This is a genomic window from Spirosoma aureum (genome assembly GCF_011604685.1).
Classification (GTDB): Bacteria; Bacteroidota; Bacteroidia; order Cytophagales; family Spirosomataceae; genus Spirosoma; species Spirosoma aureum.
This window is the reverse complement of record NZ_CP050063.1, coordinates 5,140,878-5,256,220: the sequence shown is the minus strand read 5'-3', so window position 1 is coordinate 5,256,220 and position 115,343 is coordinate 5,140,878. Positions and strand designations below refer to the sequence as shown.

Genomic DNA, 115,343 nt, shown 5'->3' with positions numbered 1-115,343 from the left:
TAAAATTGCCGGGGTTCAGGTTAAGCCCGTTTCGGGTGAACCCGGTGCGGCACCGCAAATCAGAATTCGGGGTGTTGGTAGCATTTCGGCAGGGGGAGGGCCTTTATACGTTGTCGATGGGTTTCCGATTTCAAGTATACAAACCTTAAATCCAAACGATGTTGAAACCATAGATGTCCTGAAAGATGCCTCTGCCACCGCCATTTACGGCTCTCGCGGCTCAAATGGTGTCGTGATCATTAATACCAAGCGGGGAAAATCGGGCAAAGCCGTTATCAATTTCAACTATCAGTTTGGCCTCCAGAAAATAGCGAAAATGCCGGTTTATCAGACAGGTCTTGAAGAAGCTCAACACTACCTGGATGGAGTCCGCAATCGGAATATTGACGAGGGGAATGATGTATCGGGAAATCCAACGACCTGGAAAGCCCCCGTTCCGCAGACAATTGTCGATGTGCTGTCGGGTAAAATAACGACCAACGAAGATCCGCTGGATGCCATATTGCGTACAGCGCCCCAACATCAATATCAATTAAGCGCAACCGGTGGCAGTGATAACATACGCTATGCATTGAGTGGTGAGTACCTGAATCAGGACGGGATCATTCTGAACAGCAATTTCAAACGCTATTCGTTCCGGGCCAATATTGATGCCAGACTAACCCCGAAACTTTCATTAAAAGTAAACTTTAACCCATCCTATACCGATAAAACAAATGTTGGTGGAGCGGGTGCCGAGGACCTGACAACGTACAGCGATATTACAAACAACCCTTTATACAATGCCATCGTAATCCCAACTTATCAATCGTTATTTAACCCGGATGGGAGCTATTATCCTTTTGGTAACGGATTGGATGCCGTGGTGACCAGTAAAAATCCGCTGGCTCTGGCCAAAGAAGTGAAGGGAAGACAGAAAGGATTTGGTTTTTTGGGAAATACCTTCCTCGAATATGCCATTATGCCCAATTTAAAGGTGAATGTTATGTTGGGCATAAACCTGATGAACATAAAAGGCAGCTACTTTAAACCCCAATTACCTGCTTTTTTGAATGAATTGGCGTCGGGTACCGATAACGCATCCATGCGTTTAAACTGGATTACAGAAACGACCGTAAATTATTCGAAAAGTGTAGGCAAGCATAACTTCACCGGCCTGGTTGGGTATACAACCCAGCGGGAAACGTTCGAATCCAATACGTTGACTAGTAATCGATACCCGAATAACCTGGTTCCGACCTTAAGTGCTGTTAGTGGTCTCCTGACGGGTGGATCATCCAACATAGCCGAGTGGTCGCTGGTTTCTTACCTGGGTCGTATCAACTACAACTACAACAGTAAGTACTATGCAACGGCTTCGATTCGGACCGATGGTTCATCCCGATTCGGGTCGGATAATAAATTCGGTTTATTCCCTTCGCTAGCCCTGGCCTGGCGTGTTTCAGACGAAAATTTCATGAAGGAATTTCGTTTCCTGAATGAACTGAAATTAAGAGCCAGCTATGGTAAAACGGGAAATAATAATATCGGCAACTATGATCAGTTAGCGACGATAAACTACGAAAAGTACGTACTGGGCAATACAGGCGTGGGTGGTTTTTCGGCCGGTCGGCTGGGTAATCCGGCATTGACCTGGGAGAAACAGGAACAAATCAATGCGGGTATCGATGTTAGCTTTTTAAACAACCGACTTGCCTTAACGATCGATCACTTCCGCTCCAGAAACACTGATCTGCTCTTAAACGTCAATGTGCCGGATATTACGGGTTTCAACACGGCATTAAAAAACATCGGTGAAGTCAAAAATACCGGCTGGGAGTTTGCCGTAAACACCGTAAACGTAGAGGGAAAATTCCGGTGGCAGACGAGCCTGAACTTCTCCATGTATCGCAACCAGGTTACGAAGTTAGGTCCTTCCGGTGATCCCATTATTTCGGGCGGAAATATTACCATGATCGGCCAACCCGTAGGTATGTTTTATGGGTGGCTGACCGATGGCATATTCAAGACGAAAGCTGACCTGGATAAGGGTCCTCTCTGGAATCCCGGTGGTCGTGATGCATCGCGGGTGGGTGACGTTCGGTTTGTGGATGTAAGTGGTCCCAATGGAAAGCCCGATGGCGTTATCAATAGCTTCGACAGAACGGTGATGGGCTCTCCTTATCCGGATTTCTACTACGGCATGACCAATAATTTCTCGTATAAAAACTTTACGTTAAGTGTCAGCCTACAGGGAGTTCAGGGAAATAGCGTGCTTGCCTTATCCAGAGAACAGTCGGCCAACGACAGAGCCCGATTCCGGCAATATGCCATCATGAACAATTACTGGAAATCGGAATCCGATCCGGGTAATGGTTATTCAGTCCGGCCGAACGATGTGCCTACGGGTAATTTCCGGGGAACGTATAGCCAGCGCTGGCTTGATGATGGGTCTTATCTGCGAATCAACAATATCGCATTTGGCTATGCTTTACCTGAAAACGTAGCTAAAAAGCTTACATTCAGCGCAATACGGTTGACAGTGACGGCCAATAACCCATTTCTTTTCACGAAATACATTGGCTTCAATCCGGATGTTAGCATGAATTCGAGCCCGCTTACTCCAGGTAATGAGCGGTATGATTACCCAACGGCGAAGAGTCTCATTTTTGGCATCAATCTGGGTTTTTAATCAGTTAAAAATTACGTAGAATGAAAAAGATCCTACCCTTAATCGCTGTCTTCTCGCTGCTGTTAACGTCGTGTTCCAAACAGTTTATCGAAATACTTCCCGTCGATACAGTAACGGTTGACGTTCTGTATAAAACCGATAAAGACTACCAGGATGCGGTCATTGGCGTCTATGGTATTTTCCAGGATCAGTATGCGAACATGTATTACTTTGGCGATATACGCGGAGACGATGTTTGGGATGAACTGGTAAAAGGCACAGCCGGGGCTGTTGACAATTTTACGCTGGCTAATGACGATGCACTTCTCATTAATACCTGGCGGAATTATTATAAAGCAATCACCCGCGCCAATGCTCTGCTGGAACGGATCAGTACGGCCGATGCCAGCATTACCAACAAAAACCGGCATACTGGTGAGGCTGAATTTCTAAGGGCACTGGCTTATTTTGACCTGGTCAGAATATTTGGTGATGTACCCTTTGTGACGAAATCCATCAGCATCGACGAATCCTACAAAACGCCCCGCGAAAAAGTGGATAAAATTTATGATGAGATCATCATCAAAGATCTGCTCGATGCGGAAGCCAAACTACCTGCCAGTTATACAGGACCCGATGTTGGCCGGGCCACAAAAGGAGCTGCAAAAGCGTTGCTCGGGAAAGTATACCTGACTCGTAAAGATTTTGCGAAGGCCGAAACGAAACTCCAGGAAGTAACCACAATGGGCTATGCCTTGCTCCCCAACTGGGCCGATTTATGGGATTATAGCAAAAACGAGCACCACAGCGAATACATATTCGATATTGAGTATGAGCAGGGATTAGGCGGAGAAGGAAGCATTTACACGAACCGCTTTACGCCTAAGGTGACGTCGATGATTGCGTTTTATGGGATTGCCGGTTCTGTCGATGATCAGAATACACCCCATCAGGTGCTGTTCGATTTGTTTGAAGCCAAGGATAAACGAAAAGACATAACGGCTTCAAGAGGCTATACCGACGGAACGGGTAAGTTTATTCCGATTCTTATTTCCTCCAACAACATGTCGGCCTATACCCGCAAATACATTGCACGCATAACCACTGCCAACGACAGCCCAGCCGACTGGAAAGTTATTCGTTATGCCGATGTCTTATTGATGTATGCCGAAGCCTTGAATGAAAACGGAAAAACCTCATCGGCTTTGCCTTTGCTGAATCAGATACGCACTCGTGCCGGTGTTGATCCATACGCTACGTTAACGCAGGCGCAAATGCGGGATAAAATCGCCCTGGAGCGCCGTATGGAGCTGGCCTTTGAAGGGCACCGGTGGTTTGATTTGGTAAGAACCGGCCAGGCCTACACGGTGATGCAGAAATATGGTATGAAGCCTCACAATACATTGTGGCCCATTCCATTTGCTCAAATTCAATTGGTCAATAACCGCGCAATTTTCCCGCAGAATCCAGGGTATGATTGAGCCCGTGCCTACTTTCAGTATACATGCCAGAACCATTTTTAACCTCAAAAAGTAAAACTCATGAAGTCGAAAAAAAATATGCTTCTTGTCCTGATGAGCGGGGTATTTCTGCTATCAGCAACCGCCTGGATATCCACTTCAAAAAATAACCTTGCTGTACATGCTCCTAAACCCGCTCCTAAAGTACAGCGCTATCTGTATGTGGTTACGCCGGGTATTCGGAACTACCTCGGCTATGGTGGTCATGGTATTCAGGTCTTCGATATCGACAATAACCATAAGTTTGTAAAATTCATTAAAACGGGAGGACTTAACAAAAAGGGGAAACCATCCAATGTAAAAGGTGTCGATGTGAGCCTGTCGACCAATTGCATTTATATCAGCACCCTGGAAGCAATCCAATGTGTCGACATCACGACCGAAAAAGTGTTGTGGGAGAAAGAATATGAAGGTGGTGTAGATCGGATATCAATTTCACCCGATGGCAAGATTATCTATGCGCCTTCTTTAGAAAAAGAGTTCTGGAACGTACTGGATGCCAAAACGGGCGATATTATCAAAAAGATCGTGACCAATTCGGGAGCCCATAATACCATTTATGGACCCGATGGAAATTACGTTTATCTGGCGGGTCTAAAATCGACAATGCTGAACGTGGCCGACACTAAAACCCATACGGTGACAAAACAGGTTGGCCCGTTTGCCGCTGACATTCGCCCGTTCACGATAAACGGATCACAAACGCTCGTGTACGTGAATGTGAATGGTCTGCTTGGCTTCGAAATCGGCGATCTCGTTACCGGAAAGTTTCTGCATCGTGTCGTTGTTGAAGGATTCAATATTGGCGAGGTTAAGCGTCATAGCTGCCCAAGCCACGGCATCGGCATGACCCCCGATGAAAAAGAAATCTGGCTATGTGATGGTGCCAACAACCGGGTGCATGTATTTGACAATACGGTCATGCCGCCCGTTCAGAAAACATCGATTCTGGTCAGAGATATGCCCGGCTGGATCACCTTCAGCGTGGATGGCAAATATGCCTATCCATCAACCGGCGATGTCATCGACGTGAAGACCCGCAAAATTGTTACCACGCTGGAAGATCAGGACTACAACGATGTTCAGAGCGAAAAAATGGTAGAGATCCATTTTAATGGGGGCAAGGCAGTGGCGGCCGGTGATCAATTTGGCCTTGGTCAGGTGAAAAAAGTGGCCAAAAATTAAGCACTGACCGGTAATCTTAATTGAGCTTTCCCTGTATCATACCAGAATTCCAGTTGTGATGCAGGGAAAGCTTTTTCTGAAACACCTGCAATTTATCGACGGCATTGTTCGGTAAGCACTTTCTTGCCGGATAGGATTTGTCTTGTCTTTTGACTGTATATCTGGCCCTTAATGGAATTAGCTAAAAATACGTTTACAAACTCATTCTATGAGAAAAATACACACCACGGCTTTTTATATGCTGATGGCATTAATGCTGGTTGCTTCTGTATCGAACGCTCAGTCTGATGGAGCATGGACCGAAGAAAAGGCGGCTAAATGGTATGATAGTCAGGTCTGGTTGAATGGATTAAAAGCAACGCCCTATCAGGTTGTTAATAAACTGGAGTTTGCGAAGCAATATCACGCAAACAAAGCCGCATGGGACAAAGCCTTCGCTTTTCTGAGAGATACTGATTTTACCAGACTAAGAGCCGGTAAATACCCAATCGACGATGAGAATGTCTATGCAACAATCAGTGAAGGACCGCCGAGAGAAATCTCTCCGTTAAAATGGGAAGCCCATCATACCTACAATGACATTCATTTTGTGGTTAAAGGGAAAGAAAAAATCGGCGTAATGCCGGTAGCGAATGCAACGGTTAATCAAGAATATAGCGCCACGAAAGACATTGGTTTTTATACAATTGATAACGGAAATTTTTACATAGCGGAGCCCGGAAATTTCTTTATCGTGACTACGAAGGAAGCACATAATCCGAGTAATAAAATAGACGGTTTCGATGGCGTGAAAAAGGTCGTCGTCAAGGTGAAAAATGCACTCTAGGATATTCTCTTAAGTTAGTTCTACCGATGAAATTAGTCTTTCTGGATGTTAAAACGATGGGCGACATTCCAAATCTTGGGTTGTTGGAGAAGTATGGCGAGGTCACGTATTATCAGACTACCCGACCCGACCAAACTCAGGAGCGGATCGAAAATGCCGATATCGTACTAGTCAATAAAGTCGTTTTAGATCGTGCTATCATTGAGCAGGCAAGTGCACTGAAGTTGATTTGTGTGGTGGCTACCGGCACAAATAATGTTGATAAAGTAGCCGCCGAAAAACGAGGCATTCCGGTAAAAAATGCCTCGGATTATTCGACACAGAGTGTTACACAGGGCACCTTCGCGCTGTTGTTTCACCTGCTGGTAAATATTCCTTATTTCGATCAGTACGTAAAAGATGGATCGTACTCGAAGACCGATATATTCACTCATTTTGGCAACGGATTCTGGGAGTTGAACGGCAAACGATTCGGCATCATCGGTCTGGGCGCCATTGGCAGGCAGGTAGCCAAAGTAGCCGATGCGTTTGGAGCCGAAGTCGTGTACTATTCAACCTCTGGTCAAAATACCCAACAGCCTTACCAGCGCCTTGACCTGGATGAATTTTTAACAACTTCAGATGTGGTGTCTATTCATGCTCCACTCAATGAGTACACGGCGAATCTGATTAATTACGATCGGTTAAAACGCTTGAAAAAAACGGCCATTCTGATCAATGTTGGTCGGGGAGGAATTGTCAATGAAGCCGATTTAGCGCGGGCACTGGACGAAGAATTACTGGCAGGGGCAGGTATCGATGTTTTTACCCAGGAACCTATTTCGCCAGCCAATCCGCTGTTGCACGTAAAAAATAAAGCCAGACTGGCGTTAAGCCCACACGTTACCTGGGCGAGTATAGAAGCCCGAACCATGTTGATGGAGAAAGTTGGACGCAACATTGAGGAGTTTTTGACTAATGGTAAGTAATGGTTTGTCCTTCTGCGCTTAGAAAGGAAGGCATAACGTGAATCGATAACCCTACTATGAAGATAAGAGCAGCCGTTTTACATGAAATGGGGAAAGAACGTCCCTATACGAACAGCAACCCGCTGACAATTGAAGAGGTAGAATTAGAGTCGCCCCGGAGTGGTGAACTTCTCATAAAAATTAAAGCAGCCGGGCTTTGCCATTCCGATTTATCGGTAATTGATGGCAATCGACCACGCCAGATGCCGATGGTACTGGGACACGAAGCCGCTGGTGAGGTTGTCGAGCTGGGTCCGGATATACACGATATTGCCGTTGGCGATCACGTCGTATTCTCCTTTTTGCCGATCTGCAACCATTGCATGCCCTGTATGACCGGACGACCTGCCCTGTGCGAAAATGGGCTTGTTGCCAATAACAAGGGCGAATTATTAGGGGGCGGCTTCCGCCTTCAGGACCAGCAGCAACAGCCCATTCACCATCATATGGGTGTGTCTGGTTTTGCCGAGTACACGGTCGTATCCCGCAAATCAGTTGTAAAAATAGATCCGACACTGCCGTTTGATATTGCCGCCCTGTTTGGTTGCGCCATCATGACCGGCGTAGGTGCCGTGATTAATACGGCTAAATTAACGCTTGGCCAAACCGTGCTGATTACCGGTTTGGGTGGTGTTGGCTTTGCTGCCTTATTGGGTGCGCTTGCCGGAGGTGCCAGTAAAGTAATTGTCGCCGACGTTAATAAAGAAAAGCTTGCAAAAGCGCTTGAGCTAGGCGCACATGAAGCGATAGATTCTTCACAGCCGGATGCTGTAGAGCAGGTGAAAGACCTTACACGCGGTGGGGTAGATGTCGGTTTTGAGTTTGCAGGAGTCGTTCAGGCGCTGGAGTTTACCTATAATGCTACGGGCCGGGGTGGTAAAACCGTTACGGCTGGATTACCACACCCCAGCAAAATGATGCAGTTCTCGCCAACGAAACTGGTGGCCGATGAACGGACATTACAGGGTTCATACATTGGTAGTTGTGTGCCCGTTCGGGATATTCCCGCCTATATCGCGCTGTACCAGTCCGGCCGTCTTCCGGTCGACAAACTGATGACGCATAAGCTAGGCTTAGATGATGTAAACGAGGGGTTTGAACGCCTGGCAAAAGGTGACGCTATTCGCCAGATAATCACTTTCTAATGATGAACTCAACCAGCCCATCGCCCGGCCTTATGGAAACCAATTCGCTGATCAGAACACAGTCGTACGTAAACGGAACATGGGTCCAGGCCGCCAGCGGAGAAACTTTTGATGTAATCAATCCCGCAACTGGTTCGGTATTGGCCACCGTAACCGACATGGGCAGTGCTGATGTACGGGCGGCTATCGACGCTGCCCATGCCGCCTGGCCTGCTTATCGGGATCTGACGGCCAAAGAACGGTCGAACCTGCTAAAAAAATGGTTTGCGCTGATTCTGGAGAATAAAGACGAACTGGCGAGGCTGATGACGATGGAATGTGGAAAGGTATTAGCCGAGAGCCGGGGTGAGGTCGATTACGGGGCCTCATTCATCGAGTGGTTTGCCGAAGAAGCGAAACGTACATACGGGGACGTTATCCCGGCCAATACGAGAGACAAGCGGCTGGTTGTCATCAAACAGTCCATTGGTGTCGTCGCGGCCATTACGCCCTGGAATTTTCCACTGGCCATGATAACCCGGAAAGTAGGCCCGGCGCTGGCAGCCGGTAGTCCTGTGGTTGTAAAACCACCGTCCGAAACACCCCTTACCGCACTTGCCATTTCGTATCTGGCCGAAAAAGCCGGTTTCCCACCGGGCGTTTACAATACCGTTACGACGTCCAAAAATGCGGAAGTCGGTCTGGAACTATGCGAAAATCGGAACGTACGTAAATTATCATTTACGGGTTCTACGGCCATTGGCAAGCTCCTGATGAGCCAGTGCGCGTCGAATCTGAAGAAAATATCGCTTGAGTTGGGCGGGAATGCTCCGTTTATTGTTTTCAACGATGCCGATATCGATGCCGCAGTCGTCGGCGCAATGGCTTCCAAATTCCGGAACAATGGCCAGACCTGCGTATGCGTCAATCGGCTGTATGTGCAAGATGCGGTTTACGATGAATTTGTTGAGAAACTTTCGAAGGCGGTAGCTGCTCTCCGCGTCGGAAATGGCCTGGATACGGATGCCCAAATGGGACCGTTGATCAACGAAAAAGGCTTAAACAAAGTCAAACACCATCTGGAAGATGCACTTTCGAAAGGAGCGAAAGTCATTGTGGGCGGCAAAGAAATGGACGGGTTGTTTTTCCAGCCGACGGTATTGACCGACATAACGCCCGATATGATCATTGCCCGCGAAGAAGTCTTCGGACCGGTAGCGCCCGTTGCCCGATTTACCTCCGAGCAGGAAGTCATCCAGCTGGCGAATGATACGCCATATGGTCTGGCCGCGTATTTCTATAGCAAAGACATTGCGCGTTGCTGGCGGGTTGCCGAGGCTTTGGATTATGGCATGGTGGGCATCAATGAAGGAATGATCTCAACCGAAGTGGCTCCTTTTGGAGGCATCAAAGAATCGGGTGTAGGTCGTGAAGGCTCCAAATATGGGATGGACTACTTCATGGAGATCAAATACCTGTGCTTTGGGGGAATCAACTAAACAAACGCGTTTAAACGAGAAAATCACCATGATTGAGCCCATCTACGAAGACAATCCGCAAAAAGTAAAATTGATCCCTAAACCGTCGACCTTACGCCTGTTATTTCAGATTCCGGTTATCGTTGCCGCCCTGGGCTATTTCGTGGATATATACGACCTGCTTTTGTTTAGCATTGTCCGGGTCCAGAGTCTTAAAGACTTAGGCGTTTCGGATGCCGATATGCTAACGCAAGGGATTTATCTGATCAACATGCAAATGGGCGGACTGCTCATTGGGGGCATTCTGTGGGGAATTTTGGGCGATAAACGGGGGCGACTCTCTGTATTGTTCGGGTCAATTTTAATTTACTCGCTGGCCAATATTGCCAATGGATTTGTTACGTCGGTCGATCAATATGCAATACTGCGGCTGGTGGCTGGCATTGGTTTGGCGGGCGAGCTAGGCGCTGGTATTACATTGGTAGCGGAGGTGTTGCCCAAAGAAATTCGGGGATACGGCACATCATTGGTGGCATCTGTGGGGCTTTTGGGAGCCGTATTGGCTTATTTTATTGCCGAACAATTTGCCTGGCGGAATGCTTATTTCATCGGAGGGGGGCTTGGATTGTTATTGCTGGTGATGCGGGTCAGCGTTTTTGAGTCCGGTATTTTTACGAAAGTGAAGGAACAATCGGTTTCCCGCGGAAATTTCCTTCATTTATTTTCGTCACAAAAACAGTTTTTTAAATACCTCCGTTGCATTCTTATTGGCTTACCCGTCTGGTTCGTTGCGGGTATCCTGATGACTTTCTCGCCTGAATTTGGAAAAGCTTTAAACGTCGATGTGCCCATTGTAGCGGGTAAAGCGGTCATGTGGGAATACATTGGTTTAGCCATCGGCGATTTGTCCAGCGGCATTCTTAGTCAATACGTTGGCAGCCGGAAAAAGATTTTGTTTCTCTTTCTGGTCCTGACCGCCGTGCTGATAACGGTGTATTTATTTGTGCCGTTGCATTCGGCAGTTATGTTCTATGCCGTATGTTCCTGCCTAGGTTTTGGGGTTGGCTACTGGGCTTTATTCGTCACGATTGCGGCCGAACAATTTGGTACGAACCTGCGGGCTACGGTTGCAACAACAGTTCCCAATTTTGTTAGAGGGAGTATAAATATCATGACGCCTTTATTTCTCCTCTTCAAAGATCACCTCGGTTTGGTGTCAGGAGCAGGACTTTTAGGATTCATAACGATTACAATTGCGTTTCTTGGCCTCTGGAAAATGGAGGAGACATTTGGCAAGGATTTGAACTTCCTGGAAGAATAGTCCTACTTGTTCATTTTTAACCATCAATCACATTTTGCGAACTTTCTAATTCAGATAGAATGAGCTACAACGATTTTATAATCCGCGACAACCTGAAAGAGGCTTATCCTGACATTTATACCCCCGAAGCACTTTCGACACTTTCGGCATTGGCCCACTTTAACAAACGAATTAAAGAGGTCATGGCTACCCGCATGCAGCGCCGGGCAGCACGTCAGCAAAATAAAACAAGGATCACTTTTCTGGACCCGGAAAGCACAATCCCGGGAACAGACATAAAGGTTCAGGATGCGCGCGATGGAAAATTTGAAGGCTCTGTCATCCCTGTCGATTTGCAGCGGCAATGGATTCAGGGCACAGGACCCGCAGCTAAACCCAATACACCCGTCGAAAGTAGCATTCGTAACGTAGCCTATGCGTTGCTGTCTGGGGCCGATGGCTGGATGTTTGATGGCGAGGATGCCCTGGGGCAGATTTCGACCATGTCGCTCGATAATCAGCGGAATCTGAAACTGGCCATTCATAAAGATCCGGTGTTTCTGAAAGTAGCCGCGAAGGTGGCTGAAGAAATGAACCGCTGGTCGAAGTCGTTTTTAGGGCGTGAAATTGTCACGGACTGGGAATCGCAGCTCAACTTCACGACCAAGATCTTTCGGGCCCGCGGTCTTCACCTCGACGACCGGCATATTCGGGATGCCGATGGGGTGGCCATGGCAGCTTCCATTGTTGATCCGACGCTTTATGTCGTGAACAACTATAAAGAACTGCAAAAAAACAGATCGTCCATTGTGTTGTACCTGCCCAAAATTCAGACGGCCGAAGAAGCTGGTGTATGGAGCAGTTTACTTAATGCGCTTGAGGGTCATCTTGGTCTGGAAGCGGGCACGATTAAAGTGTATGTGCTGGTCGAACAACTCGAAGCAACCCACCAGTTGATGGAAATTCGGGCGGCCCTTGGCAAACATTTCGTGGGCTATAATACAGGCCGTTGGGACTACATCAACAGCGTTTCCGATGCAATGGCCTGGGATACAGACTTCGTCAATCCCAACATTGAAGCCATTACCATGACGTATGGCTACATGCGTAATTACGAAGATCGCGTCCGGCGGACCGTCAATACGCCCGATATCAATGGCAATTTTGCCCTTTGGCAGGGTGGGATGGAACCTAACATACCCGTGGGTTCTGAAGAAGGGGTGTCGGCCAGTATGAAAAAAGCCGTCGCCGGTGCTGAGCGTGAACAACGGGAAGGAGCGAGCGGAAAATGGGTGGCTCACTGGAAAATGGTGCATATTGTACGGCCTGTTTGGGAGAAAGTGGGTGATGCCAATCAGTTAGGACGTGAGTTTCCACGACTTACCTACACCCAGCAGGATGCCGATGGGCTAATTCTGATCGAACCGGCGCCAACCGATATTCGCGGGGCGCGTAACCTGCTGAGCGTCGCGCTGCAGTATGGAAATGCCTTCGGGCAGGGAATGCAGGCTGCTGCGTTGAAACCGGCCGATTTCTTTGGCAATGATGATATCCTGTATCTTATGGAGGATATGGCTACCGGTGAAATCCGCTTGAGCATTCTCTGGGAATGGGTTCATAAAGGAGCAATTATTACCGAGGCTGATGCGGAAACGGATACCAGCGCAGGAGCAGTTTTTTCGGAGGCTCTGTATAAAAAATTGCTTGACCAGGAGTACGATAAATTGCTGAAGGCCGATACGAAAGATGTCTATGAATCATCGAAAATTACCACGCTGCCCATTGCGCGCGAAATAGCGGATGTGTACATTCTGAGCGAGGTAAAACCACCCTGGTTTATTGATTTGTTGAATATCAACCTCAATAATACGGATCTGGATACAGCGAAGAGCCGGATCGAGTTATACATGACTACATTAGCCCAGGAGGGTACCCGCATCACCGAAAATCTTGATTTTGCTGGCTACGAAAAACGGGCTGATGTTTCGGCTTGATCAGAAAATAAAACCCTAAAACAAATCCATTATTAGTAGTGATTTTCCCACTCTTACAGGTTTCGCGATGAGCCTGTTAGAGAGGGAAGGGCTACCGTATTGTGTTCTATTTTATTGATTAACAAAGACAATGGCCCAAAAACATATAGTAATTGCTCCCGGCGATGGGATCGGACAGGAAGTAACCGCAGTTGGCAAAAAAGTAGTCGAGAAAATTGCCGCTAAATTCGGTCATGAGTTTACATACGACGAAGTGTTGATCGGCCATTTATCGATCGAGGCAATGGGTAGCCCACTGACCGATGACGCTCTGGAAACCATGCGGAATTCGGATGCCGTATTATTTGGCGCTGTTGGTCATCCCAAATACGATAATGATCCTACGGCTCAAATGCGCCCTGAACAAGGTTTATTCAGAATGCGGAAAGAGCTGGGACTCTATGCAAATTTGCGGCCCATAAAACTATTTGACGAGCTATTAGGTGCATCCAGCATTAAACCTGAAGTGCTGAAAGGCGCCGATATTTTATTTTTCAGAGAACTTACCGGGGATGTGTATTTTGGTGAAAAAGGACGAAAAAATAACGGGAACACCGCATACGATATGGCCGAATACAGCCGATACGAAGTAGAACGTATTGCCCGCAAAGCGTTTGAAGCTGCCCGTACCCGCCGAAAAAAGCTCTGTTCTGCCGATAAAGCCAACGTTATGGAAACCGGGCGTTTATGGCGAGAAGTCGTCCAGAAAATGTCGTTAGACTATCCGGACATAGAAGTCGAACATCAGTACGCCGATGCAACGGCTATGCTGCTGATTAAAGACCCCCGTCGGTTTGATGTGATTGTTACGGCCAATTTATTTGGCGATATACTGACTGATGAAGCATCGCAAATTGCGGGTTCTATGGGGATGCTGGCTTCTGCATCCATTGGTGATGGCACAGGCGTGTACGAACCTATTCATGGATCGGCACATGATATTACGGGTAAAGGTGTCGCCAATCCGATTGCATCCATACTGTCTGCCGCATTGCTGCTGGATATATCGTTTGGCATGAAAGAAGAATCGGAAATGGTGATTAAGGCCGTAGATAATCTATTAAAAGCCGGTTATCGAACTCGAGACATTGCTGATAGTCAGACTTCTTCTGATAAAATTCTAGGGACGGAAGCTATCGGTAAACTAGTGCTGACTACTCTGGACGACCTTTAATATATAGCATAAACTTGTGCAAGCCTGAGAGCAGTACAAGAATCCGTTGATTACAATAAACGGTGTCAGGAATGAATTTTATCGGCCTAAAAGCGAGTCTGGAGCTTTTAGGCCGTTTCCATTTGTCGGGTTTTAGTTAGTCACCAAAGCCCCTGAATAAAAGCAGCCAGTCTTTCCAAAATCTGCCAATACGATTAGGTAGTGATAAAATAACACGGTTTTTGCTCAAATAAGGCTAGCCAAAAAGCGCACAAATTCTATACAAAGATTCATCCCTATACCCGGGCAACGTTAGCAAAACTCGTAGTCAAAAAAGCATGATCGTGTTGAATACCGGGCTAGTTTTATATTGACGGGACTTTACCGGCTGACCGGTATTCGTTTGAATTTGTCTACTAATCTGAAAAAACATAAATCTGTGGTCAACGACTTGCCAAACAAGCAATTAATTGATAGTTTGCTGCCTTTGCAGGTGTTTATCTGTAAAAACATAATTCCGTACCTACGCTTTACCTTCTTTAAAAATGACTCATGATTTACACCTTCATCCGCCCAATCCGTTACTGGAGAGCGTCTTTCAGAATTCGCTCAATGGTATTTTACTTTGTCAGGCTATTCGGAATGAGAATGATCAAATAAGCGATTTTCGCGTACTCCGCTGTAATGAACGAGCCGCTGCTCTGAGCGGATTCACGCAGGAACAATTGTTAACTTATTCAATGCTTGCTCTCGATCCAGATGGAAATTGTGGGGTGATTTTTGATAACTATAAGCAAGTAGTTGAATCGGGCTTGCCTATGCACATCGAGCATCATTTTGCTGCTGCTGATAGCTGGGTAGCTCAATCACTGGCTCGCTTTGAGGACTGTGTGCTGGCTTCCTGGACTGATATTAATGATCGCAAAAAAGCGGAGTTAGCCCAGAAGCATGAGACGACGCTTCTACAGGCAATTTTAGACAATACACAGACGGGAATAGCGGTCATGCAGTCCGTTCGGGATGAGGCTAACAAGATTATCGACTTTCGATTTACTCATCTTAATGCTGATGCTGAGCGGATTACGCAGCGGTCAAAAGAAAGCCTGATCGGTGAATTATATAGTCTGGCCTGGCCGGGAGCCCGAATAAACGGTGTTCTGGACTGGCATATCCGCGTGGCAGAAACGAATGAACCGGCCCGAATAAATGGAGTTAATCTGCCTGTAGGTGAGTATAATGGCTGGTATAATATCCGTATCCGACCGTTTGGCGATGGTGTCATTGCCACGTTTATAGATGTTACGGCGCTCAAACGTGCTGAGTTGGCAAATCAGCGACAGGCCGACCTGTTGCGGTCGGTATTGGATGGATCATCAAATGCAATCATCGCCTTCAGTGCCGTACGGGATGAAACAACAGGCAAAATCGTAGATTTTCGTTATGTCGCCCAGAATGAAGCGAACCGCCAGAATCCCGGCCGAACGGATGAAGAAGTGATTGGCCGTACGATGCTTGGCTACTTTCCGCACGTTATAGAAACGGGCTTGTTTGATCGCTATGTTCAGGTCATTGAAACTGGAGAGCCAACCCGTTTTGAGCAGGAATATAACTACGATCAATTAAAGGGTTGGTATGAACTTTCTGTTATTAAGTGGGACGATGGAATTGTGCTGACACTGGTCAACATTACAGAGAGTAAAACGCATCAGCAGCAATTGGAGCAGACAAACCGTGACCTGCAGACTGCGAACGACAACCTGCGGCAGTTTGCTTATGTTGCCAACCATGATCTACAGGAGCCCCTGCGTAAAATCATGGCTTTTGGCGACATCCTGCATAATCAGTTTTCGCATCAGCTTACGGAGTATGGGCAAGACATTGTTTCCCGGATGCAGTCTGCGGCCGGACGGATGTCATCGCTCATTAAGGACGTACTGGCTTACTCACGAATTAGTACGCATCGGGCTCCTTTTCAAACGGTTTTACTGGAGCAGTTATTTGCAGAGGTGCGTTCGGAATATGAATTGGCATTGCATGAGGCAGGTGCAATTCTGACCGTTGGCCCTTTACCAGCTGTTCGAGGTGATTTTGCCCAGATGCACCTGCTATTCAGTAATTTAATCGCCAATGCTATCAAATTCAGAGTGCTGGAAAAGACACTTGTAATTGATGTTTCGTGTGAGTCAGTTTCTGGAGAAGCTGCACCCGCTGAGTTAAATTCAACGCAAACCTATTACAGAGTCAGAATAACCGACAACGGTATTGGCTTCGAGGATAAATATGCGGAACAGATTTTTCAGGTATTTCAGCGACTTCATAACCGGCAGCAATACGACGGAACCGGAGTTGGACTGGCCATTTGCCGGCGCGTGGTCGAAAATCACCGGGGCGCTATAACCGCATATGGACATCTGGGCAAAGGGGCAGCTTTCGAGGTGTATTTGCCTGTCTGAACCGTCAGGGAGTCACGAATCAGTGAGCGGAAAAGCACCGTTACTCTTTATAATTCGGATTCAGTCGGACTTTCACCGTATCGATCCGGGTGCCGTCCATTGAAACGATGGTAAATGAAAACGGGGCTAGTTCGATCACGTCACCGACCTGAGGCAGATCTTCGTTCGTCTCTAAAATCAGACCACCCAGGGTATCATAGCTTCCTTCGGGAATAGACCAGCCGTAGGTTTCGTTGAGGTCGTCGATTTCATGACGGGCACTCAATAACCAGGTATGGTCGTCGATCTGCTGTTCGGTCCAGTCTTCGTTGGTATCGTACTCGTCCTGAATCTCACCAAAGATTTGCTCAACCATATCCTCTACACTGACAATACCTGCCGTGCCACCAAATTCATCGACGACGAGCGCCAGGCTTTTGCGTTCCGACAAAAAGCGAAGTAGCAGATCCTGAGCAGGCATGGTTTCTGGTACGGTAATGATTGGCGTTATGATTTCTTCTACCGTAGCGGGTTTTCGGAACAGAGCCAACGCATGACAATAGCCAACAACATCATCGATAGTATCCCGGTAAACAATAATCTTCGAGTGACCACTATCCTGAAATGCCTGCCGAAGTTCCTCGACCGTATCATCGGCCGCAATGGCCGTAATCTCGGTTCTTGGAACAAGACAATCACGGACACGTACATCGCGGAATTCAATGGCATTGTTGAAAATCTGCGTATCGATTTCAAGCTCTTCTTCAGTATCCGATTTCTGATTCAGTTGCTGAAGGTAATGATTGAGGTCTGTCAGGCCGAACACGGGTCGGATTTCCGGGTTTCGTTTCCCCAGCATATAGCGGATCAGGAACCGGGCCGTTCCGACGAGCACACGCACGAGTGGAGCAATCGCTTTGTAAATGACCCAGAGCGGTACGGCCAGTGCCTCCAGAAATCGATCGGGATGAATTAACGCCAAACTCTTCGGTAAATAGTCGGCCAGTGGCAGGAAGATGATCGTTAGAATCAGGGTCTCAATGGTAATGAAAACAGACTGATGCTCTGCCCAGGATGCGGGCAAAATGGCCATTAACAGCGGATTCAGGGCTGTAACCCCCAATACGGCGTAGAGGACCAGAAAGAGCGTATTGCCGGTTAACGTGGTTCCAACAAATAGAATCGGATTCTTGAGGAAACCAGACACCAGTTTCTCGCCTAATGGACCTTGTTTACTGTGGAGCTCAAAATATAAACGGTTGACCGATACATAGGCCATTTCGACAGCCGAGAAAAAGCCAGCCAGCACCAGAGCAAGTAAAGCACCAAAGAGTAAAGCGTAGGGTTCCAAACAGTTTTGGTTTTATAGGATTCGGGTAGGGCATCCGGGGCGAAGCGACTACTACCCGAATACCCTAACCGCAAAGCTATTTTTTTTTCTTCTTCCGATTTTCTACCATCTGCTTAATGGTTGGCGAAACAGTCTTTTCGCGCTCGATCCGTTTGTTTTTGACGTATTGAAACGCCAGCAGAAAGCCAAGGCATAACATCAATAACCAATAACTTTCGGCAAAAGTTGTTCGCTGGTATTCGGCAATCCAAAGGATCAGGAATCCGGCACCCGCCGAAAGCAGCAGTATTTCAGAAAGTTTCAGTTTCATCTAAATCAGCTTATCCTGCATCTTTCTATACTCACGGTACCGGCGAACGGTAGAAATCAGGAAGCCCATCACAACAATCAGCGTGCCGATCCAGAGTATGTTGATCAATGGTTTTTCAAAAGCTTTCATCACGATGTAGTCACGCTGCGTCCGGTTCACGGCGAAGGTAAACTTACCCGTCCGTGGGTCGATTTCATTCAATTGGATACGAACACCCAGCTCATCACTCATTTCGGCCGGATGGGCTACCAGGCGATTTTTGATCACGAACGCCGGATTTAAGGTCTGCTCGCCGGTTTTACTCAATACACGAACCCGTGCCCGAACAGCTGCATCATTCGGACCGATATCCATGCCTTCGACCTGGTTGGTCCGGACAACGTCGTCAAGAATGGCTACGTAATCATTGAGAAAAAACGTGTCTTTAATGGCAACGCTATACGTTTCGGTCTTCTCCCATTTATTTTCAGCACTCGGATCGGGTACCGAATTAACGTAGGTATAAATGTCGCGATCAGCCTTGTGGCGTGTATCGGGCGAAGCCAGTAATCCCATTCGCTCGTTTACCTGGGCACGCGGGAAAAGGCTAAACACTTTACCACTGGGTTCGCGGTATTCAACTTCGTAGTAGGTGTTCTCCGGATACAGCGCAAGCGTATCTCCTTTTTTGTGGTAAATTTTACCACCCTGCTCAATGTCTCGTTGTGCAATGCCCCGGAAATCACCTTCGATCACCATGACATCTTTACGGGGAATATACCCTGGCACATCGCGGGCTTCAATACGCTGACCGCGATAGGTGAGTTGATATTGACCCATTCGCTCCGGCTGATTCAGCCACAGCAGCGTATTTTCCTTGTTTTCCTTGTTATCGTTTTTTGTAAACTCATCCTGCTTGGAGATCAGTAAACCACTCGTATTGATCGAAATAACTTTCGAGAAACCGGCCGAATACAGAATCCCAATCAGCATCAATGCCATGCCTATGTGGGCGATAGCGCCCCCCGAAAAACGATAATTTCCCCGAATAACACCCAACAGGATTGTTCCATTGGTGACGAGGGCAAACACAGCTGCTACCAGTAAGGCCATGTAAACCGGATTCTTGATTGAACCAAAGGCAATCAGCCCTGCGCTTATGAGCAGCGTTATTATGCCCGGTGTAATGAGCGCATCCCACTTTTTGTTGTCCAATTTTCGCCACCACATAAACTGACCAACGCCAGTCAGCAGGGCAATCACGACGAAAAACCAGACCTGGAATTTGTTGTAGTGAGCAATCTGGTCGGCAGGCAGGGCAAGATTGGATATTTTGCCGAAGCTTTCCAGAATCTTGTTATAAACCGGAATGGATGTCGTTGCTATAATCTGAAAGGCTGATAAACACAGCACCGTAGCGCCAATGAACAGCCAGAATTCTTTGGTATAAACAGACGCTTCCTTCTCATCGCTTGGAATGTATTTCCACTTACGGGCGGCCAGTAACACAGCCAGGGCAACGAATGCCAGCAGATAAACCAGCAATTGGCCCGACAAGCCCAGATCGGTAAAGGAGTGTACGGAAGCGTTACCCAGAATTCCGCTTCGCGTTAGGAAGGTAGAATACAGAATCAGCAGGAACGTGCTAATTGTCAGGATAATAGCCGTTTTCAAGCCAGTTGAACTTCGTTTGGCTATCAGCATCGTGTGCAGCGAAGCAACCATGACAAGCCAGGGAACGAAAACCGCATTTTCGACGGGGTCCCAGTTCCAGTACCCACCGAAATTAAGGGTTTCATACGCCCAGTAGCCGCCCATCATAATGCCGACGCCGAGGATCATGGCACCAAATAACGTCCAGGGTAGCGCGGGGCGAATCCATTCGAGGGGTTGATTCCTCCATAAACCGGCAATGCAATAGGCAAACGGAACCAGTGTCAGGGCAAAGCCCAGAAAGAGCGTTGGTGGATGAATTACCATCCAGTAGTTCTGAAGGAGTGGGTTCAAACCATTGCCATCTTTAGGCACGAAGGTTGGATCGGCCGTAAAGATCGGTGCGTCGGGCATAGCCTCAGCCAGCAGAAGGAATGGAGAGGACCCAAGCTTAAACGTGTCACCGAAAACAACCCCCAGAATCATGGATGCCAGAAACGCCTGCACCAGGGCAAAAACAGTCATCATGGGCGCTTCCCACTGCTTTGCGGCCGCCCCCCGGCTGGTGCTGATCACAATCGCTCCGAGTACGGCATCCCAGAACAACCACAGGAGAAACGATCCTTCCTGGCCTTCCCAGAAGCAGGAAATCATGTATTGCACCGGTAACGCCAGCGACGAGTGGCTCCAGGCGTAATGGTACTCGAAGTAATGATTGTAAATGATATAATACAGGCTGGCCCCGACGCCAAATACAGCGAGCCCGTGGATATAAAATGCCCACCGAGCCAGTGTCTTCCAGTCGTCCTTTTCGGGTGTTGCGACTTGTGTCGATTGGACAGGTACTTTTCGTTTCGCCTTTTTGCCACCAAATGTAGACTCTCCGGCATAAGCGAGCTGGGGCTCCTCAACCGATATTGTTTGTACACTGACGCTGGCCCGACGTCCGAGCGACGAGAGGAAATAAGCGACTGTGGCTACCAGCGCTGTTACGAATGACAGAATGACGAAAAAGTGGCCGAGTTGCCCGACTGTAGTATGTATCATTGACGAAAGAATGAAAGAGCGAAAGCATGAAAGAGTGAAACAGGCAATGGAACTATGCGCTCTTTCACTCTTTCATGCTTTCACAATTTTGCTGTTTTGGCTTCGTGTTCGGTCGTTTCCAGCTTGTTTTCCTGGTATTTCGACGGGCACTTCAGCAGAATCTTGTTGCACTGGAAATGGTCACCCTGCATGGCACCGATCACCACGATCTGCTCCGAACGCTCGAAATCCTGTGGTTTAGGACTATTGTAAACAACCTTCTGAGCCCGATTATCATTATCGACCAGTGTAAACTCAAAGTGATTCGGGTCAATTTGCGGATTATAAAGCATATCCACCACCCGGCCCTGTCCGTCTTTCTGAACCTTGCCGACAACGTGAATCATCTTTTCATCACCGTCCTGGGCCAGTTCGGCGGCTTGTTTGAAGGTAACGTAGGAACTGGCATCACCCGCTGTCGCAACGATGATACCAATGGCGAGGGCAATGACAACGATTCCGAAAATATGAGAGAGTTTCATGAAACAAAAATTAGTAAATGAGCGAAAGTCTAAATCAAAAACTAGAGTTTTATCCCTTGTTCACTCCGTTTTTTTTCCTTTACTTCCTTTTCTAACTTTCCAAGTTGCAGGTCTAATCGAATCAGGTAAATAACAATACCGGCAAATACGGCCGCAATGACCGCCACCACTACCCAAATTTTACCGTCGGCCCGAAGCTGATCGGCCATCTCAACACCGTTTGAAACCGGCTGTTGAGCCATGAGGTTCTGGCTGAGTAGGAGCAGGGCCGCCAGTGGGGCTTTTGTCAAAAAAGACAGTCGCATTTGAATAAGAAAAATATGTCTAAAAATTAACGTAAAAATAAAGCGAATCATTCCGACCTGGCAACACAGAATTAGTCGTCCAGTGCCACCTTTATCCGCCGAAGCCTGACGCGTAGTTCGGTAACCCATACGCCAATGAGGGTGAGCCCAATGACAGCCGGATACAGAACGAGCCTGAGGTTGTTATCCATGTCATACTTTCCAAAGGCTGGGTTGCCACCATTGCCTGGATGAAGTGAATCGGTCAGACGTGGAACGATAAAAATTAATGGAATAAAAACGGCAAAAGCAAAAATGTTGTAGACTGCTGAAATACGGGCACGTCGCTGTTCATCGTCAAATGACCCCCGAAGAATTAAATAGGCCAGATACATAAGCATACCAACCGCAACGCTGTTGAGTTTGGGATCATTTGGCCAGGGTTCGCCCCAGGTAAAATTGGCCCAGATCGAACCTGTCAAACAACCCAACAGACCGAACAGAATGGCCGTATTGGCAAACTCAACGGCAACCAGATCGTCATCTAAACGTCCTTTTCGTAAATAGCGGATCGAGTAAACGACCGACGCAATCAACAGAATAATCATGGCGAACCAGAGCGGTACGTGAAATGACACGTTTCGGATACTTTCGTTCAAAATTGGTTGCCGGGGCACCGGCCCAACCAGTCCCCAAATAATTACGTACGTCATAATGACGACCGCAAGAATTTTCCACCAGTTCTTCGTCATACTAGTTATGCGGATAGTCTACCCGCAGTTTTTCATTTAATAAACGGACCACCAGTCTGCATTATACTAACTCCGCCATAAGAACGGAAACAGAAGCCATGACAAGGTCAGTACAATGGCATCAATGGCCAGCACTGTGCCAATTTCATCCCAGCTTGTGCTGCGGTCAAGACCATCGAGCGCATTTTTCGAGATCTTCAGGAGCATCAGCAGCAACGGCAATATGATCGGGAAACTCAGGACAGCCATCAGTGTTGCCGGATTTTCTGCCTTACTGGCAATACCGGAAACCAGTGTAAGCGAAGCTGCAAACCCGATGGCTCCCAGCACGAGCGTTAACAGATAAAGCGGTACGTCGTTAACCGGATTGCCTAATACAAACGCATAAACGCTAAAGCCCAAGAACGCCAATACAAGCATTAAGGCGGTATTGTAAAGAATCTTCGAAATGATAATCTGTTGCGGACTGGCCAGTATATAATAGTATAATTGCCGCCCGGCTCGCTCCTGCACAAAGCTTTTGGCAATGGCATTAATGGCTGTAAACAACAGAATAATCCAAAACAATGTGTTCCAGACAATGGGCGTCAACTGGCCCCGTCGTGCGTTGAAGCTCAGGTAACAGACAAACACGGCCCCAACAATGTAAAGCAGCATCCCATTGAGCGCGTAGCGTTGCCGCCACTCCAGCAGAAACTCTTTCTGCATTAACGCACTCAACTGTCGTACTGATTCTGCCATGCTGGTTCTTTTAATTCTGCAAATTTACGGTGCAATGCTGATGCGGAAAAGAAATAGTTTTGCGTTCTGATATTCTTTCCGCGACCAAATGGATTATAAACCCAATTCTGAAACGGTTCATACAAGCCGTAGCCCGATTCGTATACTTGTAGGCCAGCTAGTTACCTGAAATAGCAGTATACGATGAATAGTAAACGAAACCTGAGCCTGTGTCTAATCTACTTTTTTACACGGCTTGAGTTACTATATACCTTTGTAGTGGGCCTGCCGACTCAGTTTTGTATGATATCCTGAACAGGAAATGGGTCGTTATTTCCTGGCTTCCTTTTCGCTCCCTCGCAGGGCCGTTTGCTTGTTGGCTTCATTAAAGCCAATCTATTGTAAGGTTGATTACTAGTAATGGATTATTCGACGATTCTAACCCTCTGTGGGTTTTCATTTCTTTCCGGTTTTGTGGATGCGATCATTGGTGGAGGTGGTTTGATTCAGACGCCGGCAATTCTTTTTTCTCTGCCTCAATATCCCGTTCCAACACTGATTGCCTCTACGAAAATACCTTCCTTGTGTGGTAGTCTGATGGGGGCCTTTCAATATAGCCGACGGGTAGTCGTTATTGGCAAATTTATTGGCCCCATGATGGCGATCGCATTTGGCGCGTCGTGGTTGGGTTCCTGGACACTAACCCGAGTGCCCAATAGCTTCATGAAACCGTTTGCGCTGGCTATTCTTATTACCGTATTTATATACACGCTGACTAAAAAAGAGTTTGGTCAGGTTGTGCATCAGCACGTTTCTGCCCGTCAGCAGCGCCTGCGTATGTGGCTAATGGGTGCAGGCATTGGCTTCTACGATGGCTTTTTTGGCCCAGGAACCGGCAGTTTTCTGGTATTGGGATTTATCGCCCTTATCGGCTTCGATTTTCTCAAAGCCAGTGCCCATGCCAAATTAGTCAATGCCGCGACAAATTTGGCCAGCACCTTGTTTTTTATGAGCGAGGGTAAAATTCTCTATGCCGTTGCATTCCCGATGGCTGTGGCCAATTTATCCGGCGCTTTTCTGGGTGCACGTTTGGCTATTCTGAAAGGGAATCAATTTATCCGCGTGTTTTTCCTACTGATCATTACGGCCACAATCATACGATTTGGCTGGGATTTGTTCGACTGACGGAAAAAATATTTCTTTGTTCCTCTCCTTGGATTCAAAAACTTTACGTTGTAATCTTGCGTTAATTAAACTGAATCTAAATAAAGGGGATTAGCCACCGACACCATGAGCAAACGTAGTGTTGCTGATTTGAAAATTGGCGAACGAGCCACCATTCAATCGTTTGATAACCAGTTAATGTCGCTCAAACTGCTCGAAATGGGCTGTTTGCCAGGCGCAGAAATATGTTTGAGCGGGAAGGCTCCACTGGGCGATCCGATTTGTTTGAATGTGTCGGGCTATTGTCTGGCCATGCGCAAATCTGAAGCCGCTACCATTTTTGTTGACTAGTTTATTGTTTGTGGGTTGGCTCTAGTACGCAACCACAGACCATAAACCACAAATTATAACCAGTTGAGTTCCCCCGTAATCGCCCTTGTTGGTAATCCGAATGCCGGAAAATCGTCACTGTTCAATCAACTGACCGGTTTACGCCAAAAGACGGGTAATTTTCCTGGCGTTACAGTCGATAAAAAATCCGGAACCTGGGCTATTGATTCCCGAACCGTTACTACCGTTGTTGATTTGCCGGGAGTTTATTCGATCTATCCAAAATCATTAGACGAACAACTCGTTACCGATATTCTGGCAAACCCCGCCCATCCTGATTATCCCGACGTGGCAATAGTGGTGGTCGATGCTTCTAATCTTCACCGAAATCTATTACTTTTTACACAGGTTGCCGACCTTGGTGTTCCGGTTATTCTGGCTTTGAATATGCTTGATGTGGCACGTAAGCAGGCTAAAGAAGTCAACGCCGTACGACTTGCCATGCGGTTGGGCGTGCCCGTTGTTCGTATCAATGCTCGAACGGGTGAGGGACTTGATCAGCTTAAGAAAGCTGTTCTTGGTCAACTGCATGAGCCAGTACGCCAGGGAAAGTTATTTTTTGATCCAGCTGAAGAAGCCACTGAACTCATCGCCGATACAAAAGCTCAGTATCGACTCGAAAACAATTATCTGGCACTACAGTACATCATTCAGCATGACGGTTTTACGTTTCTGGACCGTCAGCAGCAGATTGGCCTTGATGCCATAATTGATAAATATCAGTTTAGCGAACCAACGTTTCAGGCAGGGGAGACCATTACCCGGTACAAACGTATTGCGACCGTTGTTGCAGAAACCGTTACGGACCAACGACCGGCCAATCAATCGACCTGGACTCAGAAACTTGACCGTATTTTACTACATCCGATCTGGGGATATGCGATTTTTGGGTTCGTACTTCTGCTGATTTTTCAGGCCATTTTTGCCTGGGCACAACCCTTTATGGATGCGATTGACGCAGGTGTAGCCTGGCTTAATGGTCAATTAAAAGAAAGCCTGCCCGCTGGACCACTCACTGATCTTCTTACGGATGGAATACTGGCCGGAGTAGGTGGTATTCTGGTATTTATCCCACAAATCGCGTTTCTCTTTCTGTTGGTTGCGCTGCTTGAAGAGTCTGGATACATGTCGAGGGTGATGGTCATCATGGACCGAATTATGCGTAAGTTCGGGTTAAATGGACGGAGTGTAGTGCCGTTAATTTCGGGCGTGGCCTGTGCGGTGCCCGCCATTATGGCCACACGGAGTATAGGTACCCGCCGGGATCGACTCATAACGATTCTGGTAACTCCCCTGATGAGCTGTTCTGCCCGGCTTCCAATTTATACGATCCTGATTGCCTTGGTAGTACCGAGTCGACGCGTTCTGGGCTTGTTTAATCTACAGGGACTTGCCCTGATGGGACTCTATCTTTTAGGCTTATTCAGCGCACTGTTGGCGGCTTATGCCCTGAAGCTGGTTCTTCGCAGTAAAGAACGTAGTTTCTTTATTATGGAACTCCCGACCTTCAAACTACCGCGCTGGAACCACGTTGGCCTGACGGTTTGGGAAAGTGTCCGGTCGTTTGTCTGGGAAGCCGGACGGGTCATTCTGGCCATTTCGATTATTCTGTGGGTACTTGCCAGCTATGGTCCCGGCGACTCCATGCAACAGGCCGAAAATCAGACCCGGCGTCAAAATCCGACGCTGGCTACCGATGCGTTAGAAAACCTTGTCGCATCCGAACGGCTCGAAGCCTCCTATGCCGGACATTTTGGCCATTTTATTGAGCCTGTCATTCGACCACTGGGCTATGACTGGAAAATTGGTATTGCGCTGATCAGTTCATTTGCTGCCCGTGAGGTATTTGTTGGCACAATGGCAACAATCTACAGCATTGGCACTGGTGACGATGAAGGGGTCACTATTCGGGAACGTCTATTACAGGAGCGTAATCCTGAAACGGGTGGTCCTATGTATACGCCAGCACTGGCCTGGTCGTTATTGATTTTCTACGTTTTTGCGATGATGTGTATGAGTACGCTGGCTGCCACCCAGCGCGAAACCAAAAGCTGGAAATGGCCAATGGTTCAACTGGTCTATATGATGGCGCTGGCCTATGTAACGGCTTTTGCAACCTATCAATTCATGAAATAGTGATTTTAGATTGTTTCGTAATCAGGCGAATTCAGCTTGGTTACAACTAAAAATCCCCGTTAGCTTTTGACTGACGGGGATTTTTTATGATCGATACGTTTACCACAGTAATCCTTTTGAGATCAATGGGTAGATAAAATGATAGACGATATAGGCGAACAACGCAACTGTGAGGCCGCCTAAAACGGTGGTTTGATCGAAGGCTACTCTAGCCCTCCGCGAGGGGCGGCTTACCCGCCAGTCGCGCTGTGCTGTAGGTTTCATAAGTATTTGTCGTAAACTGTTATTCGCTATGCAAATTTGGGGCCGTGTTAGTCGACAGAACAGAGCGGAAACCCGGATTTTTAACAATGCGTATAACTACCTGATTTACTAGAAACCCTCTGAAACCGTGTTTATCAAACGGTAGTGACTACGAAACGGGATTATGTTACCTTTTTTGAGTGTTGTGGAATTTATTCTACAAAAATGATACTACATTTCTACGAAATCAGTCCCATCGTAAGGAATCGACTACGTCAGAGGCCGTCATTCCAATAGGACCTCGTTGCTCTGCGGCCCGATCACCAGCCAGTCCATGCGAAAAAACCCCTAATACAGCGGCTTCGATTGGGTCGTATCCCTGTGCAAGCAGAGCGGTCAGAATGCCGGTCAGAACATCGCCTGTTCCGCCGGTACTTAAGCCGGGATTACCCGTTGAATTGAAGTGTATATCACCGTCGGGCGTTGCTATGGCCGAATAGGCACCCTTTAAAACAACAATGACCTTGTATTTCTTGGCAAACTCACGGAGGATAGTCAGTTTTTGATAATCATTGTCCCATTTTTCTGTAAGCCGCTCAAACTCCTTAGGATGGGGTGTCAGAATGCTGTTTCTGGGTAATTTGTCAAGAAGATTACTATTTTCTGACAATAAGTTCAGCGCGTCGGCATCGACCACAATGGGCTTCTTCAACGTTCGTAGCAATTCCCGTAACATAACCAGGGTTTCGGGAGCCTTGCCTATTCCAGGGCCAATACCCACGGTTGTATATTCGGCAGGGTCCGAACTTTCGACTTCGCTCTGGCCGGTTAAAACCTGCTGATTTTTATCTGGCAGGCACATGGCTTCGGGAACGGCCGTTTGCAGAATGTTATAACCACAGCCTGGCACCTGTACCGTCAAAAGGCCTACTCCTGACCGTAAACAGGCACGAGCAGCTAATACAGCCGCACCAATCTTGCCATAACTACCTACATAGAGCAGGGCGTGTCCAAAAGAGCCTTTATTCGAAAAACGATCTCGTTTATGCAGCAGTAAACGGGCATCCCGCGCCTGGGTAAAATAATAAGGAGTAGGAGCGAGATCGATGTATCGTTTATGAAGCTGTATATCTACAATTTGCCAATCACCAACATAACGACCGTTTTTAGGGAGTACGAACGCTAATTTTGGCAGCTGAAACGTAATCGTATAGTCAGGTTCAATGATGACATCAGTCGGGGCATTGGGCTGATCGGTATATAGACCACTTGCAATGTCGACTGCAACAACCGTGGCCGGTGCCCGATTGATGGCCTCGATCGTGCTCTTGACAATGCCCTCGGTTGGACGCGATAAACCAGACCCGAGAATGGCATCAATGACAATTTCGTTATGACGTATGGCCGGAATATCATGCGATAACTCAATATAACGCACATTCTCCGTAACGAGCTTAAGTCGCCGATGGTTGTGCATAAAGTCATCAGATTCGCGGGGGGCATATCGCACCACGTAAATTTCAATGGGATACTCACGTTCCAGTAAAAGCCGGGCGATGGCTAGTCCATCGCCCCCATTATTGCCCAACCCGCAGAAGATTTTAGTCGTCATTGTAGCCGGGAAGTGGTCAGCGAACCAGTCTACAAAAGCGAGCGCAGCGCGCTCCATGAGATTAATGGGAGCAATAGGTTCATGCTGGATTGTGGATTGATCGAGGGCACGAATCTGGTCAACATTGAGGATTTTCATCGATTTGGCGTCGTTTACGCGAGGTAATTTCGCAAAAGTATTTTCTACTACTGAGAAATTTGCTATCTTTGCGGCTCATTTCGCAAATACTTATCTGGCGATTTATATACAGTCATGAGCGAGTTAATCAAATTAGTGGAGGCAGACAACGCGCAGCGTCGCGCCGATTTGCCCACGTTCCGGGCGGGCGATACGGTGAACGTACACGTCAAAATCCGCGAAGGAAATAAGGAGCGTATCCAGGTGTTTACGGGAACGGTGCTTCAGCGCCGGAATCCAAATAGCGCTGGTGAGACGTTTACTGTCCGCAAGGTATCGAATGGTATTGGTGTTGAGCGGATTTTCCCGGTCCTGTCGCCAAATATCGACAAAATTGAAGTGGTTCGTCTTGGCAAAGTACGTCGTGCACGGTTGTTCTTCCTGCGCGGTCGTCAGGGCAAGGCTGCACGTCTTAAAGAGCGTAAGCCTAAAGCAGTTGCTGCAGCTTAATCGCTTCTGAATAACCACAACGTTAGGAAAAGCTGCCTGTATAGGTGGCTTTTTTTTGTATGATCACAACAGGCTCCGGCTGTTGTGTAAGGGACTCTAGACTTAATTGGAGCAGCCGGAGCCTGTTACAACCCGTGTATGAACTTCTTTAAATACCAGGGAACCGGCAACGATTTTATTTTAATAGACGATAGAGATGGTCAATTTCCGGCTACTGATCAGGCGTATGTCGAGCGGTTATGCCATCGGCGTTTTGGTATTGGGGCCGATGGATTGATCCTGTTACAGAACGATCCGGACTATGATTTCAAAATGGTCTATTTCAATGCCGACGGAGCGGAAGGGAGTATGTGTGGCAACGGAGGGCGTTGTATTGTCCGTTTTGCTCATGATCTGGGTCTGTTCGAACGTGAAACGCGTTTCCTGGCCGTTGATGGCGAACATACGGCTGTGGTTCTTGGTGACGATATATCGTTGAAAATGACTAATGTGACGGGCATTGGCGATCGGGATGGATTGACATTCCTGAATACAGGTTCTCCTCACGTCGTTCAGTTTATCGATGATCTGGAGTCATTCGATGTTGTTGCCGAAGGCCGTGCAATTCGCTATAGTTCAACCTTTCAGCCCGGCGGGACGAACGCAAATTTTGCGCAGGTGATCGATGATCACACTGTATTTGTCAGGACCTATGAACGAGGTGTCGAGGATGAAACCTACTCATGCGGTACGGGCGTAACGGCGGTTGCACTGGTGGCTCACCAGCAGCTTACTATGCCTGATCCGGTATCTATTCAGACCATTGGTGGCAATCTGCGGGTATCGTTTAGCCCGGAGAGTGATGGTCGTTTTACGGCTATTCACCTCATTGGTCCGGCTAAGCGTGTTTATGAAGGTGTTCTAACCATTTGAATAGACAGTTGGTTAGATAGATTACTAGTGTTTTTAGACGTTGCTTACTTTTCGATGAATGATAATATATAAAACAAAGGCCTGGTTACCCGCAATCTGGCATTTTCATACAGGGCCCACCGCCATTGCGTTGCTACGTCGGTTAGTAGTTGTCGGTATCTATGCAACCTTAGTGACGGTTGGCGAGCTAAATTTTATTGATTTTCGGCTGAAAGATACGCCCAGCTCATTTTTACAGGCGATGGGCATCCTGCTCAGTTTATTGTTGATTTTTCGAACGAATACCGCTTACGACCGATTCTATGAAGGCCGTCAGGCATGGGGTGTCTTAGTTAATAACTGTCGAAATCTGGCTATTTATTTTAATGCTGTTTTGCCGGAAGGCGATATGGATAGCCGGGCTTTTTATGCCAAAGCCATTTCTAACTTCCCCTTCGCCCTCAAAAATCATTTACGCGATATGCCGGGTGTAGATGAACTGGATATGGTGGAAGAAGGCGAACGGCGTGATCTAAGAAACTTTGATCATAAACCGGCCGGAGTTTCTAATCAACTCTGGGTACGGACCGAGATCCTGTATCGGGAGGGGCGTCTTTCTGAATCACAACACATTAACCTGAACCAGCGCCTGACTACTCTGATGGATGTATGCGGGATTTGCGAACGAATTAAGAGCACGCCGATTCCATTCTCCTACAATTTGTTCATCAAGCTGTTCATCATGATTTATGTGGGGGTCCTGCCGTTCACGGTCATCACAGCTTATGGTTACCTGACAATTCCTGCCGTAGTGCTTACATCGTACGTTCTGGTCGGACTGGAGATGATCGGTGAAGAGATTGAGGAGCCCTTTGGCTTTGAACGCAATGACCTGCCTCTGAATCAATTAAGTCAGTTGATCCGGGTGAATGTACATGACATTCTGCAGATTCAATTGCCACACGTTGAGAAGCAGGCGGCTAAGCCTGGCTTCACGATCGTGACCTAGGGGCTTAGTCTACTGCTTCGATTATGCCACCGTGGAGGTGATAGATTCTTTTGTCCTGAAATTCGGGTTGACGTAAAAAATCCTTGGCCGCCACCCGGCTGCGGACACCGTTCGTACAAATCACAATCAGCGTATCGTAGGGCAATAACTCTGCTTTGCGGGCTCGAATATCAGGCAGCGGAATATTTAAACCGCCAATGTTAAATTCCTCATACTCCCACTCGTCGCGCACGTCGATAATCGCCGTGTTTGCGTTCAGTCGCAGCTTGTCGAGACCAGGAAGCGAGATGTCTGTGTAAGAATGCGTTGTCATACACAGGCATAACACTCAATTTTCGACAGCTGTTCAGGGGAACGAACTATCGTTTAGCGATTGATAATATCTCAATCTCGGCTACTTTGGGACGGCTTGCCCATCCACATTGTAATTCAACCTGCTGTCCTGTTTCAGCAAATCGGATCGTAACGGCCCGTTCGGACGAAATCACATTGATCGGAATAGTACTTAATGCCTTCTGTAAAATTGGCAGTGATGCTGTTGTCGGCTTGTACATCACATCTACCGATGACGAATCGCCTTTGTCGAGCCGCACAAATTCTTCACAGCCGTCAACTGCCAGGTTATTTGCGTAAATAAACGCTGGTTCTGTCCGTTCGGGACCTAAGTTCGTTGCTGTTTTCATCTGGCAGGTTAGTGTAGTGGCCAATAGTATGAATAAGAGTATTTTCATCAGTATAGTTTTGAGTAAAGACCATTAATGACGAGTAAACGTTGTAATAGCGGGTGCAATATGAGGAAAGAATCTGTCAATCTGTCAGCCGGACCCGTACTGGAACGAGATTTGAAGCCGCCCGTGTAAATCAATAATTGTATTAAATAAGACACTATGGAAGCCGTTCAGAATGAAAAAGGGCAGATTTCGATCCATACCGAGAATATCTTCCCGATTATCAAGAAGTTTCTCTACTCCGACCATGAGATTTTCCTTCGTGAATTGGTATCGAATGCAGTAGATGCTACTCAGAAATTACGCCAGCTCGCTTCATTTGGTGAGTTTGGAGGTGAACTCGGCGAACTGAAAGTGACCGTTTCGCTCGATGAAGAGGCCAAAACAATTACTATCAGCGACAATGGTATCGGCATGACCGCCGATGAAATCAAAAAATACATCAACCAGATTGCCTTTTCGGGAGCTTCCGATTTTCTGGAAAAATATAAAGACAAAACCGACGACAAAGGCCAGATTATCGGGCATTTTGGCTTAGGTTTCTACTCGGCTTTTATGGTAGCCGAGAAGGTTGAAATTGTTACCAAATCATACCGTGATACGGGCGATAGTTCAGCGGCCCGGTGGATTTGCGACGGTTCGACGGAGTTTGAACTGACTCCTGCCGAACGGGCTGAACGGGGTACCGATGTTATTCTGCACGTAGCACCTGACTCGGAAGAATTTCTGAATAAAGCGCGGCTACAGAGTATTCTGGATAAATATGCCCGGTTCCTGCCAGTAGCGGTTGAGTTCGATGGCAAGGTAGTGAACAACACGACCCCGATCTGGACTAAATCACCTTCAGAACTGACCGACGAAGATTATAAAACGTTCTACCGGGAATTGTATCCAATGGGTGAAGAACCTCTTTTCTGGATACACCTGAATGTTGATTATCCGTTCAATCTGACGGGTATCCTGTACTTCCCCCGGATTAAAAACGAACTTCGTTTTCAGCGTGAGAAGATTCAACTCTACAGCAGGCAGGTGTTTATTACGGATGAGGTGAAAGATGTAGTGCCCGACTTCCTGATGATGCTGCATGGGGTAATCGACTCTCCCGATATTCCGCTCAATGTGTCGCGTAGTTTCTTACAGGCAGATGCCAACGTGAAGAAAATCAATGGCTACATCACGCGTAAGGTTGCCGATAAACTGAACGATTTATTCAACGCCGACCGGAAAGCGTTTGAAGAGAAGTTCGATGATATTGGGCTGTTTATCAAATACGGTATCCTGAGTGACGACAAGTTCTGGGAAAAAGCTAAAAACTTCGTGTTGCTCAAAAACACGGAAGGAGAGTATGCCACACTGGATGAATACCGCGAGAAAATTCAGGCGAACCAGACCGATAAAAACGATACGCTGGTATTCCTGTACACAACAGATCGCAAGCATCAGGATGCGTACATTGAATCGGCACGTCGGCGAAGCTATGATGTTGTATTGATGGACAATGTCATTGATCCTCACTTTATTAATGCACTGGAGCAAAAGCTGGAAAAAGTGCATTTCCAGCGGGTTGATGCAGATACGCTCGACAAGTTGATTGATAAAGGGATCAATAACGAAAGCGTTCTGTCGGAAGATGATAAAACAAAGCTTAAAGACTCCTTCGAGCAGGTTTTGGACAATAAACTGCTGAATGTGAGCATAGAAGCGCAACCTATCGACGAGTTGCCCGTTACCATTACGCTGCCTGAGTTTATGCGACGGATGAAAGATATGTCGGCTTTATCGGGTGAGCAGTCTTTTTACGGTAACTTGCCCATGAGCTACAATGTGGTTGTGAATGCCAACCATCCACTGATTGGTAAAATCCTGGCTGAAACGGATGCGGATGCGCAGAAAGCACTGGTGAAGCAGGTGTATGATCTGGCGTTACTTTCGCAAAACATGCTGACAGGGGCAGAGCTAACGGCATTTGTTCGTCGGACAGTAGCTACATTGTAAGCATTGCCAGTTAGATAGATATAGGTGGAAATGGGCTATTCTGGATAGGAGAGCCCATTTTCTGTTACTGGCCAGCTAATACGGTTAGGGTGCCTGTTTGTTCAGGCTGATCAGGTGCTGGACGTACCACAAAAGTATATAGGCCCGGCCCAACTGGATTACCCCGATAGGTACCATCCCAGGGTTGTCGATACGGTGATGCCTGAAAGATAAGTTCGCCCCAACGATTATAAATCCGGACACTACAGGCCGGAAAGGCGCCTATACCGCTAAAAGCCCAGCTATCATTCAGTCCGTCGCCATTAGGGCTAAAGGCGGTTGGAATAAATAGCCCCGGCAGTATTTCGATCAGAATCTCATCGGAAACGGGGCAACCACCATTTGTCCAGACAGTTACTTTGTAAACAGCCGTTTTTTTTGGCCTGACTGTCAGTGATGAATTCGTTGAAAGCGGCTGAAAATCAGCAGTTTCCCAGGAATAAGTCAGATTAGTACCAACAGGGCCAGCCAACTGCACTGATCCACCAGCTCTTACTTCCTGATCGGGTCCCAGATCAATAATAGGAAGGCGTAACACGGTGATCAGACGACTCGTATCGGCCAGGCAACCGTATGAGTTAGTGACTGAATAATGGACAAGGTGTTGACCAACGCCCGCTTTTGCTGGATCGAAACGATCGACAGTTACCCCTGGTCCGCTGAAGGTGCCACCCGGTGGTGATGCCGATAAGGGCAATACGCTGGCCGTTTGCCCGCAGATCGGTGGTAGTGAATCGATTACTGGATGTGGCCGCGGATTGACATGCACATTGGCAGACGTTAAGGCACATTGGGTTGTGTCGGTTACTGTAACAACATAGTCACCAGGGGTAGCGTTCTGTATGGATTGGCTCGAATTCGGTAAAGAAATATTATTTCGGAGCCAGTTATAACGCAGGCGGGTTGTGCCGTCATTAGTAATTGTAACGACGAGTTCATTGCCTTCGCAAAGCATCTTTCCCGCCTTCGTAGCCAGTGTAACCTGTTGGAGTGGCCCATTGGTTATCAGAATCGAATCATAGGAAATACAATTCGTGGTTCTATTGTAAATCTTCAATCGGTACTGCCCGGCCTGGTTAACTGTATATGTTCCATTCGTTGCGCCTGCGATCTCCTGATGGCCAGCACTCCATTGGTATGTAAAGTCGGCTTGCTGATTGGCTGTTAGAACCAAGGGCCGGGTAGGGCAAAGAACGGTATCGGGCGCTTGAATAGTGGCTGGGGGAGAGAGTTTAAGGGTTAGACGAAAAACCTCGGAGGCCGAATCACGGGTGCAGATGATCGCAAAGCTCTTGATCACCGAATAATCGCCCGGTTCAACGGCTCTTAACACTGATTTTGTTTCACCCGGCAGATTATAGCCGTCGCGTCGCCATTGATAATTGAAGTTTGTATCCGTATCCGTTTTGAGCAATACGGCGCTGCCCTGGCAAAACTCAAGTGGTGATTGACCCGAAGGATCGAGAGCGGCCACAGCCGGCTTCGGCGGAACCTGAGCCGAGCAGTCTACAACCAGAATCTGGTGATCCCGCCGAACCTCACCGATCTTGACCCCCTGGCGATATTCTTCACATAAAACCGTAAAAGCAAACAGACCCAGCTGATCGGGTTGCACAGTGAGAACCCCTGAACTTAGGTCGATGCGAAGCGGAGGATTACCGGTAATCGCTGTTTGCTCACTGTAGCCGGGCATCCAGCGGAGCAGTCGATAAGCAGGCGAGTTTGGCGAGTTATTGAAACCGGCGGGTTTATAAACGTTGTCGTTGTAAGGTGTTGTCAGGGAGTAGCGTAATTCGTCGCCATCTGCATCGGTTGCCCGGAAAGCGAGCGAAAATGGCTTATTCAGACAGATATATTCAGCATTTGGCGTCAGGAAAACGGGCGACGAATTTCGGAATGGCGTGCCGTTTTTTAACAGGGGAGAAAATGCCAGGTAATAAACCATGCCGGATGCTTCCGGAGTTCTGATATTCACGACGTTTTTATTCCGGCAACATTTTTCCCAGACCACATAATAGCCTGCCGGGTCACTGAACTGACTAGCCTCTAATTGGATTTGTGCAGAATAGCGAACTTCGGACGTTTCGAGACCACGTGTTCGCGCACAGGCCGGATTGGCATATACCAGCAGCAGTCGCCGAACGAATTTTAGTGTATAATCACCCATCAACTGGTTATCCTGGCTGCGAAATATCGATACAATGATGGTAGGTTCGATAACAGCGTCGGCACCTTTGCTGGCTTCATCGATATACAAATTCAAACTTAACTGAAACTGGTTCGGTTTGTCAGTAGCCACAAATTCAATATTGCCCCCCGCTATATGAGAAGCTGAAGCCGTTTGAACGGCTATAAGGCAAAAAAGCAACCAGCCAGGTAGCCATAGAACGTTGTTCATATCGCATTGTCACCAAACTTCAGCGTTCATTGGGAAATCAATAAACCTGAAGTTTACCTTATGGAGACTAAAAGCCAACAACAGAAGATTTATAATATAGACTAAGATACATTTAATAAAAGTAAACTTTCGCGTAGAGTTGTGCCACAACTTAAGGTGACTAACTTGTACATAACAAGTAGCCGTAGCACCGCTCGGGCCAGTGTGCTTTGGATCAATCGTTCAGGTTAAGCCCGGCCATTGCTACTACGGGGGATTTGCGTAATGGAGCCGCCTGCCTGTTTCGCAGGAGCGCGTGTGAACCATATTTTCCGCTTGGCCAGCAATCGGCCAATGATGAAAATTAAGACAACGCCAATAATCACAACGGCAATCAGAGGCAGAAAAATAGTAAAGAGCGATAAGCCAAACGAGGCTACATTTTCGCCCGTAGCCACGACCGGGTTGGCTACACCACCCGTTGCGGCTGTCGAACCGAGCCGGAGTAAACTCGTACCGGCCTGTACAATACCCGCCGAACTACCGCCAAGCATTAGCCCAAGCCCCCAATGAAGCACTGGATTATCGATGTGCAGAAATGACGTACTAAGCAAAGTTCCAGCAATGATGGATGCGGGTGTCGCCAGCGTGTCGAGCAGGTTGTCGAGCCAGGGAATGTAATAGGCCCCGATTTCAAAAATGGTCGCCATCGACAGACCAATCAACGCAGGCCAGCCACTAAGCCATTCAAAGCCTGTTACGGTGCCAATAAGCCCTAGTTTGGTGGCCACACTGGCAATCAGTAAGGGTACAAACACCCTGAAACCACAGCAGGCGGCCAAACCGACGCCAATACAGGCGCTCATGATCCATTCAATGGACATAACTCGTGAACGTTAATTGTTTACACTATTCAGTTTACTTTGCTCCGATCCGGTAGCTTAGCAGAGGTTTTGCTATAAGCGGTTAACCGAATAATGTAAACTTGATTTAAGGCCACAGGGTTTTAACCAAAAAACTGGGCATTGAAATTCATCAGAAATGCTTCGTCCGTGGCGCGTGTCAACGCCGTGTACAGCCAACGAACAAATTCATTGTTAACCTGACCATCAGGCAAAAAACCCTGATCGATAAAGACGGCGCTCCACTGGCCGCCCTGTGCTTTATGACACGTCAACGCATAGGCAAACTTCACCTGTAGGGCATTTAAATAAGGATCGCGTCGGACAGCCTCTGCTCGCTCTTTCTTGCTTTTGATATAAAAGTAATCTTTCATTACGCTTTCATAAAGCGCTTTATGCTGCTCCGATGTGAGCGAAGGGACGGGTGAATGAAGGGTATCGAGCAGAATTTTAGCCTCAAAATCAGGCTGTTCTTCATAATCCACCAGGCGTAGGGTAACCGTAGCGAACCGGAAACCATGCATTTCCTCTTTATTGCGGATTTTAAGCACCTCGGCAAATTCACCGTTTGCCAGAAAACCAGCAGGTGAGTCCTCTTCAAGCACCGTGTAATTATTCCGGGCAATCATCAGCATATCGCCCGCGTCGAGTTCTTCTTCGCACTGGTCGATCATCCGGCGGACAAACTGATTGTACTGGACCGCTGTTTTGTTGGAGCGACAGATTATTGCTGTATTCTCCCGGCCATATTTGTCATAGGCATACCGAATGCCATCTTCGAGTTTCGTGAGTGGCATTTTAAAAATATCGCTGAATGACCGCACATTTAGTTGAATGGCAGGCACATCCGTGTTTACAGAATGGCTATTGTCGTTCAGGAGTGCATCAAATCCAACCGCTTTGGGAGTTGGCTCGGTATCGCCAAGTAAAATGCGCAGGCTGGTTGCATTGTAAAGAATTCCTGATTCTTCTTCCTGACGCATCACCTCGGTCAATTCCTGTTCATATACGGTCATATCGAATGCACTGGCGAGAAAGCCCCGGTCAAGCGCCGGGCTTAGTTCCCGGCCAATGGGAGGAAGCTGGGCGGTGTCTCCAACCAGCATCAGTTTATTGCCAGGATTTTCGAACACAAAGTCAATCAGATCAGTCAGTAATCCTTTACCGCCGAAGTCAGCCTCATCGGAGATCATGGAGGCCTCATCAACAATAAATAGGGTGTCTTCGTGGTAATTTTTTTGCCGTTGAAAAGCCAGATTGCCCGAACCAGGATCGGCTACCTGGCGATAAATTTTTCGGTGAATTGTCTGGGCAGGTTTCTTGGCATAATTGAACATGACTTTTGCTGCCCGACCCGTAGGAGCCAGCAGCACGGATTTATAGCCAAAACGAGGCAGTACTTTAATGAGTGTTCCGACAAGGGTTGTTTTACCAGTTCCGGCGTAACCGCGTAGCAGAAAACAGTCCCGATAGTGTTCAAATTCTTCCTGAGCGATGAACGCACCGATCTGTTCGAAAAATTGCTGTTGCCCAATGGTAGGTTTATAAGGGAAGCGTTTGGCCAATAAATGCGCAGCCGTTTGGGTTTCATTCATGCTTCTAATATACGAAAAAACAGGCAAAGTAAAAAGGAGAGTAACTGAGCGAAAGCGCGCTGAAAAAAGACTTTTTTTACAATTATTTATTTCTTTATCCCTACTCTCTTTCCAGGTTCTGGCTTTTTTCCTATCTTCACCCCACCACTAACTCCTTCGGCCACATGAAAATACGTCACATTCTTCAAGGGAAAGCTGTTAATGCGCTCTACTCAGTTTCGTCTGGTGAAACAGTTCTCGATGCGCTTAAACTTATGGCCGATAAAAACATCGGAGCCGTATTGGTCGTTGATGATGGGAAGCTAACGGGTATTTTTTCCGAGCGCGATTACGCCCGGAAAGTTATCCTGAAAGATCGCCATTCTGATGATACACTGGTTGCCGATGTTATGACCAAGCACGTAATTACCATAGAACCCGAGCAACTGCTGGAGGAGTGTATGGTCATTATGTCGGATCGGCATATTCGCCACCTGCCGGTGATGGATAAAGGTGAACTGATTGGTATAATTTCGATCAATGACGTTGTAACGGCGATCATCCGCGATCAGAAGACGCGCATCGATTCGCTGGAGAGTTACATAACGGGAAGCTATTGATAGATGCTGTATGATATAAGGTGACAGGTATATAATTACTTCAGTTACGCAATGCCTTATATCATACATCAAAATTTCCTACCTTTGCGTCCCCAAAATCTGTTGTAGCGTGACGCAATCCATACATTTGCCCGACCGCTCTGAGGATAATACGTCTTCGGGAACGTTGGGTAAACCCCAGACAGAAGTAGTGTCAATTTATGGCAACCGATTGCGGCTGCGGGTTTGCGGCTTATTTCGGGAGGGAAACCGTTTGTTGATGGTTCGGCACCGGGGGCTTGGGCCAGCCAATACGTTCTGGAGTCCGCCTGGTGGGGGCGTGGAGTTTGGCGAAACGGCACCTAATGCGTTGATTCGTGAATTTGCTGAAGAAACCGGTCTGGATGTTGCGATTGGTGAATTGCTTTTTGTGAATGAATTCGTGGCGCCACCACTACATGCTGTCGAATTGTTTTTTGCCGTACAGCGCATAGGCGGATCACTCCGGAAAGGTATAGATCCGGAAATGAGACCTGATGACCAGCTCATAGATGAGGTTCGGTTTATGGGTTTTGATGAAATTAAGGAGCAGTCACCCGAAAAAATACATGCTTTATTTCGATATTGCAGTTCATTGGAAGACGTATTTCAGTTGCGGGGGTATTTGCACTATTAAATATTTTAATCTATTTTGTTATCACTTGACATGATAAGGAGATGAAATGTTAATTTTTTGTGACTTTGTTATCTTTCCTTATTCTCAATTAACCGCTGCCCTGAATCCGTGCAAATCACTGTGACCCTCACTCCAACCGTAACTATCCGTTCTAATTCGTTCGATCCTGCGAGGACGGCCAAATCAGTGTTATGTCTGGAAGTTGGTCGTGACCGATTTCGGTTTATGGTTCAGGATGCACGTCGGCGGGGTTGCTATCTTGAAGATTATACATTTCCATCATTACTGACCGATCGCCCGCTTACCGAAGTGTTACCGGATGTGTTTCGTAGCCATCCTGTGCTGTCGGCTGGCCCCTGGCAGGAAATTCGAATTGGGATTAACTCGTCATCATTTACGCTTATACCCAAACCGCTCTTTCGAAAAGAATATGCCAGTAGCTATCTGGCCATGATGCGGGGCAATGCATTACCAGCCCACGAATTTGCGAAATCATATACGCACGATAGTGAAGGGTTTCTGTCAGTCTTTAACCTGGAGCATCAACTTGTTGATTTCTTTTCGGGAGCCTATCCATTACAACCGTCCGTATTTATTCACCAGACAGGCTCACTAATTCAGGCTACTGCCGATTTGGATCGACTGTTACTGTCGCCCCAAAATGTCTGGCTATATTTCGAAGATGAGTTCGTTACGGTGATCTATCGCCGGGAGCATCAACTATGCTATTGCAATCGATTCGGGTATAAAAATGTACAGGACCTGGCGTATTACTTACTGTACGTATTGGATGAACAGAATCTGAATCCCGAAGAGACTACAATTTTCCTGTACGGAGAAATTACGCCTTTTGCGGAAGCATATACCGAATTAAGCCGATTTATGCCCAATCTGGTATTTGGTCATACGCCATCAAGCCTGACATTAGCTGATGAATTTGAAGAACTGCTTGAACATCGCTATTTAAGTCTATACGGACTTTCTTTGTTGACTGAATGAAGGGAACCACTAGACGTATTTACCGGTTTCCTTTTCGATCATCTATCGTTTATGAAACGAATCGCTCTGTTCCCTGGGTCCTTTGATCCATTCACCAAAGGCCACGAAGATATTGTTTTGCGGGGGCTACGCCTTTTCGATGAAGTTGTTATCGGTATTGGCCGTAACGCGCGTAAGGAACGCTATTTTCCCCTCGAACAGATGATGCACCTGATTGAGGAAGCGTTTCGGCATTACCCTGCTGTTCGGGTTATGAGTTACGATGATCTGACGGCTAATGTTGCTCGTAAAGAAGGAGCAACATTCCTGTTGAGGGGGTTGCGGAATACAACCGATTTTGAATATGAAAACGGAATATCGCAGGTTAACCGCTACGTTTACGAAGAAGTAGAGACCGTTTTTCTCATCACATCGCCCCATTTAGCGCCAATCAGTTCGAGCATAATTCGTGATCTGCATCGCTACGGTCAGCAGGTCGATGAATTTCTGCCGTATAAGTTAGTAAATCAGCCTGCCTAGGTTTCGTTGCAGGATGACATCCACAAGTGACCGCTATGGTCGATGGCAAGTTATCGGGTATGGACTGGATAGGGCAGAAGTCTTCTGCCTTTAGTGCTAGTAAAGTTGCAAACGACTGATTGAAAGCTGTTCGTCGGTAAAGGGCTCCTACCCGTATAATGCATTAAAAATCCGTATTTGCCTGTTTTATATCCAGTTCTTTAATCCAGATATTCCGGTAAAGCACATCGTGGCCTTCGGCTTGTAATTTCAGACCTCCGGGCGTGTCAGTAATGCCTTTACCACCATCGTTGCCGCCATCAATTCCCGAGTTTGGTCCTCCCCAGACTTGATTGATCGTCTGATTGGTGTGTGCTTTTTTGCCATTTAAATACAAGGTCACCATGGCAGGTTCTGTGCGTTTGCCATCTTTGAAACGGGCAGCCCGAAATTCAATATCATACGCATTCCACTTTCCAGCACCTGTATAGAGTTTGTAGGGCGATGGAGATTCATTGATTACAGCGCCTAACCCATGGGAGGTTGTATCACCATCAAATACCTGGATCTCATAGCGGTTTTGCAGATACACGCCACTGTTGCCACCCGGTTTGCTCACGTAAAACTCCACATGCAGCCGGAAATCGCGAAAGGTTTGCTTTGTTACAATGTCGGCAGCACCGTATTTACCACCCGCAGCTGCCGGATCATTGGTATTCATGACGGTTCCGCTACCCGCCGGATCTTTTTCAATAGCCCATTTGATGGGTAATGTTGCCGCTAAACGGGGTCCCTGCCAATAAGTCCACTTTTCGTCGAGCATCTTGCGCGACCCATCAAATAAAACTTCAGCTCCTATGGGTGCTTTCGTTCCAACGCCCACCTGAGCTACAGCGCTTAAAGGAATGCTAAGTGTAACTATAGTGATCAGTAGAGATTTTATTACGCCAATTGGTTTTCGGATACTAGGTTTCATTTTAGTAAACAGTAGATTTGGAGGTTCAGGGAATACGGGCACAATCGGCAACCTATACTGTTGGGGATTTACAGGAATTGCCTATCGAACGAAGTCTTATGGGCGAGCCATCTACCCATTTATTCATCTAAAAGTCGACCGTTTACAATGTAAACTCTTTAGTGGGTGCAGACGGATTCTGATGAAAGATCTCCTCCAGTCGGGCGAAAAGCTCCGGGTGTTTTTCGTGAAGCAGGTCGGGACGTTTGAAGAAATACTCGGAAACCACGGCAAAAAACTCGGCTTCATTGGTTATGCCGTATGGATTGATATCGGAATGGTTAGCTTTAATGGCATCGATGCTCTTGTGAATCAGTTGAAGCCAGGGTTTAATATGGCTTTTTTCGAGCAGGTATTCCGGCAGGCCATCGGTGGCCCCATCGACTTTATCGAGAAGGTGAACAAACTCATGAATGCCCGTATTTCCTTTACTGGTTTCATTGGCAAATCCTTCATGGAGCGCCGGTTTCGAGAGAACCATTGCGCTTTTTAAGGCCCCGCCTTCGCCCACCATTCCCAGAATATTCCGTCCATCGCCCGAGGTTTCGTAGGCTTCATTAAACCGATCTTCATAGAGCAGAACATCGGTTAATGGATAGTACCAATCGCTGAAACCAAAAATTGGAATAATGGCACTACTGGCTACCAGTACCTTATCAATTTCATCGACGTTTGTTCCAACACCTTCGATTCGGATATGATGCAGAAAATGATTGATCCGATCTTCGAACAGCTTCTTTTTATCGTTGCTTAGTGATCGATAATATGGAACATAGTCCTGCAAAAGTTGCGGATAATTGGTTGGTAGAGGTACCAGGTCCTGTTTTTTCTGTTGCCTGTTTCGCCAGATCAACCAACCTGCTAGAAGCACAACGACACCGATTAGAATGAGCATAGTTTAAGGTCTTACAATTTTTGAATCTGAACGCCAACTTTAGATTTAACGTGAATCAACGCCTGAATACCATCGGGTAGGATGGCTATTTTCTGAGGAACAAACTCAAAGGACTGAATGCCCATGTCCATCTTTTTGCCCGGCCCTTTTTCAAAGGCCTCATTAATTTTCTTAGGTAACTGCGCGATCTGATCTCCAAGCGGAATAATCAGCATGCCTTCCAATAACTTGCGTAACCCGTCGTGCACAATCGAATTGGAGATTTTCGAGAGGGCATTGTCCGTTGTACTATCGAAGTCCAGATTCTGAATATGCAGTGTATTTGTTGTCGTATCAAACGCCGGACGGCCACGCAGATAAAGAATTCCATCGATCAGTCCACTAACTTCAGCTTTAACAAGCAGGGCATGCTGCCCACCATACACCGATACCTTTTTGATCGTCAGCATGCCAAGTGCCAATTTTTGCGGTTCCTTCGCGAAGGTACGTGCCAACATTCGATTGATATCTGCATATGGAATAAAACTAATGACGTGTAAATCAGAGGTTTGTGCTACCGTGTCCCGTTTCTGTAACTGAGGGAGCGGAACTTTAGGTCGAATGGGTTCTTTGGGTTTTAAAGCTGTCTGTGTCTCAAAAGCAATGCGCAGATGTGTAGTTATTGCTTTTGTATTTCCCGTGATAGGACTGGCCGCAACACTGACCGGCTTGGGTATTAACCACAAACCATACTGTTCGTTGATCAACAGGGGTTTTTGAATATCCTGCCAGATTGGGTTTACCGTTTTATCGAGCCGTAAATCCTTATAAACCGCCGAATCAATAGCTTTTTCGATCGATGTTCGATGCTTTTCCAGTATTTTCTGGGCAAAATTTGTCAACGAGATTTCTTTACCCAGCAGCCGAATTTCTGGTTCCGTGATCCATTGGTAATTGGTAAATTTAACCTTACTGGAAAGCCGCCAGTTTGGGGTCACACTTAGGGGGCTTTGAAAGTTGACATTTAAGGCGCAAAATGGCTTCTTGGGTGGCGTATCATCAGAGCTGAATGGTTTAGTCAGCCAAAGTTGCAGCGGAGCAGAAAGTAAAATCTGTTGATTGATATACTGAATGTGTACCGGTCCTGAACGTTCTACCCTAAACGACAATACACTCCCTTTTTTCCCCTCTTTCGAATCCTTACCCACCAGAACCGGATCAAGTTCGCGGTTGATTTTGTCCTGCAATTCACGTAGCTGAAACGTAATGGGGCCAGCCAGATACGAAATCATGGGCGGTATCGGTTGATCAAACCCTTGCGTGTTGGGAGGTTCGGTATTTATATGCTGGCATTGCGTCATTAACAGAAGCATCGCCAGCGCAAAAGGCAACTGGATTCTTCCTGATCGTATCATTAATGTGTAGTGATAAATAGCCTGATCATGCGTCGTCCATCAACGAAAAACACAAGCTTTTACTAATAACTTCACTTCTTTTCAGTTGTTTCTTTGCTGGTTGGGTAATTCAGCTGACTGGGTAATTCAGGCCAATTTTGGTACCTTGCTTCTTAAGCATGAATCAGCTACTTACTTAATGGCAGAAGAGATACCGCATGGCGACCCCACTATATTGAAGGAGTTAATTCATTATCAGATGCCTTTTGGTAAGTTCAAGGGTCGACTAATCAGGGAGTTACCTGTTTCTTATCTGGAATGGTTTTCTCAGAACGGCTTTCCGGCCGGTAAACTGGGTATGCTGCTTCAAACTATGTACGAAATCAGGTTAAATGGACTGGAGTATTTGTTGAACGGATTAAAAAATAAACCCTTATGAACGGTAACTCATAAGGGTTCAGAAATTAATTTCTATTTTATTGATATAACTAAGGCGTAGAGCAGTCGGGTTAGACAATTGCTTTTACTGTGCCTCCATCAACCCGAATGGCTGAGCCATTTGTAGCAGAAGCAAGTGGGCTGCTCAGATACACAATCATGTTGGCAACTTCATCTGTAGTGGAAAATCGTTGAAGTAGCGATGTGGGTCGGGCTGTCTGGAAAAATTCCCGTTCAACCTGATCCCGGTCTTTATTTTGGTGCCTCGCCATATCAGCCACGAAATCCTGAACACCCTCCGATGCTGTCGGGCCAGGCAATACCGAATTGACCGTCACTGCTGTGCCTTTCGTTAATTCGGCCAGGCCTCTTGCTACTGCTAACTGAGCCGTTTTGGTCATTCCGTAATGAATCATCTCTTCGGGAATTTGCAGCGCCGATTCGCTGGAGATGAACAAAATTCGCCCCCAGCCTTTGCTCAGCATAGCCGGAAAATACTGCCGCGCCAGCCGTATACCGCTCATCACGTTTACTTCAAAAAAACGGAACCAGTCTTCGTCAGGAATATCGACAAAGGCTTTTGGCTCGAAAATGCCCGCATTGTTGACCAGAATATCGACCTCCGGAACTTCCTTCAGAAGGTTATCGATAGCTGTTTTCTGCGAAAAATCAACGGCTACTCCGCGAACATTGGCGTCAGGTAACTGACCCTTTAGTTGTTGAATAATCGACTGAATACGATCTTCGGTACGACCGGTAATGATTACGTGAGCACCTTCTTCGAGGAGTTTTCGCGCGGTAGCCAGACCGATACCGGCAGTTGAGCCGGTTACTAACGCGATCTTGTTGTTGAGTTGTAGATCCATGGTGTACTGTTACCCGACCTTTTTTGTAGAGCTTGTCTTGGCTTGTCAGGTCAGGTAGTAACGGATGTTCAAAGACACAGGTTCTGTTACCCGAAAAGGATCGTAGTCCATCATTGAATCGTACTAAAATAATACCCAATCACTCGAACTGAAACGCGAAATAAGTACAGCTACCCTGACTGGTGTTCTGGATGGCGTGCGGTACATTGGATTCCAGAAAGATTAGGTCGCCTTTGGTGGCCGAAAAGAGCTTTCCATCAATACTTTCCTGGGCTGAGTTGTCGGTCATAAGCAGAATTTCAGCGGCCCGGTGCGTGTGGGGCGGGTGACTCCATAACCCTTGGTTTAGAGTCGTGACGTGCATTTCGAAGCGTTTGGTCATGGCAGTGGCCCGGTCGAACATACGCCGGATGCCGCCTTTATCGTGTTGTTTGAACGCGACTTCATCCCAATCGACCCAGAACGATCCACCCGCTTTTTTGCCGCGTTCAAGATCTTTCGGTTCTTTCGATTCATACCGCATCACGTAATACGTAACGGGCGTATCGCCTTTGTTCTCGAAACCGTGTTCGTCTCCTGGCATCATCAGGGCGACACTGCCAGCGCCTAATGTTTTGGTTTTTCCTTCAATAGTAACGGTCAGTTTACCTTCTTTAATGATGATCAGTTCTTCATCGTCGTGTTTGTGAGCCGGGTGCGGTGCCTGATGTGCCGGTAAGGTTGTCGCGTGGATCTTCATATGCTTGAAATCGGTCGTTGTGCCTTCCAGAAGGGTTCGTTGCTTACTGGTAGTCTTCTTACTGATGGGAGATGTGGCCCAGACGTAAACGCCCGAATCGACCGATTGGGTTAACACAGGTATGGTTGCCGCACTAAACAGGAAGAAAAGCGAAAAGAGAGGTTTCATATGGTTATGAAGAGGTCTATTTGCCTAAAAGCATCTATTCCAGAGCGAATACTGATAGGGTTGCAAAAACGAAAGGCGTAAAAATTTTTGACCAGAAATACAGCCGAAAATTTTTAAAAAAATCGCAAACCCTACTGACATAGGGCTGTCAGTGGTACTGTGTTATTTTGTAAGGTAAACCAACAACCATTACCAAACATGACACAGGCAACCGAAGTAAAGACCCCTCTGACCATTGCAGCGCTGATCAGCGACTACGTTGTTTACAACGAATGGGCTAACAAACGGCTGGTCGAATGGCTCCAGACCAAGCCGTCGGGTTTGATGGAACTGGAAGTGCCATCCAGTTTCCCGGGTATTAAAGGAACGTTGGTGCATATCTGGGATACACAACGGTTCTGGCTTGCTGTTTTGCAACAGGTTGAAGCGCCAGCGTCATTTCGGCAAAACGGCTTTTATGGAACATTAGATGAAGCGTTTGATGGACTAATTGATCAATCGAAAGAGTTTACAGCCTATGTGAAATCGTTGACCGATGCCGAATTGCAGGAGGAAGTGGTCCTGAAAACACCCTGGGCTGACGGCGAAGAGCCACGTATGTCGTTTATTCAGCATTGCATGAACCACAGTACCTATCATCGGGGGCAGCTTATTACAATTGGTCATACTATTGGCCTGAAAGATGCCCCCATGACGGATTATAATTTTTATCGCCTGATTGGTTGATTATTTTGGTACATAGAATGAATGGGTAATTGGATTCCATTAGACAGCTTACCTGGATAGTCTGTTGCCTTCAATTGCCCATTTATAGAACTGCCTGATTTCCCAATATCCTCAACATGACAGATTCAGCTATAAATCAGCATCGACTAGCCAGTCATCAAATTACCCAATCGGCATTCACGAAACCTGTTGACGTGGTTACCTGGTTCGGGGCAATGCAGGCACAGGATTTTCTCGCGGCAAAATGGGCGCTGGGCCTCCGTCTGCCAGGTAGCACTGAAGGAACCATTGAGCAGGCTATTGCCGATCGATCGATAATTCGTACCTGGGCAATGCGGGGTACACTGCATCTGATTGCCGCTGATGACATTCGCTGGTTACTGAATCTGCTCAGACCCCGGCTTTATGTGGCATGTTCGAGTCTACTACGGAAACTTGAACTCGATGAAAAAACGCTGGTTAAAAGTTACGAAGCGATGGCTCGGGCCATGCAGGGAGGTAAGCAACTCATTCGAAGTGAATTGAAGGACGCACTTGAGCAGGTCGGTATACAAACGCACGATCTACGCATTAACGGCCTACTGGTGCGAGCCGCATTCGACGGATTAATCTGCTGCGGAGTCAGGCGAGGGAGCGAAAACACCTACACATTGCTTGATGAATGGGTTCCCGCTACGAAATCGATGGGACGCGACGAAGCATTGGCCGAACTGACGAAACGGTATTTTATGAGCCATGGGCCAGCCACCATACAGGATTTTGTCTGGTGGTCGGGCCTGACCGTGGCCGAAGCCAAGACCGGACTATCGATGATCAACGCACAGCTTGCGCAGGAAACAACGAATGGAAAAACATATTGGAGTGCTCAACAAGAACCCAATTTTCAGGATACATCACTGGTCGTTCATTTGCTACCGTCTTTCGACGAGTATCTGGTGGGCTATAAAGATCGTAGTGCTGCACTCGGTGCGCTTGATATTAAGCAGGTCGTAAGTACCGGCAATGGCATATTCAACCCGATACTGGTTATCGGTGGGCGGGTTGTTGGTACCTGGAAACGAACCGTTAAAAAGAATAGCGTGTCAATTGATCCAACGCTCTTTTATCCGTTAACGGAAAAGCAGCAGCAAGCCTTTGCGGTTACCTGTCAACGATATGGTCACTTCAAGGGCCTCAATGCTGTATGGCCCGTTGAGGTTGGTGTGGCAATACACTAATTGGATACATCGGGTATAAAAGCAAGTCAAAATCTGGGAAACAAACGTCTGGGGTAGTTACTCCGGGCGTTTGTTTTTAGCAGAAGCCCAATATATTTGCGGCCTATGAACCATGCGCTTATTTCTACAGCTACCGAACAGGACATTGCTGCATTAAACCAACTGGTCAATAGTGCTTATCGGGGCGATAGCTCCCGCAAAGGATGGACGACGGAAGCGGACTTACTGGGTGGCATTCGAACCGATGAAGAAGGACTGAGAGCCATGCTGCAGAATAGAGCGGCAACTGTACTGAAATATGAGGAGGATAGCCAGTTGCTGGGATGTGTGTATCTGGAGCGAAAAGATACCGGCACGAAATATTCCGATTTATACCTGGGTATGTTAACCGTATCGCCGGATGCGCAGGCCAAAGGGATTGGCCGGAAATTGCTGGAAGCTGCCGAACAACTGGCTGTTGAGCAAAAGAGCCGGGCTGTAACGATGACAGTAATTACCGTCAGACACGAGCTGATTGCCTGGTATCAGCGACGCGGTTACCAGGCAACCGGTGAAATGAAGCCATTTCCTACTGATCCTCGTTTTGGTCTTCCCAGGCAACAGCTTGAGTTTATAGTCATGGAAAAACGAATGCCACTGTCAGAAAACGTAAAGGCCAGCCAATCATAAGCATCTTTAAGCCAATCTCCTCTTATGAAAATCAACTTCGTACTCTTCACACTGTTCGTATTCGCCTTTGTCAATTACTCACACGGGCAAACACCCGAACAGACGCTGACGAAAATGGGCGTCGAGTTATTTGCTCCAACCAAATCGGCTGGCAATTATGTAAAAGCGGTGCGGTCGGGCAATCTGGTATTTCTGGCCGGGCACGTATCCACCCGCGCCGACGGGACAGGAATCACGGGTAAACTTGGCAAAGACCTGACTGTCGATCAAGGGTATGAAGCGGCCAGAACAACAACCATTTCGCTGCTCTCTACACTAAAAGCCGAACTGGGAGAGCTTGCTCTTGTCAGGCGTATTGTAAAAGTTACTGGATTTGTCAACTCAACACCCGACTTCACCGATCAGCCCAAAGTCATCAATGGCTGTTCTGATTTGCTGGTAGCCCTTTTCGGCGATAAAGGGAAACATGCCCGCTCGGCTGTTGGCATGGCCGCCTTACCATCAAACTATGCCGTTGAGATTGAAATGATTGTAGAAATAGAAAGACAGTAGGCAGTCTTCAGTGAGCAGTAGGCAATAAATAGTAGGTAGCAAGCAAACTGCCCACTGATGACTGCCTACTGTTCTTCTCCCCTTATTTTGAAAATACCACCTTCGAGGGATTCATCGACACGAAGCTGGCAGGCCAGTCGGCTGTCCGGGTCGGCATCGGGCAGGGTGTCCAGCATATCTAATTCAGCATCACGGGCGGGTGGTAGTGCGTCGAATCCTTCCAGGACCTGCACATGGCAGGTCGCGCAAAGGGCCATACCGCCACAAGTTGCCAGAATATTATAGTCTGATGCTTTCAGGACCTCCATCAGGCTCAGATTTATACCTTCCGGAATTTCAAGCGTTTGCCGTTCGCCATCGCGGTCTTCTATCGTGAATTGTATCATTCTTGTTGTTGGAAAACGGGCGACTTGATGACTGACTTTGTCGGTAGCACCAGAATCGCCCATTTTACATTAAAACGTGGGTATTCCGTTGACGGTCGTGTATTTAAAACTCAGTTTCTGATTCGGATATACGTACCTGAATGCGCTTTGGCACATGAGCGCGGCTTCGTGGAATCCGCACAATATCAGTTTCAGTTTGCCGGGATACGTATTGATGTCGCCGATGGCATAGATTCGTTCAACGTTGGTTGAGTAATCGGTCGTATCGACCAGAATGGCAGATTTGTCGATGTTAAGGCCCCAATCGGCAATCGGTCCGAGTTTGGGAGTCAGACCGAATAACGGTATCAGGTTATCGGCAGCCAGATTGGTTACTGATTTGTCTTTTGCCGTTATGCTTACTTCCTGCAAATGCCCGTTACCGTGAATGCTGGTAATGTTGGATTGCAGGACGAGATTGATTCGGCCCTCTTTGGCCAGGTCAAACACTTTTTCGGCAGAATCGGGCGCACCCCGGAAGCTATCGCTCCGGTGAACGAGCGTCACTTCTTTAGCTACATCGGCCAGAAATACGGTCCAGTCGAGGGCCGAGTCGCCACCACCCGCCAGTACGACCCGGCGGTCGCGGAGTTGTTCTGGATTCTTAACCATGTAAGCAACTCCTTTTCCTTCAAACTGCTCCAGATTCAGGATTTCCGGTTTGCGCGGTTCAAAGCAACCGAGCCCACCGGCAATAACCACCACCTGGCAATGAACGGAGGTGCCGTCATTGGTCGTAATCACAAAGGATTCATCGGCCTGACGTACCAGTGTTTCGACTCGTTCACCCAGTGTAAACGTAGGATGAAACGGCTCGATCTGCTCCATCAGGTTATCAACCAATTGCTGTGCGTTGATGGCCGGATAACCGGGAATGTCGTAAATAGGCTTCTGTGGATAAATTTCGGAAAGCTGCCCGCCCACCTGTGGAAGTGCATCGATCAGGTGGCAGCGCATTTTTAATAAACCAGCTTCAAAAACAGCGAACAGACCAACCGGGCCCGCGCCGATGATGCAAATATCTGTGGTAATCATGGTTGTATTGTACAAATCAATTGTCGGCCTTCGTGGGTAATGACTACCGGAAATGCAGAAAGGCTCTACAATGAAAACGCTCCGAGTATGGTAATAATTCGGCATAAAGGTAGCGTCTGCATGTTAGGCAGTTGACAGAAGACCCTATGACAAATGGTAATGAGGGATAACCGGAAAGAATACGAAGCGATCAAAAAATTGTAATCAGGTCTTGCTCTTTACCCAGAACAATATGTACGCGTAATTGCCCCAAAAGAGGTCAATTGGTGCAAACACAGTCCTCTTTCGACCCTTTTAGTTTAATACTATCTCGTATTGCTTGACATGCTCTTACTGATTACACATAGCGCAGAATTTTTATCTCTGGATGAGCCGTTTTGTAACGGCCATACCATCTACACAACGGATATAAAGCCAGCACAAGACCAAGCCAGACCAGATAAACCGGGCCGAGTGAAATGCCTGCTCCAGCTGGCCGTCCAAAATTCAGCGTACCTGCCTGAATGTCTTTCCATCCGTATCCTTCAAGCAGGACCATGGCAATCATCAGCAGGTGAATGGAATACCAGTGAATGATGTAATAAAACATCGGCACTTTGCCGTATACCATCAGCCAGCGGGTGACCGGACTATCGGCCCCATCGGCGAGGGCCAGGATAAGTAAGGCAATGCCAATCATCAACAGATCGTACAGCAGTGATGGTGGATACTTGGTTACGTTTATAAACGACAGCACGGTAAAGAATGCGTCTTTCTGAACAGACCAGGGTGCCGGATCACCGTAACTATTAATAAAACGGAGAACGATAAATAGCCCCAACGCACCCAGCCCAAGGCGAAATAGAGAGCGTTTACGGATTGTAATGGGCTGCTCCATCAGGGAGCCGCACGCAAAACCAACCAGCATGAGGCCAAGCCAGGGAATGAGTGGATAAGCAACCAGAAGGGCAAATGCCGGACTTATCTGGAAAAATTCGACCCGAAACAGCAAGGAACCCACCAGTCGGGCCGTCGGATTGGTAAATGCCGGTACCAGCTGGAGCAAATTATGCCCAAATACAATGATCAGTCCCAGAATACCAACCCATTTAACGGGCAGTCGAGCCAGTAACGATACGATAATCAGGCCGCCACCAATGGCATAAATTACCTGCAACAGCATACTTCTAAACTGAATATCGAACCAGAATGCGAAGTTGATAATCGTCAGTTCGAGCAGAATTAAAACCAGACCGCGCGTCAGTAAAAAACGCCGGGCCGTGGGAGAGTTCTGGCTTTTCTTTAGCGATAAATAGGCCGACGTTCCTGATAAGAAAACAAAGGTAGGAGCGCATAAATGGGTGATCCATCGGGTCAGGAATATCGGGGCAGTCGTTGTAGCAAGGTCGGTGGGATTTTGCGTGACAGCGGTGATGTGCAACAGATCCCGGACGTGATCTAATGCCATGATAACCATGACCAGGCCGCGCGTTACATCAATTGTCGTTACTCGGTTCATCGGAAAAGGAAGGGTTCAGGAATTACAGTTGTTGCTTATTCGAAGGCTCGAAAACAGGTAAGGACTTTATCTTGTCAGGCGGTAAATCAGGAGGGCAGTTCGCTGAATCAGGAACGGATATTCTTTGAGATTCATCGTTTCTTCTATGCTGTGCGCCCCCTTTCCAGATGCCCCTAAACCATCCAGACAGGGCATATATTTCGCAACGAACGAAACGTCACCAGCACCGCGCGCGCCCGGATCAAAGGCTGTGACCGGCCCAAGACCCATATCTCGGCTGATTTTGTCGACCTGTTTGCGTAAATCGTCGTTGGCGGCCGTTGGCTCCATGCCTGGAATGCCATCGGTGAACGAAATACTGGCTTTAGTGAGTGGTAAACTTTTATCGACGATCTCCCGCATTTTTGCCCGTGCGTTTTCCTTCTGCGTTTCGGTCAGAAACCGTAGATCACCTTTCACGAGCGTCGAACCTGCAACGATATTGGTTTTACCCACGGTTTCAGCTTTCGCTGTTTTATCGTCATAATGAACCTCCGAACCACCAACGATCAGCCCAGGGTTGAACGTTAGGTATTGTTCTTGCCCCAGTGTCCGGCGGAACTCCGTCAGAATGCGGGCGGCTTCATAAATCGCACCGTAGCCAAGATCGCTAAACACCCGTGACGAATGGCCGGAGCGAGCTTTTACGTTCAGCGTCCAGCCACTGGCTCCCCGACGGCCGGTGGTTACGCTGCTCAACCCCTGTGCGGTTTCAAAGGCCAGGGCAAGATCGCATTGTCTGGCTCGTTCAATAAAATCCCTACGACTTTCGGCTCCCCCCGAACTTTCTTCGTCGCCCGTAAAATAGATGGTAATGGACGTATCATCGAGCAATTTCTGGGCGTGAAGTGCCTTAAGAGCAGCAATAACAAGCACATCGCCCCCTTTCATGTCGTTGACGCCCTGACCCGAAGCGGTCGAATCATTCACTCGGGTAAACGGCTCCATGGGCAGGCTTTTTTCGAATACCGTGTCCAGATGGCCGATCAAAAAAAGTTTTTTCCCTTTCTTGCCCTGCCGGGTTGCTACCAAATGTCCAGCCCGGTTGAGGGAGTCTGGTAGTGTAACCCACTCGGTTTTAAATCCCAGTTTATCAAATTCATCCGACATCAGTTTCCCAACGGTTCGAACCCCTTCGATATTCAGGGTGCCGCTGTTGATGTTAACGACTTTTTCTAAAAACGTTACCGTTTCCGGGAGTTGCTTTTGAACGGTGGCGACAACGGCTGTTTCGGGTTTCGATAGTGACTGACCGAATGCGCCAGTGCCAGACAAAAAAAGTAGTAAAGCAAGTTTTTTCATGAGGGTACTTTCTTTCAGGTTGTATGAAGAGCTAAAATACAGAAAGTTAGAATCTGAGGGGTATATTTAGTGGATATGGCCTCTTATAGGAGTAAAGAATTGTGCGAATCTGTAAATTCTGTCAGGTAAAGTTCCCCGGTACCACCTAATAGTATTATTCGTTTTAACACCTATGCTCAACTACCTAAAAGAGTCATTTGCCCGGAAAAAGGCCAGACGGATTACCAGCAAGTATGGACACGAGACAAATACCTTTCAATTAGCCGACGACGGATTGGTCGAGTTCGCCAATTGGAAAAATCCACTCGTTGAACCAAAAATAATTACGCAGGGAGAGATCAACTTCTTCCGTCGTTTTGTGCCCCGCGGTAGTTTTTGCATTGATATTGGCGCGAACATTGGCGATACGACGGTGCCAATGGCGCTGGCTGCTGGTAAAGAAGGCGTAACACTGGGTTTTGAGCCTAATCCGATGACTCATGAAATCCTGGTTGCTAATGCGCAACTGAATAGCAGGACGACCAATATTGTACCGCTCCCCTATGCGATTACGATGGAGGATGGTGAGTTTTTTTATTCATCGTCTGAAGCTTCATTTGGTAATGGAGGAGTTTCTGCCAGCGTTGAGGAGGCCAAAAAACATGGAAACTTTCAGCTTCAACAGAAGATAAAAGGGATAAACTTGCTCACGTTTTTGAATGATCGGTACAAGGACCAGCTTTCCCGGCTTTCGTTGATCAAGATTGACGTTGAAGGCCATGATCAGGAAGTGATTGAGTCTATTTCTCCCTTGATTGCGCAGTATAAGCCAGTACTTATTGCGGAATGCTTTAGCGAATCCAGGCTGGATGAGCGTACTGAACTATACAACACGGTAGCCAATCTTGGCTATACACTCTTTTACTTCGAAGATTTTGAGGAGAGCACGACCATTATTCGTTTAAGCCCGCAGGATATGAATCGATGGAAAAATTTCAATTTTTATGCTGTACCTGATACACCGGTCAACTAGACCTATAAATAGCAAAACGCCCGTCGAAATAGGTGAGCCTAAAAAATGGTAAGGTAACCGTGCCGGGTTTGGGGTAAAAATCTTCCGATCGATATTGGTAATCCATAAGAATGAAACCCGTACCACGCTGGTGGGCCCAGTTTGCCATGTGGGCTGGCGGGTTGTTCGTGGGAATCGAATGGTATTTGTAATTTTCATGGCTTAGTAGGTAGGGGTGCCGTTCGTATTCATTGAAAAAATACGTTAAGGGCACCAGTCCTTTCTCATCGGCTGGAATGTGTTCTCTTAACTTTTGATAAGCGACAGGCAGATAGTCATTACTGAAATTTTGAAGAATAATTTCAATAGTACCATAAATGCCAATTATAAAATAAGTAGCAAGTACACCAGCTAATGCCCAATTTTTAAATGGTTTTATTCGGTATAATTCATAAATTAATACCAGCATAAATGGCATAAAAAGGGGCAAATAGGTGCCCGAGCCATGTTTTGTCAGTAGCCAGAACGATGTGACGAGCAGGATTGAAAAAACGGACAGCGCTGATGGTAACTGTTTCAGATAAGCTCGCTGATGCCCGATGAGAAATGCCAGCAACAACGATAAAGAAGCCTGTTCCGGCGATTCAAAAAACAGCTTCGGGAATGTCAGCAGCACGAGTAGTTTAGAACGCCAGCCAAATGCATTTTGTGTAGCCGGATCATTGCGAAACTGATAGTACCAGGTCGAAAATCCATTCTCAGCCAGTAAAATATCGCTAAAATAAAGTAGGCCCGTAAAACTGCCTGCCAGCGCAAAATAGCTGGCATTTTTGTATTGGCGAAAATAGAGTAGAGTTCCCAGACCGGCAATCAGGTAGATTATTCCATTCAGATGGCACAACATGGCCATGCCTGCCAGCACTCCGGCAAGAAGGCTTTTTGAGACGGTTACGCTTTTAGCCTGAAGGCATAAAAAGGAGCTAAATCCCAGTGCAGCCAGCATAAGTTCCGGCCGATTCTCGAAACTCATTTTTACGAGTAGCCGATTCGAGAAAATCAGAATCAGAATTAAAAGTATATTCCTTGAGGTTGCACTTTGCTCTTTTTTGTACAGGTAAACGGTGATCTCCGCAATAATTGCGATAAAGGAAACTAAGCCAACAAATTGAACTGTCGGAAGCTGAAAGCCGAATACGTTCATTAAACCAGCTCCGAAAACCAGAAACAACTTATGGCTGACTAATAATTGGTTTTCCCATCCCAAAATTCCGTTGAAAAACTCCGATCGAATAATCCCGTCCTTCTGAAGCCAGTAGGATTGCTCCGCAAACCAGGCATCATCGCCGGTGGGTGCCCGGTGATAATAGGTAAGTGTCGTAAGAAGCACTAAAATCGATAAAATTATACCTAATTGATTTTTTGATATGGACATTCAGTCAGAAACAATTTAAGTTTGAATGGTGTGAAATGATTTTTAAGAGTTATGTGTTCGTTGTGATTTTTTGTAATTATAGCGAAGACCCATTCAATTGGCCAAACGTTGGATCTTAATTGCAACAGAATATAGTCAGGGATAATAGGCCCGAATGAATGGTTGAAGGCCTAAAATATCCTTATCTTGTCCCATAAAGAGTGCTTCTATGGGTGTAGAAGCACTATTTTCTCCCAAATGAACCAATTATTACCTGCTCTGGTATTACTCACCAATTTATAAACCTATGGCCAGCCTGCCAATTGATTTCGAACTGAGCAGTGTATAAAGATACGATTCCCGGAAAGTGAGCAACAGTTGGCAGTTGCAGTCTACAGTAGGCAATTTGCTCATCTTAATGTACGAACGCTTACTGCCTACTGAAGACTGCAAACTGAAGACTGTAAAATGTAAATTTAAAACAATGCCAAAACTTGTCCTGATGGATCATGACGGTGCAATTGATGATTTGCTGTCTCAATTGCTCGTATTGACAATGTCTGATATTGAACTGATTGGGGTAACCGTCACGCCTGCCGACTGCTACATTGAACCCGCGCTCGAATCGGCCTATAAACTGCTTCAGATAATGGGGCAGGAACATATTCCACTGGGCAGGGGCGATTATTATGGCATCAATGCGTTCCCGAGCGAATGGCGGGCACGACCAGAGATCATAAACGCCCTGCCCATGCTGATCAATCTACCCAAAGCGCCTGATCCGTATGCGTACCGTAGCGCGCCCGACCTGATCATCGACAGCTTGTCGGCTGCATCCGATAAAGTGACTGTTTTGATGACTGGCCCCTGTTCCAATCTAGTATTGGCCCTGGAGAAAGCCCCGGAACTGAAAGCCAAAATAGACGAGGTCGTTTGGATGGCGGGCGCATTCAGAGTATCCGGCAATGTGCAAACTTTTCAGCATGATGGAAGCGCTGAATGGAATGTGTTCTGGGACCCCATCAGTACAAAAAAACTGGTCGAGCTGGAACTTCCTTTAACGTTTATTCCACTGGATGTGACCAACCATGTTCCGGTGACGAAGACGTTTCTCTCAACCTTAGCCACGCAGATTGAGTATAAACTATCAAACCTGACGGGCCAGTTCTGGGCGTTGACGCTCGATACGATTCCTGGTTATTATTACACCTACTTCATGTGGGATATTCTGGCAACCAGCTATCTGGCCATGCCGGAACAGTTCAAAACAGAGGTCGTGAAAGCGAAAGTCAGTACCCGGCCTCCCAATGCCGGACAAACCTATCTGGATGAAACCGGATATACGGTAAAAATAGCGACGGACGTGAATAGCGAGTATTTCTATGAATACATACTGGGACAATTTAAGCGATAGACGGCCAATTTTCTCGTGACTTCCACTCGCTCATAACCACTTACCATTCACGCGAACGAAAAAGCCACTCGCATAATGGGTAACCTTTCTATTTACCATTGTCGCTAAATTCTATCGTGAACGTGGGCAATCGGTGTTTCCTGCTTCTCCGAAAATCCGACAAAGCGTGTGCTGACCGGTAATATCTGGAAAAATGAAACCCGGTTTTCACAAGCCCAAACCCTGATCACGATGAAGCCAATTTATCGCACAGCCATGGCAATGCTTGTTGCCTTGACGCTACTCGACTGCAAGAAAAACGAAGCTGATCCGCAGGTAGATGCTGACGGATCAACCTCAGCTACTGTCAAATTAACCCAGAATGGGCAAGTTATCACCCAGTTTCAGACGGTAAAGGCCGCTGCTGTTGGGGGAAATGAGTATAGTATAGTCATCAGTAATGCTGATGATAAACATTCGATCAGCCTCAGTATTGCGGGAAAATCGTCGGGAACATATCCCTTTATTCAGAGTACGGAAACCCTGACAAGCGGCAAATCCAGCTTAGTGTATTTGAGTGACGACTTGCCTGAAAACTACCCCGGAACGCCGGGCACGCTACTGCTGGATACTGGTCAGACGGTTTTGAAAACGGTCACTGCAAACCGTTGTAGCGGTTCATTTACCGGAACAGGTAAAAACTTGAAAGACGGTAAAGTATACACGCTGGAAGGAACCTTCGACGCGCGTGTATTCTAATTCTTGTTCAATTTAATTAACGGACTTATGAAAACTACTCGTTCGCTTTATCAGGCAGCATTTGTGCTGCTGACACTCCCTTTAGTAGCTTCCATGTGCGGTAAGAAAAATAGTGACCCCGCTCCGCAGAATACGCATCCATCAACTGTGGCCAGCGTATGGGCCTGGCAAAAACTGCTAGTTTCTCCTCCTGTTGGAAATATCGATGATATACTGGACTACTATGTTCAGATTAACCTGATCACAAACAAATGCATACCCCTGCTTTTGTATGAGTTTAAAAGCGATGGCACAATTGTGCCGATGGAGCAGAGCATTTGTCAGGCTAGTGGCCTTAGCGGTTTAACGCTGGGTCCGCAAACGGGCGATAAATGGTCAGTAAATGGCTCAAAAATAATAATTACCCATGCCGACGGTAGCAAAGATGAAGCTACGCTTGACCTGTCGGATAAAACGTCGGGTGACGGGTCTAAATCGAAGGTAATGACCTGGAAACGAACACTTGACAGCCAGACCTATACATGGATTTTTGAGCGGAAGCTTTAACCTAAATCGGTCTACTAAAGCAAGTTGGGGTTAATTCAGACGAATTGTTTATTCGTCTGAATTAACCCCAACTTGCTCATAATCAATAAGCAAATCAATTTTCACCGCTCACTATCTTTGCCGGGCTGGCCTTGGCCTCTGCCGTTGGAGGGGAGCTGGCAGCTGATTCCAGTTGATCAGGATATGCCAGGGCAGTGGAGCTTCGTTATGGTTCAGGTAGCAGAGTAAGAGTATGGGGCGAAGGTAAAGGCAACAATACAGGTACTTTGAAATTACCAGCCATCTGAGAACACCCAGGTAAATACGCCGAGAATGCCCTGCGCAGCCAGTAACGTGATGTCATGATTGGACATCGTCTGCCATTCGCCGATGGTGATCAGGTCGATAGTTTCGTTGTAGGGGCCAGTTCCGGTCGAGATGTAGAGCAATGGGACTGACTCATGCAAATCGAGGCTGACCGTTGGGCTCCAGTCGTAAAAGATCTTGAATAAGGCTTTGGTCAGCACCTGCGAAATCTGCAAATCACCGTTGAGATAAAAAAGAGTTCGGCCAGCAGAGCCAGCTGTTTATTACAATGATCCAGCCGTTTCATGTCACCATCGATGCCAATAGCGACCAGTTGGATCGGGCGACCTTCTTCGCTGGTGCTTACCAGGTAGAGAACTTTAACAAAAACAGAAAAATTTTATTCAAAATCGAAGAATTCCGGCAATTGTCGGGGAAGCAGGTACAGGAAAAACCATGGTTAAACGAGACGAACTGGCCCGATTATCCACTTTGGGTAATAGCCGATAATCTTGCTGATTCCGCCAGTTATTTAATCAATACAGCCTGTTATAAATCGGGACTAATACACGACTAATGGATACTATACTTTTATCGTACCAGTCAGGCAAGTCACGTTATATCCTTGCTCTTCTTTATTCGATATCAGTAGTCTGAGTCTGTAAGCCAAATCATTCATTTGCAGTACTCCGACGAACCAGAAACCTTTTAGCCGTATGACTATTTTTGATACCATAGTAGCACAGAAACGGCAGGAAGTGGCTCGGCGTCGAGCCATAACTCCCTCACGGCAGCTACAAAACTGGCCATTATTTAAGCGCCAGCCCTTATCGATGAGCCAGTCGCTTACCGTCACTACCTCGTGGGGAATTATTGCTGAGTGTAAACAAAAAACAACAGCCAGCGGCTTTGTTAGCGACCAGATGTCGATACGGGAAACGGCAGTTGGATACGTACGTGCAGGAGCCGCCTGTCTATCGGTACTGACTGATGGGCCATTTTTTGGCGGCTATACCGACGATTTGATTCAGGCTCGGCTTGGCAATCCATCCACACCAATCCTTCGGAAAGATTTTATCGTAGATCCGTATCAGATTCTGGAAGCAAAGGCAATCGGAACTGACTGTATCCTGTTAATGGCGGCCTGCCTGCAACCCGATGACGTGTTCGAATACAGCCAGCTTGCCCATGCGCTGGGTATGGAGGTAATGCTGGAAGTCGGCAGTGCAGCTGAAGTAGAAAGCTATCTACACAAGCATATTGACCTGGTTGGAGTAAGCCAATGTGCCGGTAACGGTTGTGTTACGTCGGCCGAAATCGCCACACAACTCGCCACGTATATTCCCGACCAGTTCGTAAAAGTGGTTCAACGTGGCAAACAGAGCGCAGGTTCGATACTGGCCTTGAAACAGGCTGGCTATCAGGGTTTTCTGCTGGGAGAGAGTCTTTTATGCTCGGTACTGAAGAAAGGTGTCGGAAAACCGGCAATACCAGGCATGTCGTCGGCAGGGCGATTTACACCCAATCAGCAGGCCCGATTTCAACCCTCCTTATTTCCCGTTTACTTTTGAGATCGCAATTGGTCTATAGGAGCTGAACATAAATGCATCTTTTCTTTAGTATCATGGGCTTTCCCCTTTAGGATCAGCATCAACTCGATCAGCAGAATCAACAGATAAGGTTCGTATTTTTGCCTCAATGGTTATCGACGTGGCGTCAGCCCTGACGACAAAATGCATATGCCTCGGTTTTCTATCCTGCTTTGTCTATCCCTGATTGGTCAGATATTTACAGCTTGTCAAACGCCACAGCCCCCAAAGCGAATTACTCCCGCCTTTTATCACTGGAAAGCCGTTTACGAGCCAAAACAGACCGAAAAAGAAATTCTTCGGCAGACAGGTGTTGATCGACTCTACATTCGCTTTTTCGACGTTGACTGGGACGACCAAAAGCATCGGCCGACGCCAAAATCGGTCGTTCGTTTTGCCGAACGACCCCAGGATTTAACCGTAATTCCGGTGGTGTTTATTACAAATCGAACCATGCTGGCTTTGCCGGTGTCCGAAGTGCCGATGCTGGCAAAGCAAATGGCGCAGAAAATTCAACAAATCGCCAACGAGCATCGACTACAAATCCATGAAGTTCAACTCGACTGCGATTGGTCGCCCCGTAGCCGGAACCGGTATTTTACATTGATTCAATTGGTAAAAAAACAGATGAAAATGCCAATGTCGGCTACAATTCGATTGCATCAGATCAAGTATGCCGAACGAACCGGTGTGCCGCCCGTTGATAGGGGCATGCTGATGTTTTACAACATGGCCGACTGGAAGAATTCATCGACGCATAATTCTATTCTTGATCTGGATGTTACCAATCGCTACATCGGTTTCATTGAAAAATACCCATTACCACTCGATGCGGTTCTGCCACTTTTCAGCTGGACAATTGTTTATCGGAATAATCGTTTCTTAACCATTCTCAACAACGTTGATAGCAGGCAGCTCGCTACCTATTCTTTTCTGCAACACGAGGCCGATCAGAGCCGTTATCTGGCACTTCGTGATACAGTAGCGTTTGGGTTCAGCGTACGAAAGGGAGACTTATTTCGGGCAGAAGCCTGTAGTGAGCAGGATCTCACGAAAGCTAAGTACCAACTACTATCACGGATTCATAACCAGTCACTTACATTTTCTCTTTACCACCTCGACAGTACCGTTCTTGCCGCTTATACTCATGCCTACCTCCAAACCCTCTTTGAGCCGATTCCGCAGAATTAGTTTGTCAATTGGTATTCTGCTGGCTTTTGCCTGCGGTCCCGGTCTGTTCGATGAAAACGAATTTTTAAGCTATTTTCTGCCCGAGAGCAGCAATGCGCAACCCCAGGACAGACGGTACTTTTTTACCCCTCAGTTGTATAACTATGATTCGGAGACAGAGGCCGATACCATTCGACAGGTTGATGAAAACCTGAATGCATGGGCTGCATACGCGGGTGGTAATGTACCGGCAACGGCTGTAGCTAAGGCGCTCTACGAAGGGGATGAAAGCGCCGGGAACCGGTTTGTTGCGCAGTTAAGCCGTACACATACCCCAGCGCTCGATTATCTGAAGCTGGCTCTGCAAGCTGATAAGGCTAGTGGTGGTGGCGATATCTGGAATCCTGATCCGGCAGATACCACACAGCTGACCCAATTGCTTAACGAAGCACGAACGAAATACAACACGGTCGATGATCCGTTTCTTAAGGAGCGTTATGCCTATCAGGCCGTGAAAATGGCTGACCAGATCGGCGATCACGATCAATGCCTTGACCTGTATGCTCAACTTATTACGCCGATCACAAAGAAGACATTCATCAGCGATTGGGCCTTATGCCGGCATGCCGGTGCTGCCTTCTCGCTGGGTGATACGGCGCGAGCTATCTACGAATTTGCGCAGGTGTTTGACCGTTGCCCATCTCGTCGGCCTCAAGCCGAAGCCAGCCTTCGCATCTATGGAATCCGGTTTCGGGCAGAAGCCTTAAAATTCGCCAAAAACGACCAGGAAAAAGCAGCTGTGTATGCGCTTTGTGCCATTCAGCCCAAGCAGGATGCGCTCCCACTCCTTAAGGAACTGGTCGCGTTAGCGCCCGAAAATCCGTTGGTTGAATTGACAATGGCGCGGGAGATCAACCGGAATGAGTATTTTTTCCTGGGAGAGCAAAATCCGATTTATGGCTATGATGAAACGACAAAGAAAGACTCGATAGCCTTTGAGGATCGTCGAAAAATGTCGATTTCCTATGCAGATCAGTTGCGGGCCTTTGCCCTGGATGCGGCCAAAAATGAGAAACTGAACGATCCGGCCTATTGGTATACGGCGGCTGCTTATCTGGCTTATCTGGATAAAGACTATGATGAAGCAACAACTACGCTCGACAAAGCCGAACAGGCCAGGACGAGCAACGCTGATCTGAAAAAACAAATTGCCCTCCAGCGGATGCTGCTGATGGCTGCGCAAACCGAAACCATAAATTCGCAGATTGAAAATCAACTTATTGGTTATCTTGAGCAGTTCGGCAATGCGAAGAATTTTAGACTAAACAATGCGTTCGTGGAAGTTTGTCAGCAGTTTGCCCGGCGATACCAGCAGGAAGCCGCTGGCAGTAAGTCGGATGGCTGGTTGTCGGGTTGCAGCCGGTCCAGGAAAGAGACTGGAAAAGAAATGACTGTTGCCAAGGCGTTTCTGATGACGATGCTAACTTCATCGCAATTGAACAGGAGCGAAGCCTATGTCAACGTCAATTCTGATCAGTTAGTAATCGAAGACAGTACATCCGCGGCCACCATGCAGCAGGTTCTCGCTTTTTCACAGCAGCCTAACCCAACCGATTTCGACAAGCGTTTACTGAAATTGACCGGATTTGATGCGGATTATCTGAATACGCTGCTGGGTCGTCGGTTACTGGCCGAACATCGGTATGCCGAAGCAGCCACGGCCTTCGGTAAGGTAAGCCCTAAGGCATGGAGTGACGAACCGTTTGCCTCCAATTTCAATCAGAATCCATTAGATGTACCGGTCAACAGGCAGGAAGCGGCTGGTGCGAATTCCTACAGCCCGGTACAGTTTACCCAACGAATGGCTGAACTACAACAAGAGACTCCTAAACGGACGGGCGATGAAGCCGCCAAACTTTATTATGAATTGGGCTGTGGCGCTTACAATTTGAGCTGGTTTGGTAACTCATGGATACTCGTAAAACGCTCGTGGAGTTCGGCCGAACTGGTTTCCTCTTTATACGGGCAGATGAAATCGACTGAGCGGGCGCAGATGGAGCAGCAATTGATCCGGAACGTCTATTACTCCACTCAACCGGCCAAAGCTTTTTTTGAGCAGGCAATGAAAGCGGCCCAGCAACCTGAATTAGCGGCTAAAGCATGTTTTATGGCCGCCCGTTGTGAGCAGAATGAACTGACGGTTCGGCTGGCAATTGAGGAAGTGAAGCGGGGGTATGCCGACTTTGATGAGAAGGAGTGGAGCGCTCTAACCCGAAAGCTCCAGCGAGAGCAATATGGGCGTTATTTCTCAAGATTGTCTATGGATTATAAACAGACAAAGTTTCAGGCCGAAGTACTGCGCGAGTGCGCCACCTATGCCGATTATGTGGCTCATCGTTAATGCTGCCAACTACATCTGACGAACTGGAAGTGAGAGAGACATATGCCCAAATTGGCGCTCCATGAACGATAAAATCGATAGGAAAACTCAATAAATTAAAGAAAATAGGTTCAACAAATTATGACAGACTATTTTGATAGCTTTGTACGAAAAGTGTTGATTTAAGTCTGTTATCATTCTGTATGCGTGGCTATTTTGGTTTCAAATGGTTTTTTGTGATCATTCTTGGGTTCGGGTTCGGAGCCTGTAACTCATCCCGCAAGGACGATCAATCCCAGGAAAGTGCATCGGACAAGTCGGTTGCCAGTCAGCCAGCGACGTCGTTTAAGCCTGGTGAAAAAAGAGACGGAATGGTCTGGGTACCGGGCGGGGCGTTCGAAATGGGTGCCGACGAGTTTACCGATTCCCGGCCCGTGCATTCGGTTTCAGTAAAAGGCTTCTGGATGGACGAACATGAAGTAACCAACGCCCAGTTCTCTGCGTTTGTGAAAGCGACCGGGTACAAAACCATAGCCGAACGTCCGCTTAATCCGAACGATTATCCGGGCGTTCCTGCTGAGCAGCTTGTGCCGGGTTCGGCCGTATTTACACCACCAACCGCCGAAGTGTCGCTCAACAACCCATTACAATGGTGGAAATACGTTCCGGGCGCTAACTGGGAGCATCCCAATGGCCCGGAAAGCACCATAAAAGGGCATGAGAACGAGCCTGTTGTCCAGGTTAGTTACGACGATGCGATGGCGTATGCCAAGTGGGCTAACAAACGATTACCGACTGAGGCTGAGTGGGAGTTTGCTGCCAGGGGCGGGATGAATAACCAGACGTATTATTGGGGCAACGAGCTAAAACCCAGTGGTAAATGGGTTGCCAATATCCATCAGGGACACTTCCCGGAAAAGAATACACTGGAAGACGGCTACGCCGGAGCTGCTCCCGTTAAATCGTTTCCAGCCAATCCATTCGGTTTATTTGACATGGAAGGAAATGTATGGGAGTGGTGTCAGGATTTTTATCGACCCGATTATTACTCCAGTTCGCCCAAAGTCGATCCGAAAGGGCCGGAAGATAGTTATGATCCAGAAGAGCCAGGCGCTGTTAAACGAGTACAGCGAGGGGGATCATTTCTGTGCAGTGATCAATATTGCATTCGGTATAAAGCGGGTAGCCGGGGCAAAGGTGAAGTGAGCAGTGGTAGTAATAACCTGGGTTTCCGCTGCGTACGTTAGTAAGCTTAAAGTAAAAGTACAGCGAACACAACGATTATATCATCACGTTGAGTTCGCTGTACCTCTTGACTACTACCTTATTGCCGTGGCTTTTGTAGTTTCCGTTTGAAATAATCGGCCGTAGCATTTCCCATTTTGAGCGCGTTGGTGTGCTTCATCCAGTGATGGGTATCATCAGGAATCACGAGTGTTTCCATCGATACTCCTTTCGCTTCCAGACGTCTGACCAGATCGGTACTCTGATTGAACCGTACATTGCGATCGTCGTCGCCGTGAATGATCAGAACAGGCGAGGTCCAGTTACTGATCGACGAAATTGGCGATGATTCAAAAACAACTTTAGCTGCTTTGTCGGCATCGGGTATTTTTTCGATGCGGTCGGAAGGGCCAATGCCAAACCGTTGCTGACTCCAGTCGTGTACACCATGAATATCAACGCCAGCCGCGAAGAGTTTAGAGTCGCGGGCTAGCGCCAGCGCCGTCAGATAGCCACCATAAGAGCCGCCGTAAATGCCAATTTTAGCCGCATCGACCTGCGGTTGTTCGGTTAGCCAGATGGCTGCTGCCCGAACATCCTGATATTCGGACGCTCCGGTTGCACCCCCGTTGGCAGGTTGATGGAAATCGTACCCGTAGCCAATGCCAAGCCGATAATTCACGGATAACACCACAAAACCCTGACTGGCCAAATATTGGTTGAGTGCATAGGAATTGGCATAATAGTCGGAGTAGTTCCAGCCTAACAGCATCTGACGAGGTGGGCCTCCATGCACATAGATGAGTGCCGGTTTTTTGGCAGCTCCGCCAGCAGGTTCAAACAGTTGGCCATGAACGGTCATCCCATCCGGCGATTTAAAGGTTACCTGCTTTGGGGTGACAAGCTGAGTTTGCGGAAAACTGGCAGGAATGAAATTCTGACCAAGCACTTTAGGCGTTCCTTTGGTAAAGGCCATCACAGTAGGTAGCGGAGGGCGTTGAGTCGTAGCACTAAACATGGCTACTGTCGATCCATCACCCGTAATAACAGGCATCCACTCCAGACCAGCACCGGGTGTCAGCACTTCCATTTCAGCTTTATCTACCGGAACACGAACTACATGCCGTCGGTCGATGTCGAGTTTGTCGGGGCCAGTGTTGCCGCTGAAAATTAGCCATTTCCGATCATGGCTTAGTGTAATGTGTTCAGCCATAAATGGCGCAGAGGTGAGCAACAAGGGATTACCGCCAGCCGACGCAATGGAATACAGGTGCGGCCAGCCATCTTGATAGGATAGATACACGATACGATCATTAGCCGCCCAATGTAAGTTGAAGCCGCCATGCGTGCTCGGAACCGAACCCGCCAGCGTTTTGGGCGCTTGCCAGATCTGGGTGGCTGTTCCAGAGACAGCATCGGCTGTCCAGATTGACCAGGCCTGGTGTTTACGGGTCAGCACAGAATCAGGAGCACCGCCAGCACCGGGTGTTCGGGCAAATACGATTTTTCGGCCATCGGGCGACCAGCGGGGTGAACGATCCCGCGAAAAAGACGGAGCGATCCAGGTGATAGGCGTTGTTTCGTTGGTGAAAACGCCCACAAAGGCATGATCTTTCCGGTCACAAACGAAAGCCAGTTTTGACCCGTCGGGCGACCATTCGATCGAACCGTTAGTGCCACGGGCGTTGAATAATGCTTTAGCCGCCGTTGCTCCGTTGGTGGGAGCGATCCAGACCTGTCCACCTTTGATGAAGGCTATGCGATCACTTTTCGGCGATAGGAGGGGTTCATCGCCCTCGGCAATGGCTTTGGATTCACCGCCTGCAAAAGGTACGCTCCATATCTGAACTTTTGGCGGTATAGGTGACGAGGTTGTATTTACCGCGACATCATCATCCCAGTTGGAACCATGATCGCCACCGCGTACATAAACGACCCATTGGCCATCGTCCGAAATTGACAAACTGGTGATTTCCTGGCCGTCGTCTTCCGTATAATTCGTGAGTTTTCGGGGCGTAAAGTCTGGTCCCTGCGCCACATACACATTGCGTTTTCCCTGTTCGTTTAGCGCCCATGCGATGCGTGAGCCCTCGGCCGAACTGGTCAAATCGCTTGGGAATGGGTAGCTCTTAATGGCTTCCAGCGAGAAGGTCTGCGCCCGTAGCTGGTTCGATTGAAACAAAAGAATGCCTAAGGTCAGGCAGAGGAAGGTAAACTTTTTCATGGTTGCCGTAGGAGGAATTGCCCGCTAAAACTGAGTAGCTTGGTTGCAGACTTTAAGTAAGCAATTTCTTTCGTAAACTGCCTTGTTGCAAAAATAAAATTCTACATATCAATCGTATAATACTATTGTTTATAGACTCAACTAGTATTTGTCGTATTCACAGACGCAATGTTCGACTACCTGCTACAAACAAGTATACCTGCCCGAAAGTATAACGAAGGAGAAGGCTCATCACCAGCAATGGATATAAAACGACAAGTTGTTGCCGAACGGCAAATGGACTTCATTCTGCTTAGTATATTTGCGTTTTCGTGCTCAACCCGTGTTTCGGGTGAATTAACAATCAAGCTTTTTTCTCGCAATGACTGCCCTTGACATCGTAAAGGAGTATTATACTAGTTTTAACCAGAAGAACTGGAACGGAATGCTGGCGTTGCTGCACCCTGAAGTGCGGCATGAACCAAATCAGGGAGAGGTTCGAATTGGGGTGGAGAAATTTACGGAATTTATGAAAACGATGGATACGTCTTACGAAGAATCGCTGACGGATCTGGTCTTCCTTACTGAGCCCTCCGATTCACGTGTTGCTGTAGAATTTGTTGTCAATGGTGTGTATAAGAAAGGTGAAGAAGGGTTACCAGAGGCTCATAATCAATCCTATGTATTGCCAGCCGCAGCATTTCTGGACATTAAGGATGGGAAAATAACACGAGTGACGACCTATTATAACCTGCCACTCTGGATTAAACTGGTGTCAGCCTAGTCGAATGAGTTTATTGTTATTCAGGACCAAAAAAGGCGATGAAATTGCGTCGATCTTCGATGATTTAGCCAGCTTGCGCATCACCGTTTTCCGCGACTATCCGTATCTGTATGAAGGAACGGTGGCCTATGAAAAAGAATACCTGAAAACCTATGCTCTGTCAGAACGGGCGTTTCTATTTGCGGTATACGATGGAACCGAACTAGTTGGCGCAACGACCGCAATTCCATTAGTCGACGAAACCGTTGAGATCCGACGACCGTTTGAACAGACGTCCGAGGACATCAGCCGTATTTTTTATTTTGGCGAAAGTATTCTGCTGCCTGCCTATCGCGGGCTGGGACTGGGCCATCGTTTCTTCGATGAACGTGAAGCTCACGCCCGTAGTTTCGGAACGTTCAAAATCACCTGTTTCTGTGCGGTCGAGCGGGAGGAGAATCACCCGGCTCATCCGATCAATTACCGCCCGAATGATAACTTCTGGCTAAAAAGAGGATACCGTAAACAGGACTCGTTACGCAGCACAATGGACTGGCCAGACATTGGCGAGTCAGTTTCGACGCCTAAAGTAATGGTTTATTGGCAAAAGGAATTAGCTTATTAGATCAATCAGCGTGTTTTAATGGGATAGTAAGTCGGCTAAAATCACCCGACTTTTCTGTTTATTGATCAGTATTTTCAGGGCTTTACAACGCTGAAAATAGGCATGAATTACTAGAATTGTTCGGTTTTACTTTCTATAGCGTTCCATGAACAGGGAGATTGGCCATAAAATAGTGGCTGCAATTACTTTGTTCCAATTTGGCTTAGTGGGATTCGCGTTCTGCGCCTTTACCCCATAATATACGAGCACTATACCGGAAATAAGAAATGCAATTGCCTTTGTATTCTCCGTTTAAAAGGTTCTGGAAATAGTTACGTAAGGTCTCCTAACCAAGAATTTCTTAAGCTCCTGGACATTCCCAACTCGTTATAAGACGTACTAAATCAGGGCATTCGCCTGGAGCCGTGCCACGGTTTTGAACCGTGGCACGGCTCCAGGCGAATGTAAAACCAATATTTACCAAAAACGATTGCCATTGCTTAAAATACTTTCTTACAATGGGAAAGTCGTTTGAATCGCAGTTGGAAAAGTACAAAAAAAATTGGAGCCTCTACGGGGCTCCAATTGAATGTGAACGTTAACTATCAGTTGTAAGCTTTGCGGCAATTACTTCCCAATGGTTATTTCTTTTTCCTTATAGCCACCTCGCGTTGAGAGTAGCTTCACTTTGGCTTTGATAGAACCTGGCTGGTTCAGTTTCACTCTGAACGTCGCTTCTTTTTTATCACCAACATTCGTGTAGCCAGAATAAATCGTTTTATCAAACAAAGTGGGCTGGGTTATAATCACCTTAGCGTCTTTATTTCCTTTTAGCAGCGCTTTGTCGATGTCCAGCGTAAGGCGATCTTCCTGAACCATTTTTACCCGCTTAGCCTGCTCCAGGGCTACCGGTAATTTGCCGGAGTTGGTCCAGGTTGCTTTGACTTCGTATTCGTTATCGGCCAGTGATTTCACCGTTACGTCGGTTAATTCAAGCTGTGGGAGTTCTTTGGCCATCGCCAGATTGAACTTCGATTGCTTCGAAATCCAGTTTTCCAGTTGCCAGGCGGGGCCGTTCTGAGCAAAGAACTTCGGATGAAAACCGCCAAGTTCGACGGCACCCAACTGCGGATGAGTGAATTTTGTCCAGAGTTTGAAGCCTCGTTTCCCGTTGGCTTCGTCGTCCCACATCAGACCGTCGTATTCGTCGTAATCACCGTCGCCATCATAATCTTTCATAGCACCGCCATTCCACAGCTCATCGCCGTACCATACGGCTCCATATTGGAAATAGCCAAAATCAGGGCCGTGGCCGAATAAGGGTGTAGGTTTCGACGGGTCGCCTGTCAGGCGGTCAACTTTGTTACGCGTATTATAGGTGTCATACACATCACCGGCCCACGGATAACCCGTAAATGATAATCCCAGACTATCCATGTGTTTGTAGATGGCCAGATCCGGTGGGAACATGCTCTCGGCACTAGCCGAAGTGGAGGGTGGCCGCAAATGCATCGGAACTCGTGTATCCATCGAATTTACGACTGTTATGTTCGGATGGCCCATCAGCCAGACGTAGGTAGCGCGTGTTTCGGGTTCACTGAGCGGGTAATCACTGGCACCACCCTGCGAATAGCCCCGACCCGTAAAATCACCGCCCTGATCGGGACGCCAGTTTTCGGGATAGTTACGGTGGTTGTCTAATCCACCTATGCCGTCTTCGTTGTATTTTCCGTCGCCGTCGTTATCGATTCCTTCCGTATACACAATGTAGTCGCCCTGTCCGGCCTGAACCCGTTTCATGAGTCGGCCTGCTTTGTCTTTCGGGTCAATTACATAGTCTGCTTTCTCCAGCTCTTCTTTGGTCGTTGCTTTTTTGCGAATCTGGTAAATGACGCCGTCGCCGTCGAGATCGTCTTCAGAATCTTCGTCAAAAAGGCCGTCGCGGTCATCATCGCGTGGTCGAAGTGTGCTCCGGTTACGCTGTGCCGTAAATAAATACATGTTAGCGCCATCCGGATTGTTCTCTGGGCGGAGGTAAATTGACTTGGTGTCAATCAATTTGGTGATAGCCGGATCTTTTCCATAGTTATCGAGCAGGTGTTTGGTTAACCACAGAACGGCCTCACTACTGGTTACCTCACCACTATGGCGACCTCCTTCGAAATAGGCCGCTGGTTTATCGGTGTGTTTACCAGTCTTTTTATTGGTTAAGGTCATCTGGAGGATCGGACGACCTTCATAACTCTTCGCTACTTCATACAGTTCAACCAGATTAGGGTATTGTTCGGCCCATTTGCGATACCAGCTATACATCACATCGGGCGTATGATACGTGTCGAAAGTCAGGGTTGCACCCGGCTGATACTGTACATCTTTGAAGGTTTGTTTTTTGAAGTAACTAATCCCATGGCGCTCTCCTTTTACAGTGTAAAACTTGCGGGCGGTATCCTGTTCAGGCCATTTTTCTTCAGTGCCATAGTAGGATTTCTGAGCAGATACATTGATGAGTGTAATGAGGCAAATGAGTAAAGTACAATACTGTTTCATAGAGGAGTAACGGCAATTAAGAAAGGAAGTTGACGGGACTGACAAAGCCTGTTTATTCGAGGGGCAATTTATCAAAGATTTTGTGAGAGGCCGAATTTGTGCAAATACAAATTGGAAGAATGGCTAAAATCAAAATAAAAAATAACTAAAATTATATTACTGTTTTGCGCAAAGAGCTTCCATCGCTATAGCAGAACTATAAACGGAGGAAGCTCTTCCTATGAAGCCAATATGAAGCCAGATGGGGTGTTTTTAGTTGCCCATACCGATCAGAAACCGTTTCGCAACTGAAAAATTTGGTGCGTTGACCTGCATGATGTATAGACCGGGAGCCAGCGAATGCAGATCGATCGTTTTTCGTTCATTAAGCGTTGGAACGACAAACGTCTCTACTTCCCTGCCCGACACGGTGAAGATTCGTACAACTGCATTCGCCAGATTTTCCTGCGTTTCTACGGTAATGGTTTTCGTAGGGCTTGGATTTGGATAGATGCTTAACCCCTGATTGGTGTCATCGACAACAAAGCTTAATCGGCCTGAAGGGTCCGAAAAACAGGTCAAAGTTGGGCTATACGTAATAAAAGCCTGTGCCGCGTACGACCCCGAGCGATTGACTTTAATGACTTCAGTTTCGACCTTGAGGGTATCTGTATTTAGATACCAGCGGTAGTAACCCCCATGAACAGAACCCATAGCTTCGAGTGTGTACGTTCCGACCTGAGCTACCGTTGGAATGCTCGGTACGGGCTTTACATCGACCGTTAGGGCGGTGGCTAAAGGCGATAAACAACCATTTGCGTCGCGTACGCGGGCTGAGTAAGAACCCGATTGTTTGACCTGAATTGTTTGAACAGAATCGCCGGTGGTCCAGAACGATTTCAAATTACTAGTGGCTGTTAAGGATACCTGGCCACCATCGCAAAAAACGGTTTGACCGTTAGCCCTGATTGTAGGTGGTGTTGGCAGCGTATTTACTTTAACGGTAACCGCATTGGAAGGTGCCGATAAACAGTTGAAGTTGTTAAGCGTTCGTACGGTGTAAACTCCCGACTGATTGAGCGTAATGGCCCGCGACGTCTGGCCACTGGTCCATTGATAGGCTGTGTTTTCGCTCGATGTTAGCGTTATCTGCTGGTCGGCACAGAAGGTAGGGTTTCGATCGGTGGTTACGACAGGGGTAGGCGGTAACGGATTGACAACCACCGCCAGCGATTGCGACTGGGGCGATGTACAGCCATTCTGATCAGTTACAGCCACAGTATACGCACCGGCCGTTTGCACATCAATGACCCGATTCGACTGTCCTGAACTCCATTTATAGGCATAGCCCGCGTTATCATTTGCGCTCAGCGTAGTACTTCCGCCCTGGCAAAATGTAGTTGGCTTTTGTGCCGTAACGGTCGGTGCCACTGGCAACGGATTAACCTTTACCGAAACAGTGTTTGAAACGAAATTACAACCGCTTACATCCTTGTATTGGACCGAATAATCGCCGGACGTATTGACGGTCAGCTGTTGGGTCGTAGCATTGTTATTCCACAGGATGTTGTTGTCATAATTGGTCTTCAGATTAACGCTATTACCCGCGCAAAACGTTGTTGGACCTGATAGTTGAATGGATGGAGCCCCTGCCACCTGAATAACAGGCGTAAAGAGGACATTTCCAGCCGCATCCTTGACTTTGGCCCGATACTGACCGGCTCCTTTCGTAATTGTCTGCCCTGCTTCGCCAGTGTTCCAGCTTATGGATGAGAAAGATCCGTTCACGGCAATGGCTAACTGATTAGTGCCTGCGCAGGAAACCGTAACAGTGGGAGACAGAACCGGTGCCTGTGGCTGTGCCGCTGAAAAAAAGGCGTCATTAAGACTGCTATTCCAGGCGCTGGCTACTTCGGGAAGTGCATTTACATCAAAATGGACATCATCATACGTTGCCGCTGTACGGGGAGGGCGCTGTCTGGGGATTTGAATGCCGTCTGTTGCCGGTCCTGGGTATACATTTGGAACAGAAGCAATGATCTGATTTTGAGCCGAAATGATCTCGGGTCTTGTCCCTCTCGAATCACCCGAATACGATACACGGGCAACCACCCAGGCAACATTTTTGCCCGCATCCTGGCGGCTGCGGTTGATTACGTATTGTAGATTATTGATGTAGCTGCTTGAGGAGGTATTGTCGAAATTTTCGGCTTCGCCTTGTTGCCATAAAACAGCACGTACGCCCAGCATGTTGGTATAGAACTGTAGGGCAATGCGCAAATTGGCATAGGGCTGGCCGTCGGCGTAAAAAGTCCCCTGTTGATAAATACTTTCCGTACGACCTTTTTCGGCACTTTCCCGCCAGTTTTTAACTGCTGTACCTAAATAACCAGCATTGAAAAACAAAATAGGCACGTTTAGTCGCTGGGCCAGCATGTCGCCAAGTTTCCCCCAGCCCCAGCTGCCAATTCCCCTCGGCGTAATTCGACCTCCCTGATTAACATGCGAAAACTTAGTCAATACATCGGGTGACGGATCATTCTGCGATTCAGAAGCATCGAAGTAATTCACACAGTTAATGCGATCATCACTGGCACTAGGCATATCGTCATACATACCCTGAGCATTTGACTGACCAGCCACAACAAACACCTCGCCGATGCCTACCCGCTCGACGGTTGTGCTCCCTACCTGCTGATCGCCGTTCATGCCCCGTACTTCAAGGTTATACCAGCCACCTTTTGCGGTTAAATCCCCCGAATAGATACCCCCCGTTGGGTTGTTTTGTATCGTTACCCAGTCGGTCGAAATTCCCTGGCCATCCCGCGCCTGTACGCGGGCATCGATCCGGGTTACGGCTTTTGTATAAAATCCATTAATTCGAATAGTCGCTTCGTTGCTTTGGTTCCGCTGAAAAACGGCTCGGCTAACTGGAAAAGATAGTTGAATCTGGGCATTTGTCAGGAAGGGGAAGAGCCATAACGTTAATAACCAATGCGCAACAAATACTCGTTTCATAAACTTCATTAAACGTTACTGTTTGTGATTCTACGGGGGTAGATGTAATTATATATTGCAGAAAGCCGGAATTTGTGAATCAGCTCGTTAGCAAATAATTGGAAATAAAACGTTCGCGGCTCAACGGGATAGATTCGGCAACAGGCTGATAAGTAGGCGATTGTTCTCTGCGTTAGTCGTGGGTTAGTAAGCCAGTAGCGATTGTTCTGCCACCAATCTGAACATGACTTCAATGCCGAAATGAAGTAAAAGTTTAATCCTCTGCTTTCCGTGGCCAGTACATCAGGCCGCCAACGAAGTGTGCCAGAAGCTGTTTGAACGCGCCTGAGAAAGTATATAGTGTAGGTATGCTGCAAGAGTCCGGAGAAATAAAAAAACATAGTTTCTGTAACTACAGAATGAGTTGTAGAATACAGCTGTCATCAGACTTAATTAGAATAATTCCGGGAAGACACCATTTTCCAACTTATCCGACAAAAATAAAAAGCATGAGGAAATAACCGACAATGCGACCGGTATATTCGTCGTATTTTTTACAGAACGGCAATAAGAAGTGCAGAAATCAGTCGGGTTGTGAGGGCAATTTCTCCTGATTGCCACTCCGGCGTGAGATTCGATAAGTTAACCCCAGCACTATGTTATTTTTCCCAGATGCGGCCTGGGGCGTAAATACACCCCGCTCAAAAGTGGCCGGGCTGTAGTTTGTCTGATTTACCCAGCCGATCTGGATAATCCAGTTCTTGTCTAGCTGATAACCCGCCCCGGCATAGAAGCGGTTGCGTTCGAAAGTTGGCCCGACAGGATTGAGGAAAACTTCGTCGTAAACCGACAAAAAAGCGGTTTTGTCGGTAATCGTCCGGTTATTGAGTGGTACGAACGTATTGAGCCGGTAACGGATACGGTTGCGGAACGGATGGGAGCCATCCCGATAGGTGAACCAGCGTTGCTCAATGCGATACCGATGCTCGAATTTCACCCGCGACAGGTATTGATTGATGATAAGCTGTTCCCAGAAACGCTTTTCGGAATTAAGTGGACCGTCGGCCAAGGCCTGATAATCGTAGGTTGCATAATGCCCGCCCGCGAGCGTTAGCGTAAAATTACGGTCGATGTCATAACTGACCCCGCCTTTCAGTTCATGGTAAAAGAATTGCTGCATTACCCCATTACTTCGGGCCTGAACTTCAGCAAATCCTCCCCATTTTTTCTCTCCACCCGGAAGTTGAAGCGTGCCAATCAGCCAGGAGCCCCAGGGTGTGGCAGGTGTTAGCGACGTTTGTGCAAAACTACGTTGTGAAATGAACGAAAGGAGACTGACTGTCAGGAAGAAAGCGAAACGAATGCGGTTCACAAAAATAAAGTTGTTACGATACGCAAAAGTAAATAAGGTTATCAAACCATGATTTGGTATGGATTAATCTTAACAATTTCATAATCTACGGGAAATACGTCAATGGGTAGCCAGGTAGCGGAGTGGTCAGAAATAATCTTGGAAACGCCTGCGAAATCGGCGAAATGACCTTTCACTCAATTGATTTGCAAAACTTTAGCACGTCATTATTCGACATGCTGTTTAATAAGTAGATTTACTGCCAGGGTGATTCTATCCAACGGAACCGCTTTCAGTTTTTGCGTTATTGGACACCATGTAAACGCACCAATCCTAAAAATTCCGTCTCCCATTAATTCGTCAAGATCATGAAAAGACAGTTTTTACCGCATCTGCTTCTGACAGCAAGTCTTTCCATAGCGGCATATGTCGTTCTGGCGGGCCCTGCGCCGAAGCGGGCTGCTCCCCGTAGCTATACCATTGAGCAGTTCATGAAAACGATCCGTTTTGGTGGCGCCGACATCTCGCCCGATGAGCAGACCGTGTTGTTTAGCAGTAACCAGGATGGCGTCTTCAACCTCTATGAAATTCCGTTCAATGGGGGGGGGCAGCCCAAACAACTGACCTTCTCAAAAACCGATGCCATCTTCGTGATTGGTTACCTGACCGATGGTCGAATCCTGTATAGCAGTGATCAGGGTGGCAATGAACTGAATCATATTTACCTACGCGAGCGAGATGGAGCTGTATCGGATCTAACCCCAGGCGAGAAAGCCAAATTTCAGTTTGGTGGCTTAAGTCATGACCGGAAGAGCTTTTTCTATCAGTCAAATCAACGCAATAAGGCCGCTTTTGATGTATTTGAGATGGATTTGACGACAATGAAGCCCAGGTTGATTTTCGAAAACCCCGGTAGCTTTTTTCCCGGTGATGTGTCACCAGATAAGCGTTACATTGCTTTGTCCAAGCCTTATACATCCACGAACGGTGATGTGTATTTGTACGACATACAAACGAAAGAAAACAAACTGCTGACCAAACATGAAGGAGAAGTAAATAACGGCCCGGAAGGATTCTCGCCCGACAGTAAAAAACTGCTCATCTCGACCGATGAAGGGAATGAGTTCGCCTACGTAAAAGCATATGATCTGTCAACAGGCCAGAGTACGGTTCTGGATAAAGCAAACTGGGATATTGCTGGTGATTACCTTTCCTATAAAGGCCGTTACCGGGTATTATCGGTCAATAATGACGCCCGTACTGAACTCAAAATTATTGATACCCGCACCAATCAACCCATTAAACTACCCCCGATGCCTGGTGGTGACGTTACGGGTGTAAATATTGCTGACAGTGAAGGCCGAATGATTTTCTTTGTCAATAGTTCAAACTCACCGTCGACATTGTTTTCCTATGATCTGAAAACAGGTAAGGCCGCTCCTTTAGTCCGAGGGTTGAACCCCGAAATCAATGGCGACGATCTGGTGTCGGGTGAGGTGGTTCATTTTAAATCGTTTGATGGGATGGAAGTGCCGGCTCTGCTCTACAAACCCAAAGATGTGAAACCGGGTACAAAGCTTCCGGCTATTTTACAGATTCATGGGGGACCCGGTGGACAGACGCGCCTGACCTATTCGCCCCTGACGCAGTATCTGGTTAATAGTGGTTATGTGGTCTTGGCTGTCAATAACCGGGGGAGTTCAGGGTATGGAAAAACATTTTTTGCGGCCGATGATCGTAAACATGGTGATGCTGACCTTAAAGACTGTGTAGAATCGAAGAAGTTTTTGACACAAACAGGCTACGTCGATCCGGTAAAAATTGGTATCATGGGCGGCTCGTATGGTGGCTACATGACACTGGCAGGCCTTGCCTTCACACCCGAAGAGTTTGCCGTAGGGGTTGATATTTTTGGGGTAGCCAACTGGCTTCGTACGCTCAATAGCATGCCCGAGTGGTGGGGGCCGCAACGGGAAGCGATGTTCAAAGAGATCGGAAATCCTAAAACCGATTCAGTAGCATTGTATAATAAATCTCCTCTTTTCCATACGGCGCGCATCAAAAAACCACTCATTGTTATTCAGGGGGCCAACGATCCACGCGTATTGAAGATTGAGTCGGATGAAATTGTGGCAAACGTGAAGAAAAACGGTGTTCCGGTTGAATACGTTACTTTCCCCGATGAAGGGCACGGCTTTGTCAAAAAAGAGAATGAAATCACGGCCTACAAAGCGGTAAAGGAATTTCTGGATAAATATCTGAAGGGGCCGGGACAGTAAGGTTTTCAGCAATACTATTTAGCTAAATCATTTAAAAAGCCGCGTCAGCAAAAACTGAACGCGGCTTTTTAGTGCTCGAACCAGTAGTCAATAATCGAATGATTTGTAAAAACTGTATAGGTCAGGAAGTTACTTCCACTATATAAATTCCTGAAGGTAGTATAAAGTGTTCAATTTTGTGATTTTGTAAATTTTAGGCACTTTTAATTTGAATAATATCTCAAGATGAAACATTCTTGTTAGTTAATGTAACGTGAGTGTTAGCATAGGCTTTTGGCTGGTCGCAACTTACCAGTCAAATTAAGGGATTCATTATACCTCAAGACCCTATTCCTATGCAACCCAGCAAACCAGTACCGCCAAAAAGCCCCCTGCCTGACCGGCCCAATCTGTTGTTTATCATTACTGACCAGGATCGGGGTTTAATGCACTTTCCACCTGGCTGGGAAGAGCAGAATCTGACCGCAATGCCCCGCCTGCGTAAACATGGCATCACCTTCACGAAGGCGTTTTGCAGCACCTGCATGTGTTCACCAAGCCGCGCGACCCTGTTCACGGGATTGTATCCTTCCGAACACAATGTGATTCTGACTCTGACCCAGGATATGACCTATTCGAATCAGGAGCCAACCCTCTCGACCAGTGCCCCGAATCTATCATATATGCTTACTGAGAGCGGCTATAAGGTTAGCTACATCGGGAAGTGGCATTTATCGAAGGGAGCCGATGGCAGATTTGACAGCATGACCAGCGAAGACCTGCTGGCCTATGGTTATTCGGGCTGGATTCCACCCGATGCCGGTGAAGATGTGGCACCCGAACATTTCGGGGGCGGACTGGCGAACCATGACCTGGACTACGTCAGTCAGGCTCTCGATTTTTTGTATCAGGTACAGCGGGGAAACAACGTTGAACCCTTTGCTCTGTTTCTCTCGCTCGTAAACCCCCACGATGTACTGGCTTTCCCAAAAGACTGGAAGAATGATTATTCACCTGAATACCTGAAAGGTGATATTGAGTTGCCGGCTACGGTAAACGAAGACCTGAGTCAGAAACCAACTGTCCAGCAAATGCTGGTTCCGTATCTGGCAGATGGACTTGGGCCTCTCCCAACCGACGAAATGAAGCGGCAGTACCTGAATTTTTATGGCAACCTCATTGCCCATGCCGACACGCAGATCAATACCGTGCTGGATGTGCTTTATCAGACCTTCGACACCGTAACCGGGCGATCGCTGGCCGACAATACACTGATCATTCGTACGGCCGATCATGGTGAAATGGGGCTGACACATAATGGAATGCGGCAGAAAATATTCAACGCCTACGAAGAAACCATGAGTATTCCGCTGGTCATTTCGAATCCCGTTCTCTTTCAAAAGGCGGAGGTAAGCAGTCAGCTATTCAGCCTTGTCGATATGATGCCAACCGTAAATGGGCTTCTTAAACTTGGCAACCCGCTTAATTATACGTTTCGGGGCAACGATCTCTCTCCGGTTATCCGAAATCCGAAGACGACGGAGGTAGTTCAGGAATCGATTCTGTTTACATTCGATGATTTTCGGGCTGGCAATGGCAACAGTATCAATCCATTGCCCGCAGCCAACCGCATCCGGTGCATCCGTGAGAAACGCTGGAAATATGCGTATTATTTTTACATAGCTCCACCAGAGCAGGTTCCACCCCAGAGTTATCCAAGAGAGTACGAAATGTATGATCTGGAAAGCGATCCACTGGAAACCAATAACCTGGCAAACGAGAATAACCCGCTGTATAATGATCCGGCCATTGCCGCCGAACGGGAAAGGCTCCACCGGAAACTCCTGGCTCTGGAGAAAGAGAAAATGGGAGAAGTGCTCACCGTCTCTTGATCAGGCAAAGAGAAGTCCGACTAGCGAGGATCTTCAAATTGTGAGATAAACTTGCTTCATTGGCCCGTTAGCTCATTAACGGGCCAATGCTGTTTTGAGGCAAAAAATCATTTTCTATGAGATCTGGTAACCAGGGCAGGTGGCATGACTGGTCCAGGTTGATAGATATTCTGTACCTCCGATGATCGAACGCAAGCATTTTAAGGCGTCAGGACAGCGATACGCGTATAACATCATTTACATGAAGTCGGGCCCAGGCAGGATTGGCAGACCGCAGCAGAACGGTAGCGGTTTCGATAACCCACTGCTGATGGGTTTCATCAAAATAAATTCGCAGGATTCGTTCAGGTTGAGCGTTAATCAGGTTTAACGTTTTCGTTCCTGCCCGATCGCTTTGAATCGAACCCTGCACGAGCCGAATGATCCGATCTGCCAGAACATCAACATCGGTTTCGTGATGGCTAACCAATAACGTTGTTGTGCCCCAGCTCTGATGAAGGTTTAACAATAACTGCCGAAGTTGCTGACTGGCCTCTGGGTCAAGAGCGGCAAAAGGCTCATCCAGCAATAATACCGTTGGTCGTCGAACCAGAGCACGAGCCAGGGCAACCCGTTGCTGCTGACCACCTGATAATGCCACTGGTTTTTGGTTAACAAAACGTTCCAGTCCCGTTTCCTGAATTAACGAGTCAACTAGTTTGCGTTGATCGGGAGGAGCCGCAAACTGAATATTTTCGCGTACGGTCATGTTCGGAAACAGGGCTGTGTCCTGAAAAACATAACCAATCGACCGCTTTTGTGGAGGTTGATTGATCCCATGAGCTGTATCGAGCCACACGGTTCCCCCCTGTACTTCAATACGACCAAGTCGAGGTTTTTCCAGTCCGGCCAGAACCCGAAGCAAGGTTGTTTTACCTGAACCCGAAGGACCAACTAAAGCCGTCAGGCTACCCGTGGCCAGCTCAAGCTGGACCTGAAGTTCAGTAACTCCTTCGGCAAACAGGCGCGGCATGGTAATATCCAGTTGAATCATACCGTTACCCGTTTGTTGACAGCATACACCAGTAATAAAATCAGAAAAGACAAGCCTAATAACAGAGCGGCATAGGCGTGTGCCGACTCGAAATGCAGAAGTTCGACTTCATCGTAAATCGCAATGGAAGCTACGCGCGTTTGCCCCGGCAGATTTCCCCCAATCATCAGAACAAGCCCAAATTCGCCGATTGTGTGCGCAAATGATAAAACAATACCAGTCAATAGAGCCGGTTTGCAATTGGGAAGTAATACACGCCAGAGGGTTCTGACTGGCGACTGACCTAACGTGTAGGCTGCTTCTCGCCAGGATGTCGGCAGATTTTCCAGCCCTGCCTGAATAGGATGGACCATAAAAGGCAGACTATACAGTAATGATGCTAAAACCAGCCCTTCAAACGAAAAGACCAGCTGAAGATTAACCACACGCAGGAGCCATGCTCCCAGCCAGCCCGTTGGACTAAAAGCCAGCAGTAGGTAAAAACCGACGACCGAAGGAGGAAGGACTAAGGGTAAACTAATAAGCGTTTCGACTACAGGTTTGAGCCGAAACCGGCTCAAGGCAAGCCATCCTGCCAGAGGTACACCAATAAGCAGTAAAATGAATGTTGTCATACTGGCCAGGCGTAAGGTAAGCCAGATGGGTTCCCAATCGATGGGCATACGAATACAGTTTTGGTTTACAGGATTGGGCCCTCTGAAATCTGACATACCCTATGCCATCGTGGCTCATCGGGAAGTACAAACCGTAAACTGATTTTAAGGCAGGCGATAGCCAAAACGCTGCAAAATACGCCGGGCGGTCGGGCTACGCAAAAATTCGACAAATTGCTGAGCTGCTTTTGCCTGCGTTGTTCGTTTAAGCACTACAACGCCCTGGGCAATGGGCGAATAACCTTTGGCTGGTAATTCGATCCAGTGTCCCCGCTGCTTCAGGGTAGAATCCAGGACAACCGATTTGGCGGTAAACCCGATTTCTGCCGAGCCAGTCAATACATACTGGTTGACCTGGGCAATGCTTTCGCCGTATACAATCTTTGCCTTTACCTGAACGAACAAGTTGGCGTATTTTAGTAATCCTTCAGCGGCTTCACCATACGGTGCTTTGGCCGGATTGGCCAGCGCAATGTGCCGAACTGCCGGATTGGTCAGTACTTTGAGGTCGGTGGCAAGCGGTAGGTTGCCCATTGTCCAGAGTACGAGCGTTCCGTAAGCATACACAACGGGAGCATCCTCTGTCAACCCTTCCTTATGCAGCGTTTCGGGATACGACATATCGGCGGATAAAAACACGTCGTACGGAGCACCCTGCTGAATCTGGGTCGTCAGTTTACCCGACGAACTGACAATTGCCTCTACCGAAATACCCGTTTTTTTCTGAAAAGCAGTTCGAAGTTGCTCCATCACAAACTGCGCATTGGCGGCTACAGCCACCCGGAGCGGTTGTGCGAATAGACAGGCAGGCCAAAGGAACAGAATAAGCAGGAGTTTTTTCATGAGCAATCAATTGGTGGAATGATGAGGTTTAACTGCAGTGCGCTTTAGGTTGTTAGGGTCTGAAAACTGCGGGTTAGTAACGAATGATGAGTCTGTCAGGAGGGGTAGAAATGCCAGTAGATCTGACTTCTCTTTCGTGGTGAAATGAAACCCTGTTGGCTTATCAGAATCTGCCATCAGTTCGCGGCTCAGGCTTGGACTGGATTGGATATGATCGCTGTAGTGATCGATAACAGCCTCTAGAGTGGCCAGGCGACCATCGTGCATGTAGGGTGCCGTAAGAGCGATATTCCGCAGTGTTGGTACCCGAAACCGCCCATGATCCAGCCCAAGCCCGGTTATGGTCTGTCGGCCCGCATCCGGTGCTACCTGATCCAGACCATTGTTGTGAAACAATTCCTGAACCAGTTTGAGACCGCCGTGACAGTGGGCACAGTTGCCACCCCGGATGCCCCGTTCGGGAGCCGGAGCCGAAGAAAATAAGTGAAGGCCATTCTGTTCCGCTTCAGTAAGCGTATAATGCCCTTGCTGATATTGATCATAGCGCGAATTGGCCGAGATCAACGTACGCTCGAATTGTGCTATGGCTTTGCTGATCCGGGCATCGGTTATCGTGTCTGAACCAAACACACGTCGAAAAAGGGCAGGGTAGAAGCCAGTCTGTTGTAACGCTTTAGCCGCTTCTTCGGGAGCCATTCCCATTTCGTCGGTGTGGGTGAGGGGAACTCTTACCTGATCCTCCAGACTGGCCGCCCGCCCATCCCAGAAAAACTGACGAACCCACAACAAGTTGGCTAATGACATTGAATTGCGGCTTGTTGGCTTGCCGCTAACACCTATACTGAGTGCTCTTCCGTCGGTAAATGCGCGATTCTGCTGATGGCAACTGCCGCAGGAAATGGTGTTTGTTTTCGAAAGGCGAGGTTCATAAAACAGGAGTCTTCCGAGGTAAACGCCTTCCTGCGTTAATGGATTGTTGGCCGGAATAGTGAACCGCCCACCAAATGAAGCCGGATACTGTAAGGCATAGGGACCGGTTGGCATAGGCTCGTCGGGCTGTTTCCAGGCCGATACCAATGCGATCATGAGCGCAATTGCCAGGCAGAATTTTACAATGCGCATATAGTCAATTATTTAGCAAAGCGAATCTCAATGGATTTGACTTCCCGAATCCAGCGAGCTGGTTTTTTTTCGCCGGGAACGACCACCCGGTAAGGGCCTACACCCTGTGGCAAGGGACTCCCATCGACGCTGTCGGCTAACAGAATGGTACGTGTGGCATACTCAGGATCAATTTCGGGAAGGGCAAACAGAACCTCATAGCCGTCGATGGCTTTTACAACTGCATATTTGACCAGATTTTCTCCGCGTAGTTCCCCACCCAGAGTGGCTCCTGCCAGTTTGAGCAGATTAACCAGAGGAATTCCTGAGTACTGATGCTCTTTCCCGTCTCTGTCTTTACCCGTCACGCTGGTATGAGGCATGGCTTTGATGTCGGCTGCCTGCAAGGTGAGCGGTTTGGTCACTTCACCCGAAATTGTGAGTACAGTCTGTGCTTTGGTGCTGGTAACCAGTAAAAAAACGAACAAACAGAGGACTGCCGAAGCGTAGCGGATACGATTGGGCAGAACGGTATTCTGATTCAGGAAAAAGCTATGCATGATGCAGTGACTGAAAAATGCCAGTTGACGTTATGGTTGAACAAATATAACGACCTCGGCCGATATTTGCCGTGTGGGTTACTCAGTACATCTGGTTATGGAGTCTTAGAGGCTGACCTGTAACTGGTAGAACTTGATTCGAGTGGCTACCTGGATTGGCTGATGTGGTCTTGTTGTAGAAAAAGAAAGGATGCTTTTTCAAGTTGTAAACATGTAGTAATTTGTGCCGCAGGCCATTTCCGGAGGGAATGTCTCAGGTCTTGATAACGCTTACCAACCTTCCTTATTAACTGATTTATTTACCTAAAATAGAGGATTTGATATGACAGCTTTAATGAATGCCATCAATAAAAACAACCGTTCGCTTGTTGAGCAACTTATTCAAAATGGTGCTGATGTTGATGAACTGGATGCCAATCAGGATGCTCCGTTGGTCATTGCCGCTTATAAGGGATACAACGAAATCGTCAAATTACTATTGGAAGCTGGCGCTGATGTACGTGCCGTTGATCCGGGAATGAAGGCCACCGCTTTGCATGCCGCTGCTTATGCTGGCCGAACCGAAGCGGCTAAACTTCTGATCGAATACAATATTGATATCAATAAACAAGGGCCTTACAACGGTTATACCGCCTTACACGATGCGATTTGGCAGGATAATGTTGACATTGTCAAATTACTGTTAGCGGCTAATGCGGATTTGAGCCTGCTTTCGAACGATGGGAAATCTCCGCTGGATTTTGCCAAATCCAGAAATCGCAAGGAAATTGTAGCCTTGATTCAAAGCAAATTAGGGAAATAGTTGCAGTATGAGTTAATGGCATTAACTCAATTTATCCTCGATTCCAAACTCGGACTTTGTACCTATTTCAGGATACGTCCTTTATAAATAGATCCGGTAAAACTTCTGCCAGGTATGCTGTAATGGAGGATTCCTATATCATCTGGGTTCTCGATGTACTGAGCTGTCTTATGCTGATTTTCATTTCTGTCAGGGAACAGTAAACGGATAAACTTAGCCCAATAGTCGTGTAAGCGGTGAAAAGCCTGTTTCATTGTATTGACCATTTCTGGAGTTGGGAACGAATTTTTATGAAAATAAAAGTCAAATAGTTGATAGTCAAATAATAATATGAGAAGCTGACTTAAGCTTGTGCAATGTCGACCAAATCGTATTCACTTATGGGGAACGAAATTTCTTTGTTGCTAAAATCCGTTCCTGATAAACGTAAGTACTGGTAAAGCACCAGAATCAACTCATTAAATTGGAAGCATAGGAGTTAACAATAGTATTCGAATTTTAGAGCTGCCAATTGATGTTCACCAGGATATCAACCGAGAATATCGAACCTCTTTATATGAAATACAGAACCTTAGGCAACACGGATAGCCAATTGTCAGCTATTGGACTCGGATGTATGGGCATGAGCCATGCCTATGGGCAACCCGATGATGTCGAGTCCATTGCTACCCTGCACAAAGCCCTCGAACTGGGCATTAACTTTTGGGATACTGCTGATATTTACGGAAGCGGCAAAAATGAAGAGCTGATTTCACAGGTACTGAAGCCCAACCGGGACAAGATTTTTATCGCCACCAAATTTGGGTTTGTGTCTGAAGGAAACGGAAAGTTTTCCACCTTCAATGGCTCACCGGCCTATCTGAAACAAGCCGTTGAAGCCAGTTTGAAACGATTACAGACCGATGTTATTGACTTGTATTATGCCCACCGTGTCGATCCGAATGTTCCGATCGAAGAAATGGTCGGTGCAATGGCTGATCTGGTCAAAGAAGGCAAAGTCAAATACCTTGGCCTTTCTGAAGCTTCCCCGAACTCCATCCGGCGCGCACATGCCGTTCACCCCATTTCTGCCTTACAGAGCGAATACTCACTGTTGACGCGGGATGTAGAAACGGAAATTTTGCCCCTCTGTCGAGAACTTGGGATCTCATTTGTACCGTTTAGTCCGCTGGCCAGAGGGTTGGTGACCAACACGCTGGATGTGACAGAATTAATGGATGGTGACTTCAGAAAAACGTTGCCTCGTTACCAGGTCGACCATGCCGATAACAATACCCGCCTGGCACGGGAATTTGCTGAGATTGCCCAAAACGTGGGTTGTACACCCGCCCAATTGGCACTGGCCTGGGTACTGCATCAGGGCGATAACGTAATTCCAATTCCAGGTACAAAAAAACGGAAGTATTTAGTGGAAAATGCGGGGAGTGTCGATGTGCAATTGTCCGGTCAGACGTTGCAGGAGATTGAAGACCTGCTCCGAAAATATCCGGATACGGGCGATCGCTATAACGCAGGTAATTTGAAATTCGTCGATAAAAACTGAGCTATAAAGGGCACCCATCACAGGTGCCCTTTATAGTTTTATTACCAGAGAGCGTTTAAGCTGGATTGTGCCGTTGTGTCTTTCGGAAAGCGGTAGGACTGACACCTTTGTATTTTTTGAACGTACGGTTCAGGTGGCTTTCGTCCGTAAAACCTAGCTCGTTCGCAATTTCGTTAATTCGCATATCGCTGTGCATCAGCCGGTTTTCAATTAGCTTCAGCCGATAATGGGTAATGTATTCCTGCATCGTCTCATTGGTGTGCTTTTTAAAATAGCGTCCCAGATACGACTCCGAGATACCGAAATGGCGTCCCAGACTTTCCGCACTTATTTTTTCCGGAGTGTAAATGTGATGCTGGATATACTGTAAAATAGCCAGCGCCTTTTCTTCCGATTGCTCATTGATCGGATCAGGCAGATACATCGCAAGGTTGCGGGCCACCACAACAATCAGTGTATTGACGAGTTGATGAATCAGCTCTTTGTTGTAGAGACTGCGGTTTACATACTCGCGGATAATCGCTTCGATAACTGGTTTAACCAGCGCCTTATCCGTTTGATTTTTCAGAATACAGGTGGCCTCGTGATTGGCATTTTGTAGAATGAATTCCAGCCGTTGAACGCTGTCGGACTGAAGAGTGCTGTTTTTGATATATATATCGCTGAACCGCAGAAAGAAAAACTGGGTAGTTGTTTCTATCGTAAACGAATGGGAGTCATCCGGTGTGATCAGAAACAGGTTTCCCGCGTGGTAAGCGAATGTATTCTTGTTGATGCATTGCTGGCCTGTTCCTGAGAGGATGTAAACCAGTTCAAAAAACGTATGCTCGTGCTCTTTCTTAGGACACTCGTTCAGTTCTTTGATGACAATTTCGAATGGTTCGTGCAGGTTTTCCTTCATCATGGTATAAATATACAGAAATAGCGAAACTATGTGCAGAAAAATACCTCCATCTGCTGTATAATTTTGCGCTGGTCAACTGAAATTTATTTATGAAAGCAATCATCCTTACCAATTTTGGCGGAGTTGAAAACCTCGTTTTAACAGACGTAGCCAAGCCAGCAAGTACAGATAACGACGTATTGGTCCAAGTAAAAGCGATCAGCGTTAATCCCGTCGATGTAAAGACCCGGTCGGGTAAAGGAATGTCGGGTCTCCTTCAACATGAAAGCCCCATGATCCTGGGCTGGGATATTTCTGGCTTCGTTACTGAGTCGAAATCACCTTTGTTAAATCCTGGCGATGAGGTATTTGGTATGGTAAACTTTCCCGGAATTGGTAAAGCCTATGCTGAATATGTTGTAGCACCAGCGAGTCATCTGGCTCTAAAACCGGCTTCTATTTCACATAAGGAAGCTGCTGCTGCCAGCCTGGCTGCACTAACTGCCTGGCAGGCGATTGTTTCGCACGCGCAAGTGCAGGCCGGCCAACGGGTTTTGATTCACGCAGCCGCCGGAGGAGTCGGTCATTTTGCCGTGCAAATTGCCAAACAACTCGGGGCTTATGTGATCGGTACATCGTCGGCAGCCAATAAAGAGTTTGTGCTCTCGCTGGGGGCCGATGAACATATCGATTATAAAGCGCAACCCTTGGCCGAAGCAACCCACGATATTGATTTTGTTCTGGATACAATTGGAGATGAGAACATCGATAGTTCGCTGGAAGTGATGAAAAAAGGGGGTACTATCATTAGCATTCCCTCTGGAAAAAACGAAGCGGTAAAGGCAAAAGCAGAGGCCAAAGGAATGATCGGTTTCCCGATACGGGTGCATTCGAATGGTGAAGATATGCAGAAACTGGCTGACTTACTGGCTGTTGGTCGCGTAAGAGCGCATGTTTCCCAAACCTTTGCTTTTGACGAAATGGGGGAAGCACATCTACAAATCGAAACGGGTAAAACGCAGGGAAAGGTAGTCGTTCTGGTGTAGCAATGGGAACGACTACAGGTCGAGATCTATCATGAAGTTGCATCCAGAAACATTGCTATCCCGCACGGGGTAATTTCATTTAGGGCGTTAAATTTCGGGAAGCCTCTGGAAGTGCATTATCGGCTGTAATCAGGGGGAGGGTTACCGTAAATTGACCGTCATCTTCGCGGATCGTCGGTATGGTCTGGTTCAGCATCTGGTATTTCGACCAGATATTAGCCAGACCAATACCATTGGAAACCACACGTGCCGTTTTGCGTTGTACGTTGTTACGGACCTGAAGCTGGTCATCCTGATCGGTAACGATGGCAATAATCAATGGTTGTTCGGGCAGTGCGACGTTATGCTTGACCGCGTTCTCGACTAACAGTTGGAGTGTCAGGGGGGGACCTGCCGCTTCAGGAGGTAGGGCTTTACATTGCATACCACACGCAGGGCATTACCGTGTCGGGTTTGCAGCAAATGACAGTAGGACCGAATAAATGCCAGTTCATCGGCCAATGGTATAAGCACCTGATCATTGGCACGTAACAAGTAGCGATAAACAGAACTCAGTTCGTCCAGGAAAACAACAGCTCTCTGGGAGTCGTCTTCTATCAGCGCGCTCAGCGAATTCAGGCTATTGAACAGAAAATGGGGGTTTACCTGGGCCTGTAGTGCCCGAATGTGTACTTCCGTTTTTTCCTGTTCCAGGCGTTGCATAGCCAGCTCTGCCTCCAACTGATCGCGGTGGTGCTTTTCGCGCTCGTTCGTTAATTCCTGCTCCATCCTGACATTCCGGACGGCCGCCTGTCGTTGCCGATAACTTAGACCCAGCGAACAACAGACTAGTTCGGCAATAATGCCCATCTGCATATACGACATCGATACATTCCAGAAGGGTCCCGACCAATCTTCATTGGGCCAGGTGAGCGACATAAACATAGCCGTCAGCCCGCCAATCAACAGAAATCCTGTGCCAACAGCGTAGGCGGTAGATACTGCGTCGCGTAAGGTCAGCATTTGCCTGATTCCGTAAACGCCCAGAACAGCCATAGCCAGCCGCATGGCAATGAAGCTGGCTTCGTAAACGGAAGGATACCAGACTGGCCATCCGTAGCAAAGCACAAACTGACTCGCCACGTAGATCACAATGCCAAGCTTGACAAACTGCAACTGTCGATAGAAACCGGGCAATCGCCGGTGTAGATCCAATATGGCATCGGCAAAACCGAAATAGACGTAGTAGGCTCCCATCGGTGCAGCGGCCCGGACGAAATAATTGGTTTCTGCGGAAAACCAGTCTCGGAATTCGTACACCCGTAAACCAAAATAGAAGAGCCAGGCCAGCATGTAGAGCGTATACAGGCCATACAGATGGTTCCGGTAAATGATCCACTGGACCACGTTCAACAACATGATCGACAGGACCATTCCCGTAAAGACGGCTCCCCAAATCTGAAAGGTCATGAGTCGAATAATGGCTTAGGAGGTGAGAGGGTAGGAGTACTGGAAAATAAAACGAACATGAATAGGGAATGCCCCCGGTGATACGATCTTACCAGGGGCATTATTGACGGATATGTCGGTGTTAATTACTTTTCAATCAGCACATTCGTCTGACTGTTTGCTTCATAGGTATTGGCCGAAGTTAGATCCGTATTGGCCGATGCCCCATAGGCGACATAAACACCGTAGCCACCGCTGCCACTGATTCGGGTGTTTTTGATTGCCATGACGGCTTTCGTTCCATAGATCGCGATGTTGGCCTTTTTACCGGATACAATTGCGGTGCTACCTCCATTGCTGACCTCGGCGTTTTCGAGCTGATTTTTCGCGTCCTGAGAGTAGCAGATAAGGCCTTTCCAGTAAGCTGCCGTGCGGTCGGCACCGGTGAACGTAATTTTCTGGCTGGCTGTGCCTTTGGCTGACAGATAACCTTCGGTATTGATGCGGATAACGGCGTCGCGGTTCATCTCGAGCGTAACCCCTGGATTTAGTTTCCAACCGGAATTAACCGTAAAGTCACCGCTGATTCGGTACGGGGTTTTGTCGTTGAAACCTGCCCAGACCACTTCGGTGCTGCCTTTGATGCCCGACGGTGTTACTTCTACTACATTGCGACCATTACCACCCGTAAATGTTGACGCTGCGTCCAGTTTCGCCACATTGGCTGCATCGAGGAGGATGCCCGATTCTGTATTACTGGTGAACGTGTTCTGCGTAAATTCACGGAGAAGACCGCCATCATAGACGTAGATGCCATACCCATCGTTTTGCGAGAACAGACAGTTATTCAGCGCAATCTGTGCTTTGCTGCCGCCCGACAGAAACAGGGCCGATTTCGTGGTGCTGTAGATGGTCCGGCTTCCGGCGTGCATAACGTCGACATACTCCATTACGTTGGCATTGCTGCCCGAATAAAGTGTGATGCCGACCCAGAATCCTTTCGTTTTCTGTACGCCCACAAACTTGATTCGGTTATCGGCGGTGCCCTTGGCAATCAGCAAACCGCTACCGTCAATGACGTTCATTCGTACATCGCGTTCAAAGGCGATCACAACACCGGGATTAATGGTCAGTTCATGCTGTACATCAATGTTTTTCGTGACAATGTAGTCAGGAAGATCTGGGTTCAGTACGCGATCGACGAGGTTCGTTTTAACGGTGATGTTGGCACTAATAGCCAGTGGTTCAGCGACTGATGCCGCGATGAGTACTTTGTCGGTACTTTTGCCGTTCGTACCCGTAATGGTCAGTTCTACTTCGTATTCACCTACTTCGTCGGGTTTGAAGGTCGGTTTGAATGAACTAGCGCCAGTGAGAGTCACCGTACTTTTGGCGGGCTTGCGCAACAAAGTCCACTGATACGAGAGCGGTTTTCCCTGACTGTCGTTGGAAGCCGAGCCATCGAGTGTGACCGTTTGACCAACCTGTACGGATTGATCGGGTCCGGCGTTGGCGGTTAGGGTGCCACCAGGGTTCACATCCGTTTCTTTTTTGCAGCCTGTCATGAAGAGCAGGCTGGCGATCAGTACTGTCAGAAGACCTTTAACTGGGTTAATAAACGTAAACGTAAAGAGGTTTGAGGGGGTAAACATGCTTGGTTTCATGAAAAGAGGGCCGCTTGTGCGGAGGTTTGTTGTTTAACGGGTTCAAAGGTATTGGCCTGAGTTTCGACCCGAAACAACGGTATGCATGAAACGGTAAAAGCCGTGGTTGAAGTGGCTTTAGTTGGTGACGATGTGGTAGGTCTTCTGACTGTTTGAAAAGTGAGAGGAGATAATTACTTAGGTACTTTCCGGGCAAATAGCCTTGATTGCTTGGGAGAATTTTGTAGCTTTGATTACCTGGTTCTCTGCCTTAAATCATGAAGTTTTTAGCCTATTCCCGATACGATTGGCTTTTACAGATTATTGTTCTTCCTCTGTATATCAGCATTTTAAACTGGTTGCTGATTGGGCATGCTTACTGGCAAAGCTGGCCGACGTTTGCCCTGGCTACCGGTATCGTTCTGGCCGATTCGTTTCTGAATTGGTACGTCAATAATAGCATTGCGCTAAAAATAAACCAGTTGCATCCAGACCCTCAGGAATATGTAGTTCGGGCTTTCAGACGATTTATGGCCTGTTCCATCAGTTCGATGCTACACACGACAGTACTCTTTTTCCTGTACTGGCTAATGGCAATGCCTGGTTTTGAACCCACTCTTACCCGACTGGGACTAGCCTTGCTCTTCACAACTATCATTGTAGCCATTGTGGTCATTACCTACGAAAGTATGGACACGTTCGGAAACTGGCAGCAGTCACGGAAGGAGGTCGATACGCTCAGTAAAGCCCAGCTACAGGCTCAATTAGATACGTTGCGTCAGCAGGTGAATCCGCATTTTCTGTTCAATAGCCTGAATTCACTCATTTCGCTCATTGGAGAAGATCCCGGAAAAGCGGAGGCCTTTGCCGAAGAACTGAGTACTGTCTATCGGTATCTGCTGCGATCCAACGAAAATCCGCTGACACCCCTGGCTGATGAACTGGCATTTATTCAGTCGTACTACCATTTGCTGAAAACCCGTCATGGGGATGCGCTGACGCTGGTAACTCAGATTCAGCCCGGTTCTGAAGCCATGCACCTTCCTCCGCTGACGCTACAACTGTTAGTCGAAAATGCGGTAAAACACAACATTATCCTGCCCGAACAACCCCTCACGATCCGGCTCACCACCAACGAACAATCGCAGTTAATTGTGAGCAACAACCTGCAACGTAAACCCAGTCGGGTGCTCTCAAACGGTGTGGGACTGACAAACATCCTGACTAAATACCAGATACTAGGCAAACCAAGCCCAACGATCGAAGAGGACGCGATCGAGTTTCGGGTAAAAGTACCTTTAGTCTAAAATCAAGAACAAAGATATTTAGGCTTACAGCCTACAGTTGATTCGTAAAGAGGAAGTAATCGTAAATTGTCCGGGTGACTTCGGCAATAGCTCGTTCGCGTAAGGCCCCGTCTTTCTTCGATGATTTGACAAATACCGAAATCGCCACATGACCAGCCTTGTCGGGTAGCGTAATGATGCCTACATCGCTGGCTGTCAGTCCGATGGTACCTGTTTTGTGCAACACTTCGGTGTCGGGCGGCAACGCACCTTTCAGCCGGGCAAGACCCGTTTCACACCGCTTCATAATGTCGAGGATGAGTGCTTTGCTGTCGGGTTTTAATACGGATTGCATATATAATTTCGACAGTAACAGCGTCATGGCCTCTGGAGTTGACGTATCCCGGATATCATTCTCAAAGGCAATGTAACTCGCTTCCCGTTTTTCGGGTGTAGACAATCGGGCAAGCGAATCGTAGCGGGCTGGCGACCAGGCCTGACTCATATCCATCGGAATGCCCACGCAATCGGCAATGAGCCAGGCCGTTGGTCGATTAACCTGAAGACCGTCGATACCAAGCCGTTTCATGCATCCATTCACCGCATCAGGGCCTCCCGCCAGCCGCAGGCAAACGTCCGTTGCGCTATTGTCGCTAATGAGCAGCATAAGCTCCAGCAAGCTCCTGACCGAAAGTGCTACCGGCGGACTCGACGAATTGGGCCAGTTGAACCGTCCCGTCAGCATACCGCTGCCGGGGTGCAGATCGTTTTTAGTGATCGGAATCAACTGGTCGAGGGTAATGCTACCACTGTCAACACGGGTCAATAGCTGAGTGGCAATGGCCACTTTATACGAACTGGCCATCGGGAAATGGTCTTTCCCGTTTTGACTGATGGTTTTCCCGCTTTCGAGATGCACCGCACAGATGCCTACTTTCCCGCCCGAAATATCGGACAAACGGATTAATTCCTGCTCAAGTCGAACCGGAAGGGCTGTCTGCAATTGGGGAACGGTTTGTTTGGCTGCTTTCGGCTTTTGGGCTATGGTTAGTTGCCCACCGAGTAATAAAAAAAGGGAGAGTAGTTTGGTGAAGGTGTTCATGGTGATGATCAATGAGCTTGTCGGGTGTCGCTCTACTGGCTAGGTTTATTTTTTCGGTACAGCGGCCGTCATGGTCAGTTCAACGCTGGCTCCAAAGACCAGTTTGGCAACGCCCACAGTTGTTCGGGCCGGGTAGCTGCCTGCTTTAAAGAACTTCTGATAGACCGCATTCATCTTCGGAAAATCGTCCATGTTGCTCAGATAAACCGTTACGGTCACGACATCGTCCAGCGTAACGCCACCCGCATCCAGAATCGTTTTGATGTTTTTGATGGTTTGCTCCGTTTCGGCTTCAACCCCTCCCGGAACCAGTTTGCCTGTCTGTGGATCAGTGCCAACCTGGCCGGCTACAAAAAGTAAACCATTGCTGATGACGCCCAGGCTAAATGGATAGGGGCCAGGTGGAACGCCTTTGGGTTGAATAATCTGTTTGGTTTGGGCAAAAAGTGCAATTGTTGAGCCTACAATGAGCAGAGAGGTAAAAATGAATTTCATGAATATGGCTGGTTAATTGGTTACACTATTGAGTTAGAAATTTTCGTAAAGCCGCGTTATACTCATCGCTTGCATTCAGGTAAGGAAAGTGCCCTTTATGGTGAAAGGTATGGACTTGCGCCGTTGAGTAGTATTGTTTCAGTTGGGCACGCAGATCTGGGGAAACAAGCGGATCATTATCGGATTCCATGATCAGCAATGGAACCCTTGTCTGTTTCCCATCAACTGGCTGAAATTTATCGACAACGCAATCGTATCGGGCAAGAAACTGCGCTTTCGACATGCGACCGTATGTGTTTTCGAGCAATTGAGCCTTCGCCAGTGGATTGTTTTCGGAGGCAGGCAACACCTGATCGAATAGATTCTGACGCAGGCTATTCATAACTACCCATTCGGGTGCCCAGGTGGCCACGGCTATTTTTGATTTATTCTTTTCTTCGAGAATATCGTTTTTCGGAAACGTATTGCCGAGCACCGCTTTTTCAACCCGTTTGGGATATGTAGCCAGTAAATATTGGGTCAGATAACCGCCCAGTGAACTACCGACGACCACGGTAGAATCAATTTTTTCTTTATCGAGGATAGTGATAATTCCCCGGCCCAGATCGGGCAGATTATCAACGGGCGGGTAGGTAACGCTAACGACCCGATAATCGTGACTGAACTCCGCCATTTGCTGCCACCAGAAGTCATAACCACCCGTCATGCCATGCAGGAAAAGAATTGTTTTGGGGCCGCTACCCAATACCAGATAAGGCCAGTCATAACCACTGGCGTTAATCGAACGGGTTGGTATCTCCCTGAATTTTGCCAGCTTATTGATAAGCCTTTTATCAGGCCCGTCATATAAGTCAGGCGCATCCTTTTTAGGTGTTGGAATGAGATAAACAGCCAGAACGAGCAGGAGCGGCATTAACCAGAGTAATCGTTTGTTCATGACTGCTTCCTGCGTGACGTTTGGCGTAAGAAAATACGTAAAGCCTGTAATGATAAGCACTTTAGCTGAATCATTCTGCGTTTCCTGTCTTCTTGCAATTTTTGTCTCGAAAAGTTCTACCTGTGTTGTGATCTTAGCTCGTTCAGGCAATCAAATTGAAGTAAATCGATAAATTTCTGATGTTTGGTAAAACAAAAACGAGCCTCTTGGTTAACTCTTTACGAACCAGAACAAACATCATGAAACGAACCTTACTTATGACAATCATTCTTCTTTCTGCCGGAATTTGCGGTGCTCAACAACTGCCCAAAGACGCAAAAACGGCCTCAGACAGTATCATGATTACAATTTTCCTGAAGCATCAGCAGGACAAAAACCTGAAGACGATTCAGGAAATTCAGGAAAAGAACAAGTTTCTGGAAATGTTTCCGCCGAAAGAAGCGCGCGTTGTGTCGTGGTATGTAATGATGGGAATTGGGCAGGTAGTCACGGTCAAAATTCCGGCAAAAGACCTCCGAGCGTTGAATCTGACAATTGAAAACGGGGCATGGGGAGCCTATACGACGGAGTTTTATCCGACCTATGATTTTGTTCCGGTCTGGCAGAATGCGCTCAAGAGTAAGAAATAGAGACTACAGAAACGGATCTGATTTACAGTAATTTAGCTCAACTCATGTTAGTTAATGTCAATACTGTTTGGCTCTTTCAATGAATCGAATCTAAGTTCACAAAATCAAACATCTAGACTGGGTTCCTGTCGGAAGAGCATCCCCGCCCAACCAGCTAGGATGAGCGCCATGAAGACCTGAACCCAGGCAAGAGAGGTTTCGACCCTGTTAAGAATGGCCATTAAATGAATGACAATTAGGGCCAGATTCGATAAAAGGCTAAACAAGAGCATTACTTTACGTCCTAAGGATGGACCTGCATTTCGGATATACCAGCACGCAACGCCGGTTACCATCAGTAGAGATCCCCAACCCTGGGACAGTAGTTTTGCCCCTTCATTAATCCAGGAAGGATTTGTCAGGTATTGATCACCCATAAAATTGGGTGCAAAAGTAAGCCCCAATCCAAACAGCAAGCAGAGGATGGCTACGACTGTAAACAGATTTCTGGCATTCATGATATAGGAGAGTTTAGGATGTACGATTCGTCAAGCCATAACCTTTCTAGTTGAACCAGAGCCCCTATTTTGCCCGATTCTATGCTAGATAATGATTGCCTGTTGCTGTTTTTGATTTCCCCGAATGTATAAAAAGAAGGTGATTTGTTTAAAATATAACGTATTGATAAACAGGGAGGAACGATTATGTAATTATTTCTGAAAAGCGGTGTTTTAACTATTTTTTCACTTGTGACAAGCTTAAGGAATTGAACGGCCTTTCGCAAACAAGATTATTTAAAGGTGTAACTAATCAGCAGATGTAGAAGTAAACTGGGATCACGGTTCTAAGTTGCGGCTAATGGATTTATAACCAGCGGCTAATGAACTGGCCAAAAGTGTCCTTGTATTGATCGCTGACGGGAATCAGGACGGACCCGATCTGCACCGAATTGCGCGTGACGGCACTGATCCGATCCAGGGCAACGATATAGGATCGATGCACCCGCATAAAGTATCTGGCAGGTAATTTTTCTTCGAGTGCTTTGAGGCTCGTTAAGGACAACAGCGGCTTGTCGGGGTCGCTCTGACGGTATACTTTTACGTAATCCTTCAAGCCTTCAATATACAGAATGTCGTTGTAAGCGATGCGAACTAACTGATATTCAACTTTTAGAAACAGAAAATCGTCGAGCACTTCGGCCGGGGAAATTGCTGGAGAAGGCAGGATTGCTGGCGAAGTATCAACACGTTGCACCAACTCGAAATACTGGCGGGCTTTCGTGGCCGCCCGTAAAAACTCTTCATAGTTGAAAGGCTTCAACAGATAATCCAGCGCATCTACCCGAAATCCATCAATGGCAAACTGATCGAAAGCGGTCGTAAAGACAATTCGTGTGGTAAGCGCACCCCGATTGCTGCGTTCCAGAACGCGGGCCAGTTCAAGCCCGGTCAGATCAGGCATCTGAATGTCGAGGAAAATAACATCAACCGGACCTGACAAGAGACCCTGCAACGCTTCAACGGCACTGCTGTAGCGACCAACTAATTGCAGGAACGGCGTTTTTTCGATAAAGGCACAAACCAGACCCAGAGCGAGTGGTTCATCATCGACCGCAATGCAGGTAAGGGTCGTCATGATAGATTGAGGGTTAGATGCACATGGTACTCGCCGGCGGGTGTATGCTCATTGATAGCCAGAACGTACTGATCCGGATAAAGCAGATCGAGCCGCCGGCGGGTGTTGGTTAGCCCAATGCCGTTCCCTGCTTCGAGCGAGGGTGTTTTTTCGGCAAACAGGGTGTTCCGAACATCCAGCAAAAGCTTGTTCTGCTGCTGCTGGAGGGTTATTGTGATCCAACTTGGTTGGAGCGCACTGACGCCGTGTTTAAATGCATTTTCGACGAATGGCAACAGGAGCATGGGCGCAATCGGCTGATCATGAAGCGGATTTGGTGAATTGAGGGTAACGGTAACCTTATCGGTTAGACGAAGCTGCATGAGCTGAATGTAGTCGCCGACAAAGGACAGTTCCTTACTTAGCAGCGTTGTACCCGCCTGGGTATCGTACAAAACATAGCGCATCATCCGTGAGAGCCGGTGCAGCGCTTCGCGGGCGGTCTCCACGTCGAGTAAGGTCAAGGCGTAGATGTTGTTGAGGGTATTGAAAAAAAAGTGCGGGTTAATCTGAGCCTTCAGAAACGAGAGTTCGGATGTTGTTTTTGCCTGCTCCAGTGCCAGCCGAAGATTGGTGTCGGTTTGCCACTTTTGCAGCAAAGCCATGCTAGTGCTAATGCCTAAAACCAAAAGAATCGTAAAAACAGCCGGTTGAATCCAGCCATAGAATTTAGGCTGACCCTTTCCATCCGGATGAAAAGCCCGGTGTACCAGAATGGGTAAATTAAACCAGGATTCAATACACCACAAGATGAAAAGGATGGAAATAACGATGCCTGCCAGTACCAGCAGATAACGGCCGGTTTGGCCGGATAGCAAGAAACGGGGTACTAAAAGTTGGGAGTTCAGGTAAAAGGTACCTACCATCAGGCCGAAAAAAATGCCTTGCCTGATCCAGAATAAATCAGGTAGATGGATTTCGGAATTGAACGATTGGGAGAAAAAAAGCAGGTAACCCAGTAATCCCCAGCCCAGCAGATGGCTCAGTAATGAAACGTATCGGCGTGAAAATCGGGTAGCAGCCATAAGTTAAGATCAGAAGCTACAAGTTTACATCAAAACGCTAACTCCTGGACAAGCAATCGCTTGCTACCCCAAATTTGCCGATAGTTAGGCCATTTGGATCGATAGATTGGCTCAAAACCGATTTAGTGCCTGTCAATTTCGTTCCATCGGCTAAAATAGGGTATCTGTCGACGTTTATATCCCGGCTGTCTATTCGATTTTTATGCTCGCGGGAATAGCTGTTGTTTTGGGCTCTCAACCTGAAATGCTGCCGACAATGACGAAACGATTCCTGCTTTTTATACTCACACTTGGACTTTGCCTGACAGAGATCCAGACCACATACGCTCAGTTTGGCCCTCCTGGCGGTGGTCCCGGCGGCCCTGGTGGTTTCGGCGGACAGGATAACCGACGTAAGAAAGAGTTCACGGGTGTAGCCGAAGAAACCCCTAAAGGAAATGGCAAAATAGCGGGTATCCTGGTCGATTCGACCTCGGGTAAACCCGTTGAATTTGCTACGGTTGCCCTCATCAATGTAAAAACCAATAAGCCCATCGATGGCACAACGTCTGATGCCAAGGGCCACTTCGCACTCACCAAACTGGCTCCGGGCGATTACCGGCTTCAATACTCGTTCATAGGCTACAAAAATCTGGATTCCAAGCCATTTACGGTCTCAAAAGGTACTGATCTTAATCTGGGCTCCGTAAAAATTCAGGCCGACGTGCGCACGCTTGGCGAAGTGACCGTAACAGGTCAGGCGGCTCTGATTGAAGAAAAAGTGGATCGGCTCGTCTTCAACGCCGATAAAGATATAACGGCCAAAGGGGGTGATGCGTCGGATGTGCTGAAGCGCGTGCCAATGCTGTCAGTTGATCTGGATGGTAATGTTAGCCTGCGTGGAAGCCAGAACATCCGGGTTCTGATCAACAACAAACCCTCAACGATTGTGGCGGCCAATGTAGCGGATGCGCTTAAGCAACTGCCCGCCGATATGATTAAATCCGTGGAAGTGATCACCAGCCCGTCGGCCAAATACGACGCCGAAGGAGCCGCCGGAATTATCAACATCGTCACGAAAAAGAATACCCTGCATGGCCTTACCCTGAACGTTGACGCTGGTGCTGGGCTACGTGCCTCCAACCTGGGTTTGAATGGATCGTATCGGCAGGGGAAATTAGGACTTACCCTCGGTGGTTTTGGTCGGGCCATGTATAACCGGGCCTCCTCGACCCTCGATCAAACCACACTCTCCGGCACACAGGCCCTGCGAACCAGTCAGCAGGCTTCCGCTTTCGATAAGCCACTTTTCGGTCAGTATACGCTGGGCATCGACTACGACCTGGCTAAAGATCAGTCTTTATCGGCCAATATCCGGTATGGTACCCGTAATTTCGTTCAGCAACAAAATCAGCTGACCAGTACGTTCGCCGGTGAAACGCTGCTGGGTATGACCAACCGCGATGTAGACCGGAAGGATCTGTCTAATTCGGTGGATATGAACCTGGATTATGTTCGTACGTTCAAGCCTCAGCAGGAATGGAGTATTTCCACACAATATAGCCGCACCGGATTAACCAATAACTTTTATGCAGATATATTGGGACAAACGGGTGAATTGACGGGTCGCCAGCGAAATCTGAACAATAATACCAATCAGGAAATCACCTTCCAGACTGACTATCAGACGCCAATCCGGAAAAACCAGTTGCTGGAATTCGGGGGTAAGGCCATTATGCGCCAGGTAGACAGCCATTATCAGTACCAGATAGGCGGCAGTACCGGTGAGTTGGTCTTTGATCCGACAAATCCATCGGGAGCACTTAAATATAACCAGAACATCGGTGCGGGCTATATTTCGTATACCTACGTTACGCCGAGTAAATACACATTTAAAGTCGGTACCCGCTATGAGCACACGGGGATAACGGCTACGGCGAACGAAAATACGCCCCTGAATATCCCCAATTACAGTAATCTGGTGCCAAGCGTTAACGTGTCGAAAGGTTTGAAGGGCGGAAGCACACTCAAGGCCGCCTATAACCGTCGGATTCAACGGCCGGGTCTGCAACAGCTGAATCCCAATGTGAATGCGGCTAACCCACAAATGATTATGGTGGGGAATCCCAATCTAAGCCCCGAACTGACTGACAATGTCGAACTGAGTTTAAGTTCGACCATTAAGAAAACGTACCTGAATGCTGCGGTATTTGGCCGGTTAACCAACAATGCCATTTCACAGATTCGGATACCAGCCGATACGCTGACCACCGGCTTTCCGGCAGGGAGCATCATCACCACGTATCAGAACATTGGTGTGCAGCGTACGGTCGGTGCCAGTGTCTTCTTCAATACCAATCTTACTTCGAAATGGAGCCTGAATGGCGGTCTGGATGGCTACTACATGTACATGCAGGGGCTGACACCCGGCGCGGATGGAAAATCAGTGACGATCAGCAACACGGGCGTAAGCATCGGGGGGCGGTTGATGAGTCAGTTGCAACTCGACAAGGGCTGGAGCGCACAGGTGTTTAGCTTCTTTCGTGGACCGATGCCACAGTTACAGGGCACGATGGGGAGTTTCTATATGTACTCGCTGGGTGTTCGAAAAGACCTGGCTAATAAGCGGGGAAGTATCGGACTGGCGGCAGAAAATTTTATCGGGAATGGCGTGACCATGCGCACCAACCTGAACTCTCCGCTGCTTTCTCAGGTAAACGTTACCCACCTCTACAACCAGAATATAAAGATTACGTTCAATTACCGGATTGGCAAAATGACCTTCGAAGAGCCCCGCCGGAAATCACGCTCTGTGAGTAACGACGACGTAAAAGGCGAAGGTGATGGAGGTGGTCAGCCACAAGCAGCACCGGCTGGCAGTCGCCCCAAATAAGCTAACCAGCCTAAAGTGTATTTTCTAGTTCAAGTAATGCCGATTCACTTTTACCATAAAACCTGTACACGTATGAAATCATTGTTCGTTACCATCGTTAGCTTATTTTCCTTGTCAGCGGCCTATGCCCAAACCTGGTCGGTCGATAAAGCCCACTCTCGGGCAGGGTTTACAGTGACCCACAATTTATTAGCGGAGGTAGACGGTAATTTTAAAACGTTTGATGCCAAAATTACCGCAGCTAAGCCCGATTTATCCGATGCCGTTTTTGAATTTACGGCCGATGTGAACAGCATCAGCACCGACAACGAACGCCGGGATAATCACCTGAAAAGCCCCGATTTTTTCGATGCCGCCAAATTCCCGACCCTGACTTTCAAAAGCACATCGTTCAAGAAAGTAGAAGGTAAGAAATACAAAATAACCGGCGATCTGACCATGCATGGTGTAACGAAACCCATAACGTTGGATGCGACCATGACTGGCCCGGTTATGATGAAAGGCATGGGTGGCAAAGAGCAGGAAAAAGCCGGTTTTAAAATCAACAGCACACTGAAACGTTCCGATTTTAGCGTGGGCACTATTCCGGTAGTGGTTGTCAGCGATGAGGTAGAAATTAAAGTTAATGGCGAATTTGCCAAACAGGATGGCGCCGTAGCCGAAAAGAAATAACACCTTACGAATTCTGGTGTCACCCTGGTTTGCGTTGCGTCAAGCCAGGGTTTTTGCTTTAGCCTAAGAAAAGCTTATGAACTCAATTAGTATGCGTAGAAACGTACGCTAATCTGCTTATATTCACGCAGTAAACCCATTATCAACGTAGTTATAAGAAACTAACCTTTACAAACATGAAAAAAATATATTCCGTACTTGCAGTAGGCTTAGTCGGGCTGCTATTACTGGCTACAACTACCCGCTCAGCCCGTAATCAATATGGGTTCTTAATCGGAACCCCCAGCATTAAATCAATCAACGCGCTGACGTTTGGCCCCGATGGGATTCTGTTTATCGGCGATGGAAAAAGTGCAACGGTTTTTGCCATCGACACCAAAGATGCCGCACTGGTCGAAAAGCCTAATCCGATCGATATTAAAAATATAGATCAGAAGATTGCTGCCCTTTTAGGGACCGAAGTGAAAAACATTACGATTCAGGACATTGCCGTCAATCCAAAGTCGAAGAACGTCTACTGTGCCGTACAACACAGTGATGGTACGCCCGTTTTGCTTAGGATTGAGGGCGATAAAATCTCCGCCGTTTCGCTGGACGCCATTCCGTTTTCAACACTGGCCCTGACGAACGTTCCTGCTGAAGATGCTAAAGATAAGCGGGGCGAATCATTACGGGTTGCCGCCATTTCCGACATGGGGTATGCAGACGGGAAAGTGATGGTCAGCGGGTTGTCGAATCAGGAGTTCGGATCTACATTTCGTAGCATTCCGTTTCCGTTTACAAACGCCCAGGACCAGGCCTCACTCGAAATATACCATGCAGCACACGGCAAATATGAAACGATGGCTCCGATCAAGACCTTCACAACAACCGAAATAAAGGGCAAAAAATACCTGTTGGCCAGCTACACCTGTACGCCTTTGGTGTTGTTTCCGCTCGACGAGTTAAAGGCCGGAAGCCATGTAAAAGGAAGAACTGTTGCTGAGATGGGTAGCGGCAACCAGCCACTGGATATCATCACCCTGAAGAAAGGCAATGAATCCTTCCTGATCATGGCCAACTCAAGTCGGCCGGTATTTAAAGTTCGATACAAGAATATTGAAGCATATCAGGGCTCATTGACGACACCCGTAGTCGAAAATTTTGCTACCGCCGGGGTGGACTTTGTATCGCTTCCTTTGACCAACGTGATCCAGCTCGACAAACTGGATGATACGCGAATGATCTTACTTCAGCGTCGATCAAACGGTAATCTTGATCTTTGGACCTCCAATGATTGGTTATTATAAGCATTCATGGCTCTATATGATCAGGTTACACGCGCTGTGTAGCCTGATTTTTTTTGCTTTCTGTCTGCTGACGAGTTGTCAACAGCCGGAAGATACCGGATTCGCAATCCGTTGGGATGGCAATCGTGCGGCCGGACTGGTTATTCCTCAACAAGTTGCTAAATCTGTTTCGGCGGATTCGCTATCGCAACTGCTATCGGTGCGGCTGGGCAACAAAGAGACGGCCATTTTGGGTAACTACAAACGGGTTGGCGATGATATTGTTTTTCAGCCACTTATTCCATTCACCCGTAGCCTGACCTATACGGTTTGGCTGCGCGACAAACGCCTGGGCGATCTCACCATTCCAGCTCTGGCAAAGGGCAACAAGCCCGCTTTACTGGCTATTTATCCTTCTCAGGATTCACTGCCGGACAATTTGCTGAAAATCTACCTGCATTTTTCCCGGCCTATGCAGGAAGGGCAATCGCAGAAGTATGTTGCCATCCTGAAAAATAACACCGATACCTTGCCCGGTGTATTTCTTAATCTCCAGCCTGAACTCTGGAACGCCGACCGAAGCGTTCTTACACTTTGGCTGGACCCCGGCCGAATCAAACGCGATTTACAGCCTAACAAACGATTAGGGGCCCCTTTGCAAAAGGCCGTTCACTATCAACTGGTTGTTTCATCTGATTGGCCCGATCAGCAGGGCGCGATTTTGGGCAAAACTTCTACAAAATCATTTTTAACGGTACAACGGGATAGCCTTTCTCCCAATCCGGCGCGATGGACAATCAATCAGCCCCAATTAGAAAGTGTGCAACCCCTGGTCGTCACGTTCGGGGAGGCTCTTGATTACAGTCTCCTGATCGAAACGCTGCATGTCTCTGGCGAAAATGGGGAAACGATATCAGGAACGTGGCAAACCGGCGATGAAGAAAAACGAGCCCAATTTAAGCCTACTGAGCCGTGGAGGGCTGGCAAGTACCGATTGCAAATTGAGGGGCGACTGGAAGATCTGGCGGGCAATAACCTGAACCGCCCTTTCGATCGCGACGTGACTCGTAAGGACCTATCGGTAAATTCCCGTTCGTTCGTTGAGCGTGTATTTAGTGTGCGATAACCTGGGGCTTTCCTAAATCAAACTCATTTTATTCCGCCCTCATCCGTAATTTTGTGGGATGAAACCATCACTTGTTAAAGGAACGCGTGACTTTGGGCCGGAGCAGATGAGCAAACGGCTTTTTATATTCGATACCATTCGACAGACCTTCAAACGTTTTGGCTTTTTGCCGCTCGAAACGCCATCCATGGAAAACCTGTCGGTGCTGACCGGCAAATACGGCGATGAGGGCGATCAGCTTCTCTTCAAGATACTTAACTCCGGCGATTTTGCCGCTAATCTGACCGAAGCTGACTTACAGGATGGCTCGAAAAAGATGACTACAAAAATTGCCGAAAAAGGACTGCGCTACGATCTGACGGTTCCTTTTGCCCGATATGTGGTCATGAACCGCAATAATTTGGCTTTACCGTTTAAACGCTACCAGATGCAACCCGTCTGGCGGGCTGATCGGCCGCAGAAAGGACGTTATCGCGAGTTTTACCAGTGCGACGCCGATGTAGTCGGTACAGATTCGCTGCTTTGTGAGGCTGAAATCGTCCTGATGATCCATGAGGTTTTCCGGAACCTGGGTGTTGCCGATTTTACGTTAAAGATCAACAATCGCAAAATTCTGGCTGGCATTGCTGAGGTCATCGGAGCACCGGGAAAAGAAGGATTGTTAAGCGTAGCGATTGACAAATTAGATAAGATCGGAAAAGAAAAAGTTCTGGATGAACTGCGCGAGCGTGGCTTTTCGGAGGAATCCGTTGGTAGGCTTGATCCGATGTTTGAGTTGGGTGGTCAGGAAGTATGGCAGGTGATAAATCAACTGAAAACGTGGCTTTCGACCTCGGAAACGGCTAGCCAGGGAATTGCCGAACTGGAACAGACCCTTCAGTTGGTTGATCAGTATGGGCTGACTGATTCTCAGGTTGAAATTGACCCAACATTAGCGCGTGGACTTTCTTATTACACCGGTGCCATATTTGAAGTGAAAGCAAACGGCGTTTCCATTGGGAGTGTCAGCGGGGGGGACGCTACGATAACCTGACAGGTGCATTCGGCATGCCGGGGCTGTCGGGAGTGGGAATTTCGTTTGGCGTAGACCGGATTTACGACGTCATGGATGAGCTTAAACTGTTCCCGGCTTCGGCAGGACAGGGAACGCACGTACTCATTGTTCCATTCGATGAAGCCGCTCGTTCGGTTGCCTTGCCTTTATTGAACAGGCTTCGTAGTGCCGATATCGCTGCGGAAGCCTATCCCAATCTGGCAAAAGTTAAGAAAATGCTCGATTACGCCAATGCCAAGGCGATTCCTTATGTCGTACTGATTGGTTCGGAAGAAGTGCAGACTGGCCTATTGTCGATCAAGAACATGGTAACGGGCGAGCAACAGAAGGTAAGCGCGGATGCTGTTGTAGCGCATGTAAGCAAATAAGCTAGCAGGCTATCCCTAAGTTTGTTAGCATCAGGGCTTTTGGTAGAAGGTGTGCCACGGTTTAAAACCGTGGCACACCTTCTACCAAAAGCCCTAAGTATTTTACACGTTTAGGAAGAAGAATATGGATTGATGAATGGCAATTCGTCAGCTTTCTTTTTGCTTAAGGTTCGCCAACAGGAGTTAGTTTCTGACCAAGTTGCTGATACAGTTCAAGAAAGTCATAGTTATTCCAAGCCTCATCAATTTTTCCATCTTTAGTTCTGACCATACACATGCCGGAGAAAGTTACATTTTTACCCGTTTGCGTGTGAATGGCATGGACAGTTGTTCTCGCTGCTTCCATGTTTTCTTGCGAAATTACATCATCAATCTCAATGCGAACCGATTGAAATTGACTTCTAAATCCTCTGAAGAAAATTTTAAATCCCTCTGGGCCTTTCGGTTGGTCTGCTGTTAAGATTCCAATGGCAGCAGACTCTGAAGTCATTAACTGATCGATTGCATCTTCGTTGTCTTCGTTCCAGACTTCATTGAACCATTTGTAAAGAACTGTAGAAGTAGCGGTTCTCATAATAAATAGTCTTTAGAATGTATAAAAGAGGAACTAGTTGTAAGTGGATTTATTAAACTATTCTATTCTATTCATGTATTTTGTACTATACAAAATTCTTGATCCGTGAGCCTAATATAGGGAAAAAATAAATATTGGTAAATTTTAAAATGGTATTATTCTATTATCATACCTGAACAGTCATGTAGTTGGCCTATTTGCGGGTATTTCTATGTTTATTTAACACTATGAATCACAGGATATAAAAGCCGTAATGCATTGAAAACAGCCTGATGGGTTACTGTGGCATGGTCTTCCTGAGGTAAATAGTCAAAATGAACCGTTACCTGGCTGCTTTCCGAGCTCCTGAGTTTGTCTGCAAGCAGATTGGCATCCACTTCCATAACGCGTGGAATCGTACCCGGTGTAAGTCCTTCTTTCCCGACACCTATATAAATGTCTGTTTTCTCTGGAAAATCTTTCTGTAAAAGGGCTGATTTATTAGCTAACAAAGAACCATTATCCCACCATAAACTTGGGCTTACTATAATGTACTTATTGAAAAGTAATGGTTTTTTTAATAAAATTTCAGTGGCTAATAACCCCCCAAGGGATTGCCCAATAATTGTTTTTGACGAATTAGTTCTGTATTTGGCTTGAATATAGGGCTGCAATTCCTTTTCTATAAAATTAAAAAACTTGTCTGAATGACCCGAAGTTGGATACTTTTTCAGGTCTTCGGCATTGGTGGTTGGAAACGTAAAATCTCTCCTTCTGTCGATATTAGCAATACCAACAATAATTGATTTAGGTACCCGGTTTATCCAGGCAAAGTTATTAAACTGATACAGCCCGATAATATGAATAAAATCTTCGTCTGCCGAACCATCCAGCAAATAAACGACAGGATATTTCGCCGTATCGTTTTTCGTATAACCCTCAGGTAGGTAAATGTTTAGGGTTCTCGTTTCCGATAATTCTGTTGATACAATTTGATCAATGACGCCAAGAATAAAGAGTTGAGTCTGGTCAATCTTTTTGACTTTATTCGATTGTCCAAATGAGAGAATTGTACAGAAAAATAACGCTACTGATACGACTATTTTCATCGTTTATGTTGCTTTGCTAAACTATTGATAATGAGTGTGTTGGTATTTATTAAGTTAACCGAAAAGCATGCTTAGATATATTCTCAACGGAATATAGAAAAGATTTAGCACCTTTTTAAATAGGCCTTAGCGTGCTTTGTGATTAAATTGAATCTCATTATAGCTTTAAAAAATAAGTTTAAGCTGGTTAAATAATAATCAGTATCCGGATTTTGTTTTTGCGCATTATTCCTTTGCGGCATGTCTTGGGCGATTTCTTAATACTGACCTCACTTCAACTCATCGACTGCTTAACTGACGGATTCTAGGTTCAATAGTATAGCTATAAATACCAAAAACCTGTAGAGTGCCAGCAATGGCGTTCTCCACAGGTTTTGCAAATGTAAACAGGCATTGCCTGTGCTTTATTTCGTTTCTGACAGATGCTGGCTGATCGCTTCTGCTACCGCCGTTGTCTGGCTGTTTGGCAGGCCAGCCACTTCACCCACAACAATAATAGCCGGATTCCCGATTCCCGTTTCGTTTACTTTTTCCATGATCGTTTCCACGTTTCCAATCACGATCTGTTCGTCGGGTAATGTGCCGTTCTGGATGATGGCAACCGGCGTTTCTGTTTTGCCAAAGTCTGTAAAAACGGACATGATTTCAGCTAGTTTGTGCATACCCATCAATACGACAACTGTTGCCGACGACTGAGCTGCCAACCGAAGATCAGCTGATAACTGTCCGGCTTTTGTTGTACCGGTAACTACCCAGAAACTTTCCGATAAACCCCGCGTTGTAAGGGGAATGCCTGCTGAGGCCGGAACGGCATAACTGCTTGATATACCGGGAACGACGGCCGTTTCAATACCATGCTGACGAGCAAATTCGATCTCTTCGTAACCTCTGCCAAACACAAATGAATCACCCCCTTTAAGCCGTACGACATGGCCATATTGCCGGGCATAATGTACGATTAATGGGTTAATATCTTCCTGCATGCACGAATAGGCACCCCGGCGTTTGCCGACGTAAACTTTCAACGCATCAGGACGGCAATGATCGAGCAGAGCGGGATGAACAAGGGCGTCGTACATGATCACATCAGCAGCCTGTAACGCCCGAATTCCTTTTACCGTTATCAAATCCGGATCACCAGGTCCGGCTCCTACAAGAGTGAGTTTCATTGACTGATTGAATTATTGACTGACTGAATGTTTCAGTCAGTCAATTCTTAGCTATCCTGCGCCTGCGTTAATTCCTGCAATTCGGGAATGCCTTCCAGCTCAATCTGAGTTTCGCGGTAGGCTTGAACGGCTTGCAGGAAGGCTTCGGCCTGCGCGATAAACTGACGCGCAAACGTTTCAGATGGCTCCTGTTTATTGATACTGAATACGAGCGTTTTAAAGTCGCCTTCGGCCTGATGGAAATCAGGTTCGCCAAGGAACGTTTTGTCAAAATCGCTCACAATGCCATGCTGCGTGTTTGTCGGAACATCGCGGCTCATGAGAGCTGCTCGGGCACCGGTAATGAACACATTATAGGCATGGTAGATTGCATCGGCCCAACGACTTTCGGTCAGGGCTTCGCGCGCCCAGCCCAGTTTTTCGCTGGCTTCAGTCAGTGTCGTTGCGACAAGATCGATCAGAACACTGGCGCATTCGCCGATACCCACTTCGGTAACGTACTGTTCGGTATGATCCCAGTCGATATAATCACTGTCTACCAGTGTTTTCAGATCTGCCAAAGGTTTAAGCAGCTGGTAGAAATAGTTCTTCCCCTGACGAGCGTAATAATCGCTGTAGTACTCGCCATCGAAGGCATTGGCTTCAAAATCACGTAGCAAAAATCGGAGCGAATGAGGGCCACGTTTAGCCGGAATCTTAATGACTTTATCGGCAATCAGTCCTTCACCTTTACCATTAAAGCCACCACCGAGCAGTACCTGTAAGGCTGGCAGAACGTATGCGCCATTTTTAAGCGACGAACCGTGATAGCCGATATTGGCAACGGAGTGTTGCCCACAGCCATTCATGCAGCCCGAGATTTTGATCTTGATATCGTCGTTAAAAACAAGGTCAGGAAACTCGTCGTGCATCATCTGCTCCAGGGCCCGAGTGATACCGTAACTGCTCGAAATGGCCAGATTACAGGTATCCGTACCAGGGCAGGTTGTAATATCGGCAGTCGTGTCGAAGCCGGGTTCAGCCAGACCTAACGCGTCGAGCGCTTCAAAAACAGCCGTGAGGTTCTCCGGACGAATATAACGAAGTAAATAACCCTGGTTGACGGTCACCCGAATGTCGTCGGCGGCATACTGCTTCACAATCTGTGCCAGTGCACGGGCCGTATCTGAATGCATGTCGCCGAGTAAAACCCGCAGCTGAACGGCATACCAACCCGCCTGTTTTTGCTCAAATACATTCGTTTTGAACCAGGTGCTAAGCTTTGAGTTTTGACTCTGCTCAGGGCCGATGGTCAACTGATAATTGCTGGCTTCCGGACGTTCGGCGTATTGGTCCGACACCGAAAACTGTGAACTGTCAACCAAAAATGCTTTATTTTTTATGGCTGGCGTCTCTTCGTCAATGCGCCGAAGCAGTTCCTCAAGACCAATGTCATTCAGGAGGTACTTCATCCGGGCTTTGTGCCGTTTCTGCCGCTCGCCGTAGCGATCAAATACGCGGATAACTCCCTCAATAAAAGGAATAACGCGCTCTTCTTCCAGAAATTCAAACGCAGTTTGTGCTGAAAATGGCTGTGCGCCCAGACCTCCGCCAAGCATAACCTTGAAACCACGCTGGCCGTCCTGAATCCGTGCTACCAAACCCACATCGTGCATGTAGCCGTAGGCCGAATCCTTCTCACTCGATGAGAGCGAAATCTTGAATTTCCGGCCCATATCCTGACAGATTGGATTGCGCAGGAAATAGTCAAATATGGAATAGGCGTAGGGCGTAATATCAAACGGTTCGCTTGGATCAACGCCTGCGCGTGCCGAACCCGTTACGTTCCGAACCGTGTTACCACAGGCCTCTTTTAGTGTAATGCCGGCGTCTTCAAGATCGGCCCAGAGTTGGGGAGAATCGGCCAGTTTGACGAAGTGAAGCTGGATATCCTGACGTGTTGTCGCGTGTAAATTGCCTGTCGCGTACTTATCCGACAGGTCGGCAATCCGGATGAGCTGGTCAGCCGTAATACGACCGTGGGGCAGTTTGATGCGAATCATCTGCACACCAGGTTGCCGCTGCCCATACACGCCCCGTGTGAGCCGGAATTTCCGGAACGCTTCGTCGGCTATATCGCCAGACTGGAACGTGCTTATCTTCTTTTCCAGATCCAGAATATCGCGCCTGGCGGCTTCGCTAACCTTGTCGGTAAGTTGGATAGACATAAGTATTAAACTCTATAGATTTGATCAACTAATTCATTTGAACAAAACGCCGTTTTTAACCGGCGTTACTAGTTCAGGGTGATTTCCATGTACAATAATAAAGGAAATTTTGGCGGATTGGGTTCAACGGATGCCCAACTTTTGGTTATGGACGATAAGGATTGGTTATGACTAGTCGACAGGTTGATAACTTGTAGACAGGCAGTAATGCCCACACTATTAGATTGATAGGCGATTTTATCGATTGGCGTTTCCAATGAAAATCAGACTTGGCCAGGGCACTCATTCCTCGGGTATTAATCAGGACTGTTTAACTAACGGATAAACGTACAACTCCCTCGTATTTTAGTTTAGCCCGTAACAGTTTTAGCCCGGAGATTCCCTGCAAATCTTCAACCTCAACGTTTGTTATCTCTTCTTCCAGCAGGTTCAGTTGCTGCAACTGGCGAAGATAATAAGTATAAGCCAGTTCATCGGCGTCATTAATATAAACAATAGAAAGATGACCAGCCTGCGTTATTCGTTCGGTCGTTCCATTTATAAGCGCTTTATCGATGCGTTTCTTAACGATTTCATAGCGCACATTATAACTTCCATCGACATCAAATCGCTTTTCATCCATACGAAATCGTATCCCGATCGTTGACGGGTAGACCAGAACCAGTGCCGTTACCTCCAGCGGATAAGGTAAACTAGGCAAAAGTTGCTGGTGAGCTATGAACTGTTCACAAAGTACGCGAAGCTGCCACAACCGTAACTGATTCAGCTTTTCTTCGTCAAATTCATGGGTAGGGGCAATGGATTGGCCAACATATAAATTATGCTCAACGCCATCGGTTTTAAATCGCTCGTAATAATGGGGAAAAATGGCCTGGGCTTCTGATTGCCGCTTATCGAGCAGGTCGGCCAGAGTATCGTTAATTCTTGACATAGTCGTTTCATACCGTCGGCGACAGGCATGAAAGGTCCCTTTTTCCTTAATTGTTTCAGCGAAATAAGCATTTATTTCGGGCAATAGGTCAGCACTGGCCAGTTGCCGTAAACGATTATGAATAGTTCGTTCTATATACATCGTAATGTGCTGTTCCGTGCTGGCTTTCATACCCATCGAAAGCTCAGTCAGGAAATCCGATAATTGCTGCTGCGCTTCCTGGAAATAGCCAGACTCAGCTGGTAATTGCACGCTTAGTCCTTCTAAAAGTGTAACCAGTGTTTTAAGCTGTTGTTGCAGATCATGCTGAACACTCTCGTTCCGTGCTTCCGATGAGCCTTTCACATCGATCTGTCCATAGAGGGGGTATACGGCCGGAAAGGTGATTTCGCTCACGGCTGAGAGGGCACCCGATTGCGAAACTTCAATAAGTCGTTGTGCCTCGGCCCTGAATTTCCAGTTGACGCTGGGGTGAATAGCCGTAAACCTGTCCTGAATAATGGCCTGAATCTGGTTTTCCATCTGGGCAATCAGCCGTTCAACGGTGTCCGTTAAAAAAGACATAATTACCTCCAGCTTGTTGGCATTGACACTATTGAGCTTTTGGGGCAAAGGCGAACCAATCTCCAGAACACCTAATAAAACTTGATTTTTAACAACTGGAGCAAGAATAAAACTATGAATATTTTGGGATAAAAAGCGACTCGCTAACTGACTCTCAGGATGTTCGGCCAGAAAGTCGGCAGTATTTGACGCGGCAACGTATACTCGCTCATAAACCAGGCTATGATACGTGTAGGAACCTAACTCATCTTCGGCTGTATAAGAATGACCATTGGCTACGATAAAACTAAACATAGGGTGCCCAAAAGCGGCCCTCGTAAATCGGTATTGGTCTGATTTAAAGAGTGAAAACCCAACTTTAAGATCGGGAATCTGGAAAATTGACTGGAAGATTGACTCAATATTAATATGAAAATCGACTGCACTTAATCCCAGTAATTTCTCTTTAAATAAGGAAACCGCGTTCTCAACTGTGGCATCGAAAAGAGTCATGATTGCAAAACCTTTCAGAAGCCAACTCTCTTTAGGAAATTTCTCTTTCCACAAATCCAGGTCATTATACCTGTCTAATAAAAGGCTAATATCGTCCTGCGAAAGCTTTATTGCCTTTTCAGTAGGAAGTATCTCCAGAAAATCACCATTATACAGAATTCGGTAATGCTTAATGATGCCATCTCTGGTTGGAATATCAAAGAACAGGGGCTTACTGAAATCGAGCTGGGTGTTATAGTGTTGATTCAGGATAAGACAGCAACTGCTAATATAAAATTGATTCTCCTCGAAATCCCGGATATTGATTGTAAAGTCTGGCCCGGCCGCGTTAAGAATGTTTTTGAATCGCTGGGTGTGGTTGAAAATAATTCCAGAATAGGGGACGTTGACGGCCTTAATTTCATTCAGCGTCAGAGCGGCCGGGAAATAATCGGCCAATAGGCTGCTAATCAGCTCGGTATTCTGCGTAATCTGAGAAGCTTTTGTGATTCCGTTTCGCAGTTCGGGATAAGCGGAGAGTTTATCAAGTAAATCTAGTACCCCGCGAGATTCTTCACCAGTGGTTTCGGCAGCCTTCTTTTCCAGATTCGTAATGATCGGATCGAAACACAATTGTACCTGAAATGGAGCGTCCGGGAAAGCGAATAGGTTCATCGTATAGGGATTTACGGCCTTAACCTACTGCCAATAAAGCATTGAGCTCTTGCTGATTGGATTACCCGGTTTATCGACCCTATTAAATTTTCCAGGATTTACCGGTGAATATCGTTATGCTAAGATCGCTCAGATAGGCTACAGTAGATTGGCATGAATTTACGATAGAAACCCGCCTGGTTTATACTGAAGCTGAAAATCAATTTCAGCTATACCGATGTCGTGAACGACTAGCTCACTAAACGGATAAATCGCCTTACCAGGCATGTAACAGACCGGAATCAATATATGCCTGGTAAGACGATTTATCTAGGCTTCGCCCACAAGCATCAATGCGCCCACAGTTACATTCGAGGTCTCATCAATCAGGATGGCTCCGCCTGTAGCGCGGTTTTTTTGATACGGATCGAAACTTATGGGCTGGGCTGTACGGAGAACTACCTTGGCTAAATCGTTCAATTTGAGGCTATCTACGCCATCGATTTCTTCGTATGTATTGATGTTTAGTTGATAGGCAATTGACCGTACGGAGCAACGTGTCCGGGAAGTGCCCACCTGT

General features: G+C 47.3%; 99 protein-coding genes and 1 pseudogene (2 of these 100 cut by a window edge). 50 read left to right on the top strand and 50 right to left on the bottom strand.

Features of this window, described 5'->3' with window-relative positions; all coding sequences use genetic code 11:
• The 11 genes from G8759_RS20990 to G8759_RS20940 all read left to right on the top strand — a co-directional run.
• On the top strand, positions 1-2,671 hold the 3' portion of the coding sequence (locus G8759_RS20990) for a SusC/RagA family TonB-linked outer membrane protein (RefSeq protein ID WP_167211935.1). 848 nt of this gene lie to the left of the window's left edge; the window shows 2,671 of its 3,519 coding nt (coding positions 849-3,519); the start codon falls outside the window, past its left edge; its stop codon occupies positions 2,669-2,671.
• Between the two features lie 20 nt (positions 2,672-2,691).
• Positions 2,692-4,131 carry a RagB/SusD family nutrient uptake outer membrane protein gene (locus G8759_RS20985; protein WP_167211932.1) on the top strand — a complete coding sequence of 480 codons (1,440 nt, stop codon included), beginning with the start codon at positions 2,692-2,694 and terminating at the stop codon, positions 4,129-4,131.
• Between the two features lie 60 nt (positions 4,132-4,191).
• Positions 4,192-5,355 carry a YncE family protein gene (locus G8759_RS20980; protein WP_167211929.1) on the top strand — a complete coding sequence of 388 codons (1,164 nt, stop codon included), beginning with the start codon at positions 4,192-4,194 and terminating at the stop codon, positions 5,353-5,355.
• Between the two features lie 208 nt (positions 5,356-5,563).
• Positions 5,564-6,181 (top strand): YhcH/YjgK/YiaL family protein, encoded by a 618-nt coding sequence (locus tag G8759_RS20975; protein WP_167211926.1) that lies wholly within the window; start codon positions 5,564-5,566, stop codon positions 6,179-6,181.
• Positions 6,182-6,207: 26 nt separating this feature from the next.
• A complete protein-coding gene (locus G8759_RS20970) occupies positions 6,208-7,149 on the top strand; it encodes a D-2-hydroxyacid dehydrogenase (RefSeq protein ID WP_167211923.1) in 942 nt (313 codons plus the stop codon).
• Between the two features lie 56 nt (positions 7,150-7,205).
• Entirely contained in the window at positions 7,206-8,333 is a 1,128-nt protein-coding gene (locus G8759_RS20965; protein WP_167211920.1) for a zinc-dependent alcohol dehydrogenase family protein, read from the top strand.
• Positions 8,333-9,811: an NAD-dependent succinate-semialdehyde dehydrogenase gene (locus G8759_RS20960; RefSeq protein WP_167211917.1), complete on the top strand. Its 1,479-nt coding sequence runs from the start codon at positions 8,333-8,335 to the stop codon at positions 9,809-9,811. Before G8759_RS20965 ends, G8759_RS20960 begins: the two co-directional genes overlap by 1 nt.
• A 28-nt stretch (positions 9,812-9,839) precedes the next feature.
• Positions 9,840-11,111 (top strand): MFS transporter, encoded by a 1,272-nt coding sequence (locus G8759_RS20955; protein WP_167211914.1) that lies wholly within the window; start codon positions 9,840-9,842, stop codon positions 11,109-11,111.
• Positions 11,112-11,170: 59 nt separating this feature from the next.
• On the top strand, positions 11,171-13,084 hold the full coding sequence (locus G8759_RS20950; RefSeq protein WP_167211911.1) for an aldolase/citrate lyase/malate synthase family protein: 1,914 nt from the start codon (positions 11,171-11,173) through the stop codon (positions 13,082-13,084).
• A 130-nt stretch (positions 13,085-13,214) separates the two neighbouring features.
• A complete protein-coding gene (leuB, locus tag G8759_RS20945; protein WP_167211908.1) occupies positions 13,215-14,297 on the top strand; it encodes a 3-isopropylmalate dehydrogenase in 1,083 nt (360 codons plus the stop codon).
• A gap of 524 nt (positions 14,298-14,821) precedes the next feature.
• The gene (locus G8759_RS20940; RefSeq protein WP_167211905.1) at positions 14,822-16,729 is read left to right on the top strand and encodes a sensor histidine kinase; all 1,908 of its coding nucleotides are present in this window, start codon (positions 14,822-14,824) and stop codon (positions 16,727-16,729) included.
• 40 nt (positions 16,730-16,769) lie between these two features.
• On the opposite strand, the gene G8759_RS20935 is transcribed toward G8759_RS20940, so the two are convergent.
• The 7 genes from G8759_RS20935 to G8759_RS20905 all read right to left on the bottom strand — a co-directional run bounded on the left by G8759_RS20935 (position 16,770) and on the right by G8759_RS20905 (position 23,346).
• On the bottom strand, positions 16,770-18,059 hold the full coding sequence (locus G8759_RS20935; protein WP_167211902.1) for a hemolysin family protein: 1,290 nt from the start codon (positions 18,057-18,059) through the stop codon (positions 16,770-16,772).
• A gap of 76 nt (positions 18,060-18,135) precedes the next feature.
• Positions 18,136-18,369: a hypothetical protein gene (locus tag G8759_RS20930; RefSeq protein WP_394353257.1), complete on the bottom strand. Its 234-nt coding sequence runs from the start codon at positions 18,367-18,369 to the stop codon at positions 18,136-18,138.
• A complete protein-coding gene (gene ccsA / locus G8759_RS20925) occupies positions 18,370-21,048 on the bottom strand; it encodes a cytochrome c biogenesis protein CcsA (RefSeq protein ID WP_167211899.1) in 2,679 nt (892 codons plus the stop codon).
• A gap of 80 nt (positions 21,049-21,128) precedes the next feature.
• On the bottom strand, positions 21,129-21,569 hold the full coding sequence (locus tag G8759_RS20920) for a cytochrome c maturation protein CcmE domain-containing protein (protein ID WP_162387247.1): 441 nt from the start codon (positions 21,567-21,569) through the stop codon (positions 21,129-21,131).
• 41 nt (positions 21,570-21,610) lie between these two features.
• The gene (locus tag G8759_RS20915) at positions 21,611-21,874 is read right to left on the bottom strand and encodes a CcmD family protein (protein ID WP_167211896.1); all 264 of its coding nucleotides are present in this window, start codon (positions 21,872-21,874) and stop codon (positions 21,611-21,613) included.
• A gap of 71 nt (positions 21,875-21,945) precedes the next feature.
• Positions 21,946-22,605: a cytochrome c biogenesis protein CcsA gene (ccsA, locus tag G8759_RS20910; RefSeq protein ID WP_167211893.1), complete on the bottom strand. Its 660-nt coding sequence runs from the start codon at positions 22,603-22,605 to the stop codon at positions 21,946-21,948.
• 66 nt (positions 22,606-22,671) lie between these two features.
• A complete protein-coding gene (locus tag G8759_RS20905) occupies positions 22,672-23,346 on the bottom strand; it encodes a heme exporter protein CcmB (RefSeq protein WP_167211890.1) in 675 nt (224 codons plus the stop codon).
• A gap of 399 nt (positions 23,347-23,745) precedes the next feature.
• Here G8759_RS20905 and G8759_RS20900 point away from each other — a divergent pair, with 399 nt between their 5' ends.
• The 3 genes from G8759_RS20900 to feoB all read left to right on the top strand — a co-directional run bounded on the left by G8759_RS20900 (position 23,746) and on the right by feoB (position 27,015).
• Positions 23,746-24,510 (top strand): sulfite exporter TauE/SafE family protein, encoded by a 765-nt coding sequence (locus G8759_RS20900; RefSeq protein ID WP_167211887.1) that lies wholly within the window; start codon positions 23,746-23,748, stop codon positions 24,508-24,510.
• A gap of 105 nt (positions 24,511-24,615) precedes the next feature.
• Positions 24,616-24,840 (top strand): FeoA family protein, encoded by a 225-nt coding sequence (locus G8759_RS20895; protein WP_162387242.1) that lies wholly within the window; start codon positions 24,616-24,618, stop codon positions 24,838-24,840.
• Positions 24,841-24,903: 63 nt separating this feature from the next.
• Positions 24,904-27,015: a ferrous iron transport protein B gene (feoB, locus tag G8759_RS20890; RefSeq protein WP_167211884.1), complete on the top strand. Its 2,112-nt coding sequence runs from the start codon at positions 24,904-24,906 to the stop codon at positions 27,013-27,015.
• 99 nt (positions 27,016-27,114) lie between these two features.
• Here feoB and G8759_RS20885 read toward each other — a convergent pair whose 3' ends face one another.
• Positions 27,115-27,279: a hypothetical protein gene (locus tag G8759_RS20885; protein ID WP_167211881.1), complete on the bottom strand. Its 165-nt coding sequence runs from the start codon at positions 27,277-27,279 to the stop codon at positions 27,115-27,117.
• A gap of 226 nt (positions 27,280-27,505) precedes the next feature.
• Entirely contained in the window at positions 27,506-29,008 is a 1,503-nt protein-coding gene (locus G8759_RS20880) for an NAD(P)H-hydrate dehydratase (RefSeq protein WP_167211878.1), read from the bottom strand.
• Between the two features lie 114 nt (positions 29,009-29,122).
• Here G8759_RS20880 and rplS point away from each other — a divergent pair, with 114 nt between their 5' ends.
• From rplS to G8759_RS20865, 3 genes are all read left to right on the top strand, one after another.
• Entirely contained in the window at positions 29,123-29,497 is a 375-nt protein-coding gene (gene rplS / locus G8759_RS20875) for a 50S ribosomal protein L19 (protein WP_162387239.1), read from the top strand.
• Between the two features lie 138 nt (positions 29,498-29,635).
• Positions 29,636-30,409, top strand: coding sequence for a diaminopimelate epimerase (gene dapF, locus G8759_RS20870; protein ID WP_167211875.1), 774 nt, complete (start codon positions 29,636-29,638; stop codon positions 30,407-30,409).
• A gap of 58 nt (positions 30,410-30,467) precedes the next feature.
• A complete protein-coding gene (locus G8759_RS20865; RefSeq protein ID WP_167211872.1) occupies positions 30,468-31,397 on the top strand; it encodes a bestrophin family protein in 930 nt (309 codons plus the stop codon).
• 4 nt (positions 31,398-31,401) lie between these two features.
• On the opposite strand, the gene G8759_RS20860 is transcribed toward G8759_RS20865, so the two are convergent.
• Positions 31,402-31,710, bottom strand: coding sequence for a rhodanese-like domain-containing protein (locus G8759_RS20860; RefSeq protein WP_167211869.1), 309 nt, complete (start codon positions 31,708-31,710; stop codon positions 31,402-31,404).
• Between the two features lie 46 nt (positions 31,711-31,756).
• Complete coding sequence (locus G8759_RS20855) at positions 31,757-32,128, bottom strand: hypothetical protein (RefSeq protein WP_167211866.1); 372 nt, start codon at positions 32,126-32,128, stop codon at positions 31,757-31,759.
• A gap of 156 nt (positions 32,129-32,284) precedes the next feature.
• On the opposite strand from G8759_RS20855, the gene htpG reads away from it, so the two are divergent.
• Positions 32,285-34,120 (top strand): molecular chaperone HtpG, encoded by a 1,836-nt coding sequence (gene htpG, locus G8759_RS20850; RefSeq protein ID WP_167211864.1) that lies wholly within the window; start codon positions 32,285-32,287, stop codon positions 34,118-34,120.
• A 64-nt stretch (positions 34,121-34,184) separates the two neighbouring features.
• Here the strand turns inward: htpG and G8759_RS20845 are convergent, their stop codons facing one another.
• From G8759_RS20845 to G8759_RS20835, 3 genes are all read right to left on the bottom strand, one after another.
• Positions 34,185-36,557 (bottom strand): gliding motility-associated C-terminal domain-containing protein, encoded by a 2,373-nt coding sequence (locus G8759_RS20845; RefSeq protein WP_167211861.1) that lies wholly within the window; start codon positions 36,555-36,557, stop codon positions 34,185-34,187.
• Between the two features lie 227 nt (positions 36,558-36,784).
• On the bottom strand, positions 36,785-37,420 hold the full coding sequence (locus G8759_RS20840; RefSeq protein WP_167211858.1) for a DUF4126 domain-containing protein: 636 nt from the start codon (positions 37,418-37,420) through the stop codon (positions 36,785-36,787).
• Between the two features lie 122 nt (positions 37,421-37,542).
• The gene (locus tag G8759_RS20835; protein WP_167211855.1) at positions 37,543-39,033 is read right to left on the bottom strand and encodes an ATP-dependent DNA helicase; all 1,491 of its coding nucleotides are present in this window, start codon (positions 39,031-39,033) and stop codon (positions 37,543-37,545) included.
• A 164-nt stretch (positions 39,034-39,197) separates the two neighbouring features.
• Here G8759_RS20835 and G8759_RS20830 point away from each other — a divergent pair, with 164 nt between their 5' ends.
• From G8759_RS20830 to coaD, 4 genes are all read left to right on the top strand, one after another.
• Positions 39,198-39,632: a CBS domain-containing protein gene (locus tag G8759_RS20830; protein ID WP_167211852.1), complete on the top strand. Its 435-nt coding sequence runs from the start codon at positions 39,198-39,200 to the stop codon at positions 39,630-39,632.
• A gap of 166 nt (positions 39,633-39,798) precedes the next feature.
• Positions 39,799-40,287, top strand: coding sequence for an NUDIX domain-containing protein (locus G8759_RS20825; protein WP_167219146.1), 489 nt, complete (start codon positions 39,799-39,801; stop codon positions 40,285-40,287).
• A gap of 108 nt (positions 40,288-40,395) precedes the next feature.
• The gene (locus G8759_RS20820; protein ID WP_232073891.1) at positions 40,396-41,286 is read left to right on the top strand and encodes a DUF3822 family protein; all 891 of its coding nucleotides are present in this window, start codon (positions 40,396-40,398) and stop codon (positions 41,284-41,286) included.
• A gap of 51 nt (positions 41,287-41,337) precedes the next feature.
• Positions 41,338-41,805 carry a pantetheine-phosphate adenylyltransferase gene (gene coaD, locus G8759_RS20815; protein ID WP_167211848.1) on the top strand — a complete coding sequence of 156 codons (468 nt, stop codon included), beginning with the start codon at positions 41,338-41,340 and terminating at the stop codon, positions 41,803-41,805.
• A gap of 163 nt (positions 41,806-41,968) precedes the next feature.
• Here coaD and G8759_RS20810 read toward each other — a convergent pair whose 3' ends face one another.
• The 3 genes from G8759_RS20810 to G8759_RS20800 all read right to left on the bottom strand — a co-directional run bounded on the left by G8759_RS20810 (position 41,969) and on the right by G8759_RS20800 (position 45,088).
• On the bottom strand, positions 41,969-42,760 hold the full coding sequence (locus G8759_RS20810; RefSeq protein WP_167211844.1) for a 3-keto-disaccharide hydrolase: 792 nt from the start codon (positions 42,758-42,760) through the stop codon (positions 41,969-41,971).
• A gap of 142 nt (positions 42,761-42,902) precedes the next feature.
• Positions 42,903-43,694, bottom strand: a complete 792-nt coding sequence (locus G8759_RS20805) for a M90 family metallopeptidase (protein WP_167211842.1) — start codon at positions 43,692-43,694, stop codon at positions 42,903-42,905.
• 11 nt (positions 43,695-43,705) lie between these two features.
• A complete protein-coding gene (locus G8759_RS20800; protein WP_232073890.1) occupies positions 43,706-45,088 on the bottom strand; it encodes a DUF4403 family protein in 1,383 nt (460 codons plus the stop codon).
• Between the two features lie 178 nt (positions 45,089-45,266).
• Here G8759_RS20800 and G8759_RS20795 point away from each other — a divergent pair, with 178 nt between their 5' ends.
• Positions 45,267-45,506, top strand: a complete 240-nt coding sequence (locus G8759_RS20795; protein WP_167211838.1) for a DUF3820 family protein — start codon at positions 45,267-45,269, stop codon at positions 45,504-45,506.
• Positions 45,507-45,576: 70 nt separating this feature from the next.
• On the opposite strand, the gene G8759_RS20790 is transcribed toward G8759_RS20795, so the two are convergent.
• Together G8759_RS20790 and G8759_RS20785 are read right to left on the bottom strand one after the other, a co-directional pair.
• Complete coding sequence (locus tag G8759_RS20790; protein ID WP_167211836.1) at positions 45,577-46,371, bottom strand: SDR family NAD(P)-dependent oxidoreductase; 795 nt, start codon at positions 46,369-46,371, stop codon at positions 45,577-45,579.
• A gap of 139 nt (positions 46,372-46,510) precedes the next feature.
• A complete protein-coding gene (locus G8759_RS20785; protein ID WP_167211832.1) occupies positions 46,511-47,278 on the bottom strand; it encodes a cupin domain-containing protein in 768 nt (255 codons plus the stop codon).
• 198 nt (positions 47,279-47,476) lie between these two features.
• Between G8759_RS20785 and G8759_RS20780 the strand changes: the two genes are divergently transcribed.
• The 4 genes from G8759_RS20780 to G8759_RS20765 all read left to right on the top strand — a co-directional run bounded on the left by G8759_RS20780 (position 47,477) and on the right by G8759_RS20765 (position 50,442).
• A complete protein-coding gene (locus G8759_RS20780; protein WP_167211829.1) occupies positions 47,477-48,004 on the top strand; it encodes a DinB family protein in 528 nt (175 codons plus the stop codon).
• Between the two features lie 116 nt (positions 48,005-48,120).
• Entirely contained in the window at positions 48,121-49,221 is a 1,101-nt protein-coding gene (locus G8759_RS20775; RefSeq protein WP_167211826.1) for a winged helix DNA-binding domain-containing protein, read from the top strand.
• A gap of 105 nt (positions 49,222-49,326) precedes the next feature.
• Complete coding sequence (locus tag G8759_RS20770; protein ID WP_167211823.1) at positions 49,327-49,890, top strand: GNAT family N-acetyltransferase; 564 nt, start codon at positions 49,327-49,329, stop codon at positions 49,888-49,890.
• 24 nt (positions 49,891-49,914) lie between these two features.
• Positions 49,915-50,442 (top strand): RidA family protein, encoded by a 528-nt coding sequence (locus G8759_RS20765; protein ID WP_167211820.1) that lies wholly within the window; start codon positions 49,915-49,917, stop codon positions 50,440-50,442.
• Between the two features lie 65 nt (positions 50,443-50,507).
• On the opposite strand, the gene G8759_RS20760 is transcribed toward G8759_RS20765, so the two are convergent.
• The 4 genes from G8759_RS20760 to G8759_RS20745 form a co-directional block, all read right to left on the bottom strand.
• On the bottom strand, positions 50,508-50,828 hold the full coding sequence (locus tag G8759_RS20760) for a 2Fe-2S iron-sulfur cluster-binding protein (protein WP_167211816.1): 321 nt from the start codon (positions 50,826-50,828) through the stop codon (positions 50,508-50,510).
• Positions 50,829-50,897: 69 nt separating this feature from the next.
• On the bottom strand, positions 50,898-51,902 hold the full coding sequence (locus G8759_RS20755; protein ID WP_167211813.1) for an NAD(P)/FAD-dependent oxidoreductase: 1,005 nt from the start codon (positions 51,900-51,902) through the stop codon (positions 50,898-50,900).
• A 337-nt stretch (positions 51,903-52,239) separates the two neighbouring features.
• Positions 52,240-53,400 carry a DUF1624 domain-containing protein gene (locus G8759_RS20750; RefSeq protein ID WP_167211809.1) on the bottom strand — a complete coding sequence of 387 codons (1,161 nt, stop codon included), beginning with the start codon at positions 53,398-53,400 and terminating at the stop codon, positions 52,240-52,242.
• A gap of 66 nt (positions 53,401-53,466) precedes the next feature.
• Positions 53,467-54,741, bottom strand: coding sequence for a M20/M25/M40 family metallo-hydrolase (locus tag G8759_RS20745; RefSeq protein WP_167211806.1), 1,275 nt, complete (start codon positions 54,739-54,741; stop codon positions 53,467-53,469).
• Between the two features lie 172 nt (positions 54,742-54,913).
• On the opposite strand from G8759_RS20745, the gene G8759_RS20740 reads away from it, so the two are divergent.
• On the top strand, positions 54,914-55,753 hold the full coding sequence (locus tag G8759_RS20740; RefSeq protein WP_167211803.1) for an FkbM family methyltransferase: 840 nt from the start codon (positions 54,914-54,916) through the stop codon (positions 55,751-55,753).
• Here G8759_RS20740 and G8759_RS20735 read toward each other — a convergent pair.
• Positions 55,746-57,164, bottom strand: coding sequence for a hypothetical protein (locus tag G8759_RS20735; protein WP_167211800.1), 1,419 nt, complete (start codon positions 57,162-57,164; stop codon positions 55,746-55,748). The two genes, G8759_RS20740 and G8759_RS20735, sit on opposite strands and share 8 nt — an antisense overlap.
• A 463-nt stretch (positions 57,165-57,627) precedes the next feature.
• Between G8759_RS20735 and G8759_RS20730 the strand changes: the two genes are divergently transcribed.
• The 3 genes from G8759_RS20730 (at position 57,628) to G8759_RS20720 (ending at position 59,841) form a co-directional block, all read left to right on the top strand.
• Complete coding sequence (locus tag G8759_RS20730) at positions 57,628-58,557, top strand: nucleoside hydrolase (RefSeq protein WP_167211797.1); 930 nt, start codon at positions 57,628-57,630, stop codon at positions 58,555-58,557.
• A 231-nt stretch (positions 58,558-58,788) separates the two neighbouring features.
• A complete protein-coding gene (locus G8759_RS20725; RefSeq protein ID WP_167211794.1) occupies positions 58,789-59,295 on the top strand; it encodes a hypothetical protein in 507 nt (168 codons plus the stop codon).
• Between the two features lie 27 nt (positions 59,296-59,322).
• Positions 59,323-59,841, top strand: coding sequence for a hypothetical protein (locus tag G8759_RS20720; protein WP_167211791.1), 519 nt, complete (start codon positions 59,323-59,325; stop codon positions 59,839-59,841).
• A gap of 272 nt (positions 59,842-60,113) precedes the next feature.
• Here G8759_RS20720 and G8759_RS20715 read toward each other — a convergent pair whose 3' ends face one another.
• The gene (locus tag G8759_RS20715; protein ID WP_232073889.1) at positions 60,114-60,362 is read right to left on the bottom strand and encodes a M14 family metallopeptidase; all 249 of its coding nucleotides are present in this window, start codon (positions 60,360-60,362) and stop codon (positions 60,114-60,116) included.
• Between the two features lie 53 nt (positions 60,363-60,415).
• Between G8759_RS20715 and G8759_RS20710 the strand changes: the two genes are divergently transcribed.
• The 5 genes from G8759_RS20710 (at position 60,416) to G8759_RS20690 (ending at position 66,512) form a co-directional block, all read left to right on the top strand.
• Positions 60,416-60,703, top strand: coding sequence for a hypothetical protein (locus tag G8759_RS20710; RefSeq protein WP_167211788.1), 288 nt, complete (start codon positions 60,416-60,418; stop codon positions 60,701-60,703).
• A gap of 139 nt (positions 60,704-60,842) precedes the next feature.
• Complete coding sequence (locus G8759_RS20705; RefSeq protein WP_167211785.1) at positions 60,843-61,697, top strand: indole-3-glycerol phosphate synthase TrpC; 855 nt, start codon at positions 60,843-60,845, stop codon at positions 61,695-61,697.
• Between the two features lie 168 nt (positions 61,698-61,865).
• Positions 61,866-62,906, top strand: coding sequence for a hypothetical protein (locus tag G8759_RS20700; protein WP_167211782.1), 1,041 nt, complete (start codon positions 61,866-61,868; stop codon positions 62,904-62,906).
• The gene (locus G8759_RS20695; RefSeq protein ID WP_167211778.1) at positions 62,863-65,286 is read left to right on the top strand and encodes a hypothetical protein; all 2,424 of its coding nucleotides are present in this window, start codon (positions 62,863-62,865) and stop codon (positions 65,284-65,286) included. The genes G8759_RS20700 and G8759_RS20695 overlap by 44 nt, the downstream gene beginning before the upstream one ends.
• Before the next feature lie 182 nt (positions 65,287-65,468).
• Positions 65,469-66,512, top strand: coding sequence for a formylglycine-generating enzyme family protein (locus tag G8759_RS20690; protein ID WP_167211775.1), 1,044 nt, complete (start codon positions 65,469-65,471; stop codon positions 66,510-66,512).
• Between the two features lie 77 nt (positions 66,513-66,589).
• Here G8759_RS20690 and G8759_RS20685 read toward each other — a convergent pair whose 3' ends face one another.
• Positions 66,590-68,713, bottom strand: a complete 2,124-nt coding sequence (locus tag G8759_RS20685; RefSeq protein ID WP_167211772.1) for a prolyl oligopeptidase family serine peptidase — start codon at positions 68,711-68,713, stop codon at positions 66,590-66,592.
• 361 nt (positions 68,714-69,074) lie between these two features.
• Between G8759_RS20685 and G8759_RS20680 the strand changes: the two genes are divergently transcribed.
• Positions 69,075-69,476 carry a nuclear transport factor 2 family protein gene (locus tag G8759_RS20680; RefSeq protein WP_167211769.1) on the top strand — a complete coding sequence of 134 codons (402 nt, stop codon included), beginning with the start codon at positions 69,075-69,077 and terminating at the stop codon, positions 69,474-69,476.
• 4 nt (positions 69,477-69,480) lie between these two features.
• Positions 69,481-70,080, top strand: coding sequence for a GNAT family N-acetyltransferase (locus tag G8759_RS20675; RefSeq protein WP_167211767.1), 600 nt, complete (start codon positions 69,481-69,483; stop codon positions 70,078-70,080).
• A 606-nt stretch (positions 70,081-70,686) separates the two neighbouring features.
• Here G8759_RS20675 and G8759_RS20670 read toward each other — a convergent pair.
• The 3 genes from G8759_RS20670 to G8759_RS20660 form a co-directional block, all read right to left on the bottom strand.
• Positions 70,687-72,606, bottom strand: a complete 1,920-nt coding sequence (locus tag G8759_RS20670) for a M14 family metallopeptidase (protein ID WP_167211764.1) — start codon at positions 72,604-72,606, stop codon at positions 70,687-70,689.
• A 252-nt stretch (positions 72,607-72,858) separates the two neighbouring features.
• The gene (locus tag G8759_RS20665; RefSeq protein WP_167211761.1) at positions 72,859-75,603 is read right to left on the bottom strand and encodes a T9SS type A sorting domain-containing protein; all 2,745 of its coding nucleotides are present in this window, start codon (positions 75,601-75,603) and stop codon (positions 72,859-72,861) included.
• Between the two features lie 562 nt (positions 75,604-76,165).
• Positions 76,166-76,954, bottom strand: coding sequence for a DUF2490 domain-containing protein (locus G8759_RS20660; RefSeq protein WP_167211757.1), 789 nt, complete (start codon positions 76,952-76,954; stop codon positions 76,166-76,168).
• A gap of 347 nt (positions 76,955-77,301) precedes the next feature.
• Here G8759_RS20660 and G8759_RS20655 point away from each other — a divergent pair, with 347 nt between their 5' ends.
• Complete coding sequence (locus G8759_RS20655) at positions 77,302-79,212, top strand: S9 family peptidase (protein ID WP_167211754.1); 1,911 nt, start codon at positions 77,302-77,304, stop codon at positions 79,210-79,212.
• A 335-nt stretch (positions 79,213-79,547) separates the two neighbouring features.
• On the top strand, positions 79,548-81,083 hold the full coding sequence (locus G8759_RS20650; protein WP_167211751.1) for a sulfatase-like hydrolase/transferase: 1,536 nt from the start codon (positions 79,548-79,550) through the stop codon (positions 81,081-81,083).
• A gap of 208 nt (positions 81,084-81,291) precedes the next feature.
• Here G8759_RS20650 and G8759_RS20645 read toward each other — a convergent pair whose 3' ends face one another.
• The 5 genes from G8759_RS20645 to G8759_RS20625 all read right to left on the bottom strand — a co-directional run bounded on the left by G8759_RS20645 (position 81,292) and on the right by G8759_RS20625 (position 85,273).
• Entirely contained in the window at positions 81,292-82,116 is an 825-nt protein-coding gene (locus tag G8759_RS20645; RefSeq protein ID WP_167211748.1) for an ATP-binding cassette domain-containing protein, read from the bottom strand.
• Entirely contained in the window at positions 82,113-82,778 is a 666-nt protein-coding gene (modB, locus tag G8759_RS20640) for a molybdate ABC transporter permease subunit (RefSeq protein WP_167211745.1), read from the bottom strand. The genes G8759_RS20645 and modB overlap by 4 nt, the downstream gene beginning before the upstream one ends.
• A 96-nt stretch (positions 82,779-82,874) precedes the next feature.
• Positions 82,875-83,612 carry a molybdate ABC transporter substrate-binding protein gene (gene modA, locus G8759_RS20635; protein WP_167211742.1) on the bottom strand — a complete coding sequence of 246 codons (738 nt, stop codon included), beginning with the start codon at positions 83,610-83,612 and terminating at the stop codon, positions 82,875-82,877.
• Between the two features lie 6 nt (positions 83,613-83,618).
• Positions 83,619-84,734 (bottom strand): cytochrome-c peroxidase, encoded by a 1,116-nt coding sequence (locus G8759_RS20630; protein WP_167211739.1) that lies wholly within the window; start codon positions 84,732-84,734, stop codon positions 83,619-83,621.
• 8 nt (positions 84,735-84,742) lie between these two features.
• A complete protein-coding gene (locus G8759_RS20625) occupies positions 84,743-85,273 on the bottom strand; it encodes a molybdopterin-dependent oxidoreductase (RefSeq protein WP_232073888.1) in 531 nt (176 codons plus the stop codon).
• Positions 85,274-85,595: 322 nt separating this feature from the next.
• On the opposite strand from G8759_RS20625, the gene G8759_RS20620 reads away from it, so the two are divergent.
• Both G8759_RS20620 and G8759_RS20615 read left to right on the top strand, forming a co-directional pair.
• Complete coding sequence (locus tag G8759_RS20620; RefSeq protein WP_167211736.1) at positions 85,596-86,075, top strand: ankyrin repeat domain-containing protein; 480 nt, start codon at positions 85,596-85,598, stop codon at positions 86,073-86,075.
• A 556-nt stretch (positions 86,076-86,631) separates the two neighbouring features.
• Positions 86,632-87,618, top strand: coding sequence for an aldo/keto reductase (locus G8759_RS20615; RefSeq protein ID WP_167211733.1), 987 nt, complete (start codon positions 86,632-86,634; stop codon positions 87,616-87,618).
• Between the two features lie 55 nt (positions 87,619-87,673).
• Here G8759_RS20615 and G8759_RS20610 read toward each other — a convergent pair whose 3' ends face one another.
• A complete protein-coding gene (locus tag G8759_RS20610; protein WP_167211730.1) occupies positions 87,674-88,522 on the bottom strand; it encodes an AraC family transcriptional regulator in 849 nt (282 codons plus the stop codon).
• A gap of 89 nt (positions 88,523-88,611) precedes the next feature.
• Here G8759_RS20610 and G8759_RS20605 point away from each other — a divergent pair, with 89 nt between their 5' ends.
• Positions 88,612-89,547: an NADP-dependent oxidoreductase gene (locus G8759_RS20605; RefSeq protein ID WP_167211727.1), complete on the top strand. Its 936-nt coding sequence runs from the start codon at positions 88,612-88,614 to the stop codon at positions 89,545-89,547.
• Positions 89,548-89,626: 79 nt separating this feature from the next.
• Here the strand turns inward: G8759_RS20605 and G8759_RS35975 are convergent, their stop codons facing one another.
• The 3 genes from G8759_RS35975 to G8759_RS20595 all read right to left on the bottom strand — a co-directional run bounded on the left by G8759_RS35975 (position 89,627) and on the right by G8759_RS20595 (position 92,639).
• A complete protein-coding gene (locus G8759_RS35975) occupies positions 89,627-89,971 on the bottom strand; it encodes a LytS family sensor histidine kinase (RefSeq protein WP_232073887.1) in 345 nt (114 codons plus the stop codon).
• Positions 89,926-90,996, bottom strand: coding sequence for a sensor histidine kinase (locus tag G8759_RS35970; protein WP_232073886.1), 1,071 nt, complete (start codon positions 90,994-90,996; stop codon positions 89,926-89,928). Before G8759_RS35970 ends, G8759_RS35975 begins: the two co-directional genes overlap by 46 nt.
• 125 nt (positions 90,997-91,121) lie before the next feature.
• Entirely contained in the window at positions 91,122-92,639 is a 1,518-nt protein-coding gene (locus G8759_RS20595; RefSeq protein ID WP_167211724.1) for a right-handed parallel beta-helix repeat-containing protein, read from the bottom strand.
• A gap of 257 nt (positions 92,640-92,896) precedes the next feature.
• On the opposite strand from G8759_RS20595, the gene G8759_RS20590 reads away from it, so the two are divergent.
• Entirely contained in the window at positions 92,897-93,925 is a 1,029-nt protein-coding gene (locus tag G8759_RS20590) for a sensor histidine kinase (protein WP_167211721.1), read from the top strand.
• 31 nt (positions 93,926-93,956) lie between these two features.
• On the opposite strand, the gene bla is transcribed toward G8759_RS20590, so the two are convergent.
• From bla to G8759_RS20575, 3 genes are read right to left on the bottom strand one after another with little or no spacing between them, the layout of a single operon-like run.
• On the bottom strand, positions 93,957-95,006 hold the full coding sequence (bla, locus tag G8759_RS20585; RefSeq protein WP_167211719.1) for a class A beta-lactamase: 1,050 nt from the start codon (positions 95,004-95,006) through the stop codon (positions 93,957-93,959).
• 45 nt (positions 95,007-95,051) lie between these two features.
• A complete protein-coding gene (locus tag G8759_RS20580) occupies positions 95,052-95,501 on the bottom strand; it encodes a RidA family protein (RefSeq protein WP_167211716.1) in 450 nt (149 codons plus the stop codon).
• A 25-nt stretch (positions 95,502-95,526) separates the two neighbouring features.
• The gene (locus G8759_RS20575) at positions 95,527-96,588 is read right to left on the bottom strand and encodes an alpha/beta fold hydrolase (protein WP_232073885.1); all 1,062 of its coding nucleotides are present in this window, start codon (positions 96,586-96,588) and stop codon (positions 95,527-95,529) included.
• 89 nt (positions 96,589-96,677) lie between these two features.
• Here G8759_RS20575 and G8759_RS20570 point away from each other — a divergent pair, with 89 nt between their 5' ends.
• A complete protein-coding gene (locus G8759_RS20570; protein ID WP_167211713.1) occupies positions 96,678-97,067 on the top strand; it encodes a hypothetical protein in 390 nt (129 codons plus the stop codon).
• Between the two features lie 104 nt (positions 97,068-97,171).
• Here the strand turns inward: G8759_RS20570 and G8759_RS20565 are convergent, their stop codons facing one another.
• The 3 genes from G8759_RS20565 to G8759_RS20555 all read right to left on the bottom strand — a co-directional run bounded on the left by G8759_RS20565 (position 97,172) and on the right by G8759_RS20555 (position 99,745).
• On the bottom strand, positions 97,172-97,564 hold the full coding sequence (locus G8759_RS20565; RefSeq protein ID WP_167211710.1) for a hypothetical protein: 393 nt from the start codon (positions 97,562-97,564) through the stop codon (positions 97,172-97,174).
• Positions 97,565-97,910: 346 nt separating this feature from the next.
• On the bottom strand, positions 97,911-98,681 hold the full coding sequence (locus G8759_RS20560) for a LytR/AlgR family response regulator transcription factor (RefSeq protein WP_167211707.1): 771 nt from the start codon (positions 98,679-98,681) through the stop codon (positions 97,911-97,913).
• Positions 98,678-99,745: a sensor histidine kinase gene (locus tag G8759_RS20555; protein WP_167211704.1), complete on the bottom strand. Its 1,068-nt coding sequence runs from the start codon at positions 99,743-99,745 to the stop codon at positions 98,678-98,680. The genes G8759_RS20560 and G8759_RS20555 overlap by 4 nt, the downstream gene beginning before the upstream one ends.
• 256 nt (positions 99,746-100,001) lie before the next feature.
• Between G8759_RS20555 and G8759_RS20550 the strand changes: the two genes are divergently transcribed.
• The 5 genes and pseudogenes from G8759_RS20550 to hisS all read left to right on the top strand — a co-directional run bounded on the left by G8759_RS20550 (position 100,002) and on the right by hisS (position 107,105).
• Complete coding sequence (locus G8759_RS20550; protein ID WP_167211701.1) at positions 100,002-102,617, top strand: TonB-dependent receptor domain-containing protein; 2,616 nt, start codon at positions 100,002-100,004, stop codon at positions 102,615-102,617.
• A 72-nt stretch (positions 102,618-102,689) separates the two neighbouring features.
• Positions 102,690-103,289 carry a YceI family protein gene (locus tag G8759_RS20545; RefSeq protein ID WP_167211698.1) on the top strand — a complete coding sequence of 200 codons (600 nt, stop codon included), beginning with the start codon at positions 102,690-102,692 and terminating at the stop codon, positions 103,287-103,289.
• Positions 103,290-103,465: 176 nt separating this feature from the next.
• On the top strand, positions 103,466-104,578 hold the full coding sequence (locus G8759_RS20540) for a hypothetical protein (RefSeq protein ID WP_167211695.1): 1,113 nt from the start codon (positions 103,466-103,468) through the stop codon (positions 104,576-104,578).
• A 16-nt stretch (positions 104,579-104,594) separates the two neighbouring features.
• Positions 104,595-105,683 (top strand): Ig-like domain-containing protein, encoded by a 1,089-nt coding sequence (locus G8759_RS20535; RefSeq protein ID WP_167211692.1) that lies wholly within the window; start codon positions 104,595-104,597, stop codon positions 105,681-105,683.
• 58 nt (positions 105,684-105,741) lie between these two features.
• Positions 105,742-107,105, top strand: a pseudogene (gene hisS, locus G8759_RS20530) (histidine--tRNA ligase).
• 163 nt (positions 107,106-107,268) lie between these two features.
• Here the strand turns inward: hisS and G8759_RS20525 are convergent.
• The 6 genes from G8759_RS20525 to G8759_RS20500 all read right to left on the bottom strand — a co-directional run.
• Entirely contained in the window at positions 107,269-107,679 is a 411-nt protein-coding gene (locus tag G8759_RS20525; protein WP_167211690.1) for an ester cyclase, read from the bottom strand.
• 215 nt (positions 107,680-107,894) lie between these two features.
• Positions 107,895-108,767, bottom strand: a complete 873-nt coding sequence (locus G8759_RS20520; RefSeq protein ID WP_167211686.1) for an alpha/beta hydrolase — start codon at positions 108,765-108,767, stop codon at positions 107,895-107,897.
• A gap of 404 nt (positions 108,768-109,171) precedes the next feature.
• Positions 109,172-109,936 (bottom strand): uroporphyrinogen-III C-methyltransferase, encoded by a 765-nt coding sequence (gene cobA / locus G8759_RS20515; RefSeq protein WP_167211683.1) that lies wholly within the window; start codon positions 109,934-109,936, stop codon positions 109,172-109,174.
• Between the two features lie 47 nt (positions 109,937-109,983).
• Positions 109,984-112,143: a nitrite/sulfite reductase gene (locus G8759_RS20510; RefSeq protein ID WP_167211680.1), complete on the bottom strand. Its 2,160-nt coding sequence runs from the start codon at positions 112,141-112,143 to the stop codon at positions 109,984-109,986.
• Positions 112,144-112,453: 310 nt separating this feature from the next.
• A complete protein-coding gene (locus G8759_RS20505) occupies positions 112,454-114,784 on the bottom strand; it encodes a GAF domain-containing protein (protein WP_167211677.1) in 2,331 nt (776 codons plus the stop codon).
• A gap of 309 nt (positions 114,785-115,093) precedes the next feature.
• Positions 115,094-115,343 carry the end of a sulfate adenylyltransferase subunit 1 gene (locus tag G8759_RS20500; protein WP_167211673.1) on the bottom strand. Its footprint extends 1,016 nt past the window's final position, so the window shows 250 of its 1,266 coding nt (coding positions 1,017-1,266); its start codon lies beyond the right edge, outside the window; the stop codon is at positions 115,094-115,096.

Bases quoted from the DNA above. Each gene is read 5' to 3' on its own strand.
- G8759_RS20985 (WP_167211932.1), top strand. From the start codon at position 2,692: ATGAAAAAGATCCTACCCTTAATCGCTGTCTTCTCGCTGCTGTTAACG.
- G8759_RS20980 (WP_167211929.1), top strand. From the start codon at position 4,192: ATGAAGTCGAAAAAAAATATGCTTCTTGTCCTGATGAGCGGGGTATTT.
- G8759_RS20975 (WP_167211926.1), top strand. From the start codon at position 5,564: ATGAGAAAAATACACACCACGGCTTTTTATATGCTGATGGCATTAATG.
- G8759_RS20970 (WP_167211923.1), top strand. From the start codon at position 6,208: ATGAAATTAGTCTTTCTGGATGTTAAAACGATGGGCGACATTCCAAAT.
- G8759_RS20965 (WP_167211920.1), top strand. From the start codon at position 7,206: ATGAAGATAAGAGCAGCCGTTTTACATGAAATGGGGAAAGAACGTCCC.
- G8759_RS20960 (WP_167211917.1), top strand. From the start codon at position 8,333: ATGATGAACTCAACCAGCCCATCGCCCGGCCTTATGGAAACCAATTCG.
- G8759_RS20955 (WP_167211914.1), top strand. From the start codon at position 9,840: ATGATTGAGCCCATCTACGAAGACAATCCGCAAAAAGTAAAATTGATC.
- G8759_RS20950 (WP_167211911.1), top strand. From the start codon at position 11,171: ATGAGCTACAACGATTTTATAATCCGCGACAACCTGAAAGAGGCTTAT.
- leuB (WP_167211908.1), top strand. From the start codon at position 13,215: ATGGCCCAAAAACATATAGTAATTGCTCCCGGCGATGGGATCGGACAG.
- G8759_RS20940 (WP_167211905.1), top strand. From the start codon at position 14,822: ATGACTCATGATTTACACCTTCATCCGCCCAATCCGTTACTGGAGAGC.
- G8759_RS20930 (WP_394353257.1), bottom strand. From the start codon at position 18,369: ATGAAACTGAAACTTTCTGAAATACTGCTGCTTTCGGCGGGTGCCGGA.
- ccsA (WP_167211899.1), bottom strand. From the start codon at position 21,048: ATGATACATACTACAGTCGGGCAACTCGGCCACTTTTTCGTCATTCTG.
- G8759_RS20920 (WP_162387247.1), bottom strand. From the start codon at position 21,569: ATGAAACTCTCTCATATTTTCGGAATCGTTGTCATTGCCCTCGCCATT.
- G8759_RS20915 (WP_167211896.1), bottom strand. From the start codon at position 21,874: ATGCGACTGTCTTTTTTGACAAAAGCCCCACTGGCGGCCCTGCTCCTA.
- ccsA (WP_167211893.1), bottom strand. From the start codon at position 22,605: ATGACGAAGAACTGGTGGAAAATTCTTGCGGTCGTCATTATGACGTAC.
- G8759_RS20905 (WP_167211890.1), bottom strand. From the start codon at position 23,346: ATGGCAGAATCAGTACGACAGTTGAGTGCGTTAATGCAGAAAGAGTTT.
- G8759_RS20900 (WP_167211887.1), top strand. From the start codon at position 23,746: ATGGATTATTCGACGATTCTAACCCTCTGTGGGTTTTCATTTCTTTCC.
- G8759_RS20895 (WP_162387242.1), top strand. From the start codon at position 24,616: ATGAGCAAACGTAGTGTTGCTGATTTGAAAATTGGCGAACGAGCCACC.
- G8759_RS20885 (WP_167211881.1), bottom strand. From the start codon at position 27,279: ATGAAACCTACAGCACAGCGCGACTGGCGGGTAAGCCGCCCCTCGCGG.
- G8759_RS20880 (WP_167211878.1), bottom strand. From the start codon at position 29,008: ATGAAAATCCTCAATGTTGACCAGATTCGTGCCCTCGATCAATCCACA.
- rplS (WP_162387239.1), top strand. From the start codon at position 29,123: ATGAGCGAGTTAATCAAATTAGTGGAGGCAGACAACGCGCAGCGTCGC.
- dapF (WP_167211875.1), top strand. From the start codon at position 29,636: ATGAACTTCTTTAAATACCAGGGAACCGGCAACGATTTTATTTTAATA.
- G8759_RS20865 (WP_167211872.1), top strand. From the start codon at position 30,468: ATGATAATATATAAAACAAAGGCCTGGTTACCCGCAATCTGGCATTTT.
- G8759_RS20860 (WP_167211869.1), bottom strand. From the start codon at position 31,710: ATGACAACGCATTCTTACACAGACATCTCGCTTCCTGGTCTCGACAAG.
- G8759_RS20855 (WP_167211866.1), bottom strand. From the start codon at position 32,128: ATGAAAATACTCTTATTCATACTATTGGCCACTACACTAACCTGCCAG.
- htpG (WP_167211864.1), top strand. From the start codon at position 32,285: ATGGAAGCCGTTCAGAATGAAAAAGGGCAGATTTCGATCCATACCGAG.
- G8759_RS20845 (WP_167211861.1), bottom strand. From the start codon at position 36,557: ATGAACAACGTTCTATGGCTACCTGGCTGGTTGCTTTTTTGCCTTATA.
- G8759_RS20840 (WP_167211858.1), bottom strand. From the start codon at position 37,420: ATGTCCATTGAATGGATCATGAGCGCCTGTATTGGCGTCGGTTTGGCC.
- G8759_RS20835 (WP_167211855.1), bottom strand. From the start codon at position 39,033: ATGAATGAAACCCAAACGGCTGCGCATTTATTGGCCAAACGCTTCCCT.
- G8759_RS20830 (WP_167211852.1), top strand. From the start codon at position 39,198: ATGAAAATACGTCACATTCTTCAAGGGAAAGCTGTTAATGCGCTCTAC.
- coaD (WP_167211848.1), top strand. From the start codon at position 41,338: ATGAAACGAATCGCTCTGTTCCCTGGGTCCTTTGATCCATTCACCAAA.
- G8759_RS20810 (WP_167211844.1), bottom strand. From the start codon at position 42,760: ATGAAACCTAGTATCCGAAAACCAATTGGCGTAATAAAATCTCTACTG.
- G8759_RS20805 (WP_167211842.1), bottom strand. From the start codon at position 43,694: ATGCTCATTCTAATCGGTGTCGTTGTGCTTCTAGCAGGTTGGTTGATC.
- G8759_RS20800 (WP_232073890.1), bottom strand. From the start codon at position 45,088: ATGATACGATCAGGAAGAATCCAGTTGCCTTTTGCGCTGGCGATGCTT.
- G8759_RS20795 (WP_167211838.1), top strand. From the start codon at position 45,267: ATGGCAGAAGAGATACCGCATGGCGACCCCACTATATTGAAGGAGTTA.
- G8759_RS20790 (WP_167211836.1), bottom strand. From the start codon at position 46,371: ATGGATCTACAACTCAACAACAAGATCGCGTTAGTAACCGGCTCAACT.
- G8759_RS20785 (WP_167211832.1), bottom strand. From the start codon at position 47,278: ATGAAACCTCTCTTTTCGCTTTTCTTCCTGTTTAGTGCGGCAACCATA.
- G8759_RS20780 (WP_167211829.1), top strand. From the start codon at position 47,477: ATGACACAGGCAACCGAAGTAAAGACCCCTCTGACCATTGCAGCGCTG.
- G8759_RS20775 (WP_167211826.1), top strand. From the start codon at position 48,121: ATGACAGATTCAGCTATAAATCAGCATCGACTAGCCAGTCATCAAATT.
- G8759_RS20770 (WP_167211823.1), top strand. From the start codon at position 49,327: ATGAACCATGCGCTTATTTCTACAGCTACCGAACAGGACATTGCTGCA.
- G8759_RS20765 (WP_167211820.1), top strand. From the start codon at position 49,915: ATGAAAATCAACTTCGTACTCTTCACACTGTTCGTATTCGCCTTTGTC.
- G8759_RS20760 (WP_167211816.1), bottom strand. From the start codon at position 50,828: ATGATACAATTCACGATAGAAGACCGCGATGGCGAACGGCAAACGCTT.
- G8759_RS20755 (WP_167211813.1), bottom strand. From the start codon at position 51,902: ATGATTACCACAGATATTTGCATCATCGGCGCGGGCCCGGTTGGTCTG.
- G8759_RS20750 (WP_167211809.1), bottom strand. From the start codon at position 53,400: ATGAACCGAGTAACGACAATTGATGTAACGCGCGGCCTGGTCATGGTT.
- G8759_RS20745 (WP_167211806.1), bottom strand. From the start codon at position 54,741: ATGAAAAAACTTGCTTTACTACTTTTTTTGTCTGGCACTGGCGCATTC.
- G8759_RS20740 (WP_167211803.1), top strand. From the start codon at position 54,914: ATGCTCAACTACCTAAAAGAGTCATTTGCCCGGAAAAAGGCCAGACGG.
- G8759_RS20735 (WP_167211800.1), bottom strand. From the start codon at position 57,164: ATGTCCATATCAAAAAATCAATTAGGTATAATTTTATCGATTTTAGTG.
- G8759_RS20730 (WP_167211797.1), top strand. From the start codon at position 57,628: ATGCCAAAACTTGTCCTGATGGATCATGACGGTGCAATTGATGATTTG.
- G8759_RS20725 (WP_167211794.1), top strand. From the start codon at position 58,789: ATGAAGCCAATTTATCGCACAGCCATGGCAATGCTTGTTGCCTTGACG.
- G8759_RS20720 (WP_167211791.1), top strand. From the start codon at position 59,323: ATGAAAACTACTCGTTCGCTTTATCAGGCAGCATTTGTGCTGCTGACA.
- G8759_RS20710 (WP_167211788.1), top strand. From the start codon at position 60,416: ATGATCCAGCCGTTTCATGTCACCATCGATGCCAATAGCGACCAGTTG.
- G8759_RS20705 (WP_167211785.1), top strand. From the start codon at position 60,843: ATGACTATTTTTGATACCATAGTAGCACAGAAACGGCAGGAAGTGGCT.
- G8759_RS20700 (WP_167211782.1), top strand. From the start codon at position 61,866: ATGCCTCGGTTTTCTATCCTGCTTTGTCTATCCCTGATTGGTCAGATA.
- G8759_RS20695 (WP_167211778.1), top strand. From the start codon at position 62,863: ATGCCTACCTCCAAACCCTCTTTGAGCCGATTCCGCAGAATTAGTTTG.
- G8759_RS20690 (WP_167211775.1), top strand. From the start codon at position 65,469: ATGCGTGGCTATTTTGGTTTCAAATGGTTTTTTGTGATCATTCTTGGG.
- G8759_RS20685 (WP_167211772.1), bottom strand. From the start codon at position 68,713: ATGAAAAAGTTTACCTTCCTCTGCCTGACCTTAGGCATTCTTTTGTTT.
- G8759_RS20680 (WP_167211769.1), top strand. From the start codon at position 69,075: ATGACTGCCCTTGACATCGTAAAGGAGTATTATACTAGTTTTAACCAG.
- G8759_RS20675 (WP_167211767.1), top strand. From the start codon at position 69,481: ATGAGTTTATTGTTATTCAGGACCAAAAAAGGCGATGAAATTGCGTCG.
- G8759_RS20670 (WP_167211764.1), bottom strand. From the start codon at position 72,606: ATGAAACAGTATTGTACTTTACTCATTTGCCTCATTACACTCATCAAT.
- G8759_RS20665 (WP_167211761.1), bottom strand. From the start codon at position 75,603: ATGAAACGAGTATTTGTTGCGCATTGGTTATTAACGTTATGGCTCTTC.
- G8759_RS20655 (WP_167211754.1), top strand. From the start codon at position 77,302: ATGAAAAGACAGTTTTTACCGCATCTGCTTCTGACAGCAAGTCTTTCC.
- G8759_RS20650 (WP_167211751.1), top strand. From the start codon at position 79,548: ATGCAACCCAGCAAACCAGTACCGCCAAAAAGCCCCCTGCCTGACCGG.
- G8759_RS20645 (WP_167211748.1), bottom strand. From the start codon at position 82,116: ATGATTCAACTGGATATTACCATGCCGCGCCTGTTTGCCGAAGGAGTT.
- modB (WP_167211745.1), bottom strand. From the start codon at position 82,778: ATGCCCATCGATTGGGAACCCATCTGGCTTACCTTACGCCTGGCCAGT.
- modA (WP_167211742.1), bottom strand. From the start codon at position 83,612: ATGAAAAAACTCCTGCTTATTCTGTTCCTTTGGCCTGCCTGTCTATTC.
- G8759_RS20630 (WP_167211739.1), bottom strand. From the start codon at position 84,734: ATGCGCATTGTAAAATTCTGCCTGGCAATTGCGCTCATGATCGCATTG.
- G8759_RS20625 (WP_232073888.1), bottom strand. From the start codon at position 85,273: ATGCATAGCTTTTTCCTGAATCAGAATACCGTTCTGCCCAATCGTATC.
- G8759_RS20620 (WP_167211736.1), top strand. From the start codon at position 85,596: ATGACAGCTTTAATGAATGCCATCAATAAAAACAACCGTTCGCTTGTT.
- G8759_RS20615 (WP_167211733.1), top strand. From the start codon at position 86,632: ATGAAATACAGAACCTTAGGCAACACGGATAGCCAATTGTCAGCTATT.
- G8759_RS20610 (WP_167211730.1), bottom strand. From the start codon at position 88,522: ATGATGAAGGAAAACCTGCACGAACCATTCGAAATTGTCATCAAAGAA.
- G8759_RS20605 (WP_167211727.1), top strand. From the start codon at position 88,612: ATGAAAGCAATCATCCTTACCAATTTTGGCGGAGTTGAAAACCTCGTT.
- G8759_RS35975 (WP_232073887.1), bottom strand. From the start codon at position 89,971: ATGCAATGTAAAGCCCTACCTCCTGAAGCGGCAGGTCCCCCCCTGACA.
- G8759_RS35970 (WP_232073886.1), bottom strand. From the start codon at position 90,996: ATGACCTTTCAGATTTGGGGAGCCGTCTTTACGGGAATGGTCCTGTCG.
- G8759_RS20595 (WP_167211724.1), bottom strand. From the start codon at position 92,639: ATGAAACCAAGCATGTTTACCCCCTCAAACCTCTTTACGTTTACGTTT.
- G8759_RS20590 (WP_167211721.1), top strand. From the start codon at position 92,897: ATGAAGTTTTTAGCCTATTCCCGATACGATTGGCTTTTACAGATTATT.
- bla (WP_167211719.1), bottom strand. From the start codon at position 95,006: ATGAACACCTTCACCAAACTACTCTCCCTTTTTTTATTACTCGGTGGG.
- G8759_RS20580 (WP_167211716.1), bottom strand. From the start codon at position 95,501: ATGAAATTCATTTTTACCTCTCTGCTCATTGTAGGCTCAACAATTGCA.
- G8759_RS20570 (WP_167211713.1), top strand. From the start codon at position 96,678: ATGAAACGAACCTTACTTATGACAATCATTCTTCTTTCTGCCGGAATT.
- G8759_RS20565 (WP_167211710.1), bottom strand. From the start codon at position 97,564: ATGAATGCCAGAAATCTGTTTACAGTCGTAGCCATCCTCTGCTTGCTG.
- G8759_RS20560 (WP_167211707.1), bottom strand. From the start codon at position 98,681: ATGACGACCCTTACCTGCATTGCGGTCGATGATGAACCACTCGCTCTG.
- G8759_RS20555 (WP_167211704.1), bottom strand. From the start codon at position 99,745: ATGGCTGCTACCCGATTTTCACGCCGATACGTTTCATTACTGAGCCAT.
- G8759_RS20550 (WP_167211701.1), top strand. From the start codon at position 100,002: ATGACGAAACGATTCCTGCTTTTTATACTCACACTTGGACTTTGCCTG.
- G8759_RS20545 (WP_167211698.1), top strand. From the start codon at position 102,690: ATGAAATCATTGTTCGTTACCATCGTTAGCTTATTTTCCTTGTCAGCG.
- G8759_RS20540 (WP_167211695.1), top strand. From the start codon at position 103,466: ATGAAAAAAATATATTCCGTACTTGCAGTAGGCTTAGTCGGGCTGCTA.
- G8759_RS20535 (WP_167211692.1), top strand. From the start codon at position 104,595: ATGATCAGGTTACACGCGCTGTGTAGCCTGATTTTTTTTGCTTTCTGT.
- G8759_RS20525 (WP_167211690.1), bottom strand. From the start codon at position 107,679: ATGAGAACCGCTACTTCTACAGTTCTTTACAAATGGTTCAATGAAGTC.
- G8759_RS20520 (WP_167211686.1), bottom strand. From the start codon at position 108,767: ATGAAAATAGTCGTATCAGTAGCGTTATTTTTCTGTACAATTCTCTCA.
- cobA (WP_167211683.1), bottom strand. From the start codon at position 109,936: ATGAAACTCACTCTTGTAGGAGCCGGACCTGGTGATCCGGATTTGATA.
- G8759_RS20510 (WP_167211680.1), bottom strand. From the start codon at position 112,143: ATGTCTATCCAACTTACCGACAAGGTTAGCGAAGCCGCCAGGCGCGAT.
- G8759_RS20505 (WP_167211677.1), bottom strand. From the start codon at position 114,784: ATGAACCTATTCGCTTTCCCGGACGCTCCATTTCAGGTACAATTGTGT.